The organism is Vreelandella nigrificans (assembly GCF_002374315.1).
Taxonomy (GTDB): domain Bacteria; phylum Pseudomonadota; class Gammaproteobacteria; order Pseudomonadales; family Halomonadaceae; genus Vreelandella; species Vreelandella nigrificans.
Genome location: NZ_NWUX01000021.1, coordinates 1 through 82,418, shown reverse-complemented (window position 1 = coordinate 82,418; position 82,418 = coordinate 1). Strand labels below are relative to the sequence as shown.

General features: G+C 51.0%; 65 protein-coding genes. 14 read left to right on the top strand and 51 right to left on the bottom strand.

Annotation, left to right across the window (positions count from 1 at the left end):
* Positions 1 to 409 precede the first annotated feature (409 nt).
* Positions 410 to 928, bottom strand: coding sequence for a GNAT family N-acetyltransferase (locus CPA45_RS18160; protein ID WP_096653973.1), 519 nt, complete (start codon positions 926 to 928; stop codon positions 410 to 412).
* Positions 929 to 1,077: 149 nt separating this feature from the next.
* On the opposite strand from CPA45_RS18160, the gene CPA45_RS18155 reads away from it, so the two are divergent.
* Positions 1,078 to 2,016, top strand: a complete 939-nt coding sequence (locus CPA45_RS18155; RefSeq protein WP_096653971.1) for a cation diffusion facilitator family transporter — start codon at positions 1,078 to 1,080, stop codon at positions 2,014 to 2,016.
* Here the strand turns inward: CPA45_RS18155 and CPA45_RS18150 are convergent.
* Positions 2,011 to 3,210, bottom strand: coding sequence for an MFS transporter (locus CPA45_RS18150; protein WP_096653969.1), 1,200 nt, complete (start codon positions 3,208 to 3,210; stop codon positions 2,011 to 2,013). The genes CPA45_RS18155 and CPA45_RS18150 overlap by 6 nt on opposite strands.
* A 151-nt stretch (positions 3,211 to 3,361) precedes the next feature.
* On the opposite strand from CPA45_RS18150, the gene CPA45_RS18145 reads away from it, so the two are divergent.
* Entirely contained in the window at positions 3,362 to 4,753 is a 1,392-nt protein-coding gene (locus CPA45_RS18145) for an aminotransferase-like domain-containing protein (RefSeq protein WP_096653967.1), read from the top strand.
* 113 nt (positions 4,754 to 4,866) lie between these two features.
* Here CPA45_RS18145 and CPA45_RS18140 read toward each other — a convergent pair whose 3' ends face one another.
* From CPA45_RS18140 to CPA45_RS18090, 11 genes are all read right to left on the bottom strand, one after another.
* Entirely contained in the window at positions 4,867 to 6,117 is a 1,251-nt protein-coding gene (locus CPA45_RS18140) for a PQQ-dependent sugar dehydrogenase (RefSeq protein WP_165771583.1), read from the bottom strand.
* A 125-nt stretch (positions 6,118 to 6,242) separates the two neighbouring features.
* A complete protein-coding gene (locus CPA45_RS18135) occupies positions 6,243 to 7,190 on the bottom strand; it encodes an AEC family transporter (protein ID WP_096653965.1) in 948 nt (315 codons plus the stop codon).
* Positions 7,191 to 7,251: 61 nt separating this feature from the next.
* Positions 7,252 to 8,268 (bottom strand): Ldh family oxidoreductase, encoded by a 1,017-nt coding sequence (locus CPA45_RS18130; protein WP_096653963.1) that lies wholly within the window; start codon positions 8,266 to 8,268, stop codon positions 7,252 to 7,254.
* Between the two features lie 191 nt (positions 8,269 to 8,459).
* A complete protein-coding gene (locus CPA45_RS18125) occupies positions 8,460 to 10,034 on the bottom strand; it encodes an aldehyde dehydrogenase (NADP(+)) (protein ID WP_096653961.1) in 1,575 nt (524 codons plus the stop codon).
* Between the two features lie 49 nt (positions 10,035 to 10,083).
* The gene (locus tag CPA45_RS18120; protein ID WP_096653959.1) at positions 10,084 to 10,803 is read right to left on the bottom strand and encodes a FadR/GntR family transcriptional regulator; all 720 of its coding nucleotides are present in this window, start codon (positions 10,801 to 10,803) and stop codon (positions 10,084 to 10,086) included.
* Positions 10,804 to 10,908: 105 nt separating this feature from the next.
* Positions 10,909 to 11,706, bottom strand: a complete 798-nt coding sequence (locus CPA45_RS18115; protein ID WP_096653957.1) for an NAD-dependent epimerase/dehydratase family protein — start codon at positions 11,704 to 11,706, stop codon at positions 10,909 to 10,911.
* A 62-nt stretch (positions 11,707 to 11,768) separates the two neighbouring features.
* Positions 11,769 to 12,629 (bottom strand): amidohydrolase family protein, encoded by an 861-nt coding sequence (locus CPA45_RS18110; protein WP_096653955.1) that lies wholly within the window; start codon positions 12,627 to 12,629, stop codon positions 11,769 to 11,771.
* A 43-nt stretch (positions 12,630 to 12,672) separates the two neighbouring features.
* On the bottom strand, positions 12,673 to 13,590 hold the full coding sequence (gene kdgD, locus CPA45_RS18105; protein WP_096653953.1) for a 5-dehydro-4-deoxyglucarate dehydratase: 918 nt from the start codon (positions 13,588 to 13,590) through the stop codon (positions 12,673 to 12,675).
* Positions 13,591 to 13,778: 188 nt separating this feature from the next.
* Positions 13,779 to 14,498 carry an oligogalacturonate-specific porin KdgM family protein gene (locus tag CPA45_RS18100; protein ID WP_096653951.1) on the bottom strand — a complete coding sequence of 240 codons (720 nt, stop codon included), beginning with the start codon at positions 14,496 to 14,498 and terminating at the stop codon, positions 13,779 to 13,781.
* Between the two features lie 165 nt (positions 14,499 to 14,663).
* The gene (locus CPA45_RS18095) at positions 14,664 to 16,478 is read right to left on the bottom strand and encodes a sodium:solute symporter family transporter (protein ID WP_244287654.1); all 1,815 of its coding nucleotides are present in this window, start codon (positions 16,476 to 16,478) and stop codon (positions 14,664 to 14,666) included.
* 127 nt (positions 16,479 to 16,605) lie between these two features.
* The gene (locus CPA45_RS18090; RefSeq protein ID WP_096653949.1) at positions 16,606 to 17,760 is read right to left on the bottom strand and encodes a mandelate racemase family protein; all 1,155 of its coding nucleotides are present in this window, start codon (positions 17,758 to 17,760) and stop codon (positions 16,606 to 16,608) included.
* Between the two features lie 228 nt (positions 17,761 to 17,988).
* On the opposite strand from CPA45_RS18090, the gene CPA45_RS18085 reads away from it, so the two are divergent.
* From CPA45_RS18085 to CPA45_RS18075, 3 genes are all read left to right on the top strand, one after another.
* Complete coding sequence (locus tag CPA45_RS18085) at positions 17,989 to 19,008, top strand: lactonase family protein (RefSeq protein WP_096653947.1); 1,020 nt, start codon at positions 17,989 to 17,991, stop codon at positions 19,006 to 19,008.
* A gap of 297 nt (positions 19,009 to 19,305) precedes the next feature.
* Positions 19,306 to 21,543 carry a right-handed parallel beta-helix repeat-containing protein gene (locus CPA45_RS18080; protein ID WP_096653945.1) on the top strand — a complete coding sequence of 746 codons (2,238 nt, stop codon included), beginning with the start codon at positions 19,306 to 19,308 and terminating at the stop codon, positions 21,541 to 21,543.
* Positions 21,544 to 21,711: 168 nt separating this feature from the next.
* Complete coding sequence (locus CPA45_RS18075; protein WP_096653943.1) at positions 21,712 to 22,608, top strand: alpha/beta hydrolase; 897 nt, start codon at positions 21,712 to 21,714, stop codon at positions 22,606 to 22,608.
* A gap of 148 nt (positions 22,609 to 22,756) precedes the next feature.
* On the opposite strand, the gene CPA45_RS18070 is transcribed toward CPA45_RS18075, so the two are convergent.
* From CPA45_RS18070 to CPA45_RS17990, 17 genes are all read right to left on the bottom strand, one after another.
* Positions 22,757 to 23,500: an ABC transporter ATP-binding protein gene (locus CPA45_RS18070; RefSeq protein ID WP_096653941.1), complete on the bottom strand. Its 744-nt coding sequence runs from the start codon at positions 23,498 to 23,500 to the stop codon at positions 22,757 to 22,759.
* Entirely contained in the window at positions 23,497 to 24,342 is an 846-nt protein-coding gene (locus tag CPA45_RS18065; protein ID WP_096653939.1) for an ABC transporter ATP-binding protein, read from the bottom strand. The genes CPA45_RS18070 and CPA45_RS18065 overlap by 4 nt, the downstream gene beginning before the upstream one ends.
* Positions 24,343 to 24,351: 9 nt before the next feature.
* Positions 24,352 to 25,260 (bottom strand): ABC transporter permease, encoded by a 909-nt coding sequence (locus CPA45_RS18060; protein ID WP_096653937.1) that lies wholly within the window; start codon positions 25,258 to 25,260, stop codon positions 24,352 to 24,354.
* Positions 25,260 to 26,276 carry an ABC transporter permease gene (locus CPA45_RS18055; RefSeq protein WP_096653935.1) on the bottom strand — a complete coding sequence of 339 codons (1,017 nt, stop codon included), beginning with the start codon at positions 26,274 to 26,276 and terminating at the stop codon, positions 25,260 to 25,262. Before CPA45_RS18055 ends, CPA45_RS18060 begins: the two co-directional genes overlap by 1 nt.
* A 43-nt stretch (positions 26,277 to 26,319) precedes the next feature.
* The gene (locus CPA45_RS18050; RefSeq protein ID WP_096653933.1) at positions 26,320 to 27,915 is read right to left on the bottom strand and encodes an ABC transporter substrate-binding protein; all 1,596 of its coding nucleotides are present in this window, start codon (positions 27,913 to 27,915) and stop codon (positions 26,320 to 26,322) included.
* 297 nt (positions 27,916 to 28,212) lie between these two features.
* Positions 28,213 to 29,349, bottom strand: a complete 1,137-nt coding sequence (locus CPA45_RS18045) for a mandelate racemase/muconate lactonizing enzyme family protein (protein WP_096653931.1) — start codon at positions 29,347 to 29,349, stop codon at positions 28,213 to 28,215.
* A 54-nt stretch (positions 29,350 to 29,403) separates the two neighbouring features.
* Complete coding sequence (locus tag CPA45_RS18040; protein ID WP_096653929.1) at positions 29,404 to 30,684, bottom strand: TRAP transporter large permease; 1,281 nt, start codon at positions 30,682 to 30,684, stop codon at positions 29,404 to 29,406.
* 3 nt (positions 30,685 to 30,687) lie between these two features.
* Positions 30,688 to 31,224 (bottom strand): TRAP transporter small permease, encoded by a 537-nt coding sequence (locus CPA45_RS18035; RefSeq protein WP_096653927.1) that lies wholly within the window; start codon positions 31,222 to 31,224, stop codon positions 30,688 to 30,690.
* A gap of 86 nt (positions 31,225 to 31,310) precedes the next feature.
* On the bottom strand, positions 31,311 to 32,321 hold the full coding sequence (locus tag CPA45_RS18030; RefSeq protein ID WP_244287653.1) for a TRAP transporter substrate-binding protein: 1,011 nt from the start codon (positions 32,319 to 32,321) through the stop codon (positions 31,311 to 31,313).
* A 62-nt stretch (positions 32,322 to 32,383) separates the two neighbouring features.
* The gene (gene kdgD / locus CPA45_RS18025; protein ID WP_096653925.1) at positions 32,384 to 33,301 is read right to left on the bottom strand and encodes a 5-dehydro-4-deoxyglucarate dehydratase; all 918 of its coding nucleotides are present in this window, start codon (positions 33,299 to 33,301) and stop codon (positions 32,384 to 32,386) included.
* A 198-nt stretch (positions 33,302 to 33,499) separates the two neighbouring features.
* Entirely contained in the window at positions 33,500 to 34,825 is a 1,326-nt protein-coding gene (locus CPA45_RS18020; protein ID WP_096653923.1) for an enolase C-terminal domain-like protein, read from the bottom strand.
* An 11-nt stretch (positions 34,826 to 34,836) separates the two neighbouring features.
* Entirely contained in the window at positions 34,837 to 36,324 is a 1,488-nt protein-coding gene (locus CPA45_RS18015; RefSeq protein ID WP_165771581.1) for a tripartite tricarboxylate transporter permease, read from the bottom strand.
* A gap of 2 nt (positions 36,325 to 36,326) precedes the next feature.
* Complete coding sequence (locus CPA45_RS18010) at positions 36,327 to 36,836, bottom strand: tripartite tricarboxylate transporter TctB family protein (RefSeq protein ID WP_096653919.1); 510 nt, start codon at positions 36,834 to 36,836, stop codon at positions 36,327 to 36,329.
* A gap of 7 nt (positions 36,837 to 36,843) precedes the next feature.
* On the bottom strand, positions 36,844 to 37,791 hold the full coding sequence (locus CPA45_RS18005; RefSeq protein WP_096653917.1) for a tripartite tricarboxylate transporter substrate binding protein: 948 nt from the start codon (positions 37,789 to 37,791) through the stop codon (positions 36,844 to 36,846).
* A gap of 373 nt (positions 37,792 to 38,164) precedes the next feature.
* Positions 38,165 to 38,926, bottom strand: a complete 762-nt coding sequence (locus CPA45_RS18000; RefSeq protein WP_096653915.1) for a metallophosphoesterase — start codon at positions 38,924 to 38,926, stop codon at positions 38,165 to 38,167.
* A 48-nt stretch (positions 38,927 to 38,974) separates the two neighbouring features.
* Positions 38,975 to 39,766 (bottom strand): alpha/beta fold hydrolase, encoded by a 792-nt coding sequence (locus CPA45_RS17995; protein ID WP_096653913.1) that lies wholly within the window; start codon positions 39,764 to 39,766, stop codon positions 38,975 to 38,977.
* An 80-nt stretch (positions 39,767 to 39,846) separates the two neighbouring features.
* Positions 39,847 to 41,559, bottom strand: a complete 1,713-nt coding sequence (locus tag CPA45_RS17990) for a thiamine pyrophosphate-dependent enzyme (RefSeq protein ID WP_096653911.1) — start codon at positions 41,557 to 41,559, stop codon at positions 39,847 to 39,849.
* A 607-nt stretch (positions 41,560 to 42,166) separates the two neighbouring features.
* On the opposite strand from CPA45_RS17990, the gene CPA45_RS23200 reads away from it, so the two are divergent.
* Complete coding sequence (locus tag CPA45_RS23200) at positions 42,167 to 42,289, top strand: hypothetical protein (RefSeq protein ID WP_279628821.1); 123 nt, start codon at positions 42,167 to 42,169, stop codon at positions 42,287 to 42,289.
* A 94-nt stretch (positions 42,290 to 42,383) separates the two neighbouring features.
* Here the strand turns inward: CPA45_RS23200 and speG are convergent, their stop codons facing one another.
* Together speG and CPA45_RS17980 are read right to left on the bottom strand one after the other, a co-directional pair.
* Positions 42,384 to 42,947, bottom strand: coding sequence for a spermidine N1-acetyltransferase (speG, locus tag CPA45_RS17985; protein ID WP_096653909.1), 564 nt, complete (start codon positions 42,945 to 42,947; stop codon positions 42,384 to 42,386).
* A 146-nt stretch (positions 42,948 to 43,093) separates the two neighbouring features.
* Positions 43,094 to 43,567, bottom strand: coding sequence for an FAD-dependent oxidoreductase (locus tag CPA45_RS17980; RefSeq protein WP_096653907.1), 474 nt, complete (start codon positions 43,565 to 43,567; stop codon positions 43,094 to 43,096).
* Positions 43,568 to 43,704: 137 nt separating this feature from the next.
* Here CPA45_RS17980 and ltaE point away from each other — a divergent pair, with 137 nt between their 5' ends.
* The gene (gene ltaE / locus CPA45_RS17975; RefSeq protein ID WP_096653905.1) at positions 43,705 to 44,712 is read left to right on the top strand and encodes a low-specificity L-threonine aldolase; all 1,008 of its coding nucleotides are present in this window, start codon (positions 43,705 to 43,707) and stop codon (positions 44,710 to 44,712) included.
* On the opposite strand, the gene fhuF (CPA45_RS17970) is transcribed toward ltaE, so the two are convergent.
* From fhuF (CPA45_RS17970) to fhuB, 17 genes are all read right to left on the bottom strand, one after another.
* A complete protein-coding gene (gene fhuF, locus CPA45_RS17970) occupies positions 44,699 to 45,490 on the bottom strand; it encodes a siderophore-iron reductase FhuF (protein WP_096653903.1) in 792 nt (263 codons plus the stop codon). The genes ltaE and fhuF (CPA45_RS17970) overlap by 14 nt on opposite strands.
* Before the next feature lie 7 nt (positions 45,491 to 45,497).
* Positions 45,498 to 46,400 carry an ABC transporter substrate-binding protein gene (locus CPA45_RS17965; RefSeq protein WP_096653901.1) on the bottom strand — a complete coding sequence of 301 codons (903 nt, stop codon included), beginning with the start codon at positions 46,398 to 46,400 and terminating at the stop codon, positions 45,498 to 45,500.
* Between the two features lie 110 nt (positions 46,401 to 46,510).
* Positions 46,511 to 48,967, bottom strand: coding sequence for a TonB-dependent siderophore receptor (locus CPA45_RS17960; RefSeq protein ID WP_244287652.1), 2,457 nt, complete (start codon positions 48,965 to 48,967; stop codon positions 46,511 to 46,513).
* 102 nt (positions 48,968 to 49,069) lie between these two features.
* The gene (locus CPA45_RS17955) at positions 49,070 to 50,083 is read right to left on the bottom strand and encodes a FecR domain-containing protein (RefSeq protein ID WP_096653899.1); all 1,014 of its coding nucleotides are present in this window, start codon (positions 50,081 to 50,083) and stop codon (positions 49,070 to 49,072) included.
* 13 nt (positions 50,084 to 50,096) lie between these two features.
* Positions 50,097 to 50,621, bottom strand: a complete 525-nt coding sequence (locus CPA45_RS17950) for a sigma-70 family RNA polymerase sigma factor (RefSeq protein ID WP_096653897.1) — start codon at positions 50,619 to 50,621, stop codon at positions 50,097 to 50,099.
* Between the two features lie 125 nt (positions 50,622 to 50,746).
* Positions 50,747 to 50,962, bottom strand: a complete 216-nt coding sequence (locus tag CPA45_RS17945; RefSeq protein ID WP_078086559.1) for a hypothetical protein — start codon at positions 50,960 to 50,962, stop codon at positions 50,747 to 50,749.
* A 196-nt stretch (positions 50,963 to 51,158) separates the two neighbouring features.
* On the bottom strand, positions 51,159 to 52,028 hold the full coding sequence (locus tag CPA45_RS17940; RefSeq protein WP_165771580.1) for an ABC transporter substrate-binding protein: 870 nt from the start codon (positions 52,026 to 52,028) through the stop codon (positions 51,159 to 51,161).
* A gap of 104 nt (positions 52,029 to 52,132) precedes the next feature.
* Positions 52,133 to 54,556, bottom strand: a complete 2,424-nt coding sequence (locus CPA45_RS17935; protein WP_096653893.1) for a TonB-dependent siderophore receptor — start codon at positions 54,554 to 54,556, stop codon at positions 52,133 to 52,135.
* Positions 54,557 to 54,629: 73 nt separating this feature from the next.
* On the bottom strand, positions 54,630 to 55,625 hold the full coding sequence (locus tag CPA45_RS17930) for a FecR domain-containing protein (protein WP_208858552.1): 996 nt from the start codon (positions 55,623 to 55,625) through the stop codon (positions 54,630 to 54,632).
* 3 nt (positions 55,626 to 55,628) lie between these two features.
* Positions 55,629 to 56,159 carry a sigma-70 family RNA polymerase sigma factor gene (locus CPA45_RS17925; RefSeq protein WP_096653891.1) on the bottom strand — a complete coding sequence of 177 codons (531 nt, stop codon included), beginning with the start codon at positions 56,157 to 56,159 and terminating at the stop codon, positions 55,629 to 55,631.
* 304 nt (positions 56,160 to 56,463) lie between these two features.
* Entirely contained in the window at positions 56,464 to 57,375 is a 912-nt protein-coding gene (locus CPA45_RS17920) for an ABC transporter substrate-binding protein (protein ID WP_096653889.1), read from the bottom strand.
* A gap of 164 nt (positions 57,376 to 57,539) precedes the next feature.
* Complete coding sequence (locus tag CPA45_RS17915; RefSeq protein ID WP_096653887.1) at positions 57,540 to 60,008, bottom strand: TonB-dependent receptor; 2,469 nt, start codon at positions 60,006 to 60,008, stop codon at positions 57,540 to 57,542.
* A gap of 95 nt (positions 60,009 to 60,103) precedes the next feature.
* Complete coding sequence (locus CPA45_RS17910) at positions 60,104 to 61,123, bottom strand: FecR domain-containing protein (RefSeq protein WP_096653885.1); 1,020 nt, start codon at positions 61,121 to 61,123, stop codon at positions 60,104 to 60,106.
* 1 nt (position 61,124) lies between these two features.
* Positions 61,125 to 61,676 (bottom strand): sigma-70 family RNA polymerase sigma factor, encoded by a 552-nt coding sequence (locus CPA45_RS17905; protein WP_096653883.1) that lies wholly within the window; start codon positions 61,674 to 61,676, stop codon positions 61,125 to 61,127.
* The gene (locus CPA45_RS17900; protein WP_096653881.1) at positions 61,677 to 63,335 is read right to left on the bottom strand and encodes a multidrug ABC transporter permease/ATP-binding protein; all 1,659 of its coding nucleotides are present in this window, start codon (positions 63,333 to 63,335) and stop codon (positions 61,677 to 61,679) included. It abuts the gene before it with no gap.
* A gap of 46 nt (positions 63,336 to 63,381) precedes the next feature.
* Positions 63,382 to 64,170, bottom strand: coding sequence for a siderophore-iron reductase FhuF (fhuF, locus tag CPA45_RS17895; RefSeq protein WP_096653879.1), 789 nt, complete (start codon positions 64,168 to 64,170; stop codon positions 63,382 to 63,384).
* 44 nt (positions 64,171 to 64,214) lie between these two features.
* Positions 64,215 to 66,215, bottom strand: coding sequence for a Fe(3+)-hydroxamate ABC transporter permease FhuB (gene fhuB / locus CPA45_RS17890; protein ID WP_096653877.1), 2,001 nt, complete (start codon positions 66,213 to 66,215; stop codon positions 64,215 to 64,217).
* A gap of 201 nt (positions 66,216 to 66,416) precedes the next feature.
* Here fhuB and CPA45_RS17885 point away from each other — a divergent pair, with 201 nt between their 5' ends.
* Together CPA45_RS17885 and CPA45_RS17880 are read left to right on the top strand one after the other, a co-directional pair.
* On the top strand, positions 66,417 to 67,346 hold the full coding sequence (locus CPA45_RS17885) for a siderophore-interacting protein (RefSeq protein WP_096653875.1): 930 nt from the start codon (positions 66,417 to 66,419) through the stop codon (positions 67,344 to 67,346).
* Between the two features lie 16 nt (positions 67,347 to 67,362).
* Positions 67,363 to 67,959 carry a cytochrome b gene (locus tag CPA45_RS17880; RefSeq protein WP_244287651.1) on the top strand — a complete coding sequence of 199 codons (597 nt, stop codon included), beginning with the start codon at positions 67,363 to 67,365 and terminating at the stop codon, positions 67,957 to 67,959.
* On the opposite strand, the gene CPA45_RS17875 is transcribed toward CPA45_RS17880, so the two are convergent.
* Complete coding sequence (locus CPA45_RS17875) at positions 67,945 to 69,591, bottom strand: cyclic peptide export ABC transporter (protein WP_096653979.1); 1,647 nt, start codon at positions 69,589 to 69,591, stop codon at positions 67,945 to 67,947. The genes CPA45_RS17880 and CPA45_RS17875 overlap by 15 nt on opposite strands.
* Before the next feature lie 221 nt (positions 69,592 to 69,812).
* On the opposite strand from CPA45_RS17875, the gene CPA45_RS17870 reads away from it, so the two are divergent.
* From CPA45_RS17870 to CPA45_RS17850, 5 genes are all read left to right on the top strand, one after another.
* Positions 69,813 to 70,937: a GNAT family N-acetyltransferase gene (locus CPA45_RS17870; RefSeq protein ID WP_244287650.1), complete on the top strand. Its 1,125-nt coding sequence runs from the start codon at positions 69,813 to 69,815 to the stop codon at positions 70,935 to 70,937.
* 23 nt (positions 70,938 to 70,960) lie between these two features.
* Positions 70,961 to 72,256 (top strand): lysine N(6)-hydroxylase/L-ornithine N(5)-oxygenase family protein, encoded by a 1,296-nt coding sequence (locus CPA45_RS17865; RefSeq protein WP_096653869.1) that lies wholly within the window; start codon positions 70,961 to 70,963, stop codon positions 72,254 to 72,256.
* Positions 72,257 to 72,315: 59 nt separating this feature from the next.
* Positions 72,316 to 73,272 carry an alpha/beta hydrolase gene (locus CPA45_RS17860; protein ID WP_244287649.1) on the top strand — a complete coding sequence of 319 codons (957 nt, stop codon included), beginning with the start codon at positions 72,316 to 72,318 and terminating at the stop codon, positions 73,270 to 73,272.
* Between the two features lie 211 nt (positions 73,273 to 73,483).
* A complete protein-coding gene (locus CPA45_RS17855; protein ID WP_244287648.1) occupies positions 73,484 to 74,407 on the top strand; it encodes an ABC transporter substrate-binding protein in 924 nt (307 codons plus the stop codon).
* 275 nt (positions 74,408 to 74,682) lie between these two features.
* The gene (locus tag CPA45_RS17850; RefSeq protein ID WP_096653867.1) at positions 74,683 to 76,854 is read left to right on the top strand and encodes a TonB-dependent siderophore receptor; all 2,172 of its coding nucleotides are present in this window, start codon (positions 74,683 to 74,685) and stop codon (positions 76,852 to 76,854) included.
* A 305-nt stretch (positions 76,855 to 77,159) separates the two neighbouring features.
* On the opposite strand, the gene CPA45_RS17845 is transcribed toward CPA45_RS17850, so the two are convergent.
* Positions 77,160 to 82,418, bottom strand: a 5,259-nt coding sequence (locus tag CPA45_RS17845; RefSeq protein ID WP_133066797.1) for a non-ribosomal peptide synthetase, incomplete at its 5' end; no start/stop codon positions are given.

Here is an 82,418-nt window from a genome sequence, read left to right as displayed (position 1 = left end):
ATCAGCTCAAAGGGCTGAGAGAGCGCTTCGCGGTGGGTAAAATCAATCACCGCGATATCATCAACGCCGGGTAGCGTCAGGGTGAATTGCAGACCTGTACCATTGGCCATCGCTCCCTCCTTGGATCGTTACTAGTCAATAAGAAACGATCAGGATAACGAGGCAGGCGCGAAGCGCAACCTGTGGAGGACACAAAGCGGCAATCTCTTACACGCTTGTAAGAGATGGCTTACATGGGCCAGAGATCGCTTACAAAATAGCCATCGCCATTCACAAGAGATACTAAAGGCTTCTTTCCGCTACTTAAGGCTGTCTATCTCATCCCCTTCTATCTCACCCCCTTCTATCTCACCCCCTTCTATCTCACCCCCTTCTATCTCACCCCCTTCTATCTCATTCCCTTTTATGGCTAGACTATTGAGCACTTATAAACCACACAATCAAGCCTCCGCGCTCCCACCAATGAGTACGCTGGTAGCGTTTCTCCTACTTCAAATCCGGCTTTTTCCAACACGTATCGGGAAGCGCTATTCTCTAATGACACAATCGCTGTAAGGGTATGCAGGCGATAAACACTCCGCGCTTCGCTGATTAGGTGCTGCAACGCACGTTGAGCGATTCCTTGGCCGCAGGCCTGCTGGGCGATACGATAGCCAACCTTGCCCTGGCCGCTATGCATATCACGTAAATTGGCGCGACCTATCATTGCGCCTTTATCACGAATCAGTAGCGGACTCATACGGCGCTGCGCATTAAGCTCCAAACACTCAACTATGTGCTGTGTAATACCTTCCAGCGTGTAAAAGTGCTCAGGCCGCGCCTCGATATGCTGCTCAAACCAATCACGCTCTGCGGTTTCAAAAATCAGCAGCTCGGCAGCATCTTCTGGGGCTATCAGATTGAAGGTCAAATCGTTGGCGTAGCGCATAAGCACTTCTCTCCCTGATGTGCAAAGCATATGAGCTGCTAAAGGGGCTCTTTCTACAAATATAAGGCTAAACAAAACGCTGACATTTCTAGCAGCGATGTTGCTATGCTTGCCAGCCTATTGGGTAGTGAATATCGGAGCAAACGTTCGTGAAAACAGAATCCAGCACCTTAGCGTTTTCTGCCTTTATGGCACTGCTGATTGGCTGTGCAGGCATTACTGCAACGCTGGCATCTAACTCCCAGGCTATTTTGCTGGATGGGTTATTTAACCTTATCTACTTTAGTGTAGCGCTGGTCACCATCAAGGTCAGCAAGTTAGCCAGCCGACCTGATAGCGAATCCTATCCGTTTGGCTACAGCTACTTCGAGTCGTTGGTAAATCTATGCAAAGGTTTATTGATATTAGGCGTTTCTATCTTTGCGTTGGTGGATGCAGTGGCTGCCCTGCTAACGGGAGGGCGCGAGATTTCAGCAGGGCTTGCCGTTATCTATGCGCTATTTGCTACCACTGCCTGCTCGCTAACAGCATGGGTAATGCACCGCAGCCAACGCCATGTGCATAGCCCATTGATAAGCGCTGACAAGCTTAACTGGCTGGTGAACAGCATTATCTCGGCTGCCGTGTTAGCAGCGTTCTGCTTGGTGATGCTGTTTGAACGCCTGGACTGGCGGGGAATAGTACCTTATGTCGATTCGGTGTTAGTTATGGCGGTGGTAGTGCTCTGTTTGGGCGTCCCTGTACGGATGGCCTCCCAAGCACTACGGGAACTGCTTAACAAAACGCCTGAAGAATCTATTGCTGAACCGGTACGCCAAGCAGTTGCACGTGGCCTTGCAGAGATCGATACGCTGGAAGTAAGGGTACGTATGGTGCGTCCCGGCCGCCTTCTGTATGTGATCGTGCATGTGGTGCTGCCCAAAGAGCTCTCGGATATTTCCATTATCTCCCAGGATAGGTTGCGGGCTCGTATTGATGAAGAAGTACGCCAAGACTACGCACCGGTGGTATGTGATGTGGTGTTCACTGCAGATACACGCTGGGCGGAGCCCTCTTGTGGGCTGTTAGTAGGAAAGCATCCTTCATGACAGCTTGAGAGCGGGCGCTTGGCGGCCGAGTCTTTGTAACAGAACTAGCGTGGCAAGCACACCGCTCAGCAGCGCGAGACCAAACAGCGTTAACGCCAACGTATGACCTACAGCATCAATCAGTACTCCAGTGGTGATCACTGGGATACTGAAGCCAAGATAGGCCATCAAAAAAAAGCCCGCGCTGGCTTGGGTCGCAGATGTTCCCGCTATCGCCAACACGCCGCTTAATCCCCCCAAATAGATAAACCCATAGCAAGCACTACTGGCGGCAACCGTTCCCAGCAGCACCGCCGCCAGATAGCCTTGCACAGCCCCCCAGGCGATTAGCCCATAGGCTATTGGTAGAATCACTAACCCTAATGAAGTGGCGTTATAGGGAGCGAGTTTCCTTGCCCAAGGCTGGAAAAGCACTCCGCAACTGCATATTCCAAAGGTAGCAAAGCCACTCCAGGCGGATAAGCCATGCTGGTTTAATGCTGAAGGAAGAATCGCGATTACCAACCCTACCGTTGCCCAGGCGAGCAAAATCGCTAACCCAAAGGACCAGGCTCCATTAGGGTAGCTGGGAAGACGTAACATAGGACACTTAGTTGGGCTCAGCGAGCTATCTATCGAAGCGCCATTTTTCAGCGTAAAGACAACCAGCAGCGCCAGCGAAGCGGCGACTAAATAAAGCCATAGGCTGGGAGGAGATACGCTAGGCGTGTGAAAAACAAACAAGCTAGTGACAGCTGCCCCCAGGCCAAAACCCAACGCTGTACTGGCGGTGACATAGTTTGTCGCTTTATCCTTATCCTTCGCTGCCACAAGTATCTGCATATAACCAGGAGCCACTGCGGAGGTTAGCCCTGTACTGACACCCAGCAGAAGGCGAGCAATACCCAGCGCCACTAAACCAGGCACTATCAGAGTAATGGCAGTGGCCAGGAAACATAACAGTAGTGCTGTAATGATTAATGGCTTGCGCCCTACTCGGTCTGCCAATCCATTTAAACCCAGCAACACCGGTACAATGCCTACCACATAGCAGGCGAAGGCTATCGTTGCTGCACCGACCCCAAGGCCATCACGCGCGGCCAATGTATCGTAAAGCGGGGCCTGTAGATTAACCGCCGTGGTAATCATACACAGCGCAAACGCCAAGCCAGCAGCTTGCCTTTGGCCAACCTTTTGCGTAACAACTCGGTTCATGGCTTAGTTCCTAAATAAGTTCCTAAATAAGCAGTCTGTTGAACCGTTACGCTCGCACGCTTACCACACTGGGGTAAGGTACACTTAATCACCACTATCGAGGCACTGTTCCGCGCTTTTAGCGAACAGTTGAGAACCACATGGGTCAGCTATGAAGCTAGAGGTCGACCGCAACGCTAATACTCCCATCGCACAGCAGGTTGAGGCGGGAATTCGTGCTTGGATTGAAGCCCATGGTGCTGGCGGTGGCCGCCGTTTACCTTCTATTCGTCGTTTAGCGGCCACTCATCACATTAGCCGCAACGCGGTTATTGAAGCCTATGAAAGGTTAGTGGCTGCGGGGTTGGTACGCTCGCGGCCTGGCGCAGGTTTTTACGTCGCAGATAGCGCGGCATCGCTAGGGTCACAGTCGCCCTGCATTAGCGCGATGGATGAAGTCACCAACGGTCTATGGGGGCTTTTCAGTGCCAATGAGCATGCACTTAAGCTGGGGTGCGGCTGGCTGCCCAGCAGTTGGCGTGAAAGTGACGACCTGACCTATGCCATCCGCCACGTCTCGCGTAAAAGCCGTTCAGGTATTTTTGAGTACAGCACTCCCCAAGGGCCACTCGATTTGCGCGGCCTGATCCAAGAGCGCCTACGCCCACTGGCGATTACCGCTGATGCTCAGCAGATAATCATGACTAACGGCGGCAGCCATTCACTGGATTTGTTGGTACGGATGCTAGTGGAGCCTGGCGACGTAGTATTCGTGGAGTCTCCTGGCTATTACAACCTTTTCGGGCTGTTGCACTTACAGGGAATCCGCGTGATTGGCGTACCACGGTTAGTCGATGGGCCTGACGTAGACCACCTGGAAGCCCTGTTAGCACAGCATCGTCCCAAGCTTTTTTATATCAACAGCGTGTTTCACAACCCCACCGGTAGCACCCTCTCCCCAGCGGTTGCACACCGGGTTTTACAACTCGCCGAGCAGCACGATTTTAAAATCATTGAAGATGATATCTACGCAGATTTTCAGCATACCCCAACGATACGTTTGGCGGCGCTGGATGGCTTACGCCGAGTTATCTACCTGGGAAGCTTCTCAAAAAGCCTCTCCTCTTCCCTCAGGGTAGGCTTTATCGCCGCGCCTCCTCCCTTGGTGCAGCGCTTAGTGGATATTAAGATGTTAACCAGCATCTCCTCTTCCCTCTTTGCCGAACAAGTGGTCACCGCTATGTTGCAAAACGGCAGCTACCGAAAGCTTACCGAGCGGCTGAGAACCAAGCTTTCCAGCCAAATGGCAATGGCGCTGGCAATGCTAAAAAATGCTGGCTGGGAGGTTTATACCGAACCAACGGGAGGGATGTTTGTCTGGGCCAAGCCACCTACGGCCATGACGCCTGAAACATTGAGCGCACTGGCTGAGCAGTGGCAAATCACACTATCGCCAGGGCATTTATTCTTTGCTGATCAACAACCTACTCACTGGCTACGACTCAACGTAGCTTATATGCAAGATCCCAGAGTTAACGGGTTTCTTGAGGCCAGCAGCATTTAAGACACGCCCATAAAATAGGCGCCTTTGAGGCGCCTATTAAAACTTCTTTTTGAGCATAGGCCACTTGGTATAGCCCGTTTGGTGTAGCCCACTTGGTATAACCTGCTTCGATTCTACGACTCAGGCTCCAAGCGGTAAACACCGCCATCTTCTTCATCGGTAACAACATACAGCATGCCGTCTGGCCCCTGACGAACATCGCGGATACGGCCAAGAGTATCCTCCAACAGCACTTCTTCGTGGGTGACCTCGTTATCCTCATCCAGAACTAAACGGTGTAGTTGTTCACGACGAAGCGAGCCAACAAAAAGGTTGTTTTGCCATTCGTCCACATCACCGGTGTAGAAGACCATACCAGAGGGCGCCATAGACTCCTCCCATACATGGGTGGGCGCCACAACACCTGGAGCTTCTGTGCCAAGCCCAATATGCGCATCAGTCGAGTACTCAGTGCCATGTGCAACCATCGGCCAGCCATAGTTGGCACCTTCTTCCACTTTGTAGAGCAAGTCTCCACCATTGGGGCCGTGATCAACTGCCCATATATCGCCGGTTTCAGGATGAATGGTTAGCCCTTGATTATTGCGATGGCCAAACGAATAAATCTCTGGGCGCAGGTTGCCTGGCTCAACTCCAACAAAGGGGTTATCAGGATGAGCACCACCATCTTCAAGCAGGCGGATCATCTTGCCACCAGGGTTGGTTAAGTCTTGGGGTAAATTTTGAACGTTACGATCGCCAATGGAAAAAATCATCTCTCCATCGCCTGGGAACACAATACGCGATCCATAATGCGCACCAGGATGGGTGCGTGGGACCTGGCTATAAATGGTTTCTACATCGGTGAGCTCCCCATCATCAGCATCAATACGAGCACGGCCTACCGCTAGGCCAGTACCATAATCAGGCTCGTAAGTACTAAATGCACGCGGGTCACCTGGGCTTGAGTAGGTGAAATAAATCCAGCCGTTGTTCTCATAATCAGGGTGAATGACGACATCCAGTAATCCACCCTGATTGCCACCTTCGGTAGCTGACTCATCATCTTCATCAATATCTGTTTGGGGTAAGCCGCTTAGTTCGATTACATCATCGCCGTCAATAAGCTGCAGGCGTCCTGGGCGCTCTGTTACCAGCATACGGCCATCAGGCAGCCACGCTACTGCCCATGGATGCTCTAGCCCACCCACTATTTTGGTGATGGTCAAATTGGTTTCTTCTGTCTCGTAATCTGTTTCAACACTCTCCTCATCAGTGGTGACATCGGCGTTTGCGAGGCCAACGCTGCTCGCCAACATGGCACCGAAGATAGCCTGTGAAAGAGATTTCTTGCGAATGGGAGAAGGGTTTCCTTGAGATGTCATGCATTGCTCCTTGCACACGTTTGATAAAAGTCAGTTCCATCGCGATGACGTTAAGCGTAGGAAAAACGTTCACAGGCAGCAAATTTGGTACAACGTCTGCTTCTCAAAGAAGTGAAAAACAACCGCTATGTGAGTAGCCCAAAATAGGTCATTAGCCCAATCACCACACTAAAGGTCACAAACGATGCCAGGGTAGCGGCCATTAAGGCACCTACAGCAACATCTGCCATACCGTAACGCTGGCCCAGCAACGGATAAATACTCGCCATTGGGGCTGCGGCAAAGAGTATCGCACCAGCCAGAAGCAGTGGGTCGGTTGCCGGCATGAGTAAAAACGCCAGCACGATGGCTAATGGATGAAAAATCAATTTACCCACCATAATTTGGCTAGCATCCATCATCACGCCGCGGGCATGAAGGCCGTAAAGCGTTCCTCCTATTACGAATAGCGCTGCTGGGCCAGCCGCGTCAGCCACCATATCAATCGCCCTGGTTACTGGGCTCGGTAGCTCAAGCCCTACGATGGCAATCAATACACCGATTAGAATGGCCATTAGGATAGGGTTTTTGGCCATCCTATTAGCCGTTTGTAAAAGTGTGCGAGATAAACTACCACCCGCCTGACGCCCCATTTCCGCCAGTATCAACGCAGCAGGGATCATCAGCAGGTTCTCAACGATCATACTCAAAGCAAGAAAAGTGACCGCGGGTGGGCCCAGCACCATTGCCGCGACTGGGTAGCCCGTAAAAGCGCTGTTGGAGACCGACATACCCAAGGCGAAAATGGCCCCAGTTTGTAAGTTTTTCTTCTGGATAAAAATGGCCAAACACAATGCCGAGGTAAAAACGATCACTGAGCCCAACCCATAGGCCAACAGATAGGCCAAGTTAAACACTTCCTTGAGTGGGTTCTGGGTCAGGGCACGAACAACCAGGGCGGGTAACGCAAAGTACATCACAAAGTTACCGATACCCTGCATTTGCTCCCGGCCAACAATACCCAGGAGCATAGCCACATAGCCCATACCGATGATTAAAAAAATTGGTGTGGTGATGGCTAATATTTCAAGCATGGTTACTCCCCTTCCTCCTCCATAAGCACATCACCAACGATCTCAATAGCTATCGCAACGATTATTGAGCAGCAAGCGCTATAAGCTCGTCATATAACGCTTTAGGAAACGTAACACCGTTAGCTTGGCTTCGCTCTCTTGCCTCAAAGCGGCGCTGGGAAGGTAGGCGAGCTCCTTGCCCCTGGATGGCCTCAAAAAGTACTTCGGCGTGTTTGAGATGACTTTCTGCATCCTTGCCTAAAAACGTTTCAGGCGATATCGCGATAATTAGCTCACCATGGAAGGGCTTGCCGGTTTTATCTGCGTTCGCTGCTTGGGTTTCGTGGCCTAGCAAATCGCCAATCAGCGGGCCCGCCAGCAGCTCTACCATGGTGGAAAGCGCAGAGCCTTTGTAGCTACCAAAGGGCAGCATGGCACCTGCCAGAGCCGCTACCGGGTCGGTAGTTGAGTTACCTTCACTATCCATTGCCCAACCATGGGGGATTGCTTTACCAGCACGCCGATGTAGCTCTATCTCGCCACGAGCCACTACGCTGGTGGCAAAGTCAAAGGTATAAGGTGTGCCACCAGGGCGTGGCCAGGAAAACGCGATGGGATTGGTGCCGAATAGAGGCAAAGTACCTCCCGCGGGGGCCACAAAAGCATGGCTGGGGGTCATTGCCAAGGCAGCTAGGCCTTCCGCTGAAAGCGCCTCAACTTCGGGCCATAGTGCCGAAAAGTGAAAACTGTTATTGATGGCAAGCGCCGCGATACCGTTTTGCTTAGCTTTTTCTACCAACAGTGGCTTACCCAGCTCAAAGGCTAATAATGAACAGCCTTTATGAGCATCCACCTTTACCACGCTGGGGGCTTGATCTTTGATAGAGGGCACTGCGTTAGTATCTACACCACCATTAAGCGCTGTTTGCACACAGCCAATTAGCCTATACAAGCCATGGGAGTGACACTCGTCACGCTGGGCAGCAATGACACTGCGCGTAATGGCGTCTGCATGAGGCTGGCTAAAACCATTATTAAGAAGCAGCGTTTTACTCAGCGTTTCGGCTTCTTGCAGAGAAATAGTAATATCATTACTCATAGTATTACCTCGCTAACGTTTATTATTACTTTTATTTAAAACCGCACTTAAAAACCACACGAAAAAAGCAGGCAGTTACGACTGCCTGCTTGGCTATTTCTTAAAAGGCTATTAGTTGTTAAAAGACCATTAGTTATTAAAAGACTATCAGTTCTTAAAAGACTACTAGCTCTTAAAAGACTACTAGCTGTTTATAGCTCGCGCTTTCCATCAACTAAGCGCGATATCTTTAGCGGGTTACCATCCTTGAGCGCATCGGGTAACAAGCTTTCTGGCAGCGACTGGTAACAGACCGGACGTAAGAATCGGTGAATGGCCGCCGAGCCAACCGAGGTAGTGCGCGCATCGGATGTAGCAGGGAATGGCCCGCCATGGACCATGGCATGGCACACCTCAACGCCAGTGGGCCAAGCGTTGGCAAGAATACGCCCTGATTTACGCTCTAACGTCGGCAGCAGCGCCTTAGCGGCATCGATATCAGCATCATCCATATGCAGCGTGGCAGTTAGCTGACCCTCTAGTTGCTCAGTAACCCGCTTTACTTCCGCTGCATCTTCACACTCAACAATCAGCGAACTGGCGCCAAACACTTCGGCTTGTAGTGCTTCAGAGGCAAGGAAATCGCTTGCGGAGGCGGCAAAAAGACCGGTCTGGCACTGATAGTCACCGCCTATTTGGCCCCGGGCAATTTCACGTACATTGGCTGCACTGCATAGGCTGGCAACGCCTTCTTGATAGGCACGATGGATACCCGGCGTTAGCATGGTCTGTGCACCGCTCGCCTCTACTGCACCTTTTGCAGCATCAATGAAAGCATCCAACTCAGGGCCTTTAATTGCAATCACTAAGCCAGGGTTGGTACAAAACTGGCCTGCACCCATATTTAGCGAAGCTACAAAGGACTCGCCCAGTTCCTTACCGCGGGCTTTAAGGGCCGCTGGCAATAAGAAAACCGGGTTAATACTACTCATCTCGGCATAGACCGGAATTGGTTGGGGCCGTGCTTGAGCGGTTTTCATCAGCGCCACACCACCGCTGCGCGAGCCGGTAAAGCCAACCGCTTGAATGCGTGGATCGTCCGCCAACGCTTGGCCAATTTCGTTACCGGCACCAAACAGCAGCGAGAACACGCCTTCTGGAAGGTTGCAGGCTTTCACCGCTTGTTGAATCGCCTTGCCGACAAGCTCTGAAGTCCCTGGGTGCGCAGAGTGGCCTTTAACGACAACCGGACAGCCAGCGGCCAGAGCGGATGCAGTGTCACCACCCGCCACCGAGAACGCTAGCGGGAAGTTGCTGGCACCGAATACCGCGACAGGGCCCAGAGCGATATGACGCTGGCGAAGATCCGCACGGGGTAGCGGCTGGCGCTCGGGCATGGCAGGATCAATGCGTACATCCAACCACTCGCCAGCACGCACCACCGAGGCGAATAAGCGCAGCTGCCCGCAGGTTCTACCCCGCTCACCTTCGATGCGTGCTTGGGGCAGACCGGTTTCCGCCATGGCCCGCTCAATCAACTCACTGCCGATCGCTTCAATTTCACTGGCGATGGTTTCAAGAAACGCAGCACGAGCCTCAAGGGACGTTTCACGATAGGTGCTATACGCCACCTCCGCTAGCTCACAGGCCTGCTCAACGTGGGTTCGGCTGCCGCCAATATAGACTGGCGCTAGTTTTTCACCAGTAGCAGGGTTAACTGCCTGAATGTTGGCTTGAGTGCCGGTAACAGCCTGCTGACCAATTAAGAGGTTGCCTTCTAATGCCATGATCAATCTCTCCTAGTAGTTTAGCGTAGGGCGCTACCATCACTCGCCACTACTTATATGCAGAATACGTTTTGTATGCTCGATTTAGATGCTGATACATCGCGGCATGGGCCGCTCTTGCATTGCGCGCCAGGATTGCTTCAAGAATGTCAGCATGCTCCTGGCCTACTTTTTCCAGATACTGGTAAGATGTTTGTGGCTCAGACTCCACAGACATAAGCTTCGCCCGAGGTATCGTGCCCACATCCCACTGCTCGTAAATAGTGACAAAAGCGGGATTGTGAGTGGCCTGTGCAATGCCTGCATGAAACGCTAAGTCCTCGTCACGCGCCTGGGTGGTATCTTTATAAGCTTGGATAAACTTAATATGCAGCTCTTCCAAACGTTGCTTATCTTGATCGTCGTGCCTAGTGGCCGCTAGCGCGGCAACTTCTGGTTCAATGGCTAGCCTGAGCTCAAGAATATTCAAAATATCCTCAATGGTACTCAGGCGAATTTTCTTGGCTGCTTGCTGTTGCAATGGCGTGGAGCGCAATACCCGCGTTCCAATACCACGCCGCGTTTCAACAAGCCCTAGCGACTTTAAGTGAGTGATGGCCTCGCGGATCACCGTGCGACTTACACCAAATAAGTCACACAGCGCACCTTCAGGTGGGAGCTTATCCCCCACAGGAACGGTTTGGTTTGCAATGATTCTTTCTAATTGCTGGGACACCTGCTTCGATAAACTGCCCCCATGCACCAAAGGTTCAACGCCAAGATTATTCATGCTCAACCATCTCTCATAAAATCAGTTTTCGGGCTTGTATAAAGCCCTCCATATTGCTTGATAGTATAGAGCATCCGTTATTACTTTTAATCATACATATGACTATCAGTCATCTGGATGACCCGTAGAGGCAAATTTACCCCCCTGATAGATGACTTCCGGCGCGTTGGGGTCTGGTCTTTCGCCTTTTGCTTCGATTTCTTCACGCCACTGTTCGGAACTATGGCGAGGCTTCCAGCCTAAGAACGAAACCAATTGGTTATCCCACCACTGCTCGGCGTTGTCGGAAGCAGCGTAGATAACGGTATTGCCCAGTTTGGGGGCATTGAAAGCGCGTTCGAACAGATCCACCAAATCTTCTACATGCAGCCACGTTGCCAGCATGCGTGCATCAGCTGGCTTCGGAAAACATGAGCCAATGCGGATGCTTAATGTCTCGATACCGAACTTATCGAAATAGAGGCTAGCGAGGTCCTCCCCAAAACACTTCGATAGACCATAGATAGAGTCTGGGCGATGCGGCACCTGGGTATCGATTTTCTGGGTACGCTCATAAAAGCCAATCGTATGGTTGGAGCTAGCAAAAATGATTCGTGGCTTACCTAAATGACGAGCTGCTTCATAAAGGTTGTAAGTACCAATAATGTTTGACTGCAGGATTCCCTGCCAGGGTCTTTCTACCGACACACCACCCAGATGGATGATAGCGTCACAGCCATCTACCAGCGCCTTAACCCCTTCGTAATCCGCGAGATCGCACGTTACCACCTCTTCATGAGAGGCTGGGTTTTCAATATCTGAAATATCGGAAAGACGAACCTGTTTCGCGAACTTATTCAAGTAAGGACGAATTGCTTTCCCTACCCCACCTGCCGCGCCGGTAACTAATAGTTTATTTAACATCCTAGTCTCCTGACCGTTTATGAGTGCTAGACATCAAGCGCTCTATAGTGACCTAACACTCTTTAAAATCCGTAAAGCAACGCTGGGTTATCTACCAGTATTTTCTTTTGGGTCTCTGTATCAGCCCACTCTAGTAAGATATCCAGCTGCTGAGCATCGTTTGGATACTGAGAGCGGCTCACTCCGACATGCGGCCAGTTAGAACCCCAGATAATGCGGTCGGGGGCGTGTTCAATGAACCGCTTGGCAATTGGTGCTACGTCTGAATAACTTGACCCACCGGTTAAGCTGGTTTCGTAAGCTCCGCAAACCTTGAGCCAAGCATTACCGTGATCCATCAAACGCAAAATATCATCAACCCTTGAGTCATCGGCGTCCACGGGATCGATAAACTTACCGATATGATCAATGATGTAATTACCTTTAATTTTTTGCAGCGCTTCCATGTAGTTAGGTAAATCACGGCCATTGAACTGAACCATCAGATGCCATCCCATATCCTGAATGGCATCTTCTACAGCCAACATCCGGTCAATACCTACCGCCCCCCCAGGCAATTGCATAATGCGCGCGCCCCGTACGCCTTTTTCATGTAATCGCTCAAGCTCATGTTTCGGGGTATCTGGCGTAACAACTGCAATGGCACGCGCAACATCTGGCCCAAACTGAGCTAAGGCTTCTAATAACGCCTCATTATTCGTCTGATAGGCATTAGGCTGGGTAATCACGACACGTTCCAATCCCAGCCATTGCTGTAATTCGCGATAATTTTCCACCGTCGCTAATTCGGCAATTTGAGGTCCACCCTCCTGAGACTCAAAACCCGGTAAGAAAATATGGGCATGGCAGTCAGTAGCTCCCGCAGGCGCTTTTAGAAGCGGGGACGGGCCTGTTAACGGGCGGGTGTTTTCTGGAATTGGCATCATGACTCCTAATGACTTGCGTAAATGTCAGCGTTAACTGCTCTTAGTATTGCTGGGCAATAGTAATCAAATCATTCAGTTGTGCGCGCTCTTCATCAGTAGGCATTACTAAAGGTGCACGCACCTTGCCCGCAGGCTTACCTACAATCTCAGCACCCAATTTAACCAGGCTTACGGCATAGCCTTGTTTCCGGTCACGCAAATCCACAAAAGGAATAAAGAAGTCTCGGGTAATCTTCTTGACGGTTTCATGGTCTCCTGCACGCAATGCCTTATAGAACGTTGATGCCATATCAGGCACAAAATTAAACACGGCCGAAGAGTAAGTATTTACCCCGATAGATAGATAAGCTTCAGCGAAAATCTCAGCGGTAGGAACACCGCCAATATAAGCAAGACGATCCCCTACCGTTTTGACGATTTTATTCAATGCCTGCATATCGCCCTTACCATCTTTAAGGCCGATCAGGTTCGGGCACTCTTCCGCTAGCTGCTGTACAGACGCCGCATCCATAATGCCATTACCACGGTTATAGTAGATGACGTTCAGCGATGTACTGTTGCAAATCTCACGAGCGTAATCGATCAGGCCTTCCTGGGGACACTCTGTCAGATAAGGAGGCATCAACAGAATGCCATCGGCACCAGCCTCTTCGGCAATTTTGGCATGAGCTTTTGCCATCTCTACACTTTGGCCAGCGCTGGCAATAACAGGTAGCTGCCCTCCAATGGTTTCCACAGCTGTGGTGACCACATCACGGAAGTCATCCAACGATAAGTTGAAGAACTCACCTGTCCCACCCGCTACAAATACTGCCGAAATTTCATGGCTCACAAACCACTTCAAGCGCGCCTGATAACTTTCTCGGTCAAAACGCCCCAGACTATCAAAGTCAGTCACCGGGAAAGAGAGCAAGCCATTAGAGATGGAGGCCAAGGTCTGTTCGCGTGAAAAATGCATAAATTTTTCCTTTTTCATATTCAATAGTAATACATCACACAACTATAGGGGTAAGCAGAAGCTGGAGCAATACCATTTTGGTGAACCATGCCCTTATTCAAGCCGGGTCAGGCAATTACGTATAAAAACATCGTGCGTTTAAAAAACCGATTGTGCCAGCTTCTACTAGTGGCGCTAAAACGATAGGCTTAAAACCTAAAGCTGTAGGTTAACTGCGCAGCATCATTGTGTTTACCTGCATTGTAGGTTGCCTCATCACGCGTTTTATCTTTACGCTTATACGTCAGTGCAAGCGCATGCGCCGGATTGATTCGATAGCCCACTGTGAATTCATGCTCCCAGCGATCACTCCCCCCGGTGTACATTCGGCCCTCATCACCAAGTAGATATGCATAGCTTGGATTCCATGAAAGCCCTATCTGTTCGGTTACCGCATAACTCACATAACCATCAAATCGGTTAACGCGGGACCGAGGCCCCCCGCCCTCACGAAATGTTTGATATTCATAGCGATAACGCCCACCGACTCGCCAAGCATCATTAATTCTATAGTTTAATCTCAGCATAGGACGCGCCGTCTCCTGGCCAGGATTGAACTTATACTCCAGTCTTGGCTGTAGCGACCAACGGTTCGCCTCATCCAGCGAATAAGAATAGCCAATACCAAACAGGTTCTCAGCCAATTCCGGAGAGCCGCTCACTTCATCTCTCCAGCGGCGTTGATGCTCAAACCCTAGGTACATCCTGTTATCGAAAACATGATTAATACCAAATTTTACTTTGAAATCCTGATTTTCACGAAACGTCTGTTCGTATTTGGTAGCAATCGTTGTTGTTCCAGCATAGCTAAAGCCACTAAATACAGTTGCTAGCGCAGCTGCTCCAGCTACAAGTTTTGTAATCTTCATAAAACACCCTGTTATAAATATTTGTTTTTATTACCGCCATGGATCCGACTGTTTACGTTGTAAAGTGTGTAGCACCCCCTTAAACATATTACTAATAACGTATTATGTTATATTTCGTAATAATCCCTGCTTTATCTGAGCAACCAGCAGAATGTTTTACTGATCTTACTTATAGACAGCCTGGGGCTCGCCTTGAGTTTCTTGCATAGTACGTTTCATAGTACGCTGCATCGCACGCTTACTGCCACGCGCAGAGATAAGCATCAACACTGCGGGAATCATGAGTAGAGCACCGCACAAGAGCATAATTAAGCGGCCATTGAGGGAATTAGGCAGTAATGAAAGCCCCATGACCATGACGCTTCCGATTAGAATCAAGCGCCCCAAAATAATTTTCTGGCCATAGTCGATCGCATCAGCAGCTGAATCTTCCTCAACGCTTTCTACTGGCGTTTCCCAACGCTGCCACATTTCCTGACGCTCGGACGCTCGCTCATTGGATTGAGCTTCGGGCTTATAGAAAAGAGTACTCAACAAGAAGAAGCCGCCTGTGATCACCGTATGTGCGCCGATAGCAAACGCCACACGGAAATCAGACCATTCACGCGCCGTAATATCCATTCCCATTACATTATTGACGAACTCTGGGCTCAACCAGGCACCCACCGAGTAAGACACCATGCAGCCTACGACCAAGGTTCCCCAACCCGACCAGTCAGGCGTTTTACGGATAATCATCCCTAACATGGCAGGAATAGTAATCGGGAAGGTAATCAACGCACTTGCCGTCAGCAATATTTCAAATAAGCTCATGCTTTTCAAAGAGTTGATAAACAGGCTGATGCCAATAATAAGTGCCCCAAAGCACAACGTAACAATACGTGAAACCCGCATCATTTCCCGCTCAGTGGCATGGGGTTTTATAACGGTTAAGTAAAAGTTACGTACAAAAAAGCCTGCATTTCGGTTCAACCCAGAGTCCATGGAAGACATGCTGGCAGCGAACATGGCGGCCATCAAAAGCCCTAGCATACCGGCCGGCATATACTCGCTGACAAAAGCGACAAATACTGCCTCGTTAGCGCTCGAACCCAGAGCAGTAAAGTTTTGAGCGAAATCGGGGCTGTAAGCATGCATGAACCAGGATGGGAAAAACCAAACGATCGGCCCTATTAATGCGAGGCAAAGCGTAAATAACGCGCCATAGCGGGCATTCTTACTATTTTTCGCACACATGTAACGGTAGCCATTAAGCGTGTTATTCATCATGAATATTTGCTTAATAACTAACATAAACACCCAGAATCCAAACAACCACGCATAGCCATAGCCACTGCCAGTTAGGAACTCGCCATCATAACTAGAGACAATATGCCCAATGCTTTCGGTATTACCCCAGGCCACAATAAAGCAAACAAATGTTACCGACATGATAATCAGCATTTGAACGTAGTCAGAAGCAACAACGGCCCAAGCGCCACCTGTAACAGACATCGCCACGACAGCAATACCGGTTAGCAAAATAACGGTTTCAAGAGGTACGTTAAAGACAGCCGAGCTGATAATGGCCAAAGCACTTAGCCATGTAGCGGCAGACACCAGGCCGTCAAACATACTGAACCAAATGAACGTTTGCTCGCTGGGTTTACCAAAGCGCATCTTTAACGCCTCTGCGGCAGTGACAACACGCAGTTGACGAAAACGTGGGGCAAAATAAACATAGTTAAGAAAGTAGCCAGCAGCGTTAGCCATAAACAGGAAAACGATCGCAAAACCGCTTACATAAGCTTGAGAAGCCGCACCAGTGAAGGTCCAGGCTGAGAACTGCGTCATAAAAGCCGTTGAGCCAACCAGCCACCAAAGCATATTACCGCCGCCCCGGAAATAATCACTGGTATTAGAGTTAAACTTCTTAAACACCCAGCCAATTATGACCAAGAAGACCAGGTAAATTAGTATTACCCAAACGTCAGTACTCATACAAACTTCTCCACCTTTTATTATTGGTATATCAGCACTACCAAATAGTTATAAGAAAGCGGGTGTTTTAGTGTGCATGTAGTGCAACATGCACCACCTTGCCTATACCGAGCTAAAATCTATTTGATTAGTAATGCTCTAGCGTATTGTTCTTGATGTAATCAAAGTTAATGCTCTCGCCTAACCCAGGTCCTTCAGGCATATGAACGTTGCCATTGGCATCCATTTCGTCGGCGATGGCATTCAGGTAAGCAGGCGGCTTATCGTAATCCAAGTAGGGGTGAAGCAGGCCGCGCTCATACCACTGGCAGTTAGTAATAGCGCCGACGACGGCTAGATTGGCCGCACCGTTGCCATGGATTTCACAATCCATACCAAAGGCTTCAGCCAAATGCGCCACTTTTAGGCAAGGAGTGATGCCGCCACCATTAGCAACGCCTGCCCGTAAAATGTCGCAAGCGTTATGCTGCACCCAGCTAGCTCGGCTGTGGTATTTACCTGCAATGCTTTCAGGCCCAATAACGGGTACATCAACACGCTGGGTCAGCCACCGGTAAGACTCCATGGAGTCTTCCACCATGGGCTCTTCAAACCAGGCAAAATCTAAGCGAGACAGTGCACGGCCGATCTTTAGCGCATCGGTACGGTTATACCAATGATAACCATCAAGCATTAGCGCAATATTCGGCCCTACGGCTTCCCGAACGGCTTCACAAGCACGGATATCCATTTCAACACTAGGCGCAAAACTAACGGGTGGCATCCACGTATGGAGCTTTATGCCCTTGTAGCCGCGCGCCACTAATTTCTCAGCAAACTGAGCGTACTCTTCAGGTGTTGAGAGGCCTCCTTTCATCTCATCGCCACACATCGTACTGGCATACGCTTTTACTTTATCCCGCGCCCCACCCAGCAGTTGATAAACAGGCACATTGAGCTGACGACCAGCTAAGTCCCATAATGCTTGGTCTAGAATTGCCATCGCTCTATCAGTGAGCTGTGCACCACTACCACGCTGGCGAAGCCAAAGGTCCTGCCAAATCTGCTCCCTGGCATGCACAGGTTTTCCAATCGCTGCCTTTTTAAAATATTGCTCGACCACGTAGGAGCGAATCAGCTCTGGCGGAGCAAAAGCATGCCCCTGAGTTCCATCTTCAGCTGTCACACTAAGCATAGCGATGTGGGCTTCACTGGGCTGCCCCGCGTGAGCATGTCCAGCACTATCTCGCGCCAATTGGGACTCGTAGCGAATAACATCTACAGCAATGGATTCAATTCTCATCGTGTTCTGGCTCCTATTGGATCGCCTGTGCGAATGGGGTATCGACACCTAATGTAATACATAATATGTTTGATATTAGGGAGACATGTTTTGAACAGCAATATAGACAATAGTCTCAACGCCATTTAAAACGCTCAGTAGCGTTCATCCTGACAGGGCTCCCACGCCAAAATAATGTTAATGAGTCGTGGCGATAGATAACTACAGCCACAACCTAAGGAAGCAAAGATGATATCCCTAGAGCAAACGTTGTACGTGGGCTGCGCATTAAGTGGTGAGATCTATACAGTTGAATTATCACTAGCCACAGGTGAACTGACACACCTTTCCCATGCCCGCTTACCTGGCCTGAATAAGCCTGGCGGGGCTATGCCGCTTGCCCTATCGCGTGACCGAAATACCTTATACGCAGTTTCCAGAGGCGAGCCATTTTTTATTGCTGCTTTTAATCTCGGCCCTCAAGGTAATCTACACCACCTTGGCAACACTTTTATTAACAACAACTTAGCCTATATACAAACAGATACTAATGATAACTACCTACTCACTGCATCGTTTATCGACCACCAGGTTGCAACATATCTCATCCAGGCAGATCGCTGTATCGGTCGCCCAGTTCAGTGCATCGAAAATATCTCCAATGCTCATATGCTTTCCATGAGCCCAGATAATAAAACCGTGTTATGCACAGGGCTTGGCGAGGATGTCATTTATCATTGGCAATGGGCACCCTCTCAATCCAACGAACACACATCACCGCCCATGTACTATATTGGCCAGCTCCAGCTACCCAATGGAACCGGCCCTAGGCACATCGCTTATCACCCAAACCAGCCTATCGCTTATGTGATCGGCGAGCGCAACGGCACCATTAATACGATTAGTTGCAGCGTCACAGGCTTGCGAAATATCCAAACGGTTGATTTACCAGAACAACCAGAGGCATTTCAAGCAGCCGACATTCATATTACCCCCGATGCTCGCTTTCTATATGCTTCGGAGAAAGCCACCTCAACGCTGAGCCTATTTAACGTACAGGCTGATGGAACACTCACCTTTGTTGCTCAATTTGCGACCGAGAACCGCCCTCGTGGCTTCGCCATCACACCTGACGGCAACTACCTTGTTGCTGCCGGACAGTACTCTCACCACATTGCCAGCTACCGTATTAACCCCGAAACGGGCTCTCTGCGGTTGATAAGCCGTTTACCGGTAGGCCAAAGCCCCGACTGGGTTGAAATGCTATAAATCAGTATATTACGGCTAACTCTCACCTCCTGCAGGAGAAGAATAGTAAAAGAAAAATGGTAGGGGAAAGGCGGTGGGAGATATGGCTGCTGGGCAGATTGCGGCAGAGAGGACAGTTGCTGGGAAAAGAGTATGTTCAGGTCTCTGGGAGTATTGATGACAAACATACTATGTATTATCTTTATCAGGGATACCTCAGCGTAGATGGCTAGTCACCAGCTAGATACGCTGCTCTTGCTATGGCCATAACCAAGACAATAACCAAGACAATAACTATGACAAGAAGGCTTTATAAACATGCGTAAAATTATTGCGTTTGCACTAACGACGATGACGCCTGTCTTGGGTGCTTCGTTAGGACACGCCGCTACAGATGCTTCTGAGCTAGCTTGGCAAAGCATCACCTTCGGCCAATCGGCCGACTTGAATTTTGGATCCACTATCCTTCCTGAAAAGGTAGGAACTAACGAAGTTACCAGTAATGGCGATCCTGTGACTGCAGGCCCACTGGTAGATCAAGTGACGATTGAAAGCCGCGGCGGTAAGTTGGCTAACTCCCATGAAGGGGGTACGTTTTACTACACCACCTTACCCACCGGCGTAAACTTCACCCTGACGGCCACTTTAACGTTAGAGCAACTGGGGCCAGAAACAGGCGCAACGCCTAATCGCCAGGAAGGTGCTGGGCTAATGGTTCGCGACATTTTAGGCGCACCACGTGCTAACCCTCAGCCGCTGGGCCATGAAGAGTTTCCCGCTGCGTCCAATATGGTGATGAACCTGCTGCGCTCACATACCCGCGATAACGATGGGTTAATGAATGTGACAGCTACCTATAGAGAAGGGATTCAGGATCCATGGGGTAATCCCGGCAATCTGTTAAGTCATGAAGATTACTTAGAAGGTAGGCCGTATGGTGACGAGCAGCCTTACCGTATGACGCTGACACGTAGTGATGAGCACTTCGCCGTGACCGTGAACGATGGCCAGCAAACTTATCACCACGAGCTTGCCCAAGCTCCCGCCAACCTTGTTGAAGTGCAAGATCCTGATCATCAGTATGTGGGATTTTTTGCAGCGCGTAATGCTCGCCTGCACATTGATGATATTCACATTGAGCTTAGCGACGCCAACACCCAGGAGGCGAGCGCTTATCAAGCACCGGAAAACCCTCTTGTATGGTCATTAGCTTCACCCGACGTCGTCACTACTCCTGACTACACTCTTCAAGCGATCGCGAATTATAGCGGTGAATTTAGCGTCTCAAAGGCTGGGCAACCGATTGGGGATAAACAGACCGTTGCTGCAGGCGACTTATTTAGCCTTCCTTTGCAGATCACTGAACCCACTGATCTTGTCGTCTCTTTCCAGCCAACCGAAGGGCCAGAAACAGAGTCCCAGCACAAAACAGTAACGCTTGAGCCACTAACCGTTGCTGATCCTTTTACTATCCATGTATCCCCTGCTGGCAGCCCAGGGCAAGCTGGCGACCAAACGAATCCTCTAGACCTAGCGTCCGCCTTGGTGCAGCTAGCTCCTGGCGGTACGATTTATCTTGCCAGCGGTGACTACGAAGCAATAGAAATCCCTCTAACCGCTAGCGGCTCGCCTGGCAAACTTAAGCGCTTAACTGGCGAAGGCGAAGATGTACGCTTTACCGGGATGGTGTCGCACAATGCCAATTACTGGCAATTGGATCACCTGGAAGTCGCCGGCGAACGTTTGATTGTGCATGGCAGCCACAATGTCTTCGAACATATTGTGACCCACAGCGCACCAGATACGGGCTTTCAAATCACCTCCCCCGCCGACGTCGGGAGAGCGCTTTGGGCGAGCCATAACACGGTTCGTTATAGCGAGAGCTACAACAATGAAGATAGCTCTGGCATTAATGCCGACGGTTTCGCTGCAAAAATGCGGGTTGGTGAAGGCAACACCTTTGATCACTGTATTGCACACCACAATATCGATGATGGCTGGGATTTATTCAATAAAGTCGAAGATGGCCCCAACGGCACTGTCACCATTACCAACTCCATCGCGTTCAACAATGGCCAGACATTGAACACCCAGCCAACCGGTGGAAATCTGGGCAATGGCTTTAAGTTAGGCGGAGAAGGTCTACCTGTTCCCCATATTGTTGAGGGCAACCTTGCCTTCAATAATGGAATGGATGGATTTACGGATAACTTTAATTCCGGCACGTTAATCATTAACAATAACGTCGCCATCGATAATAAGCGATTTAACTATATTGTTCGCAAAAGCCCCTATGGCGAGCAACTTGAGCCAGCTCAATTGTCACACAATATTTCGTTAAAGCTAGTAATCCCAAGTAGTGTCGACGACAGCGTTTATGGTGATATAAGCCCTCAAAACTGGTTCCTGCAAGGGGGAAGCCATACACCATCTAATGAATTACCGTTCGATGAAGACAAATTAGCGGAAATTGAAGCCTTGTTACAGCAGGAGGCCAACAACGAAAGTGAACAGCGTGAGCAAGCATTGGCACTGCAGCAGCTAGTTTTCAACTAACCAAAACCGGTGTCGAGTGCTTAGTGCTACCAAGCGCTAGGCACTCGTTTCTAAAAAGTGATTAGATAAAATCTTCTGTAAATAGTAAATATGCAAAAAGAGCGAATACTACTTTCATCCGCATGGCTGGCGTTAACCTTATGCGGCTTAATGAGTATGGGAAGTGCCATGGCTAACACTTTACAGCATGAAGCGGTTCTGCCGCTTTGGGATAAACGCCCTGAGGGCACGCCAGTTGACCTAACGCCCATGGTGGATGAACGTTCCAAAAACTTGTTCCGGCCTGATCGGGCACTAACGGGCATTGTTGAACCAAGCCTAACGGCCTGGGTTCCAGAGCGACCCAACGGGGCTTCCATTATTATCGCACCAGGCGGATCCTACAGGCGGGTGGTGTTAGATAAAGAGGGTATTGAAATCGCCAAGGCGCTGGCACCGTTAGGCGTCACCAGCTTTCTTCTGACCTATCGTTTACCAGGAGAGGGGCATGCTAACCGAGCGGATGCACCGCTGGCCGATGCACAGCGCGCCATGCGTCTGGTACGTAGACATGCCAACGAATGGGGCCTTGATCCTGAACGGATCGGGTTTCTGGGTTTTTCTGCCGCAGGACATATAGGAGCATCGCTCGCTACTGGGTATAACAGGGAGCTTTATGAAGCAGATGGCACTGAACAGGCCGTCTCAGCTCGGCCTGATTTCGTCGCCCTGGTTTATCCAGTCGTAACAATGCAGGATAACAGCGTTCACGAAGGATCACGCACCGCCCTATTGGGCGACAGCCCAACGCCACAACAAAAGAGCAATCACTCCCCTGAAGAGCACGTCACGGCAGGTACACCCGAAGTGTTCCTGGTGCTAGCCGATGATGACCCATCCGTGCCCCCAGCCAATGCAATTGCATTTTATAATGCACTACATGCCGCGGGCGTGAAGACTGAACTGCATATCTTCCGCGACGGCGGCCATGGCTTTGGCATTAGCGGCGCTAGCGGCAAACCGGTTTCGGGCTGGCCACTACTGCTCGCGGATTGGATGGTTCAGATCGGTGTTATGTCAGAGTAAACATCACGAACAGCCCTCTTTCACCGCGCACGCTCCATCTTTTCGCCCCCCCCCCCCCATCTCTTCACAAGTGTAAAAGGCCAAATATGCTTTCCCACCAACCGATAAAGCCGGAGTTCCCGCCTTTATCGGTTGTTTAATCGAGCACTTACTCTCGGCTTAAAGCATGCTGTAGAAGCACTTTCGTATAAGCGTGTGCTACATTTCCCTCGACTAGATCATCTCTGGATACCACCTCCACGATCTCACCGGACTTCATCACAGCAACACGCTCGCAAAGATGCGCAATGACGCCAAGATCATGGGATACCATCAGATAAGTCAGTTGGTGGCGTCGGTGAAGGCTAGTTAACAGGTTCAGTATTTCTGCCTGCACAGACACATCAAGTGCTGATGTAGGCTCATCGAGAAGGATAATATCCGGATCTAGTATTATCGCTCTGGCAATGGCCACTCGCTGCCTTTGCCCTCCTGAAAGCTGATGTGGATAACGAGGTAGAAACGTCTCATCAAGCCCCACATCCTTGAGTGCTTTGAGTATGCGCTCTGACTTATCAGACAAACCTTTGATGGCCAAGGGCTCATTCAGTATTTTACGAATGGTATGCCGCGGGTGTAAGGCACCGTAGGGATCTTGAAACACCATTTGCATGGTATTGCTGCGCTCTTTCAAGGAAGTCTCGGCAAGCGATTTCCCCTGAATGGCGATCGCCCCTTCCCAGCCCTGAAACTGGCCTGCCAAGCATTTGAGAATACTCGTTTTCCCAGAACCTGATTCACCTACCAGCCCAAAACACTCCCCTTTGCCAATACTGATGTTTATATCATTCAGGATACGCTTGGATTTAGTAGAGCCAGGCATATCAAACGAAAGTGATTGAATAGAGATCATGTTGTGTATTCCTGGGTAAGCCAATTCTGGTCGCGCGTCATTACCGGTAAGGTCTCCCGGCGATGCTTAAGGCTTGGAAGCGACTCCATCAGACCTCTTGTATAAGGGTGCGACGCGTTGGAGAGCTCATTCGCCTTGATCGACTCCACGACTCTTCCGCCATACATGACCAACACACGGTCACAGAACTTCTTCACCAGGTTGAGGTCGTGACTGATAAATATAAGGCTAATATTCTTCTTCTCTATCAGCCTGGTTAATATATTGAGTACATCCTGCTGGACCGAAACATCAAGTGCAGATGTTGGCTCATCAGCAATAATGATGTCGGGCTCGGGTATAACCATCATGGCAATCATTACACGTTGTCCCATCCCTCCTGATATTTCATGGGGGTACTGGCTATATACGTGCTCGGGGTCAGCAATACTGACTTCCTTCAACATCTCAAGCGCTGCTTCTTTGGCTTCTCGTCTGCTAATATTTCGATGAACACTGAGCGCTTCAGATATTTGCTCCCCTACTGTCATCACTGGGTTAAGCGAAAACTTGGGATCCTGCATGATCATCGAAATATGCTGCCCACGTATGGCACGTATCTCTTTTTCATTGCAGGCAAGAAGATTGGTTTTCCCAAACTGAAGCTTTTCAGCCGTCACACGCGTAGAGGGTGGGTTCAACCTCAGTATCGCCTTTCCCACTGTCGACTTGCCCGAGCCCGACTCCCCCACTATCGCAAGCTTCTCGTTTCTCAGTGTAAAAGACACATCACGAACCGCATGCTTTAGCCCCTCATCGGTACGGAAAGTAACGTTCAGTTTTTCAACTGTTAATACATCCATGTTTATTCCTCACTCGGTTCGGGGATCTAGAAGGTCACGAAGACCGTCGCCTAATAAATTAAACGCTAGGCTTACAAGCATGATGGCCGCTCCCGGAAATGCTACCAACCACCAGCTTTCAAGCATGTAGCTACGACCTGTCGATATCATGGCCCCCCATTCAGGAAGCGGAGGCTGGGCACCCAAGCCTAAAAATCCCAACGCCGCGGCGGTCAATATGACCGTTGCCATATTCATGGTTAAGCGAACAATCAATGAAGGCAGGCACATTAATGAAATGTAGTGAAACAGTACGCGGCATGCGGAAGCGCCCTGCAGCTGTGCAGCCACCACATAGTCTGAATTTCTCAAGGTAAGCGTCTCCGCTCGAGCAAGGCGTGCCACAGGAGGCCAAGAGGTGATTGCGATTGCGATAACCGCATGCTCCAGGCCAGGCCCAAGCGCTGCCACGAAAGCCAGAGCCAGCACAAGGCTGGGAAAGGAGATAAAGATATCCGTTATGCGCATAAAAACGCTGTCCACCCAGCCACCAAAATAGCCAGACATGGTGCCTACCAAAAGGCCAACAGGTCCTACAATGATGGTAACCAAAAAGATGATATACAGCGTGACACGCGAGCCATACACCAGCCGGCTAAAAACATCTCGACCATACTCATCCGTACCAAACCAGTGGGCAAGAGAGGGCGATGCCAGGACGCGGGCCAAATCCTGCTCAAGCGGATTGTGAGTAGCGATGAGAGGTGCAGCAATTGCACATATCAGTAATAAGGCGACTATGATGACGCCTGAAGCACTCAAGGGGTTTCTACAGAGCTTTTTAAAGGACTTAACAAAAAGAGCCACTCGGGTATATTCAGGATTATGACGAGCTTTCAATGAATAATCAGAGTTCCTCACTACTTCGGCATTTTTCATTATTGAGTCCTCGGATCGAACATTTTATACAGGGCATCTGATAGTAAATTCAGGAATACAAACACAAGGCCGATAAAAAGAACGGATGCCATCACAGCGTTCATATCACCCATTAATAAACTATCTGTTAGATACTGCCCGAAGCCCGGCCAGGCAAAAACCGTTTCAATAAGAACAGCACCTTCAAGCAATCCGCCATAAGCTAATGCTACAATAGTAAGCAACTGAACACGGATATTTTTAAATGCATGCTTCCAGATTACACTTCGTTCAGAAAGACCTTTGACCCGTGCGGTTTTTATATACTCCTGAGAGAGTTGTTCTAACATAAAACTGCGCGTCATCCGACCAATAAAGGAGACTGAATTCAAACCAAGAATAAGTGCAGGTAGGGCAATATGGCGTAGCGCACTAACGAAGGCTTCAATATTTCCCGATAGTAACGTATCCACCAAGTAAAAGCCGGTATAGCTTGTAAACATGCCATCATAGGCAAAACCGATACGGCCTGCTGCACCGGCCCAGTTAAGCCATGCATAGAAGATAATCAAGCCGACCATGCCCACCCAGAACACCGGTGTTGAATAACCAAATAGAGTTATCAACCGCGTCAGGTGGTCCCCCAGGCGGCCACGATGAGTAGCGGCATACACGCCTAATGGAACGCCCAGACCAACACCCACCATAATCGCAATTGAAGCAAGTTCTATAGTGGCTGGTAATACACGTAGAATGTCATCAATGACCGGACTACCCGTAAGAATGGCACGCCCAAAATCGCCCGACAGCATATCCTGTAAATAATAGTAATATTGAACCCATATAGGCTTCCCCAACCCCATCTCATCAAAAACCTGCTGATAGGTAGACGAATCAGCATCGGGACCTATAACGGCTAAAACCGGATCAATGGGCATTAATCTACCAATGACAAAGGTCATTGTTAAAAGCCCGAACAGGGTTATCAATATTACGCCTGTCTTTTTTGTTACTCTTGAAACACGTGATCTTATCATTATTATTTCCTCCTTTATTAATGCATCCACTAACAAGCTTATTTTAGTGTTTGGTTACTGACCTCAAACGAGTCATCGCGGCTGGATCATCCAAGTACCCCTCCACTTCTTGTCTGACAGCGACCGTATTGACCATTTGCGAGAAAGGAAACAGTGCACCGACATCCTCATCATAAATAGACTGAACCTCGGCATATAAACTATTTTGCAGCTCACTATCCGCTTCTGAAACAGCTTGCATGATCAACTCATTGATACGCTCATTATGATAGCCAGTTCGCCATCCTTGAAAGTTGGTAAGCTTGGCAGAGTCCGAGTTATCCGGATTAAATAAGAGTGGTGTAAGATTAGAGTCAGGGTGAGGTGCAAAACCGCCCCCTCCCCGACCTACAATGATATCAAAGCGACGATCTCTCATTGCTCCGTATACCTGGTTGCCGGTCCCACTGATAATTTCTGCGTTGATGCCTATTCTTTCCAAGCTACTTTGAAGATTGATAGCTACGTTGATAAATGGCGACTCGTTAAGCGCTCTTATGGTTGTAGTGAAACCATTTTCATAACCCGCATTTGCCAGCAGCTTTCGGGCTTCATCAGTGGATAGTGAGTACATAGGCTCGGGTAGAGTAGCGGGTAACCCAAGCTTTACAGGGCGCTGATGAAACACGCCGTAGTAAGGCATGATACTGTCGTTGATACCCTCGTAATTGATAGTTCCTCTAATGGCTCTACGGACATCTTTATTGGCCAGAATATCGTTTTGCATACTAACGGCAACGTAGTAAAGCGTGCCTCGTTGAGTGGTTTGAATATCAACCCCCTCTGCCCCCTCTAAAGACCGGATGTCTGGCACAGACATACCGATGGCTACGTCGATATCGCCACGCTCAATCATCAGCCGCATCGTCTGTGACTCTTTTAGATTACGCATAGCAATACGCTCTAAACTGGGAGTTTCGCCCCAGTATTGGGCGTTTTTAACCATGATTATTCTATCTTGAGGTATCCACTGCTCTAAGCTGAAAGCACCACTACCAGCTGAGTTGGTCGTCAACCATTGATGCCCTAGATCCCCATCTTGCTCATGCTCTAATACCAGCTGTTTATCTATGATGAAAGCGCTGGGGCTGGTAGCAAGAGTGTATATAACCAGCTTGGGATCAAGCTCGCGTGGAAATTTTATTTCTACTTCATGTGTGCCTGTCTCCGATATGAGGTTTGAAATATTCTCCTTGGTAAACCCTAGTGCTTTCCAAGTGGTTGCCAATGCCAGATTAAGATCTAGTACGCGCTCGAATGTCCAAACAACATCTTCAGCCGTAAGCTGATTTCCTGAATGAAAACTGACGTCTTCACGAAGACTAAAAGAGATTGACATATTATCGTCAGCCACCTCCCAGTCTCTTGCAAGGGCGGGCAGGATAATGGTCGGGTCTTCTGGATCCAGTTCTATCAACGTGTCATAAAGATTTGCGTTGATGAATGCAATATCATTACCCGTTGATGCCGCCGGATCCAGTGACAAAATATTATTCATCTTAAGCGCAATAATAAGCTGATCACTGGGCGTATTTGAGTGCACCACTGTTGTCATGATCAGTAGCATTACGCCTATTAAGCACTTTGTACAAATGTTCATGCCATACTCCAATGTGTTAGCAATTTATATTTATAATCGAAGTCATTTTTTAAATTCCCCATCAATCCATATGCACGAGAACGCCTCACAAGAGCGCTACACAAGGGCTCTTTACAGGAGCTCCCCGCAAGAGCTTGCCCATCTCACAATCTGGTCGTTTGAAATGAGTAGAGAAGCACACTAGTAATACATAATATGTTTGGGTTTATCATTCTTACTACTGTCATCGTATTTCTATTTCCTGCTCTGCGTTTTATTCATAGCTATTGAGAACTATCAAAAAGCTGCGTCAATCCCTCACACTTCTTTCAAAGCGTAATTAGCGAGCGTATTGCGGTTAATTTCAATCCCCAGTCCTGGGCCATCGGGAATCGTCACTACCCCATTTTTATGCTCAAGAGGCGTTTGCACGACGGCTTGGCGGAAAGGGTTTTCGGTGCGGTCGAACTCCATGATAGGTTCGATAGGCTTGCGGCGTGGTGGGTTGGGTGGCAGTGCCGCCATAAACTGCAGGCTGGCTGCCAGACATACCGCCGTACCCCACACGTGGGGCACCAAGCGCACACCATGCATAGCGGCCATATCCGCCACCCGGCGCATTTCGCTAAAACCACCTACACCGCAAATATCCGGCTGCACGATATCCACTGCGCGTCTTGCTAACGGCTCATGCATGGCATAACGGCCGTGCCAATTTTCGCCACTGGCAACAGGGATAGACTGCCCCGCTCTAACGGCTTCGTAGGTGGAGATTTGTTCTGGCAAGACTGGCTCTTCAAACCAGTCGATACCAAACGGGGCAGCACGCTGGCCCAGTTCGATCGCTTCCAGGTAGTCATAGCCGTGGTTGGCATCAATCATCAGGCGCATATCAGGGCCAATGGCATCGCGCACGGCGGCTATCACTTCCAGGTCTTCCTCCACATCAAAGCCTATTTTGACTTTCACGGCATGAAAGCCCTCACGGCGATAACCGGCCACTTCTGCTGCTATATCGGTCACGCGATCCACCCCTGCCCGGCGGAATGAGCCTGTAGCATAGGCACGTACGCTGTCACGAAAGCGGCCGCCCAGCAGCGTTGAGATCGGTACCCCAAAGTGCTTCCCTTTGATATCCCATAAGGCGATATCAACGCCACTCAACGCGGTAACGGTTAAGCCGCGCTGGCCCTGGTCGCGCAGCCGGTTATACAGGGTTAACCAGATTTTTTCTGTTTGCAGCGGATCTTCACCTATCAGCGATTGCGCGTAGACCTCCACAATAGTGGCATTGGGTTTAGCTGGTCCCAAGCACTCTCCCCAACCGATAGTGCCATCATCGCAGACGATCTCAACCAGGCAGTGTTGGCGGTGGGAAAAGTGCATAGAAGCACTCTCAAACGCTGTCTCAAGTTGGTAATCGAGTATATGGGTGTTTACAGCAACGACTTTCATATTCGATCTATCCTCTTAACAGCTTTATAAAAGCTGCTTTAGTAGCCTTCGGTATTAGCGGAAAAAACCAGGAAGCGTTAAAGAGACCGCAGGGACATAGGTCACCAGCATCAAAGCGGCAAACAGCGCCAGGAAAAACGGCCAAATAGTACGTACGGCTTCTTCGATTTTGATTTTGCCAATCACACAGCCGACAAACAGACAGGCACCGACCGGTGGCGTACATAAGCCCAGCCCCAGGTTCATCATTAAAATAATACCGAACTGAATGGGGTCCATACCGAACTGCATAGCAACGGGTAGGAAAATGGGCGTGCAGATAAGGATTAGCGCCGCCATGTCCATAATCATGCCCAAGATCAATAGGATAATATTGAGCATAAGGAAGATAACCACCGGCTTATCGGAAATAGCCATCAGCCCTGTGGTCAACATTTCCGGTACATTGTAGAGGGCCAATAGGTAGGAAAACGCCGAGGCACAGCCCACCAAAATCATTACCAGCGAGGTGGTTTTTACTGACTGAACAACGGCTGCTTTGAAAGAGGCCCAGGTCAATTCGCGGTAGACCAGCCCTGTAACGATAATGGCGTAGATAGCGCCAAAAGCGCCGGACTCTGTGACGGTAAGAATGCCCGACAGCACTCCGCCGACAATAATCACAGCGGTCATCAGCCCAGGCAGAGAAGCCACAAAGCTGATCATCAGCGCAGCCCAACCAGGAAATGCTTCGCCCTTATAGCCACGCTTTACAGCCACCACATAGGCGGCAACAGCAAGGCTTAAACACATCAAAATACCCGGCACAATGCCAGCAATAAACAGCTGAGTAACCGAGATACCGCCGCCTGCCGCTACCGCATAAAGAATCATATTATGGCTAGGGGGAATCACCACCCCGGCAACGGACGATGTCACCGTGACATTGACGGCATAGTCGGCGTCGTAGCCCTTCTCTTTCATCACGGGGATCAGAATAGAGCCTAACGCAGAGGTATCCGCAACGGCCGAACCAGAGATGCCACCGAACAGCATGGAAGAGCTGATATTTACCATCCCTAACCCGCCGCGCACCTTGCCCACCATGGCCGATGCTAAGCGCACAAGACGAGTGGAAATACCGCCGTGCATCATCAACTCCCCTGCAAAAATAAAGAAGGGAATCGCGAGTAAGGAAAAAACGGAGATACCGGAGAGGATACGTTGGAAGGCCACAAAAAGGGGCAAGCCTTCATAAAGGAAGGTGACAACGGCAGCCAAACCAACGGCAAAGGCCACTGGCGCGCCGACTAAAAGACCTAGAAAAAATATCCCGAAAAGAATAATAAGCCCCATCGATCATACCCTCTTAACTTTTCGAGTTAGTAAGCGCTGCGCTATATCAGCGGCTGAAAAAAGCATGATTAACACACCGCATACCACTAGAGGGGCCGCACGCCAGCTCTCTGAGAGCCCTATCATGGGAATCGCTCTATTCAGGTTTGTCATCACCAATGTCCAACCCTGAAAGGCCATAAATCCGCCAAAAAAGAAGATAAAAAGATCAGCAAGATGGTGCATTAAGCTACGTAAAGGAGCAGTCAAGCTTTCACGAATAAAATCAATATTGAGGTGGCTATGATGCCTTACCCCAGCCGCGGCACCTAAACAGGTGATATAAACCACCATCACCAGTGAGGCCTGTTCAACCCAGGTCGGCGTGTTATTCAGCACATAGCGACCAAAAACCAGCCATCCAAATATGGCGATAAGTATGACTAGCAAGACACCTGCAACCAAAATACATAAGCTAGCAATGCCATCTAAGATTCGATTTAGTGGGCTGCTATTTATCGTGTCTTCTTTACCGAGTGATGATTCAAGTTCGATACTCACGGAACCTTTCCTTTTCAACTTCCGGTAGTGGCTAAGCAGCGACAAAGCGATGTATTAGCAACCACCGGAAGCATTTAAGTGTAAAATCACTCGGCGGCGCGAATTTCCTCAATCAGCTCGCCTGTGCCCGGGTTACTGGCAATGAAGCTTTCATACATGGGTTCCATAAGCGCCTGGAAGGCAGCTTTATCTTCCACTTCATTGATTTCAACACCATGATCTAACACTATCTGCCGGCTCTCTTCAGAACTATTCACCCATAGCTCACGCTGACGCACAGACGCCTGCTGCGCTACATCTCGAATGATCTCTTGATCTTCTTCCGAGAGTTTTTCCCAGCTGGCTTTTGCAACACACAAACACTCAGGAATAATCAAATGTTCGGTTAAGGAGTAATATCCTGATGCTTCATAGTGATTACTTGATTCAAAAGACGGGTAGTTATTTTCTGCACCGTCTAAAACACCGGTAGTTAAACTTTGATAGACCTCCCCGTAGGACATTGGCGTAGCGTTTCCACCTAGCGCCTCAATCATGTGAACATAAAGATCGTTGTTCATAACACGGATCTTTAAGCCACGAACATCTTCAGGGGTATTAATAGGCTGCTTAGTGTTGTAAATACTTCTCGCCCCCGAATCAAACCACGATAGAACGACAAGCCCTTTTTCTTCTAATGCATCAGCAAAGCGTTCGCCAATTTCTCCGTCCATCACCGCGTGCATATGTTCAACGTCATTGAACAAAAAAGGCAGCGAGAACACATTGGTTTCAGGAACGATGGGGCCCATCGGACCCATATTGAAATTGGCAAAGTCCAAGGCCCCGTTGCGGGTCTGCTCAATGGCGTCCGATTGGTCGCCAAGTACAGCATTGTTATAAACGCGGGGCTTAACACGGCCTTCCGTTTGCTCTGCCACGGCCTCAGCGAACTCTTCCAGCGCCACTGTATTGGGATAGCCATTTGGGTGGATGTTCCATCCTCGCCAGTTATCCGCCTGAGCCGGAAGCGCAAAGGCCATCATGGCCGCCACACTGGCGATAGGTAAGAATTTCTTAATGTGGCTAGTTTTCATAACGCTATTATTAGCATGCATGTTTAACGCTCTCTTATTATTAGTGATCGTTTACTAGCAGATGTTAATGGGTATGTTATTAGTCAGTATTTTTTTGCCACGTCGATCAACGCTGCCAACTGCAGGCTCTCCTTTTCACTTGGCATTTCCAGTGGAGCACGGACGTGACCGGCAGGACGGCCAACAATCTCCGCGCCCGCTTTGATCAGGCTAACGGCATAGCCTGCTTTTCGATCCCTGAGATCCACGAAAGGAATAAAGAAGTCGTTAGTAATCTGTTTCACGAGCTCTTTATTACCTTTACGCAACTCCTTGTAAAAGGTGACGGCCATTTCAGGTACGAAGTTAAAAACAGCCGATGAATAAGTATTCACACCAATAGAGACGTAAGCCTCAGCAAAAATTTCAGCCGTAGGTACACCACCGATATAAACCAAGCGATCACCAACGGTTTTGATAATTTTGTTAAGCGCTTGAATATCACCTTTACCATCTTTTAACCCCACCAAATTAGGGCAAAGACCGGCCAGTTGCTGAACAGAGTGGGCATTCAAAATGCCATTGCCGCGGTTGTAATAAATCACATTGATTGAGGTGGCATCGCAAATTTGGCGAGCGTACTCGACCAAACCGCCTTGCGGGCACTCGGTTAAATAAGGCGGCATCAGCAGAATGCCATCAGCCCCCGCCTCTTCAGCTGCTTTTGCAAAAGCCTTACCTGTCTCAACGCTTAGGCCAGCGCTGGCGATCACCGGCAAACGCCCATCAATCACCTCAACCGCTATGCGCACAATCTCGCGATACTCATCCAGCGACAGGCTGAAAAACTCCCCAGTACCGCCCGCGACGAAGACCGCTGAGATTTCATGGCTGATAAACCACTCCAGCCGCTTACGATAGCTCGCTTCATCAAAGCGGCCTTGGCTATCGAAATCCGTGATCGGGAACGATAGCAAACCATCGCCAATGGCATTGGTTACTGCTTCTCTTGAAAATGTCACGTTATGCCCTCTTTTTTATCATTGCGTCTTCTATTCGATGAACTGGAGCGAGTGATGACCGAATGGAAAACAAGCTATGTAATACATCATATGTTTATGAAGATATGTATAGGCTTGCCGCGACGCAAGCAGAACTATCGCGTTTTAAACCAAAGTAGCAGTAACCTACAGGCTTGCAAAAAGATGACTGTTTAAGGATCAACGGACCAAAGCAGGTCGTTTGGGATCAAATTGCCATCCAGGAATAAGAAACTGCATCGCCATAGCATCATTTCTTTGGGTGGTGTCGAGCGTCTTATAAAGCTGATGTGCCTCCATCAGTTTATCTTCATCAAGCTCAATCCCCAGCCCAGGGGTGGTTGGAACCTTTAGCTTACCATCGCGAATGAGTAAGGGATTTTTGGTGATACGTTGACCATCTTGCCAAATCCAGTGCGTGTCAATTGCGGTAATCTCTCCAGGGCAAGCAGCGGCAACGTGAGTCATCATCGCCAAAGAAATATCGAAATGGTTATTACTGTGAGAACCCCAGGTCATGCCCCACTCGTTACAAAGTTCACCTACTTTTACAGCGCCTTGCATGGTCCAAAAATGACAATCGGCTAGAGGTATATCAACGGAGTTAAGCTGAACGGCATACTGTAGCTGCTTAAAATCTGTTGCAATCATATTGGTCGCCGTGGGCAGGCCAGTGCGCTTCTTAAACTCAGCCATGGTCTCACGCCCAGAGTAGCCCTCTTCCTGGCCACAGGGATCTTCGGCATAGCTCAACAGGTGTTTGATGGGCTCCAACACCCCCACTGCTTCATCAAGTTTCCAGGCACCATTAGGATCAAGCGTTAATCGAGCCTCTGGAAATGCTTCATGGAGCGCGCGAATGCAATCTGCCTCCTCTTCACCGCGCAGCACACCCCCTTTTAATTTAAAGTCTTTAAACCCGTAACGCTCATAGGCGGCTTTGGCCAAATTAGCCACCGCTTCAGGTGTCAGTGCCTCTTGGTAGCGTATTTCATCCCAGGTATCTTGAGGATTAAGCGCGTTAGGATACGGCAGATCTGTCTTGCCTGGATCACCTAATAAAAACAGATAGCCCAATGCCTCGACTTCATCACGCTGACGGCCATACTGACCAAGCAGGTCGGCCACGGGCATTTGTAGTGCCTGCCCATAAAGGTCTAACAAAGCCGATTCAATGCCCGTGATCACATGCACCGCTACGCGTAAGTCAAATGTCTGGCGGCCACGCTCTTCACGTCCATTTTGCGCTAGCCGCAGGCGCACCTTATTAAGCGTGTGCTTGATATTATTGATCTGCGAGCCTTCTACCATCCCACGGCACTGCTCCAGCCCTTTAAGAATTCCGCCACTGGAAGGAATCTCACCAACACCCTGGTTACCAGCGTCATCTTCAAGAATGACCACACAGCGAATAAACCAGGGCGCATGGCCACCGCTGAGGTTTAACAAGAAGCCATCGTAGCCAGCGACAGGAACCACTTTCATTGATTTAATTTTAGGAAACATAATGATTAATCCTAAGCAAATGACGTTTTATGTTTAGCGTTTTGCCAAAGGCTAAACGCTAGAAATAGCAGGGCGACCACCAGGAACGATAAACTGATAGGACGAGTAACAAAGACGGTCCAGTCCCCGCCTGAAACCATCAAAGCTCGGCGTAAGTTTGACTCTGCAATGGGTCCAAGAATTAAGCCCAGAATAACGGGGGCAGTGCCAAAGCCATACTTATTCAAGAAAAATCCAAGAACACCGAAGGCCAGCATCAGATAAACGTTAAAAATGTTGGAGTCGACGGCGTAAACACCGATGACACAGAAGACCAAAATCATCGCCATCAGTAGCTTCCTTGGTATCTGCAGTATCTTTATAAACAGCCTGATGCCAAACCACTGGAAGAGCATCATGAAGATATTCGCCACAAAGAAAGCAATAAAGATGCCGTAAATAATGGCGCCTTGCTCAGTAAAAAGTGTTGGTCCCGGACGTATGCCCTGAATCATTAAACCGCCCATTAGAACAGCAGTTGCCGCTTCACCGGGAACCCCAAGCGTCAGCATGGGTATCAGCGATCCACCAACTAATGAGTTATTAGAAGACTCGGAAGCGATAATGCCTTCAGAATGCCCTTTACCAAATTTTTCAGGTGTTTTTGACATCTTTTTGGCCTGATCGTAGGACAAGAAAGAGGCAATACTGCCGCCAGCACCTGGGATGGCACCCACGATCGTACCAATCACGGAACTAGAGAGGACGACCTTCCAATGTTTGAGCACCTCGATCCAACGAGGCGACGCTTTATCGATAGGCGTGTTTGATGCATCAGCTTTCTCAGTTTTGAAATAGTCAACGACATCGGCCAACACTTGTGACACGGCAAACAAACCAATAAGCGCAGGTAAGAGATTAATGCCGGTTAAAAGCGACATGTTGCCATAGGTAAACCGAGGGCTTCCTAACATCGGGTCAGACCCAACCGTTGCTAACAGCAAACCTATCAGCCCAGCCGCAAGCCCCTTGGCTAAGTTTTTGGAAACAGATGCAATGATAACCAGGCCAAAAACACTAAGTGCAAAGTATTCAGGTGCTCCGAAACGCAGAGCAAACTCGGCAATGGGAGGTGCCAGTACACTTAACACTACCGCACTAAAAATTCCGCCTAGAAAAGAGGCGACAATGGCAATTCCCAGGGCTCGCCCCGCCTGACCACTACGGGCCATAGGAAAAGCATCAAGCGTGGTCGCTACCGAAGAGGGAGTGCCTGGAATATTCAATAAAGTGGCTGATACGGAACCACCGGCAATAGCCCCACACAACGTGCCAAGCAGCATGCCAACACCCATGACAGGCGGCATTCCAAAGGTTAATGGAAGCAGTAGCGCTATTGCCATGGCAGCGGTCAAGCCTGGCAGCGCCCCCATAATAAGCCCAAGCAGCGTTCCGCCGGCTATCGCTAACAGTACGTATCCCTGGAAAACAAGCCCTAGTGCATCGATATAATCATTCATGATTAAACTCCGGCTATTCCCAGGGTGGGCAAAATAATGCTGAAGCCTTTACTAAAAAGTATGAAGATGGCTAATGAGGTCAATATTGAAAAACCAGCAAGCCCTATTGCACCTTTTAAAGACGCTTTTTGATCTTGTTTATTAAGTAACACCAACGTTGAAACCATGCAGAAAATCAACAATGCTGTTGTTAATATGTAGCCAAGTGGCTCTAGTAAAAAGGCATAAAGTATCAAGAGCGCAAGTACGACCAACCAGGCAATGACGGATATGCCGAAACTGACTTCGCGTGGCTGCTCAAGCTCCTTGTTGGATATTCCTTCAATGACGACCCTGACAAGCGATAGCAAAAGTAAAATGATTAAAAGTGCACAGATCGCCTTGGGGAAAAAGGCCGGCGACAGGTTGCCGCCAGCTGCACTTCCTCGAATAGAAAAACTCTCCATTAGGAAGTAACCCACAAGACCTATAAGCACAATATGAAACGTTGCTTCTGGAATAGGCCGTTGCATAACTTCCTCACTGAGCCAGTTTTGCAGCTTCTTCAATCATTAATCGAGCCGTGTTTTCCACAAATTCATCAAGCTCGTCGCCATAAAGTGGCATGATGTCGGAACCCATCATCTCTGCTGCACGTTGGAACTCAGGGTCTTCAACGGCGGCTTGAATAGCTTCCACCCAGCGGTCTTCAACTTCTTGACTAATGCCCTTAGGAGCAGCCACACCACGCCACTGACTAACGGAGAAGTCATAGCCTTGTTCCAACATGGTAGGCGCATCAGGAAGCGCGCCACTACGCTCATCACCGGTAGTGACAATAGCGGTGAGGCGTCCAGAATCAATGCCAGAAACCACTTCTGAAGGGTTCAGAACTACCGCATCAATATGGCCACCCATCGCTGCCGTTACCGCGTTAGCACCGCTGTCGTAGGGAACCACTTCAAAACGGACACCCAGCTCTTCGGCCAGTGCAACGGCCATGATGTGTGTTGAAGAGCCAACGCCAGATGCACCTACCATTAAGGGGCGATCATTCTCTTGCAGGTCATTGAGCATTTCCTCCAGCGACTCCCAGCCTTTCTGGCTGCTAGCGGCTAACACGTAGGGCTCAACTAACACTCGGGCAATATACTCAAAGTCGGTATAGGTAAAGCCAACGTTCCCCAGTCCCTCAAGTGTAAAAGTGGCATTGGTAGGAATAGTGACGACGTAACCATCTGTCTTTGCACCCACCGCAGTAGAGAATCCTACAGCACCACCGCCGCCTGAGATGTTACGAACGACAAGATTAGTCCCAAGCGCCTTCTCAACAGGATTTTGTAATGCTCTCACCACATTATCGGCACCGCCACCTGCATTCCACGGCACGATAAATTCAATATTTTTAGTGGGATAATCAGCCACTGCTAAAGTAGAGAGCGTCAGAGCAGCAGTAGCAACAGAGAGTGTCGTCATTATCTTTTTCATTGTTTCACCTCTATGGTTGTGGCGTTAGTGCGTCAACCGTTTGATCGCGGTATTTTTTTATTTGATGTTTTCAATTAGCTCGGCGAGCTTTTGGCACTCATCTTGAGTTGGCATAGCTAGTTGGCATAGTTAGTCGACATAGTTAAGAGCGTGCGGGCATTATCTGCTGGGAGGTATATTGTTTATGCGACCCGCCAATATCTTATGTAATACATCATACAACAATGAAGATAATTAGCATGACCCCAAGGCGCAAGCGGAACCATTAGAAGTTAAACCAAAGTATCAGACCTAAACACTCAGCTATGAACACATAGAAAGCTTAGCGGCAGGTAAACAACCCCGAAGCTAAGCTTTTGAAAAAAATCCACTATCACACTTCAATCACTAATCCTGGCTGAAATACCGCCGGGCAGAACTCCTCGGGATAGCCACCGGGGTTAGCAATAACACGGGTACCGTTGTTCAGCCTATCGACTGGCTCATGGACATGACCATGCACCCACAAATCCATTTTCCCCATCAACTGCGGCAAGTGAGAAGCAAACGCTGGAGAAAGTGCATCGCCGAGATACTGCTCGGGAATGCAGTCGTGCAACGGAGCATGATGGCTAACCACTACCTTCGGGCCTTCAAACGGCTGAGATAGCTCGCTTTCAAGCCATGCGAGTGCTTCAGCATGCAGTTGCTGGCTTGCCAGCGGAGAAAACGTTATCCCAGGCAAGGTTTGGACGATGTTAAAGTCGGGCATAACACGCAGCGCTTTGCTCTCTGTCTCTGCGGGATTTTTCGTCGGGTCATCAGCGTACAACGCAAAATCTGTCCATAGCGTCGTGCCGTAAAAGCGCACGCCATTTATGGTAACCGATTGATTATCAAGTAATGTAATACCCAACCGCTCAGCTTCGAGCGCCAGCTCATCGCGTAGCTGCGGCATGCATGTGCCATAGAATTCGTGATTACCGGGCACATAAATAAGTGGCATATCAGGGAAGCGATGCCGCGCCCAGGCTAGCCCTTCTGTTTGTCGGTGGATATCACCCGCAAGAATGATGACATCGGCATCCACCTCTGGTAACTCACGATCACCGTCAAAAAACTCTAAATGAAGATCAGACAAAATTCGTAAACGCATATAGTCCCTCAATTTTCTGGATGAACTCACACCATTAGCGCAGCGCTGCTACACACCCAGACGGGCAATAAACTGGCTAATAAGACCTACCACCATTGTCTCAGCTTCGCGGTGAGGCACATGATGAATACCGGGCAGAATTTCACAGTGCACGGGGCCATGTGTATAGCGAGCTATTTGTTCTGGCTGCCGGTGCGACCCATACTCATCTTTCTCACCATGAAGGACCAGAGTTGGGCAGTTGACCCGCTCTAATGCTGGCTTAAGCGACCACGTTTCGAACGCTGGGTGTAGCCAAGTATCCGTCCAGGCGCGTAATACCCAGCTGGCTTTGTCCCCATGGTATTTTTCTAACTTGGCAAACTGCTCTGGTATTTGAAAAGCAGCCTGTGCCTCCTCGATGCCACGCCGAGTACGTAACTCGTTGATTGATTGGGCAGCGATGGTAACTAGCCCAGTGCACTTATCAGCGTAATGCCCAGCACAGTGCACCGCCATACCACCGCCAACGCTATGACCAAGAGCGATAAACTGATCGAGCTGAAATGCAGTGTAGAGTGCAGCAAAACTGGCTGTAGGTTCATCGTCGATAAAACTGAATGGTGGTGGCGACGTACAGGCTGCTGAGCGTCCATAGCCTAGTCGGTCATAGGCAATGACCCGCTGCTGGGTGGCAGCACACAGCGCAGCAGGAAAACTGCGCCACAGCTCAACGCAGCCAAGGGAGTCATGAAACAATACAATGGGGGTATCGCAGCACACCTGCTGCGGCTCCCAGGTACGGGTAAATAAGTGACCGCCAGGGGAATCTACCCAGCGGTCTTGAGGAATTATCGTCATGGCATGGCCCGGCTAATCAGTTTGTTATTGGTGATGAACTGACAACATACCATGCTATACACGCTTAGGATTCCATCGCGTTAGCGTTTTAAGAAGTTACTCTTCACTAAGTGCACAACGTCATCCATGCGCCCGCTTACCACCGCCTTGGCAGAGTAAAGCGCTGTTGACGCCACTTGGCCGGCCTCCACTTTAGGTGGCATTACCAATTCCATGGGGTTAACTGCCACATCTAATAATGCGGGCCCAGGCTGGGCTAGCCACTCGCTTACTACTGTGTCTAATTCGCTTTCGCGATCCACCCGTTGCCCCCACAGCCCCATTATCTTGGCAAGGTCACCGAAGTCAGGGTTTTCCAACTCAGTGTAGGCATCCAACAACCCTTCTACCTTCTGTTCTAGCTCCACAAAACTCAGCGAGCCATTGTTATACACGACGATTTTAAGCGGAATTCGATATTGTACTAACGTAAGCAAATCGCCCATTAGCATAGACAAACCGCCATCCCCACACATAGCGATCACTTGTCGTTCAGGGTGGGCTAGCTGAATTCCCAATGCTTGCGGGTAAGCACTGGCCATGGTGCCATGCTGCAGGCTAGCTAAGGTGCGGCGCTGTTTTAAGGCGCGAATATGGCGCAACATCCACACGGTCACACTTCCGGTATCCGCAGTGAAGAACGCGTTTTCTGCCGCATGGCGGTCAATGGCTAGCGTTAGCTCCTGTGGATGAATGACATCAGCGTCTTGGCTCTTATGAGCAGACTTATTTAACGATTTGGTATAACGCTTAAGGCACTTCTCTAGCCAGCGTGAGTTGGAATTCACCTTTACCACCTGCGAAAGCGCTTCGCAGGTATCACGCACACTACCAATAATCCCAACATCCACTGGGTGGTGCTTACCAATCTGCATTGGCTCAAAATCAACCTGAATGATATTGGCACGTTCGGGGTAAAACTGAGTAAACGCAAAGTTACAACCTAACATTAGCAGCGTGTCACACTCCGCCACAGCGTGATAACCACCTTCTAGGCCATAAACTCCCGTCATACCGACTTGATAGGGGTTTTCGTGCTCAATGAAGTCTTTGGCTCGGGATGTCCAGGCAATGGGCGCCTGTAATTTCTCAGCAAGCGCTATTACCTGCTCCCGGGCGTCTTCGCATCCCGAGCCAGCAAAGATGGTGATATTACCGCCTTTATTTAGCTGCGTTACTGCTGGCACCAGGGCTTCAGCACTAGGGCGCACCGAGTAGCTAAACTGATGGGCACGGTAACTCAATTGGTTTTCAGGCGTTTGCGTCATAACATCGCCTGGCACAACCAGTACCGCTACGCCACGTTTGGCCAGTGCGGCTTGCGCAGCTTGTGCAGCCATACGGCGCGCCTGCTCGGGCGAGACAATGGTTTCACAAAACACGCTGTACTGTTTAAAAATGCTGGTTTGATCAACCTCCTGTGGAAACTGTCCACCTATTTCACTCAGCGGTATTTGACTAGCAATCAGTACCACAGGCGCGCCGTTGCGGTGGGCATCAAACAAGCCATTCACAAAGTGAAGGCTACCTGGGCCGCAAGAGCCTGCGCATAACGCAAGCTCTTGGGTCATATAAGCTTCGCCTCCAGCGGCAAAGCCACCAACCTCTTCGTGACGTACCCCCACCCACGCTATATCGCTTTGCCGTAACGCATCTGTGAAGTGATTAAGTGTATCTCCCACAATGCCATAACAGCGCTTTGCTCCAGCGTTTTGAAGTGTATCAACGATGATTTCAGCAACATTTACGCTCATCAGCGACTCCTTTCGCAGTAGGTTTGAGTCCTGGAAATTCCTAGAAATCACCAGGGCAACACCCACAGCCTAGTTGCTGTTCAGCGACTTTGCTGGCCTAAAAAGCTTATTGATAGGACGCTAACGACACAAAATGCTGCAATGCAGCAAAAAACAGCTATACTGTCAGGGTTCCCTTTATAGGAGGACCACCTAATGACCTTTTCTCTAGTCATGTCTGTAGAAGACGACGAAGTGCTCGCATTTTGGAGCCTACAAGCGAAATGGCAACAAGCTGCCAACGAAGCATTGGCAGCCTATTTCGGTTAAAAACAGCCGTTTTGACCATTTGCACGCCCCTTTAGACGAAAAAATGACTACCCAAGCCGACGTTCCTTGTCGGCTTTTTCGTAATATGAAAACCTTTTCCATTCAATGATATAGGAGGCTTATCCTACTAAATGTAAGCAAATGCTTACGGTTTATGGCAAATTGCTTACATCTTTTGGACTACCCCTGGTGCTGAAAAGCGCCTAATATCTGACATTACAGCTAACTTGCTGCATAGCACAACACAAGCCGTGTATAACTAAAATACCTCTAACCCCTGAATTAAGGAGTGCTCGCCATGCAACACTCAGTCAACCAAGGCCAAGCGGTAGAAGTAGATGTAATGGAAGTTTGGAAGACAAGTGCCCAACTGCAGCGCGCAGCGTTTGATGCTGTTGCCGCTTATATGTGCCAGCAGTAAGCACCAATAGCAGTTAGAAATTTTTACTGCATCGCCTCGCTAGTTGCACTTCAATATTCTAGGTACCACTCGGGAGCCGATGCAGTATTTACAGCTAGGGTCTAAACGAATCTCCCTCAAGCAAGTTGCTTTTCCCCGCGCTAAGCGCGGCCAAGTAAGTATCTTGCAAGATATACATTCGTTTTACATCGCGGTATTTACCATTAATAAAGAATTCCTGTACCAGATGTCCCTCTTCAACAAAACCACTCTCTTCGTAAAGATGAATCGCTTTGACGTTTTCTACCGCAACGATAAGATATACCTTATGAAGGTTTAAGATCGTGAACGAGTAATGCAGTGCTTGTTGTATTAATGAGCGCGCAAACCCTTTGCCTTGATGTTCAGGCGTAATGATGATTTGGAACTCACCGCTGCGGTGAATGTAGTCAATCTCAATCAGCTCTACCAAGCCAATGGCGTTACCACTGCTATCTTCAGCGACAAAGCGGCGCTCAGCATTATCATGAATGTGTTTGTTATAGAGCTCCTCCAGCTCATCAAATGACTCGTAAGGCTCTTCAAACCAGTACGACATAATACTCTGGTTATTATTAAGCTCATGTACAAAGCGTAAGTCATTACGCTCTAGTGCACGCAAATAAAGTTTGTGACTCATCGCCTGCTATCCTTATAAATACTCGCGGCCAGCTAACCTTTCAAAAATAAAACCAGAAAAAAACAGCTCAGTAAAAACCATTTTTTTAAAAACCAACCCTTTAAAAAAAACCTTTTAAAACCAATTCGGTAAAATATTTTACACAGCTATAATTTCAGACGTTGGAACGAAAATAACGCCGCTAAGGGATGCTCTCGACCCTCTATAAGCTCCCTTAATAGTTTTGCACCAATCATGCTATAGCTGATGCCATTACCGCCATAAGCCATGGCGAACTGTACCCGTGGGCCATGCTCTTCGTGGGGGCCAAAAAAAGGCAGGCCATCGTCGGTTTCAGCAAAGGTGCCGCCCCAAGAGAACGTTAGGTTGATATCCAGCTTAGGCAAAAGTTCCTCGACCTTACGTGCCAACCCTTCGGCTTTCTCTTCTACCCGTGCATCACGGCGCTCAAGTACCACCACATGGTGGCCATGGCGGCTCAACTCATCAGCAATCAGCGCACCGGTAATTCCGCCACCAATCACCACTACCTCGCTTTGATGGTCGCGAGTCAGCTGAGGAAAAGTTTTCAACAGGCCGTTTTTTACCGCCCAAAAGGGGTAGCCACTTTTTAGGTCCATCGTGTTGCCTATGCTGGGGAGACTTGCAGTATGCTGTTAACCATAGAAGGTTCCTGGCAACTTGCTCGACTAAGCGACTCAATTGGGTGCCCCTACACAAACCATCTGCACAGACAATCTAAGACAAGGAGCTCCACATGATTGATTTACGCAGTGACACGGTGACCCGCCCTACTCCCGCCATGCTGGATGCCATGATGGCAGCACCAGTTGGCGATGACGTTTGGGGCGATGACCCTACGGTTGATTCATTTCAAGCAAATTTGGCCGAGCTGGCAGGTAAAGAAGCGGCATTGCTATTCCCTAGTGGCACGCAAAGTAACTTAGTAGGATTAATGGCCCACTGTGAGCGGGGCGATGAGTACATTGTTGGGCAGTCAGCGCATACCTACAAATATGAAGGAGGGGGTGCTGCGGTACTGGGTAGCATTCAACCACAGCCGATTGAAAATGCCGCCGACGGCACGCTGCCGCTGGAGAAAATAAGTGCAGCTATTAAAGCCGATGATTTTCACTTTGCGCGTACTAAGCTGCTGTCGTTGGAAAACACCATTGGTGGCAAAGTACTGCCTGCAGACTACGTATTAAAAGCCACCGAACTAGCCCGCGAGCGAGGCTTGGCAACCCACCTAGATGGTGCTCGACTGTTCAATGCGGCAGTTGCCACGGATACCTCGCTTAGGCAACTCTGCCTGCCGTTTGATAGCGTTTCGCTGTGTTTTTCAAAAGGTATGGGGGCACCTATAGGCTCAGCACTGGTGGGATCTCAAGCGCTTATCGACCGCGCTCGCCGCTGGCGTAAAATGGTCGGTGGTGGCATGCGCCAATCCGGCATTATTGCCGCCGCCTGCCAGTATGCTTTAGATCACCATATCGCCGACTTAGCCGACGACCACCGACGCGCTGAACGCTTGGCAGAAGGCTTAGCGAAGCTGCCTGGGGTCGAGATTACCTCCCTGGCAACCAATATGGTGTTTGCCCACTTCCCCGATGCACATATTCAGCCGCTTTCTGCATGGTTAGAAGAGCATGGCATTTTGATTGAGCTACTCTACGCCACGCGCTTTGTGGTTCACCGTGATATTAACGATGCGGATATCGATAAAGTGATTGCGGTTATGGAGACTTACTTTAGTCGGCATTAAGTTTTGTTGAAGGTACTCGTTTTTTTCGCCTGCGAAACTCGGGCGACAGAGGGCATAGCCCGCAGTAACTCCCTTCTGGCAAGAGATAATCAAGGCAGCAGTGCCGATGAAGCTGTACCGGCACTTCTCCACTCTCTGTCACCCGCGTCGTTTGCCGCTTAGAGCCGAACATCGGATTGCGTTCATTTTCGGGCCAGGTGCGGCGCTCCAACAGGAACTCTTTATCTATGGTAACCCGTTGGGTAGTGCCGGGAGAAAGTGTCTCTATTCGTTGAGCAAGAGTAAGTATCGTCTCTAAGCGCCGCGAAACATTCCCCCACAAAATTTTGGACGGCACTCCAGAGCAAGAGAAGAGATAGGCAATCAACGGTTGCAGATGCTCCTTGAGCAGAGGGGCATAACGCTGCTGGGTGCCGAGGCCAGCAATACTTTCGCCGAGCTGGGGAATGACGAAGGTAACTGGCGTTGCATCGTCATCCAATATTACCGATATATCCTGCGGCCTGACGGGGAATCCATGCTGTAGCACCGTTGCAGCGACGGCGACAGGAGGAATGAGAAGAGTGACGTATTTTAGTAACCAGATCGATGCCACTGGGCGCAGGTCATCAACACCATAAAAGCGAGCACGCCTTAACAGAATGTCCTCGACTTTCTCTGGCTCATTGAGCAGGTCGGCTATCAGGTAGGTGCTATTCCCCGACGCCTCCTTACAGATCAGGCCTTCCCCATAGTGGGCCCACTCGCCTCGAAAGATGGGTGTCAATAATTCGATCATAATGTCATCAATGCTCGCTGCGAGCGTCGAGAGCCTCGACCAGCAGGTCGGCGAAGCTTAGGGCAGAAGGGAGAGCCCCGAAATGAATAAAATTAGCTGGAAGATAGATCTCATCACCGCGTTGCAAGCTGCGCATGTGCTCCCAAATACCTTGCGCGAAAAACTGTCCACGAACGGGGCTATTAGCGAATGGGCTTTCTAAGACTACTAAGCGGGCGTCTATATCTATCAAAGCGTCAAGGCTGACGGTCGTAAAACCCAATTGATTACTCTGCCCTTGCCAAGCATTAACCAGTTCCAATTGATCTAGGGCACTTTGAAACATGCTGTTGCTACCAAAGACCCGAGCATGGTGATGATCCATCAGACGAATAATTAAAAGAGGGGGTTGGTTATCAGGGAGCCTCTTCTTCAATGCCTGGAGGTGATGCTCGCTTTCGCGTATCAAGGTTTCTGCGGAGCTCTTCTCACCGATGTGTTTACCTAACTGCCGGGTAAAATCGGTTAGTCGGTGCCAGGGGGCTGTCCTTATTTCGTTGTCATAGGGTGTTAGGCTCACCGTCGTGGCGATGCCAGACAACCTATCAGTAATTTGAGTCAAATTTGGCGATATCAAAATCTGCCGTGGTGAAAGTAGGCTAAGTAGCTCCAGATTGGGCTGGAAGAGCAGGCCAAGTTCAGTGGCATCCGACAACATGGTGGCAGGGAAAGTTTGAGTTTTCGACTCCGTGAGTGCTATAGGCGTTACATTCATCGCCAATAGTGTTTCGACGATGCGTATATCAAGCGCGGCAATGGATGAGGCATTAGAAGACGCTAGACTTTTAATAGGCAGCGTTAAAGCCACAATGGCAGCCATCACCACGACACTATTACATAACAGCCTAGTGGGAATAGTGGAACACAGCATGATAATCACTTTTGAATAAACCGGCGGTGAATATTGATACCAAAAGGAAAGAGGCCTTCCCCCTTTCCTTTATTTTTGTGCGCTAATTTTTGAGCGTGTCGCGGGTTCAATCAAAACTCAAAGCGGATGCCGCTATAGAATGTTCTGGGGTCGCCTACGTTAATTCGAGTATCACCACCGGAGGCAACTATATACTTCTCATCGGTCACATTTTTGACCCCCAGGTCAAAACGCAAGCGGTCGCCGCTACCAACAGGTAGGTAGTACCAGAGCCCTGCATCAACAACGGTATAGTCACCAAGCTCATAGCTACGGAGGGTCTCACCAAGGTTGTTAACGTGGCCATTATCGCCATAGCGATTGCTGGAATAGGTAATGCCACTTCCAACACCTAGCCCCCGAAGCGCACTTTCTGGGTTCTGGAATTCGTAGCTCGCCCAAAGGCTAGCAGTAGCCTTAGGTACATTGCGTGGTCGGTTTCCATGCGTTACTTCGTTATCGCTGACAACCTCAGCATCAAGCAAGCCAATGGCACCACGCAGATTGAAGCCATCTACTGGGTTAGCAGCTAAGGAGAGCTCTGCTCCCCTAGAGGTAATGCCGCCGGTTGGCACCGGTTCCCCGTTAATGGTTTCCACCACATTGTCTTCGCGAAGGTCAAAAATCGCGCCGGTAATAAAGTAGCGGTTATCGGCAGAACTCCACTTCACACCTGCTTCAACCTGCCGACCTTCTCTAGGATCCTGTTCGAATACCTCTTGATTTCCTACATATATATTTTGAGGCTCGAAGGTTTCTGCGTAGCTGAGGTATAGATTCAATCCCGGCGTGGTTTCCCAAACCAGTCCGAGACCTTTTGTCAGCTTACTGCTGCTACCCGAGTCAATGTCCGTTGCCGCCCCTGACAGCAAGTTGTCATTATGATAGCTGTTCTCGGATATTTCATATCTAAGTCCAAGGTCAAGCGTTACTGTTTCTGTAAGCGAGAACTCGGTAGACGAAAATATGCCATGTGATTTTTGGCTGACATCAAAGAATTGGTCACTGCTAGGTGAATCAAGATCATTAATAAGAGAAAAAGAGTTAGGCGATGAGACAGTACCTCCGATTTGAGGATTACCGCTTAAATTGCGCCATTCATGGCTGAACTCTCGATATTCAACCCCCGTTGCTACTCGTATAGGTATAGCCGTATCGATTTCACCAATTATCTGAGAGCGGGCAAACTTGTATGTCCGCACGCCGTCCAGGTTGGCACCGACACGCCTGGATAATGTCTCTCTATCCGCGCCCACAGAGATGACTTCGGCACGAAGATCCTCACTAGTTTCTCTAGAATAGAAAAACTTATTATCGATCTCCCAAGCTGGATCTGCTAATGGAATGACCACATCAAGCTCAGCTAGGTAATATTGGTTGTCGCGTTCATTAGGGATATTTCCATCAAAGCGAGTATCAAAAGGAACATCAGCTAGTCGGCGTTGTGAATTCCCCAGCGGTACCGTAATTAAGCCCCTGTCTATTTCTCGACGATCCTGGGAATATTCATGGTTGAAGCCTACGCGTGCGCCAGAATCACTGTGCCAGAGCAGTGCAGAAGATAGAAATTTCCTATCGACAGAGGTGTCGCGAAATGTTTCGCTGTCCTCCAGAGAACCTGTGATACGGTAGGCTAGGTTTTGACTGTTACCGACTGGGCCGGTGAGGTCGACCGTTCCGCGGCGTTGGCCGTGCTCATCGAAGGTTGTCGAGATGGCATGCTCTCGCTGGAACTGCGGCTGCTTGGTCTCTATGTTGACAATACCACCTGGCGACATACGACCGATATCTGCAACGGGCCCTTTGATGAGTTGAATGTTATCGATAGTTGCCGGATCAATACGGCTTTCATGACTAAAAGGCACTCCGTTTCGATAAAAATTATCGTTGCGGCTGAAACCGCGAATCAGTGCCTGCTCACGAGTGCCACCATAGCCATCAGCCACGACCACATTGGGTGATAGGCGAAAGGCATCGGCCATTTCACGGGCCTGTTGGTCTAACAGAAATTGTTCTGGGATGACGTCAATCGTACGCGGCACATCAATAATATCTTTGGGAAGACGCATCGAAGAGTCAGCGTAGCGGGCTTCATAGCGGGCAGGCAGAGTGCCGTAGACGGAGACTGTTTCCAGACTCTGGTCAACTTGACTATCAATGATATCCAACCGATAACTACCATCAACACGGCGTACTGGCACAAGCCCAGTACCCGCCAGCAAGCGCTGCAATCCTTCATCAACACTGTACTGCCCCTGCAGGCCAGCGGTATGTTTACCGCTGGTCAATGACGCATCAAAAGCGATCTCGATTCCCGCTCTCACCGCAAAACGATTAAGGGCCGTATCGAGCCGCCCTGCTTCGATGGAGTAGCTTTGCTGAGTGGTGCTGCCCTGCCCAGTTGCTTGTTGGGCAAGCGCCATAGCGGGCAGCAATCCGCCTGCCAGGCAGCTGGCCAGCAGACCGTATTTAATGGCTCGCGCCAGAGGCGTACGGATAAAACGAGAGTGCGCTTGCTGCGTCGTCATGAAGATCCCCGTTGAGTGATGCATGTTTTTATGTCTACATCTTCTCTTCCGAACGAGAACGAGAATCCCTCAATATTTTTGTTAATTTTTTTGCTTTAAAAGCTAGCTATCACCCCGCGGCTCCAGGGTCACCCATAGTGGCGTGCGGTAAACCAGCTCCAGCGCCAAAGCATCGGCAAGGCTGGCCAGGGCACGATCGGTATCTTCGAGGGAGAACACACCGCTTACCCGCCGGTTGGCCACCTCAGGCGCGCAACGCACCACCCCATGCCGATAGAGTGCCAAGGTATCAAGAACCTCGATCACCCGCATCCCCTCAGCCACCAGCCGCCCTTGAAAGCGGGCTAGTTCGGTAGGGTCTAATGGCTCGGTTGGCGACATCCCCGCATTGCTCATCGCGGCTTGCTGCCCCGCATTGAGCATCATCTTGTCTGAGCTTCCCCGCCGTTCCAGGGCTACTCGCCCCTTGTACACCGCTACGCGGGTGCTATCTGCTTGTTGTTGTACACTGAAGCGAGTGCCGATTGGATAAGAAAGCCCTTCTCTGGTCATCACGCTGAATGCGCGGGCATCCGCTGTTGTGGCAGTGGTAATCAGCACCCCACCGCGCAGCAGATGGAGTCGCCGTTGATGGTCATCGAAACTTATGTCGATGGCGGTATCAGTATCCAGGCGGAGTTGAGTGCCGTCGCTCAGTGTCACATTACGTATCTCGCCAATGCCGGTAGAGTAGTCGGCGAATTGGCGTTGCCATTGGGGCGTACGCGGCAGCCCAAATCCCAGGCTGCTCACTAACAGAGCAACGCCGCCCCACTGCAACAAATGACGCCGAGAAACCTGTGGGGAGGCCTCGAATAACTCACTACGCGCCGCATGGCGCGGTAATGCCCCAAGTCGACTGTCGATGGCCTGCAACTGCTGCCAAGCACTCTCATGCTCCGGTGCTGCTTGCCGCCATTGCAGGCAAGCCTTGCGTTGGGCATCAGTGGCGTCATCGCTCCATAGCCGAGCCATCCACAGGCTAGCCTGCTCCAGAGCAGCCGGGGGGATGGTGTCTGGAGAAGTGCGCTCTTGAGAAGAGCTCTCTCGAGAAGTATTGGCGGACGAGGGACTCATTGCATCGGCTCACTTATGGTTTAGATTCGCCCATTGCCTGGTGACACACCAGTAGCGCCTTGGCGATGTACTTCTCCACTGAGGAGACCGAAACACCCAGTGATTTGGCAATTTCCGGGTAACTCAGGCCATCAAGACGACACATTAGGAACGCCCGGCGAGGCTTATCGGGTAACCGATGCAGAAGCACATCAATCTCGACCAGCGCTTCAATGGCAAGCGCCCGCTCCTCTGGCGATGGCGCCTCGGGCTCAGGTAGCAGGCTTAAGGTTTCCAGATAGGCAGCTTCAATACGCCGACGGCGGTAGTGATCGATCACTAACCCCTTGGCGATCTGGGTTAAAAAACGCCGTGACTGATCCGGCGCTGGCGTAGTGCCCCGCGCCAGTATGCGTAGGTAGGTATCGTGAGCGAGATCCGCAGCGGTATGGGAACAGCCCAGCTTGGCGCTCAACCAGCGCCGCAGCCAACTGTGATGATTATGATAGAGCGCGTCGAAAGGACCCTCGCGCCTATCCCGTTGCTTTATCGATACCATCGCCCCTTGCCATCGTTTGCTTGTGCCAACTGCCCCCGAAAGCACAAGTGAGCAGCACAAGGCGCAAACAATAAATGATAATACTTATCATTACAAACGTATTAGCAGTATCGAATTATCAACCCTTAGGCCACTTCGCTCAGGGCTTGTTCAAACCAGGCCAGGGTTTGCTGACGCTGAGATTCACCGTACAACTCGACAAAACGGGTTGTCATGTAGTCCCTGTGATTATTTAAAGCGTCGATGCGCTTGCGAATGTAAGCTTCAGTCAGCGGAATACCGCAAATCTCGGTAATGCAATGGTGCCATTCGTCATAGGTGCTGGGAATAAAGTCGGACATATTGACTCCTACAGAACAATCCACAAGGGGGAGGCCACAAGGGTAAGGCGCTAGGCAGAAACAGATAAAAATGCAACGTAATAACATATCATAAAAGATGCAAGCGAGCGCCTAAGGCAGGCTCCGTCGACCAGTGGCAATACTCATCACAGCAAGCGTATTTGCAGTCTCAGGCTCCTGCGGGAAATAGGTGGCGTTAGCGCTCCGTGGGCGTTTCCAGTGCCTCAACTAGGGACTCAGCGAAGCGCAGGGCGGAGGAGAACCCTCCCCATGGCCAATAATTTGCTTCTATACTGACCGGAGTATCATTCAACCAATGTTGCCATAGCCCCGACGTTGGCAAGGCTGAATCAGTGAGGTACTGAGAGTAAGCCGGATGGAGTAGGATAAACCTTCCCTCTAATTGAAATGCCTCTGAGAGAGTTAATATACTGAAGCCCCATTCGTTAGTAGGCCCTTGCCAAGCATTCTCCAAGCCAAGCCGAGTGAGAACCATATCTTCCAGGCTCCCAGCCCCATAGAGTCGCAGATGACGGTCGTCTAAAATTTCTGCGACAAATAGAGGTTTACCAGGCCTTTCAATTTGTGCCGCGATTGCTGACATTCTGGCCTCTACAGAATCAATTAATGCTTCGGCCTGCTGTTGCTGATCACTTAGCCCCCCTACTTCTCTAGTCAATTGCTCAAGGTTCTGCCAAATATTTAAGCTTTCTCCAAATAGCTGGATTTTTATTACATCAGCAATACGGGAAAGTTTACCTTCTAAGTTCAAGTGAGCCGGTGGCGATATTAGAATGGCATCAGGCTCCAACGACGCCAGGTATTCAAAATTGGGCTGAAACCTATTTCCGAGTTCTCGAGCGTCAGGCAGTAAGGGTTCTCGGTAGAAGCTCCTATATTGTGCCAAGCCCGCCATCGCTAAAGGAGGCTGCCGCAAAGCAGAAAGAGTATCTGCAATGGCATAGTCAAAAGTGACCAGCTTTTTTGACTCTTCAGCGTTAGAGAGTGAAGCAAATAGCGGTAAAAGTGACAGTAATACGGGAAGAACCGCTCTGAGGACAGACAATAACAATCTCCCCATATAGATCATAAATATATTTTCTATTCCGGCTTTTATAAAGCAATGACAGACGGTAGATCCGCCTGTCATTGTTCCTACTGATAACAGCATTACCACTGATAACTAACTGAGCCTATAATACTTCTAGGTTCGCCATAGAAGCAGTCATAGGTGCAGGACTCGATATAGGTTTTATCCGTAAGGTTGGTCGCATTCAGTGCATAGACCCAGGGACCGGTTTCATAACTCACGCGCGTATCGATAAGCGTAAATGCAGGTACTTCTCCCTCGATCCAGGTCGCCCGGGTGGGGCCTACGTAGCGAACTCCACCTCCTACCTTTAGTCCTGGTAGACCGAAATCGCCAAAGCGATAGTCGCCCCATAAAGAGAACTGATTATAGGGTGTATTAGCCGCTCTCTTACCCTCTTGGGCTGGTGTGACGGGGCTGCTTTTCGTTGTACGCGCATCAGTGTAGGCGTAGGCTGCGACAAGATTGGCGTTGGGGCCTATAGCCGTCTTCGCTTCCAATTCGACCCCACGTGAACGCACTTCTCCTATCTGTGTCTGAAAGCTGGTGTCTACCGGATCGGTGACACTGACGTTTTCCTGTGTTAGCTCATAAGCGGTGGCGGTGAGCATGGTATCCCACCCTTCTGGCTGGTAGCGAACGCCCAGTTCATATTGCTCTCCTCGCGTGGGATCAAACCGGTTGCCATTACGGTCAGTGCCACTGGTGGGTTCAAACGACTGGCTATAGCTGAGAAAAGGCGCCAAACCGTTATCGGCAAGATAGACACCCCCGACACGCCCGGTAAAGGCATTGTTCGTACTGCGGGTCCACTCGGTGGGGCCGAAATAGGGTGAAGTCTCAGTCTCAGTCCAGTCCTGACGCCCTCCCAGCAAGAGAACCCATTTATCGGCGATTTTCATCTGGTTTTGAGCATACAAGCCAACCTGCTCGCTGCGTTGCTTGGATGACCATGCAAAAGGCACCGGTTCGCCGAAATCTCCACTGCCGTAAACAGGATCAAAGAGGTCAAGCGGTGGCGCTGTGCGGTTGTAGCGCTCGGTTTCGTGGCGTTGTCGTATGTAGTCTATTCCGATCAAGCTGGTGTTGGTGGTATTACCAGCCTCCCAGTCGTATTGCAAGGAGGTATCTGAGGTCAAGCCCGATGACGCATCGCGTCGATCTTGAGCGATCCTTGTATAGGTTCGCTGGTCGCTACTCTGTCCCATATTTATAGAATCGTAAGTCCGGTCGGCTTGGAATGTCCGCAGGCTATGGCGGAGGTGGAGGCTGTTAGAGAGATCGTGCTCAAACAAGTAGCCGATCGAGTAGCGCTCGTTATCATACTCATCATAACCGGGCTCTCCAGTAAATCGCTCGCGGGGAATTTGACCATTCTGGTTAGGAAGAATAGTGCCGTTGGTGGGTAGGCCATAAACATAGGCCGTTTGATCGCGCTGATACTCGCTCAGCAGAGTGAGCGAGGTGCTCTCGTTTGGTTGCCATTTCAATGCTGGGGCAATATAGGTGCGATCGTCCGGCACATGGTCGATAAACGTATCGCTATCCCGGTGTAGCATAGTTAGGCGGTATGACCAAACACCATCCTCATCCAGAGCATCGGAGAAATCAGCAGAGATCTGGCGACGATCAAAACTGCCCGCCTCAATATTTACCTCGCGCAGGGGCTCTCTGGTAGGGCGTTTACTCACAGCATTGAGCATACCACCAGGAGAGGCCACGCCATAAAGAATAGAGGATGGGCCCTTTAAGACTTCCAGTCGTTCCAGACCATAAAGCTCCTGTTGACCATCATAAAGATTCGCTTGGTATTTACTGCCGTCACGATAAGATCTATCAACGGTGAATCCGCGGATTCTGAGTGATTCCGTGGTACGGTCAGCCCCTTCCTGCCTTGATACGCCGGGAGTATAGGCTAAGGCCTCATTGAAGTTACGAGCTCCATAGTTTTTAAACTCTTCACTGCTCACTACCGAGATAGATTGTGGGGTCTCGATGATCGGTGTATCGGTCTTGGTGCCGGTCGCACTTCGGGCGGCGGCGATACCCTGCACTGGCCCGTAGGCCGTCTCCTGCATCCAATTGGCTTCTACTCTTACCAGCGGCAAGTCAACATCCGCAGGCTGCTCTACCAACCGAAAACTACCATCGGCTTCCTTAACCAAAGACAAACCACTCCCGCTGAGCAGTGCCCTTAACCCACCTTCGACATTGTAATCACCGGATAGCCCACGGGTTTGCTTACCCTGGGTTAGGCTGGCATCAAAGTAGATGACCACGCCGGAATCGGCGGCGAAGCGGCTGAGGGCATTACCCAGGTCACCGGCGGGCACTTCAAAATGCTGCGCACTTTGCTCGGCTCGTTGCTGAAGCTGTTGTTGAGACTGTTGCTGGGCGTGGGCGGTCAGTGGCAGCAGAGCGCTGGGTAGTGATAGCGTTGTACACAGCACTGCACCACCAATCGCTTGGGCGAGCCGTGTTTTTTTAAACCTCGTGTTGTGCATGGGTTCCCCTCTGGTTAGCAACAAAAAAATGCCTCTTTAACCAGTAGGTCGAACGGGAAACCAAAAGGTACCGTCATTGGCGAAAATTATTTTTTTCATCCACCGTCACCCAATAACGCGTACGGAAATTGACCGATACTGGGAAGGATTTACTCAGCGCATGCAGTGCCTGGTCGGTATCATCTACCCTAAAAGCGCCAGTAATACGGTAATGGGCCACACTGGGGGCGCAGCGTAAAACACCCGTGCGGTAGCGGCCCAGTTCGGCAAGAAATGCATCCAGACGCATGTTTTGCACCACCAACATCTGGCGCGTCCAGGCGTCCTCGGTGGGTGACAGGCTTGTTGCTGGGGAAGCCGTGTCGGCGGTAAAGGTTAGCTGCTGGCCGGCAAAGCACTGGTTTTGAGACCCCGTGCGAGTGGTCACTGCCACGCTGTGCTCGAACACCGCAACTTGGGTTTCCCCTTCCAGCATCCGCACCGAGAACCGAGTACCCTGGGCACGCACCCTGCCCTGCGGCGTTTGCACAATAAAAGGTCTCGGGCTTTCGGCACTATCACTGGCGGTGGTCACCATGATTTCGCCTTCGCGCAATATCACCAAGCGCTCGTTGGCGTTAAAGTGGATATCCACGGCTGAGGCGGTGTTGAGTATCAGGGTGGTGCCATCGTCCAGCGTTAGCTGTTTGATCTCGCCAGTGGCGGTGTGGTGATCCGCCAGCCAAAGCTCAACCGGGGCGTGGCGATAGGCGGCTACGCCCAGAGTCCCCGTGCCAAGCATCAGTACCAAACCTCTCAGCACACTACGACGGCTCAGACTGAAGTGCTGCTCGGCACGCTCCAGTGTGTTTAGTGCCAGATGGCCCGGCACTCGACCAATCCGGGCCTGCAGTTGGTCTACCCGCTGCCAAGCCCATTGATGCATTGGGTCGCTACTTAGCCACTGCTGCAGAGCCTGCTCGTCGGCTGGCCCTGCTTCTTCCGAACACAGGCGCGCATACCATTGTGCAGCCGCTTGTAGCGCCTCCCGCCGAGACTGGTTCAGTTCATGAGGGGCTGTGGAAGCCAAAGATTACAGCTCCGTTTCCAGTGCATAGAGCAAACAGGACTCGGTGGCCTTGGCCATATATTTTTTGACCGAGCTGAGCGATACCCCCAGCTCCTGGGCAATATCCGCGTAGCGCATACCTTGTAACTGCGATAACAAGAAAGCACGCCGTACTTTGCTACCCAGGCCGCTGAGCATGGCATCCAGTTCGAGCAGGGTTTCCAGCATGATGGCCTGCTCTTCTGGCGAAATGGCAACCGGTTCCGGCTGATGGGCCAGACTCTCCCAATAAGCTTTTTCCAACGCATGACGGCGGAAATGATCAATCATAACCCGGTTGGCAATGGTCGCCAGAAAACTGCGTGGCTCGCGGATAGCCTCAACCTGGCGTTCGGCATCGCTGCGCCCCAGAATGCGCACAAAGGTATCCTGAGCAAAATCCGCCGCCTGCTGCGAACAGCCCAAACGACCACGCAGCCAGCCAAGCAGCCAGCGGTGATGGTCGGAATAGAGGGTATGTACCTGCTCGCGCAGTGGGTAATTCCCAGACGACATGGTTACCTTCTGGCCTCAACAACATGCAAATGATAATTATTGCCATCATATTGGGTGACCCAGGAGGATACAAGCCCTTGCCATCTATTTGTGAGCTTATGTATCTGGAAAGTTGTGCCAGATAGAGCCAATGGCTGGATGAGACTTTCACTTCGATCTGAAGGCTCGTTTCAGGTTCGTAATAACCGCGACGTGGGCTGTGAGGCAGCCAAAAAGGCCCAAAGCTTGTACAGCCAACAAGTGATAGCGTTCATCACAATATACGTATTAGCAGTAACAACCCCCGGCGGGAAAACAGGTGGCGTTAGGGTTCAGAGGGCGTTTCCAGTGCTTCAACTAGGGCTTCGGCGAAGCGGAGGGCTGAGGGGAGAGAGCCGAAATGGTTAAAGGTTGACGGCAGGAAGATAAAATCACCACGTTTTATCATGGGCAAATGTTGCCACATGCCACTTACGGCGAATTGTTCGCGACTGGGGCTGGTAGCGTAAGGACTTTCTAATATCACTAGACGAGCATTGATATCAGCTAAAGAGTCAATACTAACCATGGTGACTCCAAAGTAATTCCCGGAGTCTTCCCAGGCATTTAATAGTCCCAGTTGATCAAGAGAACCTTGAAATAGACTGTTATTACCAAACACCCGGGCATGTTTATGATCCATCAAGCGAACAACCAGTAGAGGCGATATTTGTTCGCTAGCTACCCTACTTCTCAATGTTTGGAAATCCGACTCGGTTTTCTGAATCATGATTTCCGCGAGATCCTTAGAACCAATGGCATCTCCCACCTCTCTTGTGAATAACATCATTCGTTGCCAGCTATTTGCTTCTATTTCTGAGCTATATGGAGTTAGTTTTTTCACCGTGGCAACACCTGACAGTCGAGGAACCATATGTATGAATTCTGGCGATGTCAGAACCAGTTCGGGTGAGACTTGATCAAGCAGTTCAAGATTGGGCTGTATAATGGTTCCGAGGTTAATGGCCTGTGGCGCCCCTTCTAGCGTGGAGTATGGGGTGTTCGGATCTATAACGGCCCTAGGCACTATGCCCATCGATAGCAATGTTTCAGTGACACGATAATCAAGAGAAGCAATGGAAGGAATGTCACTGGCGTTAATTGCTAAGCTAGGTGTCGAGAGTACCAGACATGCAATTGGGATCATCGTTACCATGCAGCGAAATAGCAGCATACGGACGATAGAGAAACAGAGCATAACAATCCTTGCTTGATCTTAGTAAATCAACTGAAGTCTTTATATTGCTGAAAGCAGCCTCTCTAAGCACACCAAGGTAGGTGAAGCTTGCTGTTACCACAGCAACATCTAAGAGTTATTAACAGCCTACTGTCCCATAGTGCCAATGGGACCGCGGCTTTAAACTAAAACTCCATCGTTGCAGATAAGATCACGCTTCTCGGCTCGCTTAGTCGAAGACGGCCGCCGCTACCTCCCACTGACTCCCAGTAGTCTTTATCTAACAGATTATTTATGTTAGCTCTCACTGTTATTGGGTGATCATCAAACTGATAACCTGCTCCAACATCCCAACGTGTCCACCCTGGTATCTCTCGAGTGTTACTGGCATCAATATATTGTGAGCTACTTTTGACAATGCGTGAATTTAGAGTCAATCCTGAAATAGGAGCATCCCACTCAACACTGACATTACCCAACCATCGTGAGATACCCGGCGCTTGGTTTCCGTCGTTAATTCCATCTTGCGTTTCAGTTAAAGTCGGCTGTAGATAAGCTATACCACCTAGCAGCTTTAAGGTTGATGTAGGTTGGCCAAAGATATTGATTTCGATGCCGCGGTTACGCTGCTCACCATCTTGAGTCGATATAAATTCTCCATCAGTGGAGCCTGGAAGAGTGATTGTGCTCGGCTGCCGAATTTCAAAGGCACTCACTGCCCCACCAAAATTACCAAGATCTAGCTTTATACCTGCTTCTAGTTGTTGAGTTTTGGATGGAGGGAATGTTTCTCCAGCATTTTCTGCTGTAGCTGGGGCAGTATAACCAAGATCAAGTCCCTCAATATAGTTACCATAGATGGAAATGCTATCAGAAGGTTTTACCGTTATTCCCACGGCAGGTGCTACAGCACTCTCATCATAAAGAGAGGTTCTATTCCCACTTTCAGTGTCAAAGTTCTCAATTCTGACATTCTGATGACGCGCTCCTAAAGTGACAAGCAGTTGATCGTCAAGAAGCCCAACTACGTTTGCTGCTGCTATGGATGTCAACTCTCTTTCATAGGATTTAGGGATATCGCGTAAAAGCTCAAATTGATCTGGATAATCAATCACACCAACGCTACGAAGTTCGGAAACTCTCACATTGTCGCTCTCGTAAAGGAACCCGCCCTCCTCTTTTATCTGTGAGAGATTAATATTCAAGTTGTGAGTGACGCTACCTGTCGTTAAAAGCCCCCGAATCCCAGCCATGGCGCTCCTTGTGTCAACATAGTCCGGGTAGTAGACAGGAAATGACGCCAGTGAGCCTGTAGCATCTAGCAGTGAGTGATTGGTTCTAAGGTTGTAGCGCGTATTGTTGCTTCCGCCAAAGCCAACATAGCCCTCCCAATTAGAGGAAAAATCATATTCACCTTGCACAGATGCGTATGAATCCTCATTCTCTATTTCTTCCCATGATTGCGCTGTTTGCTTTCTTGCATTGGGAGCCGTGGGGACTTCTACTCCTTGTTGAATCTGCAGCCCAGATCCAAATCCACTAGCAGCATCTACGCTGTCTTTCTGATAACCCATATCGGCTGAAAATCGATAATTATCACCTTGGTAATCAATACCAAGGGCAGCAACGCCTAGCGATGAAGATTGACCGTCAACCGCCGTATCCCCGTCTCTCAAGACACCATTAAAACGTATACCAAGTTGATTCGATTCTCCGAATCTGCGCCCAGTATCTATATGAGTACCCAGCTGCGAGTCACTGTGATAAACAGTAGAGATTTCCGTAAGAGGAGTATTGCTTGCACGCTTAGGCACAATATTTATTGCACCACCAACTTGGCCTCTAGGTGATACACCATTTAATAGAGTGCTGGGACCTTTGATTATCTCCACTCGCTCTACAGTTTCCATGGATATGGTGTTCAGTGGCATAACACCGTACATCCCGTTTAGGGATATATCACCATTTGAGAGAGTAAACCCTCGGATGTTAAAGGCATCGCCTCCAGAGTTTGTTCCTCTCCCACGTAAAGCTACCTGGACTGATGGATCATTATCAGCAATATCTGCCATGCTCCTAGCTTGTTGGCTTTTAATTAGTTCTGATGTGTAACTGGCTATATTAAAAGGGGCATCCATTATATCCATATTGCCTAGCAGCCCGAGACGCCCGCCTGTTGCTACTTGGCCACCAAAATAAGCAATGGGGAGAGAGTTTGGAGTCCTAGCGCCTGTGACCTCAACTAATGGCAGCGCCATATCAGCAGCCAGCTCTTCCAGCCGATAACTCCCATCCCCTTGCCGTACAGCCCTAAGGCTGGTTCCGCTAAGTAGCCGTTCCAGTCCATCATCAACACTATACTGGCCCTGCAGCCCAGGGCTTTCGCGCCCTTCCCCCAGCTCGCCAGCGCCGCTGATAAAAACACCAGCCTCGGCGGCAAAGCGGTTGAGCACAGTGCTGACCGGGCCAGCGGGGATAGCGTACTGGCGTGTTTGCTGCTGGGTGGTTTGCGCCATGGCGGGCAGTGCCAGCAATGGCGTGGCTAACAAACCGAAAGCAGCTAGATGAACCGCCAGTGCGAGTGCACGATGACGTCTTGGAAACAGACGAATAGCGGTAGATGCTGAAGGTAATACGGTGCATTGCTGTGGCATATCGGTTCCCCTTGCAGATGGTTTTTAGCTGCTTATATAGAGGAATCGAACCAGCGCAAGAAAAGGGAACCGGAAATCGTTTTTTATTTCTGCTTTTATTGAACGGCGGGCTCAGCCGCCTCAATCTTGATCCACCAGGGCATGACTTGGCGCACTCTCACCGGCAGCGTGGTCTCTACCATATGCAGGGTGCGCTCCAGATCGTTAAGTGGGAAAGCGCCTAGCAGCGTCAGGTTAGCCACTGCCGGGTCGACCTCAAGGCGGCCATGATGATGCTGGCTCAGCTCACTGACAAAGGTGGCCAGCGACATGCTTTCCGCCAACAATACACCATTGGCCCAGGCAGCCCGGCTGCCGTCAGCAGAAGTGAGTTCACTAATGCCGTTAGCGGAGTAGCTGGCCTGCTGCCCAGCGTCGACCACTTGGCGTTGGCTAGCATGGTCGGCATCACCGTGGGTATGGATAGCAACGGCACCGTCAAAGACTGCCAGCAGTTCGTCGGCTTGCCGTTGACGCACGCTAAAGCGGGTGCCCAAGGGGGTCAGCCGCGCACTACGGGTATCCACATAAAGCGGTCGTTCGGGGTCATCACCGGTAACCACCAGCACCTCTCCCGCCACCAGTTGCAGACGGCGACGCTGGTGATCGTAATCAACATCCAGGGCTGAGGCGCTGCTTAGCCATACCTGGGTGCCATCTTCCAGTTCAATACGGGTAATGTCGCCGGTGGCAGTACGATAATCGGCGCTCCAGTAAGCCACCCACTGAGGCAGTGGCGTCCACTGCCAGGAGAGCCCTGCCAATACTGCCGCTATCGCCAGGCTAGAGAACCCACTCAGTAGGTGCCACCGTCCCCGCCGTTGCTGTCGCGCAGAACGAATCACACTGCCTGCGGTTTGCCGCTCCGACTCATCCAAGTTAGCCGTGAAGCGTCGGCTAACGCCCTCCACCTGTTGCCAGGCCCAGTGGTGGGTATCACTGGCCTCCAACCACGCCTGCCAACGTTCGCGTTGGGCTGGAGAGAGCTCGTCCGCCTGCCATTCGGCAAACCATTCGGCGGCCTCGGCCAAGGCGCGGCGCTTGGTTGCGTCATCAGGGCGAGCGGCAGATGCCATATTAGAGGCTGGCCTCGAAACCGGCTTCGATCAGTGCACACTGCAACATGGCCTGGGCCATGTACTTTTTGACCATGCGCTCAGAAACTCCCAGCTCCTCAGCGATCTGCCGATAGGGCTTGCCATGGAGTTGCGACGCCAGAAAAGCAGTCGCCACCTTCTCGGGCAACCGCGCCAGCATATGGTCGATTTCACATAGTGTCTCGATAATAATCTGCTGGTGTTCGGCAGAAGGCAGGTGTACTTCAGCGCGGGCAGCCAACGCCTCTTGCCAGGCTCTTTCGATATCCAGGCGGCGCCAATAATCCACGCACAGCCCTTTAGCCATACGGCTGAGATAGGCTCTGGCACCGTCGAAACTATCCAGATGGCGCGGCGTTTGCAGTAAGCGCACAAAGGCGTCCTGAGCCAGGTCAGCCGCTGACTCACCACAGCCCAGCCGACGGCTCAGCAACTGCTGCAGCCAGGGTTGATGGTGGTAATACAGTTGTCCGAGTGAGTCCCGGCAGCCGGTATAGTATGCCGTGGTCTCAGCTAACCTATCGTTGCCCATTTACCCACTCACCCTCGCCACCGCATCGCGGCTGGCCGCTTCACGCTGCTCACCGGTGAGTTCAACTAGCTGCCCACCGCGCATTTCCAGTAGACGATCGGCCTGGTCGAAGTAGTGGTCATCATGGCTGATTACCACCAGCGTTTTGCCTAGTGCCCTAAGCTGGGGCAGTAGCTCACGGTAGAACACCCGCCGGAACTGAGGATCCTGGTCGGCAGCCCACTCATCCAGCAGCAACAAGTCACGCTGCTCCGCCACGGCCAGCAGCATCGCCAAGCGTTTGCGCTGCCCCTGGGAGAGATTGATGTTGGTTACCCGGTCACCCTCGAAGTCGAGCTTGCTATGCATGCCAAGGGCTGACAGCCACTCCTCTACCAGCATCGCATCGGGAGACTCTCCTTCCGGCCCCATCAAGCGGTCAAATAGATGTAGATCGGTATAAATAGCGGAGAAGTGCTGGCGATAGGTCGCCCAGTCCTCCTCCTGTAGCGGCCTGCCATCGACCCGAACACAGCCGCTTTGAGGCTGATAAAGCCCGGTCAACAGTCTCGCTAGGGTGGATTTTCCGCTACCGTTACCGCCGATCAGGAACACTACCTCGCCACGTCGCAGGGTCAGGTCGATAGGGCCAATGGCAAAGCCTGGCCGCGCCTCTTCAGCGGGGTAACGATAGCAGACCTGTTCCAGTGCTAGTACCTGCCAGTCGTGGCGCTGTGTGTCGCTATCAAAGGTATCGCGGTGTTCTGCTAGATCGAGCGCGCTGATTTTCTCGAACGCCACTCGGGCATTGATCAGGGGTGGAAAAGCGCCTATCGCCTGAATAAGTGGCGTACGAAGAAACAGCAGCGTGAGTGAGAAGGTAGTGGCCACCTGGGCCGACGCCCAGCCTAGGCCGTTGGCCAGGAAAAACACCACACCAATAGCACCCAGCATCATGATATTAAACCAGTTGACCGCGCTAAGATGGTAGGTATCGCCGCAAATAATATGGTGCCGGTACGCTTCAGCATTAGGGGTGTAAACATCACGATATAGCCACTCGGCTCGGTCGCGATTGAGCGCCAGCTCCTTGCGCCCCTCGATGACCGACTGGTAATCCGCGTAGAGACGGTCTTCAGAATCGCGCAGTTTGGCCATATGTCGATAAACCTTTGCTACCAGACGCACTCCCACCAAGATGGTAAAAATCACCCATAGCGCCGTTACGCCCAACATGGCAGGTGAAAGCCAACCGAGATAAGCAGTGATACCTACCGTCAACACTCCTCCCTGCACCAGCTCCGGTAAGCGTACAAAGGCAACAGTGATATAACGCACATCGGTAGAAAGGCTGGCCAGCAAGCGCGCACTGCCGATCTTCTCGACCTGCTCGATATTGGTATCCAAAATGCGTTTGATCAACTGCCCCCGCAGCCGATAGACAAAGTGGTGGCCCAAGGTGGTCAGCGCTAATTGTGAGGCCAGTGTGATCGCTAGCAACAACGCAATCAGGCCCAGAAATTCAGGCAAGATTCGCCAAGGATCGCTAAAGGTGCCCAGCATCCGCTCATTAATAAACGCGATGACTCCAATACCAAGGCCAGCACTTGCCAAGCTAAGCACTACCACCGCCACAAAGGGCCAGCGGTAATCACGCCATACAATCCTCAACAGCTCCATGAACAGGGCCTCCTGGCAGTTCGAAAAGTTAGGCGATATTTGAAAACTAGCGTTGGCGTTTGGCCGGCTTATTCTCGGGTTTCAGCGGGCAACCGCCACACAGCGGCTCATTGGGCAACCGATATTTAACACAACATAGCCGCCGCACCCTGGCCGGGGTTTCACCGCCCAGTTCAAGGTAGCGCACAGGTTGATAAAGCGGATTGCGACGCCCGTCAGGCAACGTCTTGGTGTCGAGATAATCGAGCAGCGGTTCACCAGCGCCAGTGAAGTTCGGGTGCCGCGAGCAGGTTTTACCTATGAATTCAACATAGTGCCCGAGGTTACTCCAGAACACCTTGACAGAAAGCCCAGAAACCGCTGAAAGCGCCTCAATGAGTGGCGCACAGTGATCATCAAACAGTGTGCTAAAGCGCTCATGGGATGCTTGAGAGACCAGTGGGACACCACCATGAGGCAGCCAGATACGCGCCGCCTGACCATTATCGCCAAGTGCCAGCCGAAGCTCATTCATACCTACCGGTAGCACATACCCCAGCAGCAAATTAGCTACCAGAGTAGGAATTGAGACACTACTGAAATGAAATTTCGACCAGATTGATGCAGCGGCTTTGCGGTCAGCACCTTCACCGTAGAAGCAGGCATAGCGCGCCAATTGTTCACTTAGGAAGTCTCGGTCAAGCAAAGCGGAGGCTACCAGTGTTGGCTCATTAGGCTGACCAAACACAGGTGCTTTTAAGTTATCCAGCGGCGGCTGACAGTAAAGTGCCAACAACGCCTCCGCTGGATCTGCTACCGCTGCAAGCCGATTGGGTTTGATCGCCAAGCTATTCATACAGGCTACTCATACAAGCTACTCCTAGTTACCTCACCGTTGCCTCATAGCCGCCGCAGCCCCCACATAAAGTAAGCGCCGCCAATCAGCGAGGCGACCAAGCCTGCGGGTATCTCATAGGGGAAGATAATCTGACGACCTACCCAATCTGCCAGTACCATCAGCAACATGCCGATAAGCGCTGCCCCCAGCAGATGCTGCCCCGCACGGGAGAAGCCCACTAAACGCGCCATATGCGGTGCTAACAAACCAATAAACGACAACGGCCCCACCACTAAAGTGGCACAAGCAGTGAGCAGCGCGACGAGCAGTAGTAACGCCAAACGGGCACGGTTGAGTGTTACCCCAAGCGCCTTAGCCGTCGGTGCGCCCAAGGGCAAGATATCCAACCAGCGAGTAAAGGGCAGTGTGACCAGCGCCAATACCGCAGCAATACCGCCGACGACAACGGCATTGGTGACATCCACGTAATAGGTAGAGCCTGCCAGCCAAGCGATCACCTGCTGACCACGGGGGTCGCCGCCTGCCAACATCACACTGCGCACCGCATCAAACAATGCACTGATCGCCACCCCGGTGAGCAGTAAGCGCTCGGGCATAAAACCGCTCTTGCGATTAATACCCACTAACACCACCAGTGTTGCGAAAGCGCCCAAGGTGCCTACACCGATCAGCATCGCGTTGGTCGGAGCAGGCAGTAGGAAAATCCCTAGAATCAACGCAATGGCGCAACCACCACTGATACCCAACACTTCAGGGCTGGCCATGGGGTTGGCGGAAAGGCGCTGAAGAATCGTGCCTGCAATCGCCAGCATTAAGCCGCTGGCCGCCGCTGCCATCACCCGCGGCAGGCGCCACTGCATCACATTCCAGTTATTGGGCGCTAACCAATACCAGCCATCAATACCTTGGCCGACTAGCAGCCCAAGCACCGTGGCTCCCAACAGCGCCAGGATTAAACCGGTCGCTAATCGGGAAGGGTTCGGGTGGCGATGGGCAAAAACCCCCGCTCCTTTAGGCGGCTTATCACCCTGCAGCTTTAAACGGGGAATTAGCCACATTAACAACGGCGCCCCCAGGGCGCCGGTAATCGCACCGGTGGGAATAAAGGCCGCCACCATGCCACCGAAATGCTGTAGCAACAGGTCAGTGGTAGCCAACAGCACCGCCCCCAGTAACGTCGACCAAAGTAACCGAGGCCCTAACTTGCGTGCCCCTGCCATACGCACAATATTGGGTGCCGCCAAACCAATAAAACCAATGATGCCCACCACGCTGACGATACTGCCGGTAATAAACACCGCCAGCCCCATGCCCGCAAAGCGTAAATAGGAAAGTGATACTCCCAAGCTCTTGGCGCTGGCATCGTCTAGTTCCAACACCGCCAAAGGACGCAGCAGGAACCATGCGGCCACGCAACTAATTGCCAGCCGTGGCCAGAGTATCGCAACACCATCCCAACCATTCTGCGCCAGCGAGCCCGCTCCCCAAATAAGCAACCCAGAGAGCGCCTCGTGGTTAAACAGCAGCAGCGCAGTGGAAAGCGCGCCCAAATACAGGTTAACCACTAGGCCCGCTAACACCACCACAATAGGTGCTAAACCGCGCCGCCAGGAGAGCAAAAAGACCAACCCCACCGCCAGCGCCCCACCCGCTAAGGCGACCCATTCCCGGCCCACTACCAATAGCCCAGGGGCCATAAGAGTGGCGGCCATTAACGCTAGGTTGGCGCCCGACGCCACACCCAGCGTAGTGGGCGATGCCAACGGATTACGCAGCACCTGTTGCATCAACACTCCCGCCAGCCCCAAACCACCACCGGCAAGCAAGGCGATCGAGAGGCGCGGCCACCAGGCGTAGTAGAGCAGTAGCTCGTTAACATCTTCGAATGAAGGTGCTACCAGCGCATGCAACCCCACGGCAAAGCCGCCCTGCCCCTCTAGTGCTATCCAAAACAGTACCACCAGCGGCAAACTAAGCAGCCAGCAGATCAATGCTGGGGAACTACCGCGTACTCTCCTACCCATAGGCACTGAACCTAACATGGCGATGTATCCTCTCTTGCCGCTAGGCAGCATATGTCAGCGAATAGCACACTAAGCAAAAGAGTCGTTCGTGAGGTGATTTTCAGAGGCATTGATTTCGCCTTCGTATTTTCTGAACGTTAAGGTTGAATAATAAAAGATAATTCTAAATGATAACGATTAGCACTACAATTAATACCATTTAATTAGGAGATAATCGTTATGGCTCAGCAGCCCTACCAGCTTTTTGATATCACCCTTATTCGGCGCACCCAGGTCAGTGCGTCATTAGTTAAATTTACCTTTAATGGCCCAGATGTCGGCCAAATGACGACCTACGCCCCGGACCAACGCATCAAGCTATTCTTCCCGGAAGGCGGTGGTACGCTCGACCCACTGTTTGAGATTGCCAAATTGGAAGAGCACGACTGGTATGGCGCCTACCGCACGCTGCCGGATGCCCAACGCCCCTCAATGCGCACCTATACCATTCGCGCCCTACGTCCAGAACGTGCAGAGGTGGACGTTGAATTTGTGCTCCATGGCGACAATGGGCCCGCTTCCCGCTGGGCCATGCGCGCCCGCCCTGGAGACCGCCTGGCTATGACAGCCCCCGTTGCTAACGCGGAAGGTCCTAAACTTGGCTATGAGTGGAAGCCGCCGCAGAACGTGCGCCGCATCCTGATAATTGCTGATGAAACCGCCCTGCCCGCAGCAGCGGGCATTCTGGAAACTCTCGACGATCTCCCCCTTAAGCCTCGGGTCGAAGCGCTGTTCGAGGTGCCCCGAAGCGATGACGTTCAGGCGCTACCTTATGCCGCCAAGCTGCACTGGCTGGCCCGCGATACCGAGCTAAGCTGCCAGCACGGAGAACTGCTGATGAGAGCAGTGCGCGATATTGATTTGCATAAGGAGATTCAAGCGCTAGGCGGCACCCCGACGACCGCTATTAGTAACGAAGACAACGTCGATGAGGACGGTCCACTCTGGGAACCCGCCACTCAGGATGACAGCGCGCCCTTCTACGCCTGGATCGCCGCTGAAACCAAGGTCGCCATGAGGCTGCGTCGCTATTTGGTCAACGAGTGCGGGCTACCCAAGCAGTACGTTACCAGCATGGGCTACTGGCGACTGGGCAAGGCCAATGGTTAAGGGAACGGCAAACAGCATGGAGTTAAACAGTAGCCACACAAGCAAGCCAGCTCAAACACCTATTGGCTGGCTAGACAGTCCCAACTGCTATGGGCGGGTCAGTCGTACACTTCACTGGTTGACCGCCGCGCTGGTCACGCTGCAATTTGCCGTGTTGCTGGCCTGGAGAGGAATGGGTGAAAACGCTATCACGCTGTTTTTGGCGAGTATCGGGCCCCACGGCTCGTTAGGTTTTATGATCCTGATAGTGACTCTGTTTCGCCTCGGTTGGGCATTCGCGAATCGAAAACAGCGCCCTCCCCACCAACCTGGGTTGGGCGGGCGCTTAGCGCGGCTGGTGCATATCACCTTTTATGGGTTGCTACTGTGGCTACCAGCGTTTGCTATTCTCCGCCAGTATGGCCGTGGTGGCGCGCTACGCTTCTACAGCATGGAGCTACTGCCCGAGGCGGAGCGCAATATCACTTGGATGATTGCCCCCGCCGATCTTCTCCACGGCCCGCTCTCTTGGCTGTTATGTGGATTAGTGTTCGGCCATATAGCGATGGCACTGGTTCATCGTTTTTGGCTCAAGGACAAGGTGTTGGCGCGTATGGTGTCAAGTGGCCACTGAGTGTGCCACCTCCACCTCAGCGCCAGCCGACTGCTCTGGCGCTAGCAACTTACCGCTCTCCAGTCTCACCAATCGATCCGCCAGGTGAAAATAACGGTCATCGTGGGTAATCACTAGCACTGCTTTGCCCATGCGTTTTAGCTCGGGCAACACCTCTGTGTAGAACACCTCTTTGAATAACGGATCTTGATCCGCCGCCCACTCGTCAAACACCAAAAACGGGCGGTCTTCAAGATAGGCCACCACCAGCGCTAGCCGCTTACGCTGCCCCTGAGAGAGCGCCTGAGTCGTGAACGCGCCATTTTCAACCTGCACTTTGTGCTGCAAGTGCAATTTCGCCAGCAGACGATTGCCCTCTTCATCCAGATCATCACGCGGCGCTTCCAACAGACGCTCGAAGAGATGAAAATCAGAGAACACCACCGAGAAGAGCTGCCGATAGGCATCCCAGTCATCCGCCTCTACACGCTCACCATTGAGCAACACTTCGCCACCATCCGGCGGGTAAAGCCCCACCACCACTTTGGCCAGTGTGGTTTTTCCGCTACCGTTCCCCCCCACCAGAAACACCACTTCCCCCGGCGTAAAGCTCAGATTGATAGGCCCCAACTCGAAGAAGTCATCGCTCTGCTCGTGGTAGTACTGATGGGTCACTCCACGTAATTCGAGACGCTGCAAAGCAGGCGTTTCACGCGGTTCCTGCAGGCCTTGTCGCTGTGGCATTTCGCGTGTGATGTCATCAATCCGGCTAGCAGCCACCCGCGCCATATTGATCCGCGGAATATTGATCAACAAGCCTTCAAGGGGCGTCACCATAAACACAAATACCAGCGCAAAGCCGGTCATCACCTGGGTTTGGTTAGGCCCATCGCTTACCAATACAAACAGCACCAAGCCAATAAAGGCGTACATCAGGAACTGCCCCCAGCTGGTCGAGATCACAAACAGTGACATGCCATAGGTACGCAGCCGTCGTACACCTTCAACCGATTCCCCCAGTATCTGATCCATAAAGACCCGGCTCTTGCTCTGGTGCAGGCGCAACTCTTTTGCTCCATCGGTAAGCGCACGGAAATGCCCAAACAGGCGATCTTGCTCTGATGATGCACTCTGGAGATAGTGAATAGCGCGTAAATGCACCAGGTGATAACCGACAGCTCCCAATCCAATCACCCCAAGTGCAAACAAGAACACCTGCCATGACAGCATCGCCAAGTAGCCCAAACACCCCACCACAATGACCGTATTAGTCAAAATCACCGGCAAGCTAACAAACAGCACCGCCACGTTGTTGCTGTGCTCGGTGAGTGCTGACTGGATCCGCGCGCTGCCAACACGCTCGAACTGGGCAAAAGGGGTAACGGCTACACACTGGGCGATAAAACTGCGTAATTCAGCCAGGGCACGCTGCCCTAGCCGTTCAAACAGCGCCGTCGACACCATTCGGCAGACCATTAGGGCCAGGGCAATCCCTGCGAAAGCCCAAGCCGCATTAGCACGGCTAGCGGCATCGCTGTTTAGCGCTGTATTAATTTGAGCAATCAGCAGCACGCTAAAAAGCCCTGAGAGAATGCTGGCGATAGCGGCGGCGGTCATCAGCCCACGGGTTCGACGAATTAAATAGGGAAGCACATTCACCTCGTTAGAAAGCAGTTGAAAAAAGCGATTGGAAAGCGGCACCTACCCTTACAGACGAATCACTCCTGCAAAAAGTTACCCCTCAACGTAAACAAGCCTCATTCTCATTCGTCCTTAGATAAGGAAGTCAGCAAACCTCCGCATTTGGTGGGCTGATATTTTTTTATAGGTTGATCTTTCTTGATAGGTTGACCTTTCTTGATAGGAGCTTAACGGTGTCCAGTTCTGTACAGGCACAAATAGAACGCCACGAGGTAGACCCATCCAATGGAGAGCGCTTAGTAGCACCTGTTCTGCTCTCACGCCCTGAAGGGTGCGCCTATCAAGTCACCTATGAGGTAACCACGCAGTCACTTTATGTGGAGGGGCATCAAGAGCGTCTTGAGTGGTCATTAGTAGACGATAACAGCACCTTGATGCTGCAATGGTCACAGCGTTCAGCACCACCTCTCCCGGCGTTACTTGCTGCTATCGAAGGGGCTTTTGCCTTTCACCCAGGTACTGTAGAGCTTCACTTGCAGCTCCCCTCGGCTTTACATACCACTCTGTGTGCCAATGGCATCGCGGTTAAAGATCCCCATGGCAAACTCTGGGCCTACGCGGAGCTATTCTGGCAGTTGCCAACCCTTTGGCTCACCTCCCCCTCCATGCGCCCCTACCCGCAGCAGCCCATCTTGGAGAATGGAAAGCGGCACCCACGCCGCCCTCCTCGCCCCAGCGGCACGGTCTATCAGCGCCATATCCCCTGGCTGAATGCCACCCTGAACTTTCGAGTTCTTGACCTGGAACTTGACCTTGAACGCTTCAACCGTTGGATGAACGACCCGGTTGTCGCCCACTTCTGGGAAGAGCAGGGTGATTTGCAACAGCATCGCAAGCGGCTGGAGAGCACGTTGCAAAATCCCAGTGTAGTACCGCTGATCGGCTGTATCGACGGCGAACCCTTCGGCTATTTCGAAACCTACTGGGCCAAGGAGGATCGCATCGGCGCTTATTACGCTGCCGATGACTTTGATCGCGGCTGGCATGTACTGATCGGCGAAGCTGCTTTTCGCGGGCGGCCCTATGTGGCGGCCTGGATGCCTTCCATCTCGCACTACCTGTTTCTGGATGACTGCCGCACCCAACGCCTGGTGATTGAACCCCGCGTGGATAACGCCAAGATGCTGCGCAACCTTGCCCAGTGCGGTTACGCCCATGTTAAGGCGTTCGATTTCCCCCATAAGCGGGCCATGCTCGGCATGCAGCTACGCGAACACTTTTTTAACGAGCGCAGCTGGATTCCGCTGCCTCCGCACCCTGGGTCTGCGCCACGACCCGACTCACGCTTCACCCCATAAATACGTCAGCCACGAGGACTCTTATGCATATTCACGACTTGATCGGCATCGGCTTCGGCCCCTCCAATATTGCCCTGGCCATAGCTCTCGACGAACAGCGTCAGGCAGGGCAAGCGAAGGATGCCTTGTTTATTGAGCGTCAGCCCTGCTTTGCTTGGCACCCGCATATGCTGCTGGAAAATGCCCATATGCAGATTTCCTTCCTCAAAGATCTGGTCACGCCGCGTAACCCAGGGAGCCGTTTCAGCTTCCTCAATTACCTTCACAGCAAAGGCCGCCTGCAGGACTTTATCAACCTGCAGACCTTCTTCCCTAGCCGCCACGAGTTCAATGACTACCTTAGCTGGACTGCCAGCCACTTTGAGCACCAGTGCACCTATGGAGAGGATGTGTTTGAAGTGCTGCCCGAAACTGATAACGACGAGGTCGCCTATCTCCGTGTTCGTTCACGGGATGAGAGTGGCACGGTGCATGAGAGGCTCACTCGCTCGCTAGTGATCAGTGTAGGTGGCGCGCCCAATGTGCCTGAATGCTTCGCTGGGCTAAAAGACGACCCACGGGTCTTCCACTCCAGCCACTACCTCCGGGAGCTGGCGAAGCAAGACGCCCCTAAACGCATCGCTGTGATCGGCGCGGGCCAGAGCGCCGCTGAGATATTCCTTGATCTGCATGGCCGTGAAGGCATTCAGGTGGATCTTATTAGCCGGGCATGGGCCTTTAAACCCTCGGATGACAGTCCTTTCGTTAACGAAATCTTCAATCCCGAATACACCGACTACGTGTTCAATAACCCCACCGGCCAGCGGGAAGCACTACTACAGGAGTACAAAAGCACCAACTATTCAGCCCCTGACTTGGCGTTGATTCAGGAGATTTACGATGTGTTCTATCAGCAAAAAGTAACCGGCCTAGCCCGCCACCGCTTCCGTCGCCGCCATGAGGTTATTGGCAGCGAAGCAACTACCGAAGGCGTTGAGCTACTTGTGCGCGACTTGGAGAGCGGACACACAGAGCCAACCCGCTACGACGCAGTGGTATTAGCCACCGGCTATGTACGCGACACTCATAAACGGCTGCTGGCCCCAATAGCTGAGTTCTTGCCGGAATATGCCGTTAACCGCAGCTACCAGCTTTATACCAAGCCTTCGTTCAAACCGGCTATTTTCCTGCAGGGCTGCTGCGAACCCACCCATGGCTTGAGCGATACCCTACTGTCGATTTTGGCAGCACGGACAAGTGAGATTTGTGAAGTGCTTGATGAGGCGCTAACAACAGCCCATGCAGATATCCCGGTTCCAGCACTGGCAGCCACAGACTAATAGCCCATCAAAGCATGGCCGCTCTTTCAGGGCGGCCCCACATACCGAGACGTACGCCCATGCTGTCCCTACATCCTGATATCGCCGCTTTCTTAGACCTGGTCGCCGATAGCGGCAACCCACCTTTCCACTCGCTCTCACCACAACAAGCACGCGCTGCTTACGAAGCATCATCACAGATGCTTGATGAGCCAATTTCTAACGACGCAACATCATTGAGTATCACCTGCCGAGATGGACATCGCCTTGAACTACGCCACTACCAAGGCGAGCAGGCTTTATCACCCACTCTGCTCTACTTCCATGGCGGCGGTTACCTATTGGGCAGCCTGGATTCCCACGACTCGCTCTGCCAAAGCATCGCTCAGGCGACTGGCTACACAGTGCTTGCCGTCGACTATCGCCTAGCCCCCGAGCACAAGTTTCCGACGGCGTTTCACGATGCTGAAGATGCCTATTGCTGGCTGCTGAAGCATGGAGAAGAGATGGGCATCGATACCTCACGTATCGCCGTCGGTGGTGACAGTGTAGGTGGCACTCTCGCCACTGCTCTTTGCATGTCAGCACGCGATAATGGCTGGCACCTTCCACGCTGCCAGTTTTTGCTCTACCCCTGCACCAGCGCCTGGCAGGACAGCGAGTCTCATCGTCGATACGCACAAGGCTACCTGCTGGAAGCAGACACCCTGCAATGGATGTTTGGCCACTATCTAAATAGCGATGAGGAACGCCACGATTGGCGTTTTGCGCCACTAGAGGCTGCGGAATTCAAAAACCTACCACCAGCGTTTATCGCCCTAGCTGAACATGACCCCCTGATCGACGAAGGCATCGCCTACGTGAACCGTTTACAGGAAGCGAACGTGGATACCCAACTGACCATATACCCCGGCATGGTGCACGACTTCGCACGCCTGGGCAGCATTACGCCCGATGCTGCCAACCAAGTACGCGCGGATATTGCTAAGGAGCTACAGCAGCATCTTAGTAAGCACCCAAGCCCTGTTGATGCTTAATTGCCTCTAATGGGCACGGCATGACTGGTGCCTGTGGCGCCTCTTGCCGCAGGTACCATTTTGAGCAACAGGTGGTTGCATGTAAGCGCAAACTCAGAGCATAATACTAATGATAATGATTGTATTTAATGTTTATGCCGTTAAGGTTATGGATAAATGCACTCAACATTAATAATGGGAAGTCATCATCAGAAAGAGGGAAACATTCGACTTGGATAGTAAATATCATCGAAACATCATTATAAATTTTATTTATAAATCACAATACGGTTTCAAAATGCGGCTGACAAAACTTGCAGTTATATTGATCATATCTGTTACATTTTGTAGCATGGCTCATTCCAATACAAGGCAGCCAATCTTAACCTTCGATTGGGCTACAGCAGAAACATTAGCCATGTTAGATATCAAGCCTTTCGGTGTAACGTTACTGAAAGGATACAACACATGGACAAGCGGAGAATTAATTCCAGTTGGGACTATAGATCTAGGCTTAACTCCTATGCCAAACCTTGAGCTAATGTCACACATAGAGCCCTCTCTGATATTGGTAAACAATGTACGCCTGAGCCAAGCTCTTGCGCGCATCGCCCCCACCGAAAACGTCTCCCTTTTTCCTATTACGGGAGCCCCTTGGACGGCGACTCTAGACTTCACTATGGCGTTAGCGGAGCGCCTGAGTCTTCAGGAAGTTGCTCAGCGTTTCATTGATGAATCTGAGCGGCAGCTTTCCAGATTAAGCTATCGGCTCCCTGACAATCAGAAGCCAATTATTATAGCCCAGTTCAGAGATGAGCGGCACGTTTGGATATATGGTCAGAACAGTTTACTTCAGGGTGTTTTAGATCAACTCGGTCTTACCAATGCCTGGGATAAGCCAACCAGCCACGCTGGAGTTTCTGTCGTCAGTATTGACGAACTACCTACCATTGAAGGACAACTGGTTATTATGAGGAGTCCTCTTTATATTTCTACCATTAGTGATCGCCTCAATCACAGTGAACTCTGGCAAAATTTATTAAGTCTACGTAACAGCAGTACTGTCTATATCCCAGTAGACTACTGGCCTCTAGGGGGTCTCCCCTCTGCCATGCGCTTCGCCGAGGCACTTGTAGAAGTCCTTGAGGATACATAGATTCTCTTGGTCAACGACATTTGACGCCCAAGAAAAAGCATGCTTCTAGCAACATAAGCCAGCTCTTCTTCGCCTGAAAATATTGTCCGACAAGCTACCACGGCAAGCATCCAGGCAACGATAGGATTGATCGCTTCCTCCTTCTAGCAAGAAACCGCACTCTCTAACTTTCAGACATCCCGAGTGTTGATTTTGCGTCACGTATAATGATAATACGAACGATAACAATTAATATTTACTAAAGATAAAACGAAAATCATCCAAGGAGAACATTTATGAGTCAACTCACTTACCGTAAGCGGTGGCTAACGACCGCCATTGCGGTTGCTGCTTATAGTGCTTCCGCGACTGTGCTCGCTCAGAATGCTACATCGGCAAATAGCTCGGACAGTGATAACAATGAACTTTCTAAGCTAACGGTTACCGGAGAGCGTTTGCCCTATGGAATGACCGAAAATAGTAATTCTTATACGAGTGAAAGTACTAACATCGGTTTGGTACCACAATTAGTACAGGAAACACCTCAGTCAGTTAGCATTGTGACACGAGAACGCCTAGACGACCAAGGAACTACCTCTCTCTCTGAAGCCATGCGCAACGTCACGGGCATCACCGTAAACGGGTATGGAACCAATCAGTTTGAGATCAAGGCACGAGGTTACTCTATTGATTCCTTTCTCATGGACGGTAGTCCAGTCCAGGATGTTGGCGGCGCCTGGGGAAGCACCGGGGTATTTGATACAGCACTACTAGACCGTATTGAAGTGCTGCGTGGGCCAGCAGGCATTCTCCATGGTTCCGGAGAACCCAGCGGCACCATCAATTTGGTTCGCAAACGTGCTTTAGCGGAAAACCAAGCTTCTGTCTCTCTTTCTGCAGGTACGGAAGATGCTTATCGAAGCGTTGTAGACATTACCGGCGCACTAGACAGCGAAGGGCGAGTTCGGGGGCGTTTCATAGGTGTCTACGATGATAGGGGATCCTTCATTGACCACGTATACTCAGAGAACCAAATCGGCTATGGCACCCTTGAGTTCGACTTATCTCCTAACACAACAATGTCACTGGGCGTTACGGTACAAGATGAAGAGTTCAGACCCAACTCTGGATTACCGGCATACAGTGATGGCTCCCTGCCTAATGTAGACCGCTCTACCTTCCTCGGATCCGACTGGGACAAACAAACGGCAGATTCACAGCGCTATTTTCTGGAGATTGAACATCGCCTCAATAATGGTGGCGAATTAACGTTCAAAGCCAACAGGTTGGATCGCGATGCAGGCCAGAGGAAAAGCAGTGAAGGTGTGCTTACAGCCGATCAAGATACTGGCGACTTTGCTATCCGACAAATCGATCTTGATTTTGAACAGCAGGACGACTATTTAGAAGCGCAAGTTAGATCTCCATTCCAACTAGCAGGACGTGCACATGAAGTAGTAGTAGGTGCGAGTTACCAGAATAGAGATCGGAATAGCTATTGGGTATACGGCGATCCTATATACCTCCCCCAGAATTTGTTTGATCCAGTATACAGCCGCTCTGAACCAGATTTCGATGGAGACCGCAGCAGGTCTGAATTTAACACCAAACAGTACGCTGCTTTTGCTCAAACACGCTTCAATGTTCGAAATGACGTTACTGTCGCCCTTGGTGGCCGCTTCAACCGATGGAAAACTGACAATTACACTGATTTCACTAGTGGTAATGCATCCGGTGATGACGGCACTGAATTCATTCCTTATGCCGGTTTGATCTATCGTTTAAACGAAGGACTCAATTTATACACTAGCTACACGGGTATATTTGAGCCGCAAACGGCTGTGGGTAGCAATGGAGATGCCATCAAACCAAGAGAAGGTGAGCAGTACGAGATCGGCATTAAGGGCTCCCATGCAGGAGGCGACTTGAACTGGCATGCCGCAGTTTTCCGAATTAAAGACTCCAATCGCGCCTATGCGGATCCGAACAACCCTGGTTTCTCTATTCCCATTGGCGAAACAAAGAGTGAGGGCATAGAGCTGGAAGTCAGCGGTCAACTGTTACCCCGCTTGGATCTCAGTGCAGGTTATGCCTATACACAAACTGAGTACGTGAGAGACGCTAGCTCAGAGGGGCTCACGTTCTCGCCGGACACGCCAAAACATAACTTTAACCTATGGTCACGTTACCGCTTCAGCGACAACCCAAATCAGGGCTGGCGCCTTGGTGCTGGTTTAAATACTGTCAGCAACGTGTATACCGAAAGCGGTGATACTCGTATCGAGCAAGGGGGCTATACCACTGTGTCTGCTATGGTAGGCTATCGAGTAAATGAGAACTTGGATCTTTCATTGAACGGCAATAACCTAACTGATAAAGAGTATTACTCCTCAGTTCGGGGGACAACACGAAACAATTACTATGGGGCGCCACGTAACTTCATGATAACAATGAAATATGACTTCTAAAAATTAGAAGAAGAGTATTTTACATATTACTCAGTCCCTATAAGGGACTGTTTTTTTTTATCAAAAACACCTCTCAAACGATGAATATATTTCTCTTAATCTTTCACTCCCAGGAATTCTTACCTCTTAATCCATAGAGGTCGAATAGCTCTATAGATTACCCTAAAAGTAATTAAAAAAAACAGGCGATTGAATCAATCATCTGACTAAGATGCATAAAAAAATCCGGTATCAGAAGATAACTGACACCGGAACACGTCACTACGAACTAATTGAAAAAACCCTTAACTGATTGGCGTTACCCCTTAGACTAGTGAGTTCTCTACTACACGCTTTGATGGGTGGGGCACCACTTGCAGTTTTTCCACCACCTGTAACAACAGCGAATTACTGGAAACAATCGAGAAGTGATCCTCAGAAGTTTCAATAGCAAGACGTGGCGCTTGCCCCACTTGATGCGTTAGCGCTTGCCGCTCCTTTTGCGGACGCCCTTCTGACCACCAGCAATCCACTTCACAGCCCAACGCTGGCAAGGTATCAGTCTGTAGGGAGAGCCTCTTCAGATGGCGTGCCACACAGAAGATCCGAGCCAGTTCCTCACCACCCAGAGCGGCATAACCTTCCCGTCCGTGGGCCTTATCTGACGCCAGCAAGCGTTCTAGCAGAATGGCAAGTTCCGTTTCACTGGGCTCATTACGGGGCGCTTCATGAGCACTATTGGCGACCATCTCAGATGAAATACTCGGCAAGATTACCGACACAAAGGCCGCAAAATCCTCCTGCCAATCATCTTCGCTCTTCTGGCCGCTACCAGGGACATAGGTATCCACCAGCGCCAATAGGCTCACCTCCTGGCCTTGCTTTTCAAGCCGTGCCGCAACCATTGCTGCCAAGGTACCACCTAGAGACCAGCCTAATATCCGGTAAGGCCCCTGAGGCTGAATACTGCGGATAGTTGATGCATAGTCATCAGCCATTGCTTCCAGCGACGTATCACAATGTTGCGGGCCGGTTAGCATCCGGCACGGCAATCCATATACCGTACATACTCCCTGTAGACTCCGTGCCAGCGGCTGGTAGTCGTAAAGGGTTCCCATACCAGCATGCACGCAGAACAGCGGTGACTGGCCCTGACTCTCGCCATTGAGCATAACCACACCATCCAGCAAGGCATCCGAAGCTTCTCCCAGCCCCAGCAAGCCAGCAATGGTCGGCTTCTGCATCAGGTCACGCAGTTTGAAATCAAGCGCAGTCTCCTTTAGAGCGCGCACTCGGCTCAACACTTTTAGGCTCAGCAGAGAGTCTCCACCCAACTCAAAGAAGTTGTCGGTTTCGCCGACCCGTTCGATACCCAATACGTCCTGCCAAATCTCGGCGAGTTGTCGGGCTTCCGGTGTAGAGGGAGCCACGTGCTCGCGGTTCTCATCCAGCCGTGGCTCGGGTAACGCCGACTGATCCAGCTTGCCATTGACCATACGCGGCAGGGCTGTTAACACCATCATATGGGTTGGCACCATGTAATCAGGCAGATGCGCTTCGAAGTGTCGGCGTGCACGGCGCACTAATCGAGAGTCATCCGCCTCATCAGCTACCAGATAAGCAACCAATTGATGCCCATTCGAGACTTCATGGGTAACGATGGCGACGTCACTCACGCCAGGTATCTCGCGGGCACGTGCCTCTATCTCACCCAGTTCAATACGGAAGCCACGCACCTTCACTTGGTGATCTGCACGGCCCATATATTCCATATTGCCATCTTCACGCCAGCGCACCAGATCTCCAGTGCGGTAGAGGCGTCCACCCAAGGTGTCGAAGGGATCGGCCACAAAGCGCTCGGCGGTCAAGCCGGTACGCCCAAGATAGCCCCGCGCCAAACCATATCCGCCGATATACAACTCGCCCACAACGCCCTTGGGTACCGACTGTAGGTTGTCATCCAACACGTAGAGCGACCGCTCGCCAACGGGGCGACCAATCGGTGCATAGGCACAGTCAAAGGTCTCCTCAGCGGGTGTCTTCCACAACAGTGGCGTCACCACCGTTTCTGTGGGCCCATAGCCATTAATGAACCAGCGAGGCCGCAACGTTCGGCGCGCTTTGTCATAGGCTGCCTTGGGCATCGCTTCACCACCGAAAACGTATAACTCCACCGATGGTGTATCATCACGATCTTCTGCCCAGTCAGCGACTTGATTCAAATAGGCCGGCGGGAAGGCCACGTTCGCTGCTTGATAGTGTTGCAGGGCCGTGTAGGCCTGTTCCGCTGTCCATAGCTCTTCTTCCCGCATTGCTAGGCTCATCCCCGAGCACAGGGCTGTCAGCCAGCGCTCATGGGCACCATCGAAGGAGAATGACATGAAATGTAACTCGCAGGAGTCTGGTTCCATATCATAGATCTCGCTGATCGCCTGGCAATGCATCGCCAGCGGGCCATGAGCCACCGTGACGCCTTTCGGTGTGCCGGTGGAGCCCGAAGTATAGATCACGTAAGCCAGTGATTCTTCGTGCACTACCAGGCCGGGGTCAGTGTCGTCATAACGGATTAGATCGAGCGCTTCGCAATCGACATAAGGTATACCGTCCACTTTTGCTAAACGCGGCAGTACATTACGCTGCGTTAGCAGCATGGCCATACCGCTATCTTTAATCATAAAACTCAAGCGCTCGGATGGGTAGGCCGGGTCGAGAGGTACATAGGCACCGCCCGCCTTGAGCACAGCCAGCAAGGTCACAATGACCTGAGGAGAGCGTTCGAGCGCCACGCCAACCCGCACATCTGGCCCCACACCTTGCTCGCGCAGATAATGGGCAAGGCGATTAGCCTGAGCATTCAACTGCGCATGGCTTAAAGCTTGGTCACCCATTCGAAGCGCAATATTATCTGGCCGAGTAACAGCATGCGCGGCGATGCGGCGATGCACAGGCATCCGTGAGAACCCGCTGCGGCCACTCTGGCCCAATTCACTTAGTGCATCCCATTGAGTTGATTCAATCCATTCCAACTCACCCACAGGCCGATCAGGCGACTCCGCCATCTGACGAATGAGCAGTTCCATAGCATATTTCAGTTCATCAACGAACGGCTCAGGGAAATCCCTTCGGCTATAGCAGTATTCAATCTCCAGTTCATCGTCGATCACCACCTGCAGATCCATCGCGTAGCCAGTTACGCCTTCCCCAGCAACCTCACCAAAGCGCAGACCATGCCGCTGCTGATCACGCATTGTTCTATCGACGGGGAAGTTCTCAAATACAATGATGCTGTCGAACAAGGCGCGGCCCGATGATCCAGACCAGCGTTGAATATCTGCTAGCGCGGCATGCTCATACTCGCGAATGCTCAGATTGGTCGCCTGCACACTCTGCAAGTAAGTACCAACACTCTGCTCAGGCCGCGCCTCCAATGCCACAGGGATGGTGTTGATGAACAGACCGACCATCTCCTCAGCGCCTTTCAGGCTCGGTGGGCGACCGGATACCGTCGCGCCAAACACCACCCGTTCCTGATGACAGTAGCGCTGCAATAGCACACCCCAGGCTGCCTGTACCAAAGTATTTAGGGTCACTCGCTGCTGCTGAGCAGCAGCTTTTAGTAGCGCGGTATCTTGCCGTCCTAGATGGGTATAGCGTTTGGCGAAGCCTTGGGCCTCACTCTCTTGACGGCTCGACTCGGCCAACAGTGTCGGCCCCTCCAGCCCCGCCAGTTCCGATGTCCAGAAAGCTTGAGTCGAAGCGGCATCCTGGCGCTGCAACCAGCGAATATAGTCACCGTAGGGTCGCCCAACAGCCGCCAAGGGTTCTTCCGCATAGCTGGCCAGCCACTCGTTGATTAGATGGGCTTCTGACCAGCCATCGGACAAGATATGGTGCCGAGTCCAAATCAGTTGATAGCGGTCATCATCGAGTCGAATCAAATGCAACCAGGCTAATGGAGGTGTCAGCCAGTCAATTTGGCGTTTGAGTACTTGCTCAGCATAGGTGGCAAGGGACTCTTCAACCCCATCTGTCCTATCGCGCCAATCCAACAGTACTATTCCCGGTTCCACTTGCTTAAAGACAAGTTGTAGTGGACGCGCCATCCCCGTCTGCCATAAGAAACTTGTTCTTAGCGTGGCATGGCGCTCGACCATAGCTTGCCAAGCCCTTACTAGTCTATCGGCATCCAGGCCACTGACGTCTACGTTCAATTGATTGACGTAGAGCCCCGGTTCTTCCGCTTCCAGAGAGTGGAAGAACATCCCCTCTTGCGTGGGCGACAGGGGGTAAACATCTTCGATATTGTCTTGGTCTAATCCTAGGGCTTCGATCTGCTCACTGCTCAGATAATCCGCCAATACATTTAGCTCGACTTTACGTTTTTGCGCCTCCTCCAGCGCACCGGTCGCGTTCAGAGCTAACTCGGCTATGCTCTGGTGCTCAAAAACTTGACGCGGAGTAACCATCCAACCAGCCCGTTGCAACCGTGAGACGATCTGAAGGCTGAGAATAGAATCCCCACCCAGCTCGAAGAAGTTGTCGTAGCGGCCCACTCTTTCGACGCCAAGTATCTCTGACCAGATCTCTGCCAGCGCTACTTCTATTTCGCCTTGAGGCGGTTCGTACTGCGAACCACTGGTCAAATCTGGCTCGGGTAGGGCCTTACGATCCACCTTCCCATTAGCATTCAGCGGCAATGTCTCTAGCGTGACTACCACTCCCGGTACCATATAATCCGGTAGCTTTTGACCCAGCGCCTCACGCAGTAGGGTGCTATCAAGCTCACTACCGGTCTGGGGAGCCACATAGGCCACCAGCCTCGAACCACTGGGGCCTTCTTGCGCTACCACCACCGCCTCGCGAACCTCCGGCTGAACTAATAGTTCGGCCTCGATCTCACCCAGTTCGATACGCAAGCCGCGAATCTTCACCTGGTGATCAAGGCGACCCAGGTACTCAAGCTGACCATCGATACGCCAGCGCACCAAATCTCCGGTGCGGTAGAGGCGCTCGCCCTGCGCAAATGGATCAGCGATAAAACGTTCTGCAGTAAGGTCTTGGCGGTGCAGGTAGCCCCGAGCTAAGCCCACGCCACCAAGATAAAGCTCACCCGCAACCCCGGGCGGCGCCAAGTTAAGATCGCCATCCAGTACGTAAGTGCGGATACCAGCGATCGGTTGTCCAATAGCTACATGATTGAGCCCATCGTCTTGGCAAGTCCAGTGGGTAACGTCGATAGCCGCTTCGGTGGGGCCGTAGAGGTTGTAGAGCACCGTATGAGGCAAGCGGGCAAATACCTGGTTCTGCAGCTCTGCCGGTAGCGCCTCCCCGCTGCACACCAAGCGCGTCAAGCTGGTACAGTCCTCTACCTCGCCGTACGCCAAGAAGGCCTGAAGCATTGAAGGTACAAAGTGCAGTGTAGTGATGTTGTGGGTACGGATTAGCTCAGCCAGTTGTGCTGGCTCGCGGTGAGCGCCTGGAGGGGCCATCACCAGTCGGGCGCCCTGCATTAGCGGCCAGAAGAATTCCCATACAGAAACATCAAAGCTGAAGGGCGTTTTCTGTAACACCACATCGTCGACAGT

Coding starts and splice junctions, on each gene's coding strand:
- CPA45_RS18160 (WP_096653973.1), bottom strand. CDS start 928: ATGCGCTACGCCAACGATTTGACCTTCAATCTGATAGCCCCAGAAGAT.
- CPA45_RS18150 (WP_096653969.1), bottom strand. CDS start 3,210: ATGAACCGAGTTGTTACGCAAAAGGTTGGCCAAAGGCAAGCTGCTGGC.
- CPA45_RS18145 (WP_096653967.1), top strand. CDS start 3,362: ATGAAGCTAGAGGTCGACCGCAACGCTAATACTCCCATCGCACAGCAG.
- CPA45_RS18140 (WP_165771583.1), bottom strand. CDS start 6,117: ATGACATCTCAAGGAAACCCTTCTCCCATTCGCAAGAAATCTCTTTCA.
- CPA45_RS18135 (WP_096653965.1), bottom strand. CDS start 7,190: ATGCTTGAAATATTAGCCATCACCACACCAATTTTTTTAATCATCGGT.
- CPA45_RS18130 (WP_096653963.1), bottom strand. CDS start 8,268: ATGAGTAATGATATTACTATTTCTCTGCAAGAAGCCGAAACGCTGAGT.
- CPA45_RS18125 (WP_096653961.1), bottom strand. CDS start 10,034: ATGGCATTAGAAGGCAACCTCTTAATTGGTCAGCAGGCTGTTACCGGC.
- CPA45_RS18120 (WP_096653959.1), bottom strand. CDS start 10,803: ATGAATAATCTTGGCGTTGAACCTTTGGTGCATGGGGGCAGTTTATCG.
- CPA45_RS18115 (WP_096653957.1), bottom strand. CDS start 11,706: ATGTTAAATAAACTATTAGTTACCGGCGCGGCAGGTGGGGTAGGGAAA.
- CPA45_RS18110 (WP_096653955.1), bottom strand. CDS start 12,629: ATGCCAATTCCAGAAAACACCCGCCCGTTAACAGGCCCGTCCCCGCTT.
- kdgD (WP_096653953.1), bottom strand. CDS start 13,590: ATGCATTTTTCACGCGAACAGACCTTGGCCTCCATCTCTAATGGCTTG.
- CPA45_RS18100 (WP_096653951.1), bottom strand. CDS start 14,498: ATGAAGATTACAAAACTTGTAGCTGGAGCAGCTGCGCTAGCAACTGTA.
- CPA45_RS18095 (WP_244287654.1), bottom strand. CDS start 16,478: ATGAGTACTGACGTTTGGGTAATACTAATTTACCTGGTCTTCTTGGTC.
- CPA45_RS18090 (WP_096653949.1), bottom strand. CDS start 17,760: ATGAGAATTGAATCCATTGCTGTAGATGTTATTCGCTACGAGTCCCAA.
- CPA45_RS18085 (WP_096653947.1), top strand. CDS start 17,989: ATGATATCCCTAGAGCAAACGTTGTACGTGGGCTGCGCATTAAGTGGT.
- CPA45_RS18080 (WP_096653945.1), top strand. CDS start 19,306: ATGCGTAAAATTATTGCGTTTGCACTAACGACGATGACGCCTGTCTTG.
- CPA45_RS18075 (WP_096653943.1), top strand. CDS start 21,712: ATGGCTAACACTTTACAGCATGAAGCGGTTCTGCCGCTTTGGGATAAA.
- CPA45_RS18070 (WP_096653941.1), bottom strand. CDS start 23,500: ATGATCTCTATTCAATCACTTTCGTTTGATATGCCTGGCTCTACTAAA.
- CPA45_RS18065 (WP_096653939.1), bottom strand. CDS start 24,342: ATGGATGTATTAACAGTTGAAAAACTGAACGTTACTTTCCGTACCGAT.
- CPA45_RS18060 (WP_096653937.1), bottom strand. CDS start 25,260: ATGAAAAATGCCGAAGTAGTGAGGAACTCTGATTATTCATTGAAAGCT.
- CPA45_RS18055 (WP_096653935.1), bottom strand. CDS start 26,276: ATGATAAGATCACGTGTTTCAAGAGTAACAAAAAAGACAGGCGTAATA.
- CPA45_RS18050 (WP_096653933.1), bottom strand. CDS start 27,915: ATGAACATTTGTACAAAGTGCTTAATAGGCGTAATGCTACTGATCATG.
- CPA45_RS18045 (WP_096653931.1), bottom strand. CDS start 29,349: ATGAAAGTCGTTGCTGTAAACACCCATATACTCGATTACCAACTTGAG.
- CPA45_RS18040 (WP_096653929.1), bottom strand. CDS start 30,684: ATGGGGCTTATTATTCTTTTCGGGATATTTTTTCTAGGTCTTTTAGTC.
- CPA45_RS18030 (WP_244287653.1), bottom strand. CDS start 32,321: ATGCATGCTAATAATAGCGTTATGAAAACTAGCCACATTAAGAAATTC.
- CPA45_RS18020 (WP_096653923.1), bottom strand. CDS start 34,825: ATGTTTCCTAAAATTAAATCAATGAAAGTGGTTCCTGTCGCTGGCTAC.
- CPA45_RS18015 (WP_165771581.1), bottom strand. CDS start 36,324: ATGAATGATTATATCGATGCACTAGGGCTTGTTTTCCAGGGATACGTA.
- CPA45_RS18010 (WP_096653919.1), bottom strand. CDS start 36,836: ATGCAACGGCCTATTCCAGAAGCAACGTTTCATATTGTGCTTATAGGT.
- CPA45_RS18005 (WP_096653917.1), bottom strand. CDS start 37,791: ATGAAAAAGATAATGACGACACTCTCTGTTGCTACTGCTGCTCTGACG.
- CPA45_RS18000 (WP_096653915.1), bottom strand. CDS start 38,926: ATGCGTTTACGAATTTTGTCTGATCTTCATTTAGAGTTTTTTGACGGT.
- CPA45_RS17995 (WP_096653913.1), bottom strand. CDS start 39,766: ATGACGATAATTCCTCAAGACCGCTGGGTAGATTCCCCTGGCGGTCAC.
- CPA45_RS17990 (WP_096653911.1), bottom strand. CDS start 41,559: ATGAGCGTAAATGTTGCTGAAATCATCGTTGATACACTTCAAAACGCT.
- CPA45_RS23200 (WP_279628821.1), top strand. CDS start 42,167: ATGCAACACTCAGTCAACCAAGGCCAAGCGGTAGAAGTAGATGTAATG.
- speG (WP_096653909.1), bottom strand. CDS start 42,947: ATGAGTCACAAACTTTATTTGCGTGCACTAGAGCGTAATGACTTACGC.
- CPA45_RS17980 (WP_096653907.1), bottom strand. CDS start 43,567: ATGGACCTAAAAAGTGGCTACCCCTTTTGGGCGGTAAAAAACGGCCTG.
- ltaE (WP_096653905.1), top strand. CDS start 43,705: ATGATTGATTTACGCAGTGACACGGTGACCCGCCCTACTCCCGCCATG.
- fhuF (WP_096653903.1), bottom strand. CDS start 45,490: ATGATCGAATTATTGACACCCATCTTTCGAGGCGAGTGGGCCCACTAT.
- CPA45_RS17965 (WP_096653901.1), bottom strand. CDS start 46,400: ATGCTGTGTTCCACTATTCCCACTAGGCTGTTATGTAATAGTGTCGTG.
- CPA45_RS17960 (WP_244287652.1), bottom strand. CDS start 48,967: ATGACGACGCAGCAAGCGCACTCTCGTTTTATCCGTACGCCTCTGGCG.
- CPA45_RS17955 (WP_096653899.1), bottom strand. CDS start 50,083: ATGAGTCCCTCGTCCGCCAATACTTCTCGAGAGAGCTCTTCTCAAGAG.
- CPA45_RS17950 (WP_096653897.1), bottom strand. CDS start 50,621: ATGGTATCGATAAAGCAACGGGATAGGCGCGAGGGTCCTTTCGACGCG.
- CPA45_RS17945 (WP_078086559.1), bottom strand. CDS start 50,962: ATGTCCGACTTTATTCCCAGCACCTATGACGAATGGCACCATTGCATT.
- CPA45_RS17935 (WP_096653893.1), bottom strand. CDS start 54,556: ATGCACAACACGAGGTTTAAAAAAACACGGCTCGCCCAAGCGATTGGT.
- CPA45_RS17925 (WP_096653891.1), bottom strand. CDS start 56,159: ATGTCGTCTGGGAATTACCCACTGCGCGAGCAGGTACATACCCTCTAT.
- CPA45_RS17920 (WP_096653889.1), bottom strand. CDS start 57,375: ATGCTCTGTTTCTCTATCGTCCGTATGCTGCTATTTCGCTGCATGGTA.
- CPA45_RS17915 (WP_096653887.1), bottom strand. CDS start 60,008: ATGCCACAGCAATGCACCGTATTACCTTCAGCATCTACCGCTATTCGT.
- CPA45_RS17910 (WP_096653885.1), bottom strand. CDS start 61,123: ATGGCATCTGCCGCTCGCCCTGATGACGCAACCAAGCGCCGCGCCTTG.
- CPA45_RS17905 (WP_096653883.1), bottom strand. CDS start 61,676: ATGGGCAACGATAGGTTAGCTGAGACCACGGCATACTATACCGGCTGC.
- CPA45_RS17900 (WP_096653881.1), bottom strand. CDS start 63,335: ATGGAGCTGTTGAGGATTGTATGGCGTGATTACCGCTGGCCCTTTGTG.
- fhuF (WP_096653879.1), bottom strand. CDS start 64,170: ATGAATAGCTTGGCGATCAAACCCAATCGGCTTGCAGCGGTAGCAGAT.
- fhuB (WP_096653877.1), bottom strand. CDS start 66,215: ATGTTAGGTTCAGTGCCTATGGGTAGGAGAGTACGCGGTAGTTCCCCA.
- CPA45_RS17885 (WP_096653875.1), top strand. CDS start 66,417: ATGGCTCAGCAGCCCTACCAGCTTTTTGATATCACCCTTATTCGGCGC.
- CPA45_RS17880 (WP_244287651.1), top strand. CDS start 67,363: ATGGAGTTAAACAGTAGCCACACAAGCAAGCCAGCTCAAACACCTATT.
- CPA45_RS17865 (WP_096653869.1), top strand. CDS start 70,961: ATGCATATTCACGACTTGATCGGCATCGGCTTCGGCCCCTCCAATATT.
- CPA45_RS17860 (WP_244287649.1), top strand. CDS start 72,316: ATGCTGTCCCTACATCCTGATATCGCCGCTTTCTTAGACCTGGTCGCC.
- CPA45_RS17850 (WP_096653867.1), top strand. CDS start 74,683: ATGAGTCAACTCACTTACCGTAAGCGGTGGCTAACGACCGCCATTGCG.